Below are 96657 nucleotides of genomic sequence, written 5' to 3' on the forward strand. Positions count from 1 at the left end.
ATCAAAAACGAAAAGACAGTAAAATAATTCAAAAATAATTTAACAATTTAAAATTTAGAAATCATGGCAGCTAACAATTCAAGAGGCGTTTTAAAATTTAATGGAGGCGCAGAACAAAAAGTGTTAAAACTTAATTACAGTGTATCAAGATCGACAGACGTTTCCGGACGGGTTGCATCTGATCCTTCAAATGCATTAATTAAAGTAACCATCGAGGCGACAGAAGATGCTCACGTACTAGAAAGTTTATTGAACGGTAAATACAAACCAACAACTGGTGAAATTACTTTTAATAAATCTCATGAAGAAGGAACATTGATCACTTTGAAATGGAACAACGGTTACGTGATCCAGCATGAAGTAGATTTCGACGCGATCGATTCAGACAACATGTTGATCTCATTCGTAGTAAGTGCAGAAAAAATCGACTATGGCACCTCTGCTTATGAAGGAGTTTGGCCGGGTAAATAAGAAGTTTGAAAACTTTTTTAATCGGTTTAAAATAAAAATTTTCAATTGGTGTTAATTCTCTCAATTGATTTAAAATAAAATCGTAAATTGCTTCCAGGTTATTCATACTGTATTAGATTGGTAGTCAATACAATATACGATTTTTTATCGTATTATGAATAACCTTTTATAATGCACTACGGGTAATTAATGTAATTTTCTGAATAATAGTTCGCTCCAAAAAGTCTGCTGACTTTGAGAATATTTTTTGGAAACTCATTTACTTTAAACAAAAAAGCACAATCTCTTCTCGAAATTGTGCTTTTTAAATTTGATGAAAACTTTATTGTTTTTTAATAACCTTGATCGTCTCACCATTAATCTGCAAATAATAAACACCTGCAGGCAATTTCGACAGATCGATTTGATTTTTAGAACTGGTCACAATACCTTTTAAAACAATTTGTCCGGTGGAAGAACTCAGCTGATAAGAAGCCATCTCCCGAACATTTACCTGTACGAAATCTTTCGTAGGATTAGGATATAAATTGAATCTTGTCTTTGAATCTACAACTCCTAATGCATTATTGCACTGGTAACTTTGGCTGATCTTCGAGGAAACTGTAGTACTGTTGACAATTGCCGTCGCTAAGACCGAACAATAACAGTCATTTTTTTCAAGATAGATTTTCAGCCAGGAAAGTGCTAATTTTCCTACAGCTCCACCTCCACCGGTTGGACTGTTTGCTACAGAATGATTGCCGTTTTTAACTTCGAAAAGAAGTTTATTCGTCGTACCTGGTGTTGTATTGTAATGAACATTTGCATGTTGCGAAGGCGGTGCGGTAGGATCCGATTGGCCACTAAAAATTAAAACAGGAACAGTATGATTAAGTTGCGGACTCGTCAAATAAGGACACAATGCAACAACTGCAGAAATAGTATTATCGAGTACTGCTGCTCTTTGGGCGCCTCCACCTCCCATTGACCAACCACTTACGGCCAGTTTAGTCACATCGAGTTTTCCAATTAATGGTGAAGTTGCTCGTCCATTTTCCTGTTTGATGGTTTCCAACGCATCTAGAAGTGCCAAAGCTCTTGCTTCAGGTTGATCATAAAGGGAATTAGTGCCGATAATGATGGCAACAATTCCGTGTGAAGCGTAAAATGGTCCCCATTCCTGCACACTTGAAGGTGCAGCAGTAAATCCCGGAACGATCGCGATACTTGCATAAGGCGGAGTCGCATTGGTCGGATAATAAATTGTTGATCCGGCATATTTTGGTCCGTTTCGAACTCCGTCTGCTTCGCTGAGCGTGGCAACGGTATAAGGACCAGGATTAGTGAGACTTTCCACCGTAGCTCCCGTACATTGCGCATGGAATATAGAAATAGAAATGGGTGAAATAAGTGTTAGAAATAAAAAAAGATAGAGTTTTCTCATTATTGAATTGTTTATAAATTTTAATAGAATTATTACTTCGATACCTAACAAATATATACATTTAATTACTATCATTTAAATAAAGCAGCTCCCTTCAATTTAATCTTTAAAAATAATTCACAACTAGAATTTTATTCAATATTCTCCTAACATTTCAGGTTAAATTTTAATATTCGATGCAATCATTTTATATCGATGTAGCATCATTAATTTAATTTGCAGTACTATAACTAAAATATTCAGTTTTGAAATAGCTTCCTCCATTTCCTCAAAGAATTTAGAATAGAACATCACTAAAACTAAAAAGCACAATCTCTTCCGAAATTGTGCTTGAATTTTAAAATGAAAGGAAATTAATCCTCCATTGCTTCTCCATTTTTTCTGTAGATGAAACCTCCACCGTAGATGTGTCTTCTTGCAAAACGGCTGGGCGAATCTGCGTTCACCATTTTGATATACGTATTTCTTGGAACACCGATATATTCGTACATTTTTCCATTCAAATGCTGAACTTTTAAAATAGATTTTTCGTAAAAGAAATCCTGAATATTAGATTTTGCAATGGTTTCCGTGTATTCTTCTTTGTATTTTTCCTGCGTTTCGGGGTTGATGCTCACCAAAAAATGGTAGGCTTCAATTACCGACTTGCTTGTTTCTTCTGCTTCCAGTTTTGCTTCTTCGTCATTCACGAATTTATCAGGATGCGAATCTTTCATCGTATTCCGGTAAATTGTCTTTAAGTCTTTTAAGGTAGCGGTTTTATCAACCCCAAGAAGCTTTCTGTGTTCACCTATTCTTTTCATATTCTGAATCTTTTTTTGCGCGTGCAAAATTAAGCTTTTAAATTTTAATGACAATCAAAAAATGATGAATTTTATGGAATGGCAGAAATTGAACAACCTATTTCCCAACACAGTAGTAGAAACGGTTAAGAAAGGAACAACTTCAAAATGGAAGAAACTAAAAGAAAATTAAGGAAGAAAAAAAAATGAATTTAAACTTATTTCCACTAAGATTTCGTGGAAAGTTGGAAAATATTTTGATAAGCCAAACTACATTTTGCGACTTTCTGTTCCCATCAGTTTGTCCCAAAACGTAAAATACAATCCGTAATTCGTATTGAATTCTTTGTGATGGAAATGATGATGCGTCGCGTCGATCCATAACTTCCCGAAAACACTTTTCCGAAAAGATTCCGGATAGACCTCGATATCCAGGTGATTGATCATGCTGCTGAAGGTCATCAATATTAAATAGAAAAGCAACACATAAATATTCACCGGAACGACCATTAAAATAACGGGTACTACTAAAGCTTCTATGATACTTTCCCAGGGATGGAAAGAAAAGGCAGTCCACGGTGTGGTACTCAAACTTTGATGATGAACTTTGTGAACCACTTTGTAAATTTTTGGGAAATGCATGGCGCGGTGAACCCAGTAATAATAGGTTTCGTGCAGTAACAAAACGATCAGTAAACTCAATGGCAAATACCAGATTCCATATTCAGTAGGATTCAGATAAATAGCGGTGAATTGATGCAAATAAAGCCAGTACGTGATCGCGCCAAAAAATGCAAATATACCGGATGAAATGATGCTCCAGTAAATCTCCTTTTCTACCTGTTCTTTTTTTAGAGGCCGTTGACTAAGAATTTTTTTATCGGTTTTATTGTCCTTCACCTTCGAATAGTAGGCATAGAAAAATCCTGCAGTCGTAAAATAACGAATGAGCAGAATCGCAAAAAAAACGAATATATATCCTATGAAATCTCCCATTTTTATATATAAAGAATGATGAATCGTACGCAATATCATGAATAAATTCAGATATTTTACACCTTTTAAAGCTACCTATTATTTCGCAATCTGCAACAAAAATCGAACCCTTCATTCTGATTATCGCGCAACACCTCCTGGAAATTTAACTTTTTCGGGTGCTGCGTTCAATATTGGCAACGCTAATTTTAAAATTCGGTTTCTGCGATCTGTTGTATCTGTGGGCTCCACGGGATAACTAATGACTGCTTCCATCCAGGCATAAATATTATTTCTGAAATAAACGGAAGGTTCCCATTGCGTATGTTTTTGCATCTCATATTGTGGGTATTGCTCCTTAAAATCTTTCTGCGCTGCTTCCAATAAACATTCTTCCACAAATTGCAGATCACTTGAAAACGCAATTTGAATCGCAGTTTCATTCCAGATAAAAGGAATTAGAGGTCCGGAATAATTAATGATCTCTTCGCGTAATATCAAACTGTTCGGAAACCGAATAATTCTGCCGCTTCGTCTGTCATTTCCCAAATAATCTCCGCTGCATTCTAAAATTGAGGTGTCGAGATAATTAATTTCTATCACATCTCCACGAAAACCTTTGATCTGAATTCGGTCTCCAACCAAATAAGAACGCCGGAAAACCAAATAGATCCAGGCGATAAATGAGGCGATCGGCGCTTGTAAGGCAAAACCTAAAACAAGGGAAATTAAACCGAAACTTACGGCGGCAGCATATAAATTTTGAAATAAAAAGGAAGCCGCAACGATCAAACTGAAAACAATGGCGAGAAACCTTACGATCCGCAAAAGGTTATAACGGTCACCTTCAATATGGTTTTGACTGTTGATGAGCCTTTCAATTAATTTACTGAGGAGAAAAATAACTGCAATCAAAAATAAACTCAAGCTCAGTTTCCTCACAAATGGAATATATTGTTCCCAGGAAATAAAGATCGGCAAATTGACGAGATAATAGATCACGATAAGCGCAACAGCAACCGAGCCATAAATGATGATCCATTTTTTATTATGTTGATTTTCCATAAAATTTTATTCGGGGTTAAAGACAAAACAAAATTATACTCAAATACTTTGCCTAAGTGTTTTATCAATTCTCATCTTTACAATAATAGACATCAAAGAGACGATTCAAAAGTACATTGAATAGTAATTTTAGATATGTCAAACCTTCAGCACTAAAAAACAGAAGTAAATTGCAGTTTTTTATTTACCTTTGAGTTCCATAAATCACTAACCATGAATACTTTAAAAACACTTATCATCTCTTTCGCCCTTCTCACTGCACTCTCGCTGACCAGCTTTAATCTAGTTCATGAAAGCACTGAGCAGCAGAAATTAGATGATTCAATTTCTAATTTAAGAATCAGTTTAGAAAAAGAACTGGGACATGATGTTCCTTCGATCAGCATTCTTTTGCAAAGTCCAAAAGGCACCTACTTTACAAGTTCGCCCGGAAAAAACGGGAAAGCCATTACTAAAGATACTTATTTTCGCTTTGCGAGCAACACCAAAAATTTTACAGCAGCTGCAATTCTAAATATGATGCAGGATGGCTGGCTTAATATCGACGACAAAATAATTTCCAAAATTCCTACCTCAACGCAGACCTATGTTCCCAACACTGCAGCTTGGGCAATTCCGTACAGGGATGAAATTACCATCAAACAGCTTTTGCAGCACAATGCAGGAGTTTATGACGTGAGCAACGACGATGTCCCTGGTTGTGGCGATAATTCTTATGTAGAATATACGCTCAAAAATTCCCCAGACCATCAGTTTACTTCCACAGAATTGGTGAACCAGGTCACCATCAATAAGTTGAGTTATGGCGCACCGAATGTCGTTTACCATTACTCTAACACCGGTTACACGATCCTGGGAGAAGTTATTGCACGCGTTTACAGTGCCCGTTCCGGAAAAGATAAAACCTACGGCGATTATTTGAAAGATAAAATATATGGCGCAAATGCTAAAGTTCCCTTAAATTTCAATTTTGTGGATCAAGCTACCGATCAGCAGCTACCTTCTCCATATGTTACGGGAATGATACAATACCCGACTAAGACCAGGATTACAGATAAGATCAATGCGTCGCCTCACGTTGCTGAAGGGAATGGGGTGGGAACTATGGATCAGCTCAACAGATACATCAGAACGATGATGAAAGGCGAAAATGTTCTGACCAAAAAAATGGTGACGCTTATGCAAACCAGTGAAGGTCCGGCAAATACTGCTGAAACTCATTACGGATTAGGTTGTACGAACAACAAATTTCTGGGTTACGGTCACAATGGCGCGACAGAAGGTTATCTTTCATCAATGATGTACGATCCAAAAACAGATATTTCTCTCATCGTCATGATTCCTTACTGGGATTTAACAGATGGCAATCAATCCCTCGGAAAATGTCTGCAGGCACTTGTAAAAGCTGGGATTGTGGGCAGAGAAGCGATTGGTTATCCATAAAATAATAAGGGAAAAATTTTCAACATTGTATTGCGTTTTTATTTTATTTTGGCGCCGTGATCCGCCCTCCGTTCCCAATCTTTTTTTTAAGTTTCCTGTCTTTTGCAGAGGGTTAGGAAGAGAAAAAAAAGGATTTCCACTCAGGTCGGGGCGTAGATTTTCGCATGAAAAAAGATTTCTGCTAAAATCAAGCTCATGCGATAAGTAAACACGGAAAGAGATCGCGCGGAGTTATAATTCGTGCTACTACATACACAAACTCACTTAAAAAATTCCCATCAAAATCCCTATCTTTGCACCTGAAAAAATTGCAAGATAATGAACGCTTTTATTGAAGAACTGAAATGGCGCGGCTTGTTTGCCGACATGATGCCAGGAACTGAAGAACAACTGAATAAAGAAATGACCACGGCTTATATAGGCTTTGATCCGACCGCAGATTCGTTGCACATCGGAAGTTTAATTCCCATCAAAGTTCTGGCGCATTATCAGCAACACGGTCACAAACCTATCGCTTTAGTTGGTGGTGCAACCGGAATGATCGGTGATCCTTCTGGCAAATCTAACGAGAGAAATGCTTTAGATGAAGACACCCTGAACCATTACGTTGATTGTTTGAAAGGACAACTTTCTAAATTTTTAAATTTTGACGGTACTGAAGCGAACAGCGCAGAATTGGTGAACAATTACGACTGGATGAAAGAAATTTCGTTTCTGGAATTTATTCGCGATATCGGTAAAAATCTTACCGTAAATTATATGATGGCGAAAGAATCGGTGAAGAAAAGAATCACCGGCGAAGGAGGCGCAGAAGGGATGAGTTTTACAGAATTTTCTTACCAGTTATTACAAGGTTACGATTTTCTGCATTTATACAAAGAGAAAAATGTACGACTTCAAATGGGAGGTTCTGATCAATGGGGAAATATCACCACGGGAACAGAATTGATCCGTCGAAAAGTTCAGGGCGAAGCTTTTGCTTTAACGGTTCCATTAATTACAAAAGCGGATGGTTCTAAATTCGGAAAATCGGAAGCTGGCGAAAATTACTGGTTGGATCCGAAGAGAACTTCACCTTATAAATTCTACCAGTTTTGGGTAAACGCTACTGATGTTGATGCCGAGAGATTTATTAAATTCTATACTTTTTTAAGTAAAGAAGAAATTGACGCATTAATTGCAGATCATCAAACCGCTCCGCACGAAAGAAAATTACAGAAAAAACTAGCCGAAGAAGTGACCGTTTGGGTTCACAATCAGGAGGAATTTGAAAAAGCGGTTAAAGCTTCTGAGATCTTATTCGGGCGTTCAACGGCAGAAGATCTGGTAAACTTAGATGAAGCGACTTTCCTGGAAGTTTTCGAAGGAGTTCCTCAAAAAGAGCTTTCAAAATCTGAAGTTGTCGGAAGTAGTATCGTTGATTTAATCTCGGATAAATCAGGTTTCTTAAAATCAAAAGGAGAAGCCAAAAGAGAACTGACGAGCAATGCGATCTCCATTAATAAAGAAAAAGTAAGCGAAACTTTTGAAGTCGCAGAAAAAGACCTCATCGACGGGAAATTTCTTCTTTTACAAAAAGGGAAAAAAAATTATTTCATCGTGAAAGCGATCTAAAAACTTACAGTAAACATGATATAAATTAGTATGTAGAACAGCGTTAAATTTTCGCTATCAATCTAATTTCAGAGGTATTTCGTATATCTTTACACCAAATAATTACATCAATGACAATCATTATATTCATCATCGTTCTCTGGTATTCCGGACTGTTTTTCCAGACGTTTTTCCTACACCGTTACGCGGCGCATCAATCTTTTAAAATGTCGAAATTCGGCGAAAAACTGTGTTTCATTCTAACTTGGGTAACGCAGGGATCAAACTATCTTTCCGCTTACGGATACGGCGTAATGCACAGAATGCACCACGCTTTTGCAGACACCGAAAAAGATCCGCATTCCCCGAAATACGACGATAATTTATTTTCAATGATGTGGCGTACGAAAAAAATCTACGCTGATATCAATAGTCAGAAAGCAATTATCGAAGAAAAATTCACGAAGAATGTTCCTCAATGGGAAGGTTTTGACAAGTTCGCAAGTTCCTGGGTTTCCCGAATTGGTTGGGCGGTTGCTTATACCGCATTTTTCTACTTTTTCGCAACTGCTTGGTGGCAATGGCTTTTGCTTCCGGTTGCTTACATGATGGCGCCGATCCATGGCGTGATCATCAATTGGTTTGCACACATTTATGGTTATACGAACTTCAAAGTTTCTGACACCTCGAAAAACCTGTTGAAGTTCGATTGGTTAATGATGGGTGAAGCTTATCACAATAATCACCACAAACACGGTGGAAGAGCTAATTTCGGTGGCGTAAGATGGCACGAAATGGATGTTACCTATCAGATCATGATTTTGCTGGACAAAATGAAACTGATCAGATTGAATCCAGTTGAGGTCGTAAGAAGAGAGCATTAAAAATTACAAACCGTTTCGTCATTATTGGCGAGACGGTTTTTTTTGTTTCTCATTTTAATGTTTACATCCAATTCTAAAATCTAAATCTCCTCCGTTAATCTAAATTGGAATAAATTATTAAAATTTATGACTCCATTTTAAATAAAATGAAACTTTTTCTGTTCTAAACCAATAGCTTTTCGTCTCATCGCAGGTATTTTAAACTGCCGTTTAATACCTTTGAATAATGAAATAATATTTGTGTCATGTTAAAAACCCTCAATTCCACCAATTCTCTTTTTGAAAATCTACAATGTCCTGCTTGCGGGGAATTCCACTCGGGGAGCGTCATACAAACAGTCTGTAATCAATGCAGTTCTACTCTATTTGCAAATTATAAAATTGTGCGGGGCGTTGGTAGTGATATTTTCGACCAGAATGATTCCAGCATGTGGAAATACAGCAGTGTTCTACCCGTAAAAAATTCTAAAAATATTATTTCTCTGGGGGAAGGTCAAACTCCACTTTTGAAATTCTCAAATTTAAAGCATAAGGAAAACCGACCGATTTTTTGGAAAGACGAATCCGGAAACCCCACCGGTTCCTTCAAAGCACGCGGAATTAGCGCGGCATTATCAAAAGCAAAAGAACTGGGAGTTAGTGATGTTTCCATTCCGACTGCGGGAAATGCAGGTGGAGCTTTAGCAGCGTACTGCGCCAAAGGAAATTTAAATGCGCATGTTTTTATGCCGAGAGATACGCCAAAAATTTTTAAAGATGAATGCCGACTTTATGGTGCCGAGTTAATAGAAGTTAATGGCAGTATTTCTGATTGTGGAAAAATGAACGATCAATATTCTCTTAGAAATGGATGGTTTCAAATTTCTACTTTAAAAGAACCTTATCGAGTGGAAGGAAAAAAAACCATGGGTTATGAGATCGCTGAACAATTCGATTATCAACTTCCGGATGTTTTGCTTTATCCAACAGGTGGCGGAACGGGAATTGTGGGCATCTGGAAAGCTTTTGATGAAATGCAAAAAATGGGCTGGATCGGGAGTGAACGACCGAGATTGGTCGCAGTTCAATCTACAAGTTGCGACGGTATTACACAGGCTTTTCTGAATAAAAATATGGATTCTGAAGCGATCGATAATGGATTCACTATTGCCAACGGACTTCGGGTTCCAAAACCTTATGCATCAAAAATAATTTTGCAAATTTTACGCGAAAGTAAAGGAACGGCTTTAAGCATCAATGATCATCTTATTGAAAAAGCTTTGAAGGAAATTGCCTTAAGAGAAGGGATTTTAGCCGCGCCGGAAGGTGCAGCGCTTTGGGAAGCTTACAAACAGCTTTGCGATAAGAACTGGATCTTACCAGACGAAATAGTTTTATTTCTAAATACCGGTAGTGGTTACAAATATTTAGAAAACCTTACAATTGAAAGTTAGTATTATAACATTTAAGCACTGTATAGACCAGTATTTTTGATGACGGACCCTTATTTTATTTCTCAAGTTGAATTTCCGGTTGCAATTGTTGCACAAAATCAATCAGAAAAGGAAATACAGCCAGATCTTCATCAATGATAAATCCGTTGTAGGTTGTAACATCCAAATCGATTTCGCGCGGCGCATTTTTGTTTTCCGTTCTCACTCTTCCCAATAATGCTTCAATTTGTTTTAAATGCATTTTTAATTCTGACAAACTTTTTTTCGTATTCAGAAGGATTGCTCCATTTAAAAATTCTGGCTGTTCTTCAAATTTTAAAGGTTTCGTTTTTATAAATGCAGAACGTTGCATGATAAACCCTAATTGTTGCAGATGAACTAAAGCTTTACTAAAATTTTCTTCGGAATTTATATTAGAACCCAACGAAATAATTGCAGTATTGTAGCGGTCTGTACCATCAATTTGAACCATCACATTATCTGCAAAACGCAAAGCATTCGGTTTCTCAACCTTCACATTAATTTCCTGCACCGCAGAATCTGAAGTTTGGATATGGATATAAATTTTCTCGGCCAAAGCTTCGATGAGATGAAAACTTTTATGATCCACAAAATCAATAACTCCTTTCGTAATTTTTTTATAATCAACCGCATTTTCAACGTTATCTGTTTTCGAAGCTAATGAAGTATCATATTTAAAAGAAAAAGAGATAATGACATCCTGTAACTTTTCGGTTTCCCAATCGATGAAGCCGATAAATGCTCGCAGTCGTAGATTTTCTACTCGTACTATGGATAATTTCGGGTTATAGTTTGATCCCATATTTTCTAAATTAAATTTCTTTTGTCATTGTCTTTAATAGCTAATTCGAACGTCTTCAACTTTATTTTTCACACCAAATGGTCGCCACCATCGATATATAAAATCTGTCCGGTAAAGAAATAACTGTCCAAAATAAATTGAAGCGCTTTTAAAATTTCTTCTAAATTACCAACTGTTTTTAGAGGAATATCCTTGGCTAAATTTAATAGATAGCTTTCATCTTTTCCTGGTGGTGGAAGAATTAATCCGGGAGCAATCCCGTTTACTCTAATATTTGGCGCCAATTCTACTGCGGAAATTTTGGTAAAATCGTTCAATAATTTTTTACTCAAAATATAATCGAGATGAACCGTACTATTTTTAGAGACTTTGGTATCAACAAAATTAATGATATTTCCTTTGCCAAAAACTCTCGCGAACGCTTTGGTTAGCAGATAAGCATTCTTAAAATTGATCGTCATTTCTTTATCAAAAAGGTCGCTTCCTTTATCTTCAAAATTTGATGGAATAAAATCTGAAGCGCAATTCACTAAAACTTCAATCGTGATCTTTTTCTTTTTTAATTCTTCAAAAATTTGATCAAAATCATTCTCTGTTAAAAAATTAATTTGAAGCAGTTCTACTTTTAGATCACCGTAAATCGATTCAATTTCATCTTTTAATTTTTGGGCTTTCTCTTTAGAAGAATTATAATGTAAAACCAAATTATAATCTTGCTTGGCCAAATGAATCGCAACCGCTTTTCCGATTCGATCGGAGCTACCGGTTACTAAAGCATAATTTTTCATATTTATTTATTTGGGCTAAATAATGCTCAAGCTAGATGATATAACTTGAGCACAATAAATTTAATAAAAATTGGTCTAAAAACCTTCTTTCACTATAAATTCTTCAGCGATTCCTAAAGTTTTTAAAAGTCCTTCTACTGCATTCATCATTGGTGGTGGTCCGCAGAGATAATAGTATTTCAAATTATCTTCGGAATATTTCTTAATTAATTGCTCAGAAATATATCCGTGTTCATAACCCTCTATTTCTTCTTTTGACAGAACGTTGATGAAATTTTTTCCGAGAAGAGCGTTATAATGAGCTTCTAAAATAATATCTGCTTTATGTTTATTCGCAAAAATAAGTTTGTTTCCCTCAATTTTATTTTGTTTTTCTAAACTTTTCAAAATGGCTATAAATGGAGTAATTCCGGCACCACCTGCAATAAAAATCCCAGCACCTTTAAAATAAATATCTCCGAAAGGACTATAAATTAAAACTTCATCTCCCGGTTTAGAAGAAAGCAACTCATTGGTCATTCCTTTATGTTCGGGATATGTTTTGATGGTAAATTCTATATGATCATCTTCCGGTAAAGAAGTAAAAGTAAAGCAGTTTTTCTTCTCGCTCCATTTGGGTTTATTAAGAGAAATATCGACCGCTTGTCCTGGAATATAATTTAATCCTTGCGGTTTGTCAAGAACGATGCGTAAAACATCATGGGTAACATGTTCAATCGATTTAATTTTGGTTATTTGGGACATGATTAATTATTAATGATTATAAATATACGATAAAATTCCTTTTTCACGACCTCATTTTCGAAGTTCTAAAGTCAAGATCTGTAATCCGTTTTTTTAACTTGTGATGAGTATTATTTCACGATGATTTTCCCTTTCATCACGAGATGTACCGAACAATAATAATCTGAAGTTTTGTCTGGAGCAAAAGTCCAGGATTGCCCATTCTGTAGAAGTGGAGATGCCCACAATTTTTTTGTTTCGGTAGCATTGTGTGCAACAATATCTTTGTTGATAAAGGTTACTTTGTCGCCTTTATTCACGGTAATTATTGCAGGATTAAATTTCATATTTTCTATCGTTACAACATGTGTTTCTGTTTTTAAATTAGCATTTTCTGTTACAACTGTTTTTGAAGTTGTCGCCGAATCAACTTTTGGTAAACTTGCTATAGAATCTATTTTGCTAACCGGATCGTTTGTCGGCGCTGCAGAGTTATTATTTATTGCGGGCATGGTGTCTTTAGATCCCGAATTACAGGCACTTACAATAAGTAAAAAACCCAATGCAAGTGCTGTAAATTTTATTTTATAAACATATTTTAACATGATTACATTTTGTGTGATTTAAATCCTTTTTGAAGCATTTTTGCATGTTCAAGGTGAGTTTTAAAGATTGGCAATGCTTTTTGTAATAATGCTTTTAGTTCTGCATTTTGAGATTGCGGGATTAATATATTTTCTACCGCATTCACTGCAAATTCATGATAGGCAACTTCGTTATCTACATAAGCTTCGTCGAAAGCTTTACCTTTTTTAGCATTCAAAATTGCTTTTTCTTTAACTCCTCCGGCTACTATCGATTTTGAAACATCATTGTTTTTTGGCGTTACTTTCAATTTTGTAACAAGATCTACTGCCATTTTTATCACCGTACTGTGGTCTGTTTTCATCGTCATAGCAAAGTTTTTTACTGCTTTGTTATTTGATTTTTTTAATGCAATTTCTGCATATTCTACATCAACCTGGTTTGCTGTTACTGCAACAGATGCAATTTCAGGATCTGTGAGTTGAGGCATTTTTTGATCTTGTGCAGAAACTGTATTTGAGGATAATAATGCAGTCACAAGTACTGCTCCAGATAAAGCTAAGTTTTTTAGCGTTTTCATTTTTTTTGATTTTTGAAATTAATATTATTTTGACTTTAGATTTTACTCTATTTTTTTTAATTCATTTTATTTAATCATTCTAATAGATATTAACGTTCCAATTATATAGAGTAGAGTTAAGAAAGAAAGGTTACAAAATATTTCACTTTATTTTAAAAATTTTTTACTACCTCTCTAAAATGATTTTGAAATAATGATACCATCACAAATTTTTTCTAATTTTGCAAACATCAAATATCTATTTATTAAAAGTTTAACCTTAATATTGATTGGAAAATTTACATCTTAAAATCTCTCCCTTTCAGCTACAACTCTCCTTCCACAAATACTTGAAAGTATTGGAAGACATTCGTGACCACGATGATGTAGATTTTCGGAGGGATTATGCGGGATCAGTTTTAAAAAAAATAGAAAATATTCCAGAATTTCAGAATGGTATCTATGATTTTGGTTTCATTGAGATTCACCAGGAATTAATTCGGCAAGTTTTAGCAGATTTATTTCCAGTTGCTCTAACACACAATGAAATAAAAGCGGCTAATTTCCCCTTTACAAATGGTACTTTCAATTACACAAAACGTTTTCGTACTATACTGGATGACGCAGGTTTTGATTTTGAAATGAAATACCGCGCCGTGGAGGAAGATGATTTTTACATCTTTAAATGCAGTATCATTATATTAAAATTTTATAAAAAAGAAATACAATATAATCTCCCACTCTATTATGATATCCCAACTGCTGACGGAATTATAAAACATTATAAAACAACGATAAACGGCGATTTTATTGATGTTTATCCTAAGTTAGAAACCACCATACCCACCAATGAAGAGGTAGATTTTCTCTTGGAAAATTTAGAAGACATTAAACTTTGGAAACAGTTTTTTCCGCCAGAATCCTGGGTTATGAAAGGTTTTACAATCATCACTTTAATTGATACTACGGCGGAAGTATCTCTTCAAGATTTAAAATCTAAATTATTAAAATTCGATATCGAAAACTTTACAATTGACGACGATTTTACTACCCTCTTTCGATCTTATTTTAACATTCCAGATTTATTTTTTGGTATAATACCTTTTAATAAAAAAGATAGAAAATTCAAAAGAATTGAAATGTTTCAAAATGTTCTAAGCAACCATGCTGTTGAATTTCTTGTTGAAATAAGTCAGGTAATTAATCTCGACGATGCTCGTTATCAGCATCTTAATTTTCACAAACATCCTGTTATCATATCAGATATTGAAAAATTAGACGAAGAGATAAAAAATAGTGTTGCTTTCCAAATCTTGAAAGCGAATAAGATTCGCAGCTTTATAGTTCTACCTTTAATATTTAACACCAGACTTATGGCTGCTTTAGAGTTTAATTCTAACTTTAAAAATGCTTTCAGTCAGCTTAAATTAAAGAAAATTGAATTTATTATACCCTCAATTCTATATACGATTCAGCGATTTCATTTTGAAAGAATAAATCAGTTAGAAGCCATAATTCAACGGGAATATACAGTGATTCAAAAGAGTGTTTACTGGAAATTTCAACAGCAAGCAGAAGAGTTTTTTAGTGCAAAAATGGCTAACAAAAACTACAATTTTCAAGAAATTACATTTGAAAATTTAGTTCCGCTTTACGGTCAAACCGATATTCAGTCTTCTTCTCAACTAAGAAGTTCTTGTTTAAGTTTAGATCTAAATACTCAAATAATCAGTTTGCGAGAAATCATTTCGAAAATTTCGGATAAGCTCGTTTCTAAATTTTATATCGAACTCAAAGATTTTGAGGAGGAGATATGTTGTAATTTGAAAGCTGATACAGAACAGCGGTTTCAAGGCTTTTTAAAACATAAGATTCATCCTTTTTTACGCGAATGTGATTTTCCGGAAATAAATAATTTTCGAACTAATTATTTTTCAAAAATTTTTCTAGAAAATGAAATTTTTTATGATGAACGTAAGAAATTGGATGATTCTATCGCAACCACCAATTGTGAGTTAGCAACACTTTTAGATGCAGAACAGATCAAAGCACAAGAAATTTTCCCACATTATTTTGAGCGTTTCAAGACCGATGGTGTAGAGCATAATCTTTACATAGGCTCTTCAATTAATCCTTCTTTACATTTTGACTCTAAATACGTTTCAGCGCTCCGAGAATGGCAGCTGAAAACGGTATGTAGTATGGAACAAAAATTTCATAAAATTCAGAAAGATTTGCCAATACCGTTAGAAGTTACTTCATTAATTATGGCCTATAACAACGAGATAAGCATCCGTTTTAGAATGGATGAGAAACGTTTTGATGTTGATGGAGCTTATAACTCTCGCTATGAAATTATTAAAAAGCGCATTGAAAAAGCCAACATTAAAGGAACTAAAAATCGGCTCGTAACGCCAAGAAAAATTACGATTGTATATTTTTCTGAAGCCAGCAAAAATGAATTTTTGCAGTTCCTAAAACCATTGCAAAAAACCGGTATTCTGGAGCAAAAAATTGAAGATTTACAGGTAGAAGATTTACAAGGTATCATTGGTCTAAGAGCACTTCGGATATCACTGATACTTTCAATTTAAAGCTTAATAAAAGACCAGACAAAAGCAAAAACAGACACGATTATTCCGATCATAAAAATAACATAAGTAATATTAAGTAACCGATATTTTCGGTCTAAAACTTTTCCTAAAAAATAGAGATCTTTAACCAGAGTTTCATAAAGATATTTCTTGTCTTCATACAGTTCCCACATTGCAGGTATGAATTCATCTAATTTTAAGCGGTTAAAATTTCCAAAAAATAAGATATTCACTTTTCGATTTTGAACATCTAAAATCGAAAATTTCACTTTTGTTATTTTAGGACGTGTTGAAAGAATTGCGAAAATAATGGAAACAACGTTAAAACCTAATAAAATGAAAGTAGGCCAAATTAAATGGGCGTTACTCGGTGCATCTAATTTAGGAATTAAAGTAGAGAGACAAATGGAAATAATGATAGCATTTACAGATAATAAAATATTGGCTTTGCTATCTGCAATGTCGCTTAAACGCGTGTGATTATTCATGGTTACCCGAAACATAGTATCAAAACTACGATCGGTTTTTATGATACTATTATCACTGTTATTTTTAGATTTTTTTTCTTTTTTACTTTTTTTATCTTCGTTTTTTTTCAGATTCGATAGCTTTTCTTCCATCTCTCTAATATTTTCATTTTTTTGCGGCTGCCAGTTTTTCTGCGCATATTCTGAAAAAAAATGATGCTTATTTTTCAAAAAATTTAGATTTTCTTTATACCATTCTTTATCTGTATAAGATTTCCCTATTTTTCCTGACCATTCTTTTCGTAATTCATTTGAAATTTGCACATAATTTTGCTGTCCAACATGGCTAAAATCTGCATCTCTAATTATTTTTTCGGCCAAATTACTAGGAGCAACTTCCATTTTTGTTACTAGAATTAACTTCTGAATTTGCTCAATATACTCCGAAGATTGACCTTTCTGTTCTAAAAAATCGGTCGCTAATTGAGCACTTCTTTCTTCGTGTCCGTTTGCTTCACCATCAATGTAACCGGCGTCGTGAAACCACAATGCAATTAAAATTTGTTCTTGTAGCAAAGAACCAATATCTTCAGATTTCATAATTTCTGCAGCATGTTGAACCGCAGCTTGAGTATGCCCCAAATTATGATAATGGTATGACGGAGATAACTTATCTTTGAAAAGCTGCAAAATATAATTTTCGGCTTCCTTTAATAGTGACATAGCGTATTTTATAATGTAAAAATATGAATTTCAAACCAAATTTTGTAAAATATTACGCGATAATTTATTGCCTTGCCTTCGTATTTTCCCTTAATTCCTGTGCAACTTATGATTTAAAGAAAGGTAAAAGCTTACAAATATCTTCCACAAAAACAGAGCTTACAAACGAAGATTATCGCGTTTTTTTGGTTGGTGATGTCGGAAATGCAGACGATCCACAAGCGCAGAAAACTTTAGATTTACTTCACACTAAACTAGATTCAGCCGATAAAAATTCAATTCTTATTTTTTTAGGAGATAATATTTATCCTTTAGGAATGCCTGCGGAAGACAGCAAAAGTTATCCATTAGCTAAAGAAAAACTGGAGAATCAGCTTAAAATAACTAAAAATTTTAAGGGCAAAACTTTATTTATTCCCGGAAATCATGATTGGTATCACGGACTTGAAGGTCTAAAAGCTCAAGAGAAATTTGTGGAAAATTACATGAAGGATAAAGATGCTTTTTTGCCAAATAATGGTTGCCCAATTGAAGATATAAATCTTTCTGACGACATCAAATTAATAGCAATCGACACAGAATGGTATTTAATAAACTGGAATAATCACCCAGAAATTAATAAAAAATGCAGAATAAAATCACGTGAAGATTTCTGGACAGAAGTTGAAGATTTAATTAAAAAAAATCAAAATAAAACCATTATTATTGCGCAACATCACCCAATTATCAGCACTGGAACTCATGCAGGCTATACTTCTTTAAAAGACAACATTTACCCATTCCGAAGCAAAATTCCTTTGCCAATAATTACTTTTGGTCTTAATATTTTAAGAACAGCTTCTGGTGCGAGTATTGAGGATTTGAATAATTTACACTATTCAGAATATACAAACCGCATGAAAAATCTGATTCAAAATAATGATAATATAATTGTAGTTTCTGGTCATGATCATAATTTGCAATACCACGAACAGGATGACATCAGACAAATAGTGAGTGGCGCAGGTTCAAAATCTGATCCTGCAACAATCGCAAAGCACACCGATCTTTCCTTTGGAAATAGTGGTTTTGTAGTAATGGATATTTTAAAAAGTGAAAAAATTACCGCAGAATATTTTAGCACAACCAATGCTAATTTAAAGTCACTTGCAAATATTGAAGTCCGTTCAGAAAAAAGTGAAAATACAAATACAAATTATTTTAATCAATTTCCAAAAACTATTAAAAGCAGTATTTACCCCAAAAAAATGACGGAGAAAGGATTTGTTTACCGTTTTTTACTAGGGGATCACTATAGAAAAGAATATGGGATTCAAATAGAAGTTCCTGTCGTGGATTTGCAAAATCTTAAAGGTGGTTTAAAGCCAATTCGTGCAGGCGGTGGACATCAATCCAATTCTCTAAGACTTATAAACCCTAATGGACAAGAATTTGCAATGCGTGCGATGAAAAAAAGCGCCGTTCGTTTTTTGAATACAGTTGCTTTTAAAAATTCAACTGTTGGAAATCAGTTTGACCAAACTTATGCAGAAGATTTTTTACTGGATTTTTACACGACAAGTCAACCTTACGCGCCATTTGCTATCGGAAATTTAGCAGAAAAACTCTACATTTATCATAATGATCCAAAGCTTTATTACGTACCGAAACAGCCAATTTTAGGGAAATATAATACCGATTATGGAAACGAGCTTTATATGATTGAAGAGCGGTTTTCCGATGATCCAGTAACTTTAAAAAAGTATAATGCAGATGATATTGCTAGTACAGATGATGTACTTAAAAATCTGCGAACATCTCCAAAATATGAAGTTGATGAAAAAACGTGGATCCGTGTGAGACTTTTTGATATGCTCATTGGAGATTGGGATCGGCACGAAGATCAATGGAAATGGCTTGAAAGGAAAAAAGATGGAAAAGTAATTTATGAACCGATTCCGCGCGATCGAGATCAAGCTTTCAGCAAATATGACGGTCTACTTTTCAGATTAATTATGAGTGATCCGGCGCTTCGACACATGCAAACTTTTAAAGAGAAAATACAAAATGTAAAATGGTTCAACCGTGAAGCCTACCCAATCGACCTTATTTTCACCAAAAATTCTAATCTTCAAGACTGGTTAAAAGAAGCTGATTTTATTATAGAAAATCTTTCGGATCAGGACATTGAATCTGCCTTCAATAATTTACCAAAAGAAGTAAATGATTCAAGCATTGACAAAATTAAAAGTATTTTGAAAATCCGTAAAACACAGTTAAAAGATTACGCTAAAATCTATTTTAATGTCCTTCAGAAAAAAATAGTTCTCACTGGAACAGAGAAAATTGATGATTTTAAAATAATTAAAAAAGAGAGAAAAATTGAAATATCACAATACTTCACCGATAAAAATGGAGATGAAAAATTAGTATTTCAAAATACTTATGATGAACGAAACACAAGAGAAATTTGGATTTATGGCTTAAATGAAGATGATATTTTTGATGTTCAAGGTTCCGGCAAATCAAAAATAACTATTAGACTTATTGGTGGACAAAATAATGATGTGTACAAAGTTGAAGATGGAAAACGGGTAAAAATTTATGATTTTAAATCATCAAATAATACTTATAAAGCAGATCGGAAAACTCAGCGAAATATCAGCGATAATTACGAAATCAATACTTACGATTATAAAAAACCAAAGTATAATTACTTCACTCAATATGGAAACTTTGGTTATCATCCTGATTTTGGTGTAAAAGTCGGTGTAACTTTCGATTACACCGTCAATAATTTTATTCTAAATCCTTATACCGAAAAACACAAGCTTAAAATTAATTATTATACTGAAACCGAAGGTTTTGATGTCATTTATAACGGAATTTTCAAAAAGGCAATTGGTAATTTTGATTTTAATATTGATGCACTTTATACAACGCCATTTTTCACTCAAAACTTTTTTGGTTTAAGTAATAAAAGCAGCTATGACAAAGAAATTCGCGAAGAAAGTTATAATCGCGTGCGAATTGAGCAGCTTCACTTTTCACCGTCTATTTCTGAAACTGGTTGGCTCAATTTTACCAATCTTTTCACGCTCAAATTTGAACATAATAAAGTGGACAGAACACCAAATCGTTTTGTTTCGGAACCTCTAAACATCAATCTTAATGCTTTTTCTACACAGAAATTTGCTTCAATGCGGTACCGATTATCTTATGAAAATTATAATAGTAAAAGCTTTCCAACTTTGGGAATGAATATGATTTTAGAATCTGAATGGAAAACAAATCTTGAAGAAACTCGTAAAAATTACTTTATGCTTTTCGGTCAATTAGACGTAATTCACCGCATTACCAATAACGAAAAATTAGTTTTTGCAAATGGTACGAAAATGCAATGGATTAATAATAATAATTTTGAATTTTACCAAGCATCCACAATTGGGGGAAGCAATGATTTGCGAGCTTATCGCGCAGAACGTTTTTCGGGAAAATCTTCCTTTTCAAACAGCAGTGATGTGCGTTTAAATTTAGGACAATTAAAGAATCCAATTTTACCTATAAACTACGGGATCTTTGGTGGTTACGATGTTGGTCGCGTTTGGAATAATGGAGAATTTTCCAAAAAATGGCATCAATCTGTCGGTGGTGGTTTATGGTTAAGTTTAGCAGAAAGTATAACCGGAAAAATAAATTTTTTCTATGGTTCAGACGGTACACTTTTTTCCTTTAATTTTGGTCTCAACTTCTAAATTATTCCAATTTAAACTGATATAAATTTCCAAAATCTTTATCCTTTCTTTCATCTGCGATTATAAGGGTTTTTTCGTCTTTAAAAGTTAAAGCTTCTTTCTGAGAGTCGTGGTTTAAAGATATTTTTTTAATTAATGTTTTAGTAAAATCTTCTGGTGAAAAACCACTTAAGATATAAAGATTTTTGTGAGCAAGCAAAATAATTTTATCTTCTTTACTATTAATTGTTGCAGAAGTAATTGCAGCTTCCGAGAAATTACCGTCAATTTTTAGTTTTCCAACTAATTTTGCGTCTCCCTCACCATTTTTATTGAGAACTTTATATACTAAAAATGTACCGTCAAAATTTTTGCTTCGGTTCTTAGTAAATAGATAAAAATTATTATCATAAACTACAAAAGCTTCACAATCGTACAGAAGATCAGATTTTTTTGGTGGAAATTTAGTTTGTTCCGGATAAAAAAAAGTGGTCGTCTGCAAAACTTCCGTTTCCGTTTGGGAGCTGTTCAATTTCACTTTATAAATTGCTAAATTTTGGCGCTCATTATCATTATTTCCAAAATCTCCGATGTAAGTAAAACCGTTTCGATCCTGAGTAATATCTTCCCAATCATTATTTACAGTATTTTTTACATCAATTTCCGAAATTATTTTAGCATTAAAATTCAGACCATAAACGGTGTTTGTATTGCCGTGATCTTGTATAATCCAATAATTTTTTTGATCTTCAGACAATGCAATACCAGAACTTTCTTTCAATATTTTAGGAAGTTTATGGAGTACTTCCAAAGTTCCAGTTTCAGAATTTGGAACCGGAATTTTATTTTGGGAGCAGCTTAAAATGGACATTAAACTAAAAAGAATGCAAGCTCTGATCATGATAGAATATTTAATAATAGAATTTTAAATATAAGAAAAATAGGCGGATTATTTTGAATGCTTTTGTTGTTGTTTATTATAGTTAGATCATTTGAATATTTTGCGACACTATAATTTACAGTCATTTGAGACAACAGCTTTCATCTCTATATTTTTCAATATTCTGATTCAAAAATCTGCTTTATTTTACATCATGAAGCACCGATTAATTACCGATTTTTCTAAAAAAAATTGATCACTTTTGAATTTTAAAGTAGATCCTAATTCTAAAAATCTATGTCCTAAATTCTTATCTTTGCAACATGGATTTAAAATACCTCGTTCGGGAACCCGAAAACATCAATTCAAAAACACCACTTCTCGTTCTTCTTCACGGGTACGGAAGCAATGAAGAAGACTTATTCAGTTTTATTCCTACTTTGCCCAAAGATTGGTTGATTGTAAGCTTCAGAGCACCTCTCGATACTACTTACGAAGGATTTTCCTGGTATGACATTGATTTAATGAATGAAGAAAACCGCATGGATATTCCGCAAGCTAAAAAATCAATGGAGGCTATTCTGGAAAGTATTATGAAAATCTCTAACCATTATGGTTTGACTGATAATGAAACGCATCTCGCCGGATTTTCACAGGGTGGAATTTTGAGTTATGCTTTGGCGCTTCATCATCCGGACCTCTTTTCGAAAGTTGCATGCATGAGTTGTTATCCCGAGGAAAAACTAATGGATCATATTGTTAAAGACAAAAAAAAATTGGAGCGTTTGCGTTTCTTTATTTCCCATGGAATCGACGATGCTGTAATTCCGTTGGATTGGGGAAAAAAAGGTGCAGAATTATTGTACGATCTGAGTTGTTATTTCAGCTTTCGAGAATACATGAGCGGACACGGAGTGAACCAAAAGAATTATATGGATTTGATGGATTTTTTCAAAAAATAAATTCGGAATATGAGTATTTTTGAAAACATTAAACTGTACTCTGTAATCTTTGTGATGATGTGTACCAACTTTCAAAGTCAAGTTCACTTAAAAATAACTTCTATTCCAAAAGGAACGCCAGAAAATACCAAAATTTTCATGGCAAATTCTTTAAATAACTGGAATCCCAATGATCCTAATTTTGAATTAAAAAAAGACAGTTCCGGAAATTACACTTTACAAATCCCCGAATATGAGGGAACTTTAGAATACAAATTTACTCAAGGTAATTGGGAAACAGCCGAAGGCGATGTAAACGGAAATAAATCAGAGAACAGAAAATTTCACTTCAATGGAAATCCACAAACTATTGAAAACCAAATTCTTTCCTGGGAACATGTTACTGTTAAACAAAATACCGCATCAAATAATGTGAAAATTTTAAGTGAAAATTTCAGTATTCCTCAACTGAAAACGACCCGCAGAATCTGGATTTATTTTCCGCCAGATTATTCCACTTCCAACAAAAAATATCCTGTCATTTATATGCAGGATGCCCAGAATTTATTTAATGATGCTAGTTCTTTTTCTGGCGAATGGAAGGTCGATGAAACCCTGAACCAATTATTTGCAGAAAGTAAACTTGATGCTATTGTTGTGGGAATTGAAAATGGTGGTGCTGAAAGGTTAAATGAATATTCACCCTGGAAAAACACAAAATACGGTGGTGGAAAAGGTGATTCTTACACCGAATTTCTGGCAAAAACTTTGAAACCCTACATTGATAAAACATACCGGACTTTACCACAGGCAAAAAACACAGCACTGATTGGAAGTTCGATGGGTGGCTTAATTTCGTTTTATGCAGGTTTAAAATATCCGGAGAAATTTGGAAAATTAGGAATCTTCAGTCCAAGTTTTTGGTTTGATTTTAAAGATCTAAATTTCTTTATTAATAAAAATTCTAAAAAACTAAAACATACTAAATTTTATTTTCTCAGCGGAACCAAAGAATCAGAAGATATGGTTTCGGACATTCAAAAGATAATTCCAATTTTAATTAAAAAAGGAGTACCGAAAGAAAATATCAAAACCAAATTTGATGAAGAAGGGACGCATTCTGAATCGTACTGGTCGCGAGAATTTGGAGCGGCTTATTTATGGTTATTTACAAAATAAAACTTATTTAAAGATAAATCAAAACCACAACAATCTATGGTTCAATAACCGTAGAATTCTTCACTTCTTTAATTATAAAAGAACTTTGCGTACTCGAAATATGTTGCAGATTCGTTAGTTTACTCACCATAAATTCACGGTATTCCTGAATGTCGCGAACGCAGATCTTCAAAATATAATCGTAATCACCCGAAACGTGAAAACATTCTAAGACTTCAGGAAACTGCGTAATTTCTTTTTCAAATTGCGAAATATACTCCTTCTTATGCTGCACCAACTTCACATGGCATAAAATGATGAAATTTTTCTGAATTTTTTCATGGTTCAGTAAGGCAACATATTTCTTAATGATCTGCTGTTTCTCTAATTTTTTAATTCGTTCAAAAACTGCAGTTACCGACAAATCCAGTTCTGAAGCTAGTTCTTTCGTGGTTTTCTTAGCATCATTTTGAAGCAGAATAAGGAGTTTTTTATCTTTTGAATCAAGCATCAGTAGAATTATTTTCGGTTTTGCTAAAGATTAATTTTCAAATATAAATTTTAAATTTAATAATATCAAATCCTTTAGATTTATTTTCTAAATACTTTCAGATATATTGTTTTAAAGTTTGAAATAAAAGATATTTATCAAAATATAAAACAAAACTCATGGAACAATTTAATGCCGCAAATAATATTCAGGATCTTCAATATTTTGGAGAATTTGGTGGAGTAAACCCCTCTATTTCAGACAGTTCAACGTACACTTTCCTTTCTGCAAAAACAATGTTTGATACTTTTGAAGGAAACACAGAAGGTTGCTATTTATATTCCCGCCATTCAACGCCGAGCAACCTTTACTTAAGCGAAGCTTTGGCACAAATGGAAGGTACAGAAAGTGCAAACGTAACCGCTTCCGGAATGGGTGCAATCACCTCTACCTTGCTTCAAATCTGCAAAGGTGGTGATCATATTATTTCAAGTCGAACTATTTATGGTGGAACTTATGCGTTCATGAAAAACTTTCTGCCCGGTTATAATATTAAAACTTCATTTGTTGACATTACCGATTTATCAGCAGTTGAAAAAGCCATTACTGAAAGTACGAAAGTTCTATTTTGCGAAACCGTAAGTAATCCACTTTTAGAAATTGCCGACCTTCGTGAACTTTCAAAATTGGCAAAAAAGCATAATTTGAAATTGATCGTTGACAATACTTTTTCTCCACTCTCCATTTCTCCCCAAACTTTAGGAACAGATATTACGATTCACAGTTTAACGAAATTCATCAATGGAAGTAGCGATGCAGTTGCAGGAGTTGTTTGTGCTTCTACTCAATTTATCAATGATTTAAAAGATGTAAATTCTGGAGCTTGTATGTTGCTTGGACCAACTTTGGACAGTTTTCGGGCGGCAAGTATTTTGAAAAATTTAAGAACCCTTCATATCAGAATGAAGAAACATAGCGAAAACGCACAATATTTGGCAGAACAATTTGAAAAAGATGGATTGTCTGTAAAATATCCAGGATTGCCAAGTCACAAACAACATGAACTTTTCAAAAGCATGATGAATGCAGAATACGGTTTTGGTGGTTTATTGACTTTGGACGTAAAAACTATGGAAAAAGCGAATGAACTAATGGAATTGATGCAGAAAGAAAACTTAGGTTATCTAGCGGTAAGTCTTGGTTTCTATAAAACATTATTCTCCTGTTCAGGAAGTTCAACTTCATCAGAAATACCGGAAGCTGAACAAAAAGAGATGGGACTATCGCAAGGTTTGATCCGGATGTCGGTTGGTTTAGATCATGACATTAAAAGGACTTATTCAAAAATGAAATGGTGCATGGAGCAGGTTGGAGTTTTGTAAAAATTTTTAGAAAATTTCTAAATGAAATAAATAATTGAAAAAGACTTCATAACGAAGTCTTTTTGTTTTTTGTCAAATTTGAAAACTTGCTAGTCAAAACTATTCGGATGTTTCTTTTGAATTTCTGAAACCGTTCCCAAGACTTTATCTTTTAAAGAATTCTGATAAATTTCTAATTTTTTTGAAACTTCTTCATCGGAACTTCCAATAATTTTTGCGGCTAAAATACCGGCATTCATTGCACCATTTAAAGCAACCGTCGCCACAGGAATTCCAGACGGCATCTGTAAGATGGAAAGCACAGAATCCCAACCATCGATTGAATTGGAGGATAAAATTGGAACGCCGATCACGGGTAAAGTAGTGCAACTTGCAACCATTCCAGGAAGATGGGCCGCTCCACCTGCGCCGGCAATAATCACTTTCAAACCACGGGATTTTGCAGTTTTTGCATAATCGAACATTCTTTCCGGAGTTCGGTGTGCAGAAACTACTGTTAATTCATAAGGAATTTGCAGAGATTTCAGAAAATCTGCTGCCTGTTCCATGATTGCCAAATCGCTCTGACTTCCCATTACTATTCCGACCATTTTAATATAAATTTTAAGGTTTAAAGTTAAGAAAATTTAGGTGTTTTGAAAGATTAACAACGATTTCCTTCAGAAAGAAAACTGTAATTCACTATTTTGATTTTTAGAAATCTGAAAGAAAATAAAACTTTGTTACTTTTTGGTTGAAAACTAAGAATCTGCAATCGAATTCGCGACCCAAAATCCTGTACTGAAACAAGCCTGCAAAAGATAACCGCCAGTTGGTGCTTCCCAGTCGATCATTTCTCCCGCGCAATACACATTGGGGAAATTTTTCAATTCTAAATTTGAATTTAAAGCCGAAAAAGCAACGCCGCCCGCAGTAGAAATCACCTCATCAATGGGTCTGTAACTTAAAACTTCAATCGGAAATTTCTTGATGGTTTTTGCGAGATTTTCGATATTAAGATAACTTTCCTTATCCAATGTTTTTAGAAGATTAATTGCGGTCGTAGGTAATTTTAAATTTCTTTTTAAAACCGAACTTATTTTTGCGGTTCCATTTAATTGTTCGAAAATTTCAACTTCTGATAAGTTGGGCTTTAAATCAATATTGATGGTTACAGGAAAATCATGTTTTCTTGTAAAACGGTTCATGTAATAAATAGGACTTCCTTCAATGCCGTATTTTGTAAAAACTACTTCGCCAATTTTTGAGTTCTCCTCAAAAGAAACTTTGATATTCTTTAAATATTGACCTTGTAATTGATGAAAGGGAACATCCGTATTGTAACCTGAATTAGCTGATTCTAAAGGTGTTATTTCAATGTTTTTCTGAGATAATGTTTCTACCCATTTTGCATCAGAACCGGTTTTTTTCCAAGAACCGCCGCCCATTGCCAGAATTAATTTTGAATATTTAATGGAAATATCTTCACCATTATTTTTTAGATAAACTTTAGAATCATCAAAATCTAGGAATGTATGCTCGTAATGAATGGTAACGCCGAGCTTCTCCAACTCATCTAGCCAAGCTTTTAAAACCTGAATTGGTTTAAAGTTTTTGGTGGGAAATATTTTACCTGAACTTCCGACATACGTTGTTATTCCCATATCTGAAAGCCATTGAATCACTTTTTGATTATCGAAAGTTTTTACAATTTCCTGAATCTCTTCAGCTTCATATTTTTTTACAAAAGATTCTAATTCTTCACTGTGCGTCAAATTAAATCCACCGTTTCCTGCGACTAAAAATTTTCTCGCGGCCGCTTTATTCTGCTCATAAACGTGAACTTTGAAACCTTTCAAAGCTAACTGTTGAGCTGCCATTAATCCAGCCGGACCTGCACCAATAATGATAATTTGATCTTCTTGCATAAGCTGCAAAAGTACGCATTTAGTTTTTCGGTTCAGATGATATCATGAACCTGCGTTTTAAACCAGGAAAATAGTAATTACCAAGAACGTACGAATTTTCTTTCAAAATATATTTTAACCTATTCCTGAATTCGTGACTGATTATTTCCAATTTTTAAAAGGTGAAAGCGTCAGATTTGAATTGTAATATTTTTCATCGCCAGTAACGTCTTCTCCAATCCAATTTGGAATACTGAACTTTTCATCTTCACTTTTCAGTTCAATTTCAGCAACGATCAATCCTTCATTCTTTCCTGAAAACACATCAACTTCCCAAATATGATTGTCAATAGAAATTTTATATCTGATTTTTGAAAGTTCAGAAATTGCAAATTGATCCAGCAATTCTTTGGCTTCTTCAAACGGAATTTCATATTCATATTCCGCTCTGGTTGCGCCAACCGAAATTCCTTTGATGGTTAGAAACCCTTTGTCCGAAGTTTGCCGAACGCGAATTGTTTTATGAGGATCAGTCAACAAATAACCTTGTCTGTAAAATTCTCCCACAGGTTTTTCTAATTGCTGCCATTGAGCGTGATCGACCACAAATTTTCTTTCTATTTCTACTCCCATCCTATCATTAATATATTTTTGAAACTTCTTTTTCTATGCATACAAATTACACAAAATGCACTAATATGTCCAACGTTATTTCAAATATTTCCAAAAGTCAGTGGTCATTGCATTCATAAAATCTACCTTTGCACCAGTCTAGAAATCAGTATTTTTTACCTGAATTCATCTCAAATCACGTCAACTTTCTATGTTCAAAGATTCCAAATTAGTTCTCGCCATCATCACCGTCGCTTTAGTTTGGGGTACGACTTTCCTGGGAATCCGAGTGGCAGTTGAAACAATTCCACCTTGGTTTGTCGCTGGAATTCGTCAGTTTTTAGCCGGAATTATATTATTACTCGTTCTTCTATTTTCCAAAAAACTAAAATGGATCGGCTGGAAAAATTTCTTGAACCAGATCATTCTCGCTTCTTTAATGTTGATCGTCGCAAATGGAATGACGACCGTTGCCGAAAAACATTTGACAAGCAGTTTAGCGTCTTTGATCAGTTCAACTTCTCCGCTTCTCGTTTTTCTTCTGAGTATCATATTCAGCATGCAAAAATTCAGCATTCGCGGTTTAGTCGGAGTTTTGATCGGCTTCTCGGGAATTTTACTGATTTTCAAAGATGGTTTAGAAGATCTCCTCAATTTGGAATATCGAATGGGAATTATTTTTATGTTTATAGCGATTTTTGGTTGGGCTTTCGGAACAATTTTCAGCAAAAAAAGCCATCAACAACCCCAAAACATTTCCTTAAATCTCTTTTATCAATTCAGTTTCGCTGGGATCGTTCAGATTATTTTCGGATTTCTTTTTTCTGATCAGATCAACTTTGCGATGTGGAGTTTCAAAAGCATGTTCGCAACTGTTTATCTCGCAATTTTCGGGTCTGTTATCGCATTCTTCGCCTTTCACTTTGCTTTGAAAAAAATTACGCCGACACAGATTTCCATCCTTTCTTATGTGAATACCATTATCGCGATTTTCCTGGGTTGGCTGATTCTCGACGAACCGATTTCCTTCACTTTTATCATGGCGACCGTCTTAATTATTTGTGGAGTTTTCATCACGAATTACAAACCGGGAATGTTTAAAAGAGTTTAAATTATTTTTTGGGCGCCTTCATCCATCTTCCACTCCCGCTTTTTTTATTCGCAGCTTCGACTTCGTTCAGCTACCAATAAAAAAGAGCTTCGTTCAAGCTGGGGCGCAATTATTTTCATTTTTCACAATTCTTTCAAATCAGCAAAATAATTTCTCTCCGAAAACTCAAAAAACACAATCCACATTTCACAATAAAACTTTAACGTCGTACCTTTGTTCCATGGAAATTTTAGATATTCTCATCATCGGAGCCGGTCCAATCGGACTAAACTGTGCTCTTGAAGCCCAAAAAAATAACCTCACTTATTTAATTATAGAAAAAGGAACCATCGTTAATTCGCTCTACAATTACCCTTTGTATATGCGGTTTTTTTCCACCGCCGAAAAACTCGAGATCGCTGAAATTCCTTTCATCACAACTGCTCCAAAACCTGGGCGACAAGATGCATTAGAATATTATCAGGGAATCGCACGGCAAAAAGAAATGCACCTTAATCTTTACGAAAAAGTTCTGAACGTTACCAAAACCAACGATATTTTTGAAATTGAAACTTCAAAATCAAAATATCTGGCAAAAAATGTAATTATTTCCACCGGATTTTATGACATTCCAAATATGATGAACGTTCCGGGCGAACACTTAGAAAAAGTAAAACACTATTATACCGAACCTTATCCTTACGCACAACAGAAAATTGTAGTCGTTGGTTCTAGCAATTCTGCAGTTGATGCAGCTTTAGAAACCTACAGAAAAGGTGCGGAAGTTACCATGATCATTCGTCATTCAGACATTTCAAAAAGTGTAAAATATTGGGTAAAACCTGATATTGAAAACCGTATTGCTGAAGGAAGTATTGCCGCACATTTTAATTCAGAATTGATCGAAATTAAAGAAAACTCCGTCCTTTTTAAAGATGAAAAAGGAGAAACTCACGAAATTGAAAACGATTTTGTTTTGGCAATGACGGGTTATCTTCCAGATTTTGATTTCTTGAGAAACACCGGAATCGATTTGCGGGGAGAACATTTAAATCCTTTCTACGATCCTGAAACAATGGAAACGAATATTCCAAATCTCTACTTAGCGGGAGTTGTTTGTGGTGGAAAAGACACGCATCTTTGGTTTATAGAAACCTCCAGAATTCATGCGGATATTATTATTAAGAATATTCTTAAATCAAAAACCACAAAAGGCACAAAAGTTTAAGAAACATTAACTTCTTTTTAAAGACAAAATAAGCATTCCGCACCTTTTTATCACTTTAAAAGGCATTCTTTAAACTCTTTCTTTTGTGACTTTTGTGGTTAATTTTTTTATAATTTAAGTTGATTATTTAAAAACTTGAAACCCGCTATTTAAGAAACGACTTTCACCAAAGATTTTATTGAAATCAATTGCTCCAGAAGTTCTTCCCGGGAATTCGCCAAAACATTGATATGTCCCATTTTTCTTCCGGGTTTTGTGTCGCCTTTTCCGTAGAGATGAACGTAAGTATTCGGCAATTTCAGAACTTCTTCTAAACCTTCATATTTTACTGTTCCGATGAAATTTTCTTCGCCAACCAAGTTCAGCATTCCTGAAAATCCTAAAGAGGAAGTATCGGCAAGCGGAAGATTTTTCAAAACACGGTAAACCTGTTCAAATTGGGAATTTGCATTTCCTTCCTGCGTTTGATGTCCGGAATTATGCAGGCGCGGCGCAGTTTCATTCACCCAAACTTTTCCGTCTTTATCAAGAAATAATTCGATGGCAAATAAACCTTCAGAATTGGCAGCATTCATAAATTTTTGTGCGATCTTGTCAATCTGAATTTGAATATCTTCAGAAATCTGAGTTGGCGAAATATTAAAATCGAGCAAATTTAATTTCGGGTCTGCAACCATTTCTGTGACAGGAAAACTTTTGATTTCACCACGTTTATTTTTAGCAATAATTAAAGACAGTTCTTTATCGATATCTACCAAATTTTCTAAAACTGAAGGTTCATCCCACATATTAATTAAATCATTTTCATCTTTAATAACTTGAACGCCTTTCCCGTCATAACCGCCGGTATTCAATTTCTGAACAAAAGGAAAACCGATGACAATTTCTTCTTCTCTCGACAGAATAATCTGAAAATTTGGGCTAGGAATTTGGAACTCATCATAAAACTGTTTCTGCAAAATTTTCTGCTGAATAATTTTAATGATCTTAGAATTTGGAATTACCTTTACTCCCTGATTTTCAAGCGCTTCCAAACCCTCAACATTGACATGCTCAATTTCAATAGAAACCACGTCTTTGTCTTTTCCAAAATCGATAACATCTTGTTTATCGTTGAAATTTCCTTGAGTGAAATAAGAAATATTTGCGCAGGAACAATCTGCATTGGGATCGAGCGTATAAAATTCGTCATCATATTTCAAAGCTTCCTGAATTAACATTCGCCCCAATTGTCCGCCGCCTAAAATTCCAATTTTCATATTTACTTTAATTTACTGATTGCTAAATATCCAATGAAGGTGAAATTCTCCTGATTTTCACTTTCTGTTTTTTCTAAAATAATGGAATATTTTTCCTTCATTATCAAAGGTAAAATATCATTTACTTTGAAAATATCATCGATATCCACTCCGTGTTTATCATCAATATGACTCACTGCTTCGGGAAATCCCATGGTTTTATAGAATTCCGTTTTTTTAACTCTTCGAATAATTTTAGACATCGACTGGTCGACCATTAAAATTTGTTCATGAAGTTCCTCAAATTGTCCTCTCTTGTAACCGCCGAGATTAATAAAGAAAAGATGATTCTCCGGAATGTCAGAATTTTTCTCTACGATTTTCACTTCGAAACCATCAACAAATTGAACTTCTTTGTAACCGTCGATATGGATTTTTCCTTTCGCTTCGGGCCAGAATTTTTTCATATCCGGAATTAGATCTTTCAGATTTTCAGCGATACCGAAGAAGACATCGTGCTGTTCTATATTTCTACCGATTGGCGTTGCACCGAGATTGACGTAAAATAATTTCATAGTTGAAAAAAACAAAAATACAATTTATAAAAATTCCAGATATCAGTTTACTCCTTATTTTTGATGCTTAAAATTTCTTTAAACTATTCAAAATTCTTAAATTTGTGAAATGTCGGAAATATTTATTCTGTTCTTCGGAGCCGTTTCCGCCGGATTACTTGGATCCTTAACCGGATTAGGCGGCGGTGTAGTTATCATTCCTTTACTTACTCTTGGCTTTGGTGTACCGATGCATTACGCGATCGGCGCATCATTAATTTCTGTCATCGGAACTTCTTCCGGTGCTGCTGCAGCTTTTGTAAAAGAAGGTTTTACCAATGTAAGAATAGGAATGTTCTTAGAAATTGCCACCACAACTGGTGCGATTGGCGGCGCTTTAATCTCGGGTTTGCTGAATGCGAATACGATCGGAATTATTTTTGCGAGTATTTTAATTCTTACCGTAATTCTCAATTTGAGGAAAAAACCGGATCATCAGGAACCCTTAATCGAAGGAAGTCTGGAACATCGGCTTCAACTTTTTGGAACTTTTCCTGATAAAGGTGTGATCAAAGCTTATTCTGCTCGAAATACCATTCCTGGATTTTTTATGATGTCATTTGCCGGCGTAATGTCGGGACTTCTCGGGATTGGTTCAGGAGCGCTAAAAGTTTTAGCCATGGACAATATGATGAAACTTCCGTTTAAAGTTTCTACGACGACGAGTAACTTTATGATCGGTGTCACTGCAGTAGCAAGTTCGCTTATCTACTTTCAGCGTGGCGAAATTATTCCTGTAATTGTAGCGCCAGTTTTGATCGGAGTAGTTTTAGGAAGTTTTATCGGTTCGAAAACATTAATGGTTTCACAGACCAAAAAATTAAAAGTAGTATTCGCAGTAGTCGTTTCTATTCTGTCGATTTATATGATGTACAACGGTCTTAACCATAATTTTAAATAATGAAAAGACATTTCACAGATTTAGATCTTAACCGTTCCGTGGGAAATCTTCTGCGTTTGGGAGTTATTTTTTCGGTAATCACGTCATTTATTGGCTTCATTAAATTATTTTTTGAAGGATTTGAAATGCCGAAAGATTACGCGTTATTAGAAGTTCCGGTAGGTACGATCTGGCAAAGTTTTTTTGCTTCTTTGAGTAGATTGGAAGGAATGGGGATTATTCAACTTGGTATTTTATTGCTTATCCTGACTCCGCTTGTAAGAATTATATTCGCGCTGGTTGGTTATATTAAAGAGAAAGATTATACCTATGTCATCGTTTCTGCAATCGTTCTGGGAATTATGCTGGTGAGTTTCTTGATGGGTTTTGCTCACTAAACAATCAGTTTTTTTCGACAAAAATTTATTAGTTTGATTTCGCCATTTCGTGGCTGGAATTTTTATTTGAAAATTTAGATTTTTTATATTATTCAAATTTTATATTGCTTTTTACTATTCATATTGTTCATAGGGCTTCACCCTATGCTATTGATGTCGCCACTTCGTGGCTTTTTGGTGGGAAATCTTAATTGTCATAATTTATTTCTCACCAATTTAATGGTGAGAAAAATTTAGAAAAAGGATAAGGTTTTAAAAATTTGCAGCTTGAAAATTGCTTAGGTAAATGCAATATTTTTTAGAATAGCTTCGGCTTTGAGTTCGGTTTCATTCCATTCTTTTTCGACAGAACTATCGGCAGTTATTCCGCCACCAACGTAGATTAATGCTGCATTTTTGAAAAATTCTGCACAACGTAAATTGACGAAATATTGAATGTAATCTTCGGTTTCAACACGAATGTAACCTGCATATAAATTTCGTGAATGCTTTTCAAACTGTCGAATTGCATTTTTGCAAAAATCCTTCGGAATTCCACAAACTGCAGGAGTTGGATGCAATTCTGAAATGATCTTTTCTAAATTTTCTGCCTTAATTTTCACCTTGAAATCAGTGCGTAAATGTTTGATATTTCCTGAAATGTGATCGTAAGTTTCAGATTGCTCAATTTCTTCGGAAAATTCTTTTAAAACATCGTGAATAAAATCGGTAACCGGTTGCTGCTCCTCAATTTCTTTGGAAGTCCAATCTTCATTCACAGGAATTGTTCCTGCCAAACTCATGGTTTCAAACTGAGAAGTTTTCTTATTAAATTTCCCCAAAACTTCGGAAAAAGCACCTAACCAACATTTGCCGTCTTTAATAAAAAAATAGACAAAAGCATTTGGATAAGCTTCGCAAAGATTCAGAAATGTTTCGGATAAATTAATTTTTGAACCATTAAAATTGAGTAGTTTTCTTCTGGAAATTACCAGCTTTGAAAGGTCATTTATTTTAATGAAATCAATAACTTCTACCAGTTTTTCCTGATATTTAGGTTGCTTTTCCTCCCAAAATTCCATGAGATTGGAGGACAATAAATCGCTATTATAATGCTGCTTCGCAAAATCTTCGATAGTTATTTCTTCGATATCTCCTTCAAAATCGATTACTTCAGATTGATCGAAAGAAAAAAAAGACACAGGATTTTTATCTGAATTTTCATCAGTTGTGTATATCTTTTCGGAAAAGGGAAATCTGAAATAGAGCATATCGAATTATTTATATTCCAAAAAAAAGATTTAAAGTAATTCTAATATTATCGGGGAATGATATTGTTGGTCATTGTCGTATGATTGATCAACTCTCCTTTTTCGTCGCGAATTTCGATTTCGGAAACATGCATCGTCCTGCCTTTCCTGATGAATCTTGCAGTTCCTGTAACGATTCCATTTTTTTTACTTCGCAAATGATTAGAATTAATATTGGTTCCGACAGGTGCAAATTTTTCGGTATCGACATGCAAAACGGATAAGCTTGAGCCTAAAGTTTCAGCCAGAACACAACTTGCTCCACCGTGCAGAATTCCGTACGGTTGATGAACTTTCGGAGTTACAGGCATTGTTGCAGTCAAGGTATCTTTGGTGACATCGGTAAAAATAATATCTAGTGTTTTACCCAAAGTTTCTTCGCCCCAATTATTGAGTTTCTCTAAAATCTGTTCTTTATTTTCCATTATAATTTGAGGTTGAGGTTGAGGTTGAGATTAGAAAATTTTTGGATTCCAGTTTTCGGGAACTTTTGGTGTTCTTTTTTTGTAATATTCTTCCATTTCGCCCATTATATCTTCATAAGTTCGGGTTTCCAAATCGTGTACCGAAATCATCTTTCCCAGATAAATCGCTTTGTCCTTGAAATCTCCCGACGCAATAACAAGGGGAACTTTCGCGGCTAAAGCCATATGATAAAAACCTTTTCGCCATTTTGGCACCCAACTTCTGGTTCCTTCCGGCGTGATGACTAAACTGAAATCTTCTTTCGCAAATTTATCGGCAACAAATTTTATCAAATTATTTTTTTGGGCCCGGTCAATTCCTACTCCACCCATTGCTTTTACTAAAAATCCGTACCAGGCTTTCGTATGAGCATCTTTGATGATTACTTTCAGCGGTTTTCCCAAAGACCAGTACGCAAGATTTCCCAACATGTATTCTTCATTGGCTGTATGTGGCGCTACAACTAAGATACAGCGATCCAAATTATTAACATCTCCTTCCAGAACGACTTTCCAACCGATTATTTTGAGGATTAATTTTGCGAGAAATTTTTTCATTTTTAAGAGTATAAGGATTGAATAGCAATAAGTTAAAACAAAAAAGTATAACCAAAAGACTTGGTTATACTTTTACAAATATATTGAAATTATTCTGTCTAAATTAAACTGCTGATGAAATCCATGATTTTCATTGCGATTTCGAATACGAACTGTACCATGATTTTGTATTTTAATTGTTAACTGATTTACTTCTCTATTTAACTGTACGAAATTACTCTAATTATAATGTAAAATACCTTCGTAAATGTTAAATTTTCTTTAAATTTTTGCCATCATGAACAAGCGAAAAGCGAATTATTATTAAACTTATTTTATAAGATCACAATTTCGCTTTTGCTCATCCACTCTCATTTACTTAGTCTTAATGGAAATTTCTTTTTTACCATTTTTGATTGAAATATCTACATCTTTTATATTTCGCAAATTATTTTTCATCGAATCCATGATTTGATCTGCGGCTTCTTTCGGCATTTTCTTTCCGTTAATGATCACGCTGTCTTTATCATTTTCATTATACTGAATCGTAGATCCGTTGATCTTGATTTTGTTTTTACTGATCTCGATTCCATTGGAGTTGTCATTTTCATCGCTATTATCATTTGAAACGCTACCATTTCCATTTAAATCACCTTCTAACTGGAGCACATTATCTCTTACTTTGAAGACTTGCATTTTCTGAGGAACTACCAGCTCATAATTTACATTATAATCTCTAAATCTGTGTTGATAAGGATATTTCATGTAATTCGGTAATAAGATCTTATTTCCCTCAATTTCTACGTCAACATTCATTTGCATCGGAAGATTGTACCCTTTTCCTTCTTTTTTAATGATTAAATATGGCTTTGTAATATTAGATTTTCTCGTTACATCTATGGTAGGATAATCTTCTTCATAAACCATTTTTCGATCAGAATAAATATCATCGTCATACGCTATAAAACTCTGTGGAATGGTAACCTGCTTCATGTCAACATATAAACTGTCGGATATGGTGTTGATATCAACGTTTTCAGTGTCTTCTTTATGACCTTTCAAAAAGGCTTCTTTTTTTGCCATACTGACTCCGAAGTACGCTCCAAGTCCCATTAAAATTATAAATAAAGCACCGATCACCCAACCAATATTTCTCAATTTAGTCTTTGGGGAAAATATTTTAATACTTAATAAACTGAAGAGAATGGCAGGAATTAAAGAGCCGATGATGATGATCGCGGACAAAACGTTGTATAACCCATCATCATTAAAATAGAATTTCATTTCGTTCGCACCAGGAAAATTAGAATCTATACCGAACATTCCGAAGAGTACAAATACGCCAATAATACTGCTTACCGCCATTAAGGCTAAAATCGCACCGACGAAATATTTTATAACATTCCAGAGACCGCTTCCTGCATTGTTGATGTAAGGTTTATTTTCGGTGTAAATTTCTCCAACTCTTTGCGTAGATTCGTTCGCAAACTGCACCAATTTGTTCGATTCACTTTTAAGATTATCGAAGTTCATCGGTTTTCCCTTCATTTTTAAAAAATCGGTCGCAGTTTCTGCGTTTGGTAAAACGATCCAAAGAATTACGTAAATTAAAATGATCAAAGTAGTAGAGATCGCAGCGGTAAATATTCCTAAAATTGCGATTCCTAACCAGATTGCACGCATTGCGCTCACATCCATTCCAACATAATGTGCTAAACCTGCACAAACTCCGGCGATTTTTTGTTTTTCCGGATCACGGAAGAGTTGTTTTGAACCGCTGTAATTTGCAGAAGTACGCTGCTCATTTCGGGCTGTTTTTTCAGAAAAGTAAGCCTCTTCCTGCTCTTCGATCTGTTCTGGTCTTCCGATCTGGGAAATAACTCTTTCCACATCGATATCATTGATCACTTCGCGTTTTCCAAGAGAATCTTTGAAAATTTCAACCATTCTGATTTCAATATCATGCATTACTTCTTCTGCTTCATTGGCATCTAAAGAATTTCTGAGCGCTGCAAGATAATCACTGAGTTTAATATATGCGTGTTCCTCGATTGTGAAAGAGAAACCGGCGAGTCCTATTGAGAGTGTCTTGTTCATGGTATTAAGAATTTGGTTGGAACGCGCTTTCAGGTGCGCCCGTCGGATTAGTGTTTTTAGTTATTTGGTTTACTGAGTCTGTCAGTTCGTTCCAGGTATTTCGAAGTTCAGCGAGAAATAACTTGCCTTTTTCCGTCATCTGGTAATATTTTCTGGGCGGTCCTCCTGTAGATTCTTCCCATCGGTAAGAGAGGAACTCGCCGTTTTTTAATCTTGTGAGGAGAGGATACAGCGTTCCTTCCACCACATCTAGTTTTCCTGTTTTAAGTTCATCGATCAGATCGGAAACATACATTTCTCTCTGGTCAATTAAACTCAAAATACAGAATTCCAGAATTCCTTTTCGCATCTGCGCTTTGGTGTTTTCTGTGTTCATTATTTTTGGGTTATTAATTAGTTTAATGATTAAAGTAAGTTTTTTGAGAAATTAATAATCATCGATTCATTACTCTTTCTCAATCTTACTATGCAAAGATATAAAATTAATTTAGTATTATGCAATACAAAGTAGTAATATTTTTATATTTTTTTAAAATAAATTCCTAGTTATTAAGATCATGGTCAGGAAAACCCAGTGAAAATAAGCATTTCAGAAATTTCATAAGTGCCAGTTTTAGATAAAAAAAAATCCGCCTCATTGCTGAGGCGGATCCTTATTTAAAAGAAATATTCAGAAAATATTACTTTTTGATTGCTTTGATCGATTTAATTGTTCCGTCTTCCATATGAAGATTAACAATGTATAAACCAGTTTTCAAATCAGAAACCTGAAGTTCAGTACTTGGTTTCATCGTTTTAACTTGTCTTCCGGAAACATCACTGATTGTAATGGATTTAACTCCTTTCACATCAGAAATATTCAATACATCTTTGAATGGATTCGGATAAACAGAAACTTTGTTTTTATCTACGTTTACAGTTGCTGTAGTAACGTCTTTTACGAAAAGCGTGTAATCTTCTACTTGTCCGTAAGACGAACCTACAGTAGAACAACCATTTGCAAAATTCGTCAAGTTAGGATCTGTAGATGGACCAGTTGACGCGTAAAATGCAGATTTAACTCGCATTCTTGTATTTCCTAATTTCGCAGTTGAAGGTACAGAAATAGTTCCTGTTGCTGGCGTTCCAGTAACACCATTGGAGCCTTGTATTTTAACGAATGTTGGTACAGTTGTGAAGTATTTTTCACCTGCATCATCAAAATCACCATCTTGATTCCAGTCAATAAATACTGCAAAGAAATGGTAAAACGATGCTCCATCTGTATTAGCATTCAATGAAATTGGATAGTCTGTTCCAGTTAGAACCGTTCCTACAATACTTGTAAAATCTTCGTAGCCCGGAGTTCCTCCAACTACTGCAGATGTGGTATTGTTAATATTAGCTATTGTAACATTTGTCGTAGGTTCTACACTACCCGGAGCAAAACCAGGCGCAGGAAGACAGTAAAGAACTGCTGCTGCCGTGAATGAAATTCCTGTACAACCCGTTGCGTCACCAATCACGTTGTATGGTACAACTTTCGCGTAATACGTTACTCCTGAAGTTAAAGCAGCTTGATAAGAAGTTGTAGTAACGACAACTCCATTTGCAACATCTGTTCCTCCTAAAGTAGTTCCAATATATAATTTATATCCAGAAGCTTCTGCTACAGCTCCCCAAGTTATAAGTCCATTCGCTGGGAATGTTGTAGAACCATCTACTGGTGCTGAAATTGTAGCACATAAAGGTGCATCTGTAAGAAGGGTTACTGAAAGTGTATAGTCTTCAGTTTGTCCGTTAGTCATATTTGCACAAGCATCGGATAATGCAGGCTGTAAAGTTGTTGTACTTCCGTTAAAGTTGTACTTAACTCTCATTCTTTTCATTCCAACAGTAGTTCCAACTGGAACTGCAAGTGATCCTGATAAATTGATTGGAGTTCCTGTTCCAGTTACCAATGGTAGATCCTGGAAATATTTTTCATTAGCATCATTAAAATCTCCATCTTCATTCCAGTCAACAAATACGGTCATACCGAAAACGTTTGCACCTAATCCTGTTGCAATTGCAGTTAGAGGATAAGTACTACCTGACTTCACATTAAATACGGTAGTAGTGAAATCTTCATAAGCAGGTGCTCCTGTAGCAGCAGATGAAGTTTTAGTTGCACCATTCAAACTAACTGAAGATAGCGGATACACCGTTGAGGTAGCTGTAATTCCACCACAATAAGCGATATTGGCATCAGATGTAAATGTGATTCCAGTACATCCTGTAGCATCACCATTTAGGTTAGATGGTACTACTTTTGCGTAGTACATTGTTGATTTTGCTAATGTGAAATTAAGACTTGTTCCAGCAACAGTTCCAGTATATAATTCTGATCCACCTGGAGTAGTACCAACAGTAACTTTATAATTAACTGCTGTAGGTACTGCGCTCCATTTCATACTAGCTGTACCAGCGGATATTGTAGATCCATCTGCAGGACTTGTAATAGTAGTACATGCAGGTGCAGCAATTACAGTATTATCTTGATTAACAATAATGTCATCAAGATAAATACCTGCATTAGCAGTTCCTGATCTGGTAAACCACGCTCCAACTCCAACAATATCACCTGGTTGAAATGTTCCAGAAGGAAGCGTTGCTGTAAGCGTGCTACATGTTGTAAGTGCACCTGTAGCTAAAGTAACCACAGTACCAACATAATTAATAGACCATAAAGCAGTTACTGAATCATACACGAAATAAGCTAACTGAATTGTTCCTGTAACTCCAGCTGCTTTTTTGTAACTTACACTAAAATCAACTTTTTGTCCATTATTAGTTTGACCAAGAGTACTTAGATCAATCATATAACCACTTTGTGTAATACTAGCAGTGGGTAGGATTCTTCCTCCAAAAGCACCGTTACATGCAGCTCCTGCGAATTGTGATCCACCACCAAATTGTTTGTAGGTTGTCACATTGTAACCTGGATTTTCAAAATCACCCGTATAACTATACTGGGCGCTCGAAGTAATACCTAGTGCTAAGAAGCACGATAGTAAAAATTTCTTCATAATAATTATTATTTTGTTAAACTTTCCAAAACTAATGAATTATTATTACATAATCGAGAAAATAATTTAAAAAGAGTCAATAACATTCAAAAAAGATTGCAAAGTATTGAAACTTAGCTTAAGATTTATTAATACAAACTCTTTTGAAATTACCTCCTTTAAATCTTTTATTTAAACTTTGTTTCTGCGCTAAAAAAGTGACCTAACCTTCTATTTTCTGCCTGTAATGCTTCCATTTTATTGAGAAGGCGATGAATTACTTCTAAACCAGGCAAATTTATTTCAAGATCATAATGCCAGTTTGCAAACCGCTCAAAAGCCGGCAATTCATCATAAAGCAAATACTTCACTTCATTGTCATTTTCAGTCTTCAACAGTCCCGACTCTTCCAGAGAATCAAAGAAAGTGATTTCTATATCGTAAATTCTTACGAGTTCTTCCCGGGAAATTCTATCACTCATTTTTTAAATCTTTTAATTGTTGAAATAATTCTTTTTCTTTCTCTGTCAAATTGGTAGGAATTTTCACGATGAACGTCACAAACAGATCTCCAAATTCACCTTCCTTTTTATATACTGGGAAACCTTTACCTTTTAACCGAACTTTTGTTCCGTTTTGGGTTTCGGGTTTTACTTTTAAATTAACACTTCCTTCCAAAGTTTTTATAGGAACTTCACCCCCTAAAACAGCCGTATAAAAGTCAATTTCAACCTCGGATGTTAAATTGTCGCCATTTCTTTTAAATTCAGAATCTTCTTTAATATTGAAGGTGATAAACAGATCGCCGTTTGGACCGCCATTATGTCCAGGATTTCCGTGGCCTTTTAATTTAATTTTCTGACCATCTGTAACTCCGGCGGGAATTGTAATTCTCACCTTTTTGCCATTAATATCAAAAGTTTGCTGATGGGTTTTTGCGGCGTCACGCAGGTTCAGATTCAAACTTGCTTCTACATCCTGACCTTTAAATTTTCCAGAGGCACTTCCGCGCGAACTTCTACCGCCGGAACTTCCACCAAACATACTTTGGAAAAAATCTGAAAAATCGCCACCTTCACCAAAATCTGCACCAGAGTAATTTCCATAATTTCCACCTTGCTGAGATTGCTGCGATCGTTGCTGCTGTTGCGCTTTTTCATATTCTTCGCCGTGTTTCCAGTGTTCACCATATTGGTCATACTTTTTTCTGTTCGTAACATTGCTCAGAACTTCGTTGGCTTCATTGAGCTCTTTGAATTTTTTTTCTGATTCTTTATCTCCGGGATTTACGTCTGGATGATATTTACGCGCTAATTTTCGGTACGCCTTTTTTATTTCGTCGGGAGTCGCTTTTTTATCAATGCCCAGAACTTTGTAATAATCGATATATGCCATACAATAATGATTTACTCAAATTTAAAAAAACTAAAATGATTGGAGTTCTAAAGTTCTGTTAAAACTTTCTATTTATTTTTATTAAATTTAAACAAAACTAAACTTTAAGTTAAATATCGTTTAAATAAAAATGACTTCTCTATTATTCGATTTAAAACATTATGAAAAAATCTCTTTACATTCTCTCACTTTTATTAATGGTTTCTTGCTCAAAAGAAAGCAAAATAATTTCTGAAATTTTACCTCAAGATTCAACCAAGTTAATTCCCGTTGATTCATTAAAAAACGCAAATCTTAAAACAGAATCAGGAAAATTAAGTAAGGAAGAAACTTTGAAAAAATTGAATAATGAAATTCTTTCCACTTTAAAATCTAAAGACTACGACAGTTTTTCGAATTACATTCATCCAGAAAAGGGAATTACATTTTCGATGTATTCCTACATTAATCCAAAAAAAGACAAACATTTCAGTGGGGAAGGTTTCAAAAATTACAGCGCTACAAAAACCAGATTTACATGGGGAGAAAAAGATGGAACCGGTGATTTATTGGTCCTTTCTATAAAAGATTATATGACTGAATGGGTTTTCACAAGAAATTTCAAAAATTCAGAGTTTTATTTTAATGAGTTTAAAGGAATTGGAAATACCATTAATAACATCAAGAAAATTTATCCTAACGATCTATTTACCGAAAATTTTATTCCAGGAACAGAAATATTTAGCGGAATGGATTGGAGTTCGCTGATCTTCGTTTTTGAACAATACAACGACAACTATTATCTTGTTGCTGTTGCCAATAATTCCTGGACTACTTAGAATTAAAAAGCATTACCTACTTTTTATAAAAATGCAACTTCGAAATTATTCGAAGTTGCATTTATTTTTAAGATTAAAGAGTGCTTATTTGTAAGCTTCAATCGTTTTATTTAGTAAATCAATTTGCTGATTAATCGTTGGACTCGAAGGATTTGCTTTTAAAACAAGCATTTTCTTCGCTAGACCATCTTTTAAAATTTGCACGATCATCATTTTCGCTTGTGGATTGCTTCCGATTTGACCTTTAACCTGATTCAAAACTTTCGTTACATTTTCCGTCGCTTTTAAATTATCAGAACTCATGATCCAGTTGAAACCATCTTCTGCAGCAGCTCCCAGTTCTGGTTTCTGGAATTTTAGGAAAGGATAAAAAGCCGCAGTTGCTGCAATTGCAGGCATTTGTTTCTCGATTTTATTTTTAACGATGATGGGTAAAAGTTCTGCGATCACTTCATCACCTGCACCTTCCAAATCAATTTTATCAGCTAAAGCCGCTATTTTAGATGGATCAACTGCCGCAATTCCGGAGAGTGAATTGGCCTTCACCGAATTGGAAACCGCATTCATTCCTTTTTCAAAGAGCGGAAGATATTTTTTATCTTTTGTTTTTCCTAAAGCAGAAATTGCCGCCGCCTGAACCAAAGTTTTCGGGTCACTGGAAGCCATTTTTTCAACTTCAGAAAGAGCTGCTTTTGTCTGATCAGGTTTAGATAGATCTAATCCAAGAGCAGCTTTCACGCGAATTCTAAAATTAGAATCTTTCAAGGCTGCAATCACTGTTTTTAAAGCAGCCGGGTTTTTAGAAATGTTCTCGATTGCATTTTCTACGGCTTTGTATCTGCTCAAAAATTCAGTGGAGTTTTGATATTGCATTAAATATTGCTCAGGAGTTTTGGTATCCGTAAATTCTGCCAGCAAAACGCCATCTGCATTGATATTCACTAAATCTGGACTTTTTCCTACTTGAAAAGTGAAATCATTTTTTTCTTTCGCATCTACCCAAACATTTTTTCGGGAAGGTTTTCCATTTTCGAAAACATCGATAGCTAAAGGAAACTGAAAATTCTGTCCGATTTGATTTTGATTAATGGTAACCGTCACCTCTTTTTTGATTGGTTCAAAAGTAGTGGTGTAAGAAAGTTTCGGATTTCCGCTGCCGAAATACCATTGGTTGAAGAACCAGTTTAAATCTTTTCCTGAAACTTTTTCTAAAGATAATCGAAGTTGATGCGCTTCGCCAGTTCCGTATTCATTCGTTTTCAAATAATCATTTAAACCAGCAAAAAAAGCATCATCTCCTAAATAATTTCTAAGCATGTGAAGAATTGAGCCTCCTTTATTATAGGAAACACCATCGAAAACATCTTCCCGCGATTTATAACTAAAACGAACCAAGTCTTTTGTAATGTTCGAAGGATCCATCATATATCCTTTACTTTCTTTCATCAAACCATAATCAGCGATATCTTTTCCGTATTTATGTTCGTTCCAGAGATATTGGGAATAGTTCGCAAAAGACTCATTAACAGTGATATTGCTCCAGCTTTCTGCGGTGACAAGATCGCCAAACCAATGGTGAAACAATTCGTGAGCAATGGTGTCTTCCCAACGATTTTCATCAATTAAATCTCCAGGTTTTTGCTGTGCAGATTCCTGGTGAAGCGTTGCTGTCGTATTTTCCATCGCGCCAGAAACGTAATCTCTACCTGTAATTTGCGAATATTTAGACCATGGGTAATCGTAGTTTAATCTTTTCGAAAAGAACTCGATCATTTCCGGTGTGTTTCCGAAAATCTGTTTTGCATAAGGTTCATATTCTTTTTCTACATAATAATCGACGTCGATATTTCTCCATTTATCTTTTACAATGGCATAATCACCAACTCCCATGAAAAATAAATAAGGCGAATGTTTTTTGTCCATCACCCAATGATCAGTTCGTAAACCGTTGCTTTCTTTGGTAGAAGATTTCATGATCCCGTTCGATAAAGTCACGTATTTATCGGGAACGGTCATGTAAATTTCTTCTGTTGTTTTTTGGTTGGTTTTATCAATGGTTGGAAACCAGGCGGAAGAAGATTCAGTTTCACCTTGCGTCCAGATTTGAGTTGGTTTATCGGCTTCTTTTCCTTGAGCATTGATGAAATAAAGACCTTTTGCATCGGTAATTGCAGCACTCCCTTTTTGAGTTATTTCGTTCGGACGCGCTGTATATTTGATATAAACAGTATAATCCTGATTCCTGTTGTAGGTTTTATCGAGGTTTATTTTGAGCATATCGTTTTTGTACTCATATTTCAAAGGACTTTTGCTGCCACTTTTATCTAAAGCAACTTCATGGATCAACATTCCTTTTGCGTTGAGAACCAAAGAATCGGTCGGATAAAAATAAGGTGAAGCAGTCAACCATTCTTCGCCGCCCATTTGTTCTTTTTGGTAATCTAAATTCACTTTTAATTTGGTGTGTTTCAATTCGGTCATTTTCGTGTGAGATCCACGATAAATTTCAGTTCTACCGGAAGTATCGGTTTGTGCCGCAAGATTTGCGGAGAATAAAATCCCGAGTAAACTGATGGAGATTAATAGTTTTTTCATATTTATTTCAATGATTTTTGTAAGAATTTTCAGACTGGTTTTTATGATTTCTTATTAACGAAGGTTTCGAACAGGTCATTAACAAAAGATTCGTAATCGCCTGTTTTCAGTTGTTCCTTGCTCTTGGTGACGGCTCTTTTCAGATCACTTTCTGTATTTTCGTCATCAACAATTTCAACAGATTTTACGCCTTTAATCTGAATTAAAAGTTCTGCTATTTTGCCCAACTCGGCATTTTCTTCGAGGTTAAGTTTTAATGATTTCATCGGTTGATTGGTAGTTAATTAATAGAAAAAGTTACAAAAAAAGTAAAGCATCAGAACTTCACTTCTAGTAATTATTGAAGTTTTAGGCAATAATTTTTTTTAAACAATAACTTGCAGCCCGACTTGAACGGAGCTCTTTTTGTGGAGCAAAGCGGAACAAAAAAGCGGGAGTGGAAGGTGGATTAAGCTGCCCAAAAAAAAATTAAACTTTATACTTTAAATCGCAACAGGCGCTTTAATTCCCGGATCTGGATTGTAATTTTCTAAAGTAAAATCTTCAAAATCGAAATCGAAAATATCCTTAATTTCAGGATTGAGTTTCATCGTTGGTAAATCTTTCGGCGTGCGGGAAAGTTGTTTATGAACTTGCTCGAAATGATTATTGTAAATATGAACATCGCCAAAAGTGTGCACATAATCGCCAACTTCTAAATCACAAACCTGCGCAACCATCATTAATAACAACGCATAACTCGCAATATTAAAAGGAACTCCCAGAAATACATCTGCACTTCTTTGATACAATTGCAGGGACAATTTTCCATCGGCTACATAAAACTGAAACAAAGCGTGACAAGGCGCTAAAGACATGTTGGGGATTTCAGCAGCATTCCAGGCGGAAACAATCAATCTTCGCGAATCCGGATTTTTTTTAATTTGATCAATGACTTCTGTGATCTGATCTACAACCTTTCCGTTTGCTCCAGTCCAACTTCTCCATTGTGCACCGTAAACAGGACCGAGATCGCCATTTTCATCTGCCCATTCGTTCCAGATTGAAACGCCGTTGTCATTTAAATATTTAATATTGGTATCGCCTTTTAAAAACCAAAGCAATTCATAAATGATCGATTTCAAATGAACTTTTTTCGTCGTTACCATCGGGAAACCTTTTGAAAGATCATAACGCAATTGATATCCAAAAACACTTCGGGTTCCTGTTCCTGTTCGATCGGTTTTATCGGTTCCGTTGTCTAAAATATGTTGAAGAAGGTGGAGGTAATTTTGCATGATCTAATAATGAGTAATTGGTAATTAGCAAGGAGTACTGTTGAAAATTTATTTAATGATTTACAAAAATAGGTATTTTTACCAAAGGTTCTTAATGATTTGTTTGGTGTTATTCAATGAAATCTCGTCGCCTTTATTCTTGTTAAATAATACTTTACCTAAAGGACTTTCAGTTGAAATTACAAATATTTTTTTTTCATTAAAAATAATTTCACCCAAGGAAACAGCGATATAAAAAAATCCTTTATCGGTTTGTACTAAACTTCCTAAACCAATTGTTTGATGAAGATTGGTATTTACAAAGGTTAAAGAATTCTTTGCCCGCACATTTTCATTCAATTGAATTTGCAGATTATTGATTTCCTGCTGCACCATTTCCCGCGTTGTTTCATATTTATCGCCCATCGAACTTTTGGTTTCGTTGTTCGAAGCTCGGGTTTCGGCAATCATTCTTTCTAAAGTTGCGATCTTCTCTGACAATTTTTCCTGAACGATTTTTAGGATTTCGGATTTGTTCATTTACAGTTTAAAATAAGATTTGGCTAAAGCCATTTGATTATTTTATTAATTTAAAACGGGCTAAAGCCCGTTCCTATTGATAATTCTATTTTATCTGGAAATTCTATTTTTCCATCACGGCATATCCGCCAATCGGCAAATAAAAACTTTTATCTTGTGCAAAATCTTTTATTGGACCGCTGAAAACATTTTTGAACTTTCCGGAAACATTTGCATCATCGATGGTAAAAGAAACAACTTCTTTCGACATATTTAAAACAACCAACACCTGATCTTTCCCATTCTTTCGAATGTACGCCAAAATTTTATCATCAGCGGAAGTTTTTAATAAATAAGTTGATGCCGCCGGATCGCCACCTCGTAACGCAGGATTTGAAGATTTTAAATCTAATAAAGTTTTATAAAAAGGTGCCATTTGATTGTTGCCGTTCCATTCAATAACATCTTTTTCAAAGAATTCGAGGCTTTTCATATTCGGTAATTCCTGCCCGGAATACAATAATGGAATTCCGTCCCAGGTTGCAGAAAAAACAGCTAAAGGTTTCGCGATATCACCATATTTTTCATATTCTGTTCCGTTCCAGGTATTTTCGTCGTGATTGCTTGTAAACCAAGCTCTCATTGATTTATCGCCAATCGCAGAATATTTTTGAAGCAGATCTCTTAAGTCAGAAAGTGGCAGATTTTTTTTGTAATAATCTTCAGTTTTATGCATCCAGGTCCAGGAATAACTCGCGTCGAAAACTTTCCCGTATTCGGGATTATCGAGTTCATCAAACTCTCCAATGAAAAAAAGGGATTTTATTTTTTCAATTTCAGGTCTTGCCTGTTCCCAGAAATCAACTTCAACCCAACTTGCCAAATCGCAACGGAATCCATCGATATTGGTTTCTTTAACCCAAAACTTCATGGCATCGATCATCGCCTGTCTCATCGCCGGATTTTTATAATCCAACTCTATGATATCATCCATCCCGGAAGCGATATGGAATTTTCCATCTGCGTTATGAAGATAATAATCTGGATGAGAAACCGTCCAGACGTGATCCCAACCGGTGTGATTGGCGACCCAATCGATAATTACTTTGAAACCCATTTTGTGCGCTTCATCGACCATGTGTTTAAAATCCTCCAAATTTCCAAATTCTGGATTTATGGAAACATAATCGTGCGCTGCATATTGACTTCCCATACTTCCTTTTTTTACCTTTTGGGAAATCGGCGTAATTGGCATGAACCACAAAGTTTTTACACCCATTTCTTTCAAACGCGGCAGGTCTTTTTCGAAAGCGCGAAAAGTTCCTTCTTGGGTATATTGTCTTACGTTAACCTCATAGATATTGGTATCGTGTTTCCACTCGCTGGGTGAATTGGTCATTTTTGTGGATTTTTTGGTGGCACAGGAAATAATTCCCAAACCGATAATGGCTAATAAAAATAGCTTTTTCATTCGGACTGATTTAGAACAAATATATTGATTTTTTATTTCAATTCTGAAGATTCATCGTTCGAAAAATTTGAATTATAAGCACAAAAAAACCTCTAAAAAAGAGGTTTTATATTTTAAATTGGATCTTCTTCGCTTTCGTCGAAGTTGTCATTATAGCCATCGTCTTCATCATCGTCAAAGCTTTCATCATCTTCATCTGCAAAACTGCCGGCGTTAAATTCGTCTTCGAAACTTCCAAATTCATCATCCATTATAGGCATTACCGAACTCTTACCATTTTTCTTAACCGTTTTACTTGGCGCTTTCAAAGGCATATTTCCAAACCGAAACATGGTGATCGGATAATTTACTGCATGTTTTTCTTCTAGTTCTTCTACTTTTTCACAGAAAAATTCCCAAAGATCCATAAACCCATACTGAAACTGAATTTTAGCACCAGGTTCTTCAAAAGCTTCGCTTAGATAAACATCGCTCATAATTTCTCCGTCGCCATCATCGCTCATATCTTCTAACGGAACGGTTTTTACGATAACGCCGTCTTTATCAAGAATGTTAAAGAGTGATAAATCTTCGCCCATAAGACTAAATGCACTTTTGATTCCCAAGTGCAGATTCCAAAGAGTTTGCTTTTCTTTGATCTCGATATCTCTGAAAATATCATCTTTGGCGTCTAAAATTACACGGATCTTATAAATCATTTTTGCTTAAAAATTTTGTGACTATTCTATTTTGATTTCCTTTCGGGTACAAATATAAAACAATTGAAATTTGACAAAAAAGAATTTAACCTATTATTTTCTAAAAGTTTTTCTTACATTTTGCCGTTTTCTAAATGCTCTTATTGAGTAAAAAAGTGAATTCGGTTCCTTCTAAATATACGCTTTGTACAGAAATATTCTCACCATGTGCTTCGAGAATGTGTTTTACAATCGCCAAACCTAATCCTGAACCGCCATCTGTACGATTTCTGCTGGTTTCTACGCGGTAAAATCTTTCGAAAATCCGCGGTAGATTCTCCGGCTTAATACCCATGCCATTATCTTTTACTTCGACCAGAACTTTATTTTTCAGGATATTTGTCTGGATGATGATCTGCGCTTTATCACGGTTGGCGTAATGAATAGCATTTGAAATTAGATTAATAAGAACCTGCGAGATCTTGTGCTTATCGGCTTTTACGAAAATCTGTGCAGAAGAAGTTTGCAGCTGAACTTTCGAATCTTTTCTTTGCGCTTCCAGGTCGAGAAGATCTATGATTTCCTTTACTAAAGCATTAATATCGAAAGACGTAATGTTTAAGGTAATTTCGCCCGATTCATATTGATTAATCATATCCAGATCTTTCACGATTGTGAGTAACCTTTCTACTGATTTATCAATTCTTTCCAAATATTTGTCGCGGATCGTTAGGTCTTCAACACCGCCATCAATTAGAGTTTCTACATATCCCTGAATGGAAAAAAGCGGCGTTTTCAGTTCATGAGAAACGTTGCCGATATACTCTTTCCGATAAATCTCCATTTCTTTCATGGTATCTAATTCAGTTGCATTTTTCTGGCTGAATTGAGAAACTCTTTCTCCAAGTTCCTGAAAATTTAATTCATTATCATCTTCCGTGCTGAATTCATCAGGTAAAATTGTAGAAATTCTGCGAATTTGTTTTTTACCGTAAACATTGAAAAGAGAATCGAGAATGATATAATTGAGAACAAAAATTAACACTACGCAAGAAATGAATGCGAGATAAAAAGTACGTTGATCATGAACAATAATATCTTTGGTATAATCGAAAATCAGTGCAATAAGGGACATTGCAACGGTGAGAAAAACCGAAGCCAGTAAAGTTAATTTATGAAACCTCATCTCACAAATTTACACAACTAATTTATAACCAATTCCTTTGAGCGTTTGAATGGTATTGATTCCTAATTTTTCGCGCAGTCTTCTAATGTGAACATCAATCGTTCTTTCTCCAACGATTACATCATTCCCCCAAACTTTTTCTAAAATTTCGTCGCGTTTGAAGACTTTATCGGTATTTGAAGCCAGCAAATAAAGCAGATCAAATTCTTTCTTCGGGAGCATAAATAATTGTCCGGCTTTTGAAACTCTGAAAATATCTTTGTCGATAATTAAATCACCGATTTCTATATTTTTTGAAGAATCGGAAACCTGCGAAGTCAATTGCAGAAGCGCATTCACTTTCGAAATCAAAACTTTTGGCTTAATGATTTTCACGATATAATCATTCGCACCGGCTTGAAAACCGGCAAGTTGAGAAAATTCTTCGCTGCGCGCGGAAAGAAAAACGATCAGCGTCTTCTGTAACTCTTTGATCTTTCTTAGATCCTGACAAGTTTCAATGCCGTCTTTTTCGGGCATCATCACATCTAAAAGAATCAAATCAGGAATGATCTGTTTTGCTTTTTCTATGCCTTCATTCCCATTGGAAGCGGTGAAAACCTCATATCCTTCTTTCTCCAGATTATAGGAAAGAATCTCCAAAATATCTTGTTCATCATCAATTAAGAGAATTTTTTTCTGTTTCATTTTTACTTTTTAACCTCTCAAAATTAATCAAATTTAATATTGGAAATCGAGCCTTTTAAAATGTTCATAAATAATTAACACACACCCTGATTTGTTAAAAATTTCTTAAAGTAAAGTTAAAGCTATGGCAACACCGAATCACAGTCCTATTCATTCCTTTGCAGAGAAAATAAACGAAAATAATGAATTACAAAATTCGGAAAGCCACCCTATTCTTTACTTTATTCGCAAGCGGATTTATCTACGCTCAATCTCATATCTTAGAAGGTAGAGTTCTCGATGAAAATGATAACTCGCCGTTGCAAGGTGTAAAAATCAAAGTAAACAACAAAGAATACGTGACTGACTTGTCTGGATATTACTCCATCACTTTAGATGCAAATAAAAGCTATACGCTGGTTGTAAGTTCAAATGATTATCAGAGTAAAGAAATTGGTGATGTTTCCATTAAACCTGAAGAAAATACCCATTTGGATATTATTTTGGGTAGAGTAAGCAGAGAAAAAGAAATTGAAGGTGTTATTATAAAATCAAGTGCAAAAAAAGAAACGATTGCTTCTACGATTGGTTTACAAAAAAATGCAGGCGTCGTTTCCCAAGTTATCGGTGTTGAAGCCATTAAAAGAAGTCCGGATAAAAATACGGGTGAAGTTTTAAAGAGAGTTTCCGGCGTAAGTTTGGTTGATGGAAAATATATCGTCGTAAGAGGTTTATCTGATCGTTACAATCAAGCAATGTTGAACGGAATTCAACTTTCGAGCACAGAACCGGATCGAAAAACTTTTTCTTTTGATTTATTTCCGGCAAGTGTCATCGAAACTTTAGTCATCAATAAAACATTTATCCCGGAATATACCGGTGAATGGGGAGGTGGATTAATTCAGGTGAATACGAAAGATATTCCGAGTAAGAAATTTTTTAATGCTCAAATTGGTGTTGGTGGAAATACGATCACAACGAATCATGAATTTTTAACGAATAAAGGTGGAAAACTAGATTTTCTAGGAATTGATGATGGTTACAGAAATTTACCGGCAGGTTTCCCCGCAAAAAATCAGTTCAATATTTTAACTCAAGATCAAAAAACAGATTTCGGTAAAAAATATGTGAAGAATTTTGGATACGGAACAATCGGTTATCCAGAGAATTTAAGTTTACAGTTGGATGGCGGATTTAACACCAAAGTTTTCGGTAAAGAGTTAGGAGTTATTGCGGTTTTAAATTACAGCAACAATAAAAGAAGAACCGAAACGAAGAACAGATTTTTCACCATCAATGATCTCAATGCAGATGTCAATTTCGATTATAAAACAGAAAAATACAGCAATGATGTCATCTTAGGAGGATTATTGAATTTGTCTTTTAAATTTAATGACAAGAATAAGATTTCCCTCAAAAACATTATCACGAATACAGGAATCAACAGCGTTTCAATGAGAACGGGAAAAGATTTTGAATTTGATCCGGTGAATGGAACCAATATTAAAGCGAGAGAATTAAGTTTTAAGGAAACCATTTTTTATAATTCTACACTTACTGGAAATCACAAACTAGATCTTTTGGGTGGTTTGAATTTCAACTGGTACGGAAGTTTTGGAATTTTAGATCAATATGTTCCGCAGTTGCAAAGACTTCAATATAATGAGTATCCGAATTTAACAGGAAGTCCGTATATCGCATTAGTTTCAAGTGGATTATCGCAGAAATCAGGTAGTTTCTTCTACTCTACTTTAAACGATTATTTGTACAACGCAGGTGGAGATCTATCGAAAACATTCGATCTATTCTCCCAAAAACAAACCATTAAAGGCGGTTATCTATTTCAGGTAAAAGACAGAATTTATAATTCAAGACCTTTCTCAGCGCAGATGAATGGTTTTAACCAAAGCATTTTAACGCAATCTTTCGAAACGATTTTCAATGCTGAAAATTTCGGAATAAATCCTGGTCAGTTTACTTTCAATGAAATCTCCGGAAACCAATACCGATACATTGCGAACACTATTTTAAATGCGGGTTACATTCAATTCGACAATAATTTCACTTCCTGGTTAAGAGCAATTTGGGGCTTGAGAGTTGAGAATTTCAATCAATTGGTTGGAAGTACGAAGATGAGCGATAACCGATACGTCAATTCAGAAGTTACCGATTTCATGCCGGCTGCAAACTTTACGATTAAATTAAATAATAAGATGAATCTTCGTCTTGCCGCATCTCAAACAGTGGTTCGTCCAGAATTTAGAGAACTTTCGCCAGTTGCTTATTACGATTTCGATTTAGGAGCAACAGTTGTTGGAAATAAAGAATTACAGCGCACCAAAATTACGAGCGCCGATATTCGGTGGGAATTTTACCCCAGAAACGGCGAATTAATTTCACTCGCAGGTTTTTACAAAAACTTCAAAAATCCGATTGAATTATATTTTAACCAATCCGGTGCAGGAACGAGTAACACCTTCAATTTCCTGAATGCTGAAAAAGCAAATGCTTATGGTCTCGAAGTAGAATTACGTAAAAAACTCGATTTTATTTCAGCTTTGAAAAACTTCACATTCGGTGGAAATCTAGCCTTGATCGACAACAAAGTGACCGATGAAGCGACTCAAACCAATCGCCCAATGCAGGGACAATCTCCTTACACAGTAAACTTTACACTTCAATATGATGGAGAGAAATCAGGACTTTCTTCAACGTTACTTTTCAATATGATCGGCAGAAGAATTCAGTACGTTGGGAATGATCAAATTCCACCGATCTGGGAAGCGCCAAGACCTTTGTTAGATTTTCAAATTGCTCAGAAAATCTGGAATAAAAAAGGAGAAATCAAATTAAATGTTTCTGATATTTTAAACCAAACCGCGAAATATTACCACGATTTAAACAACAATAAAAAATATGATCGTGCAGATGCTTTAGCAATAGAAAGAACGACAGGAACCAATATCAGCTTAACAATCGGTTACAACTTTTAATACAAAACAATAAATAAATACCTAGTAAAATGAAATTAAAACATGCTTTTTTGTACCTCTTAACAGGGAGTTTAGCAATTGCATCTTCGTGCAGACAGATTGAAAAAGATGGGGACATCATTAATTCCGGACCTGGAAATAACACAGGCGGAAACACGGAAAATTTAATATTATCTGGGAAAATATCTTCCAGCTTGACTTTAAAAGCCAACAATATCTACAAATTGAGAGGTTTGGTTTATGTAACGAACGGCGCAACTTTAACCATCGAACCGGGAACGAAAATCGTTGGTGAAGCTGACAAAAACGGTGGTTTGATCATTACAAGAGGATCAAAAATTATGGCGCAAGGAACGGCTACAAATCCTATTATTTTCACCTCAGAAAAACCAAGTCCGAAACGGGGCGACTGGGCTGGAATCATTCTTTTAGGAGCTGCACCAACAAACGCTTCATTTAACGGAAAAGCTGGAGTTGGCGAAATTGAAGGCGGTGTAAATGATGCCGAAGGAAGCGGACTTTATGGTGGAACAAATGTGAGCGACAACAGCGGCGTTTTGAAATACGTAAGAATTGAGTACGCAGGTTACGCTTTTTTACCGGACAAAGAAATCAACGGACTTACTTTCGGTGGCGTTGGGAACGGAACAACGATCGATTATGTTCAGGTTGCTTATGCAAACGATGACAGTTTCGAGTGGTTTGGTGGAACGGTTAATTGTACGCACCTCATCGCTTACAAAGGTTTAGATGATGATTTCGATACTGATAACGGATATTCAGGTAAAGTACAGTTTGCCATCGGAGTTAGAGATCCATTGGTAGCCGACGTTTCCGGTTCGAATGCTTTTGAATCTGATAATGATGCAAATGGTTCATCGTTACTTCCACAGACTTCCGCGATCTTTTCTAATGTTACGATCATTGGTCCAATTCAATCTTCTGCAAGTGGTACGAATGCAACAGGAATTAATTCTTTGTTTCAAAATGCTTTGCAAATCAGAAGAAATTCTTCGATCTCCGTTTTCAATTCAGCGTTTGTTGGTTATCCAGTTGGATTATTTATCGATGCCTCAAAAGGAACAGCTACCGATAATAATATTGGAACAGGCAAATTGGTTTTCCAAAATAACGTGATCACTGGCTGTACAACGAATTTCAAATATGCAGCCTCCGGAAGTGCACCTACAGGTTGGTCTACAACAAATGTTCAGGATTGGTTTAACCTTCCTGCCAATGGGAATTCTGCCTTAAATTATTCTTCTGACATGAAACTTGCAGGAGCTTATGCACCCGCAGGAACGACGCCGAATTTTTCCCCAGCTGCAGGTTCTCCGCTATTAACAGGCGGTTTATTTACGAATCCACTTTTAGCCGGTTTTACACCAGTTACTTACAGAGGAGCAGTTAAAGATTCCAATGACTTCTGGTATGCAGGCTGGACGAACTTTAACTTATAATCTTCAGATATCTTATTAAATTTTTCATTAAAAAGAGACTGTCAATTTTGGCAGTCTCTTTTTGTTTATTGCGTTTTTAAATGCACTTTCAGAAAGTCACATGAAAAAGTTCACTTTTTAGAAATTGAAGTAAATAAAATTTATTCCTCCGAAGAACCTTCGTCCTCATCCTCATATTGCACCAGAAAATAAGCAAAAGTGAAATCTTCCAGTTCCTCTTCTACATCTTCTAACGTAACAAGCAAATCCTCGAAAGTTTCTAATTGTTCCACGTTCATATTGACAAATTCAATGTGAAGCGGCATTTCTACAAATCCGGTCAAGGAATCGTAAAGTGCATCTAAATTATCACCGAAAGTTTCGGGAAGTTTTAGTTTTTCTTTGAGTTGTGCGTAGAAATCTTCGTAATCTCCAAGGTCTGTAAAGTCGATATATACTGTTTTCATATTTTGATATTGGGTGTTGGATGTTTGGTGTTGGATGCCCTTAATTTATTTTTTAAAAAAGTTCAGCAAAAATTCACCTGTTTCTTTTTACTTTTTAATTGGTTCTTTTTTAACCTTGGCTCTTTTATCACTGTTTCTGAAATGATTTGTAATGATCTTTGGTTAGAAAAATATCACCATTTACTGTAAAGACTATTCGGTCTGCATTTCGGTTTCCACAGTTGTAATTAACGTCGGCTTCATAATACTGCTCATTTCCCGGAAGATTTTTTTCCCGATTGCTAAAGCGATCGCCGCCAATTGCTTTTCCGGGTAAAACGTCGCACAAATTTCCTTTCGATGGAACCCAGCCACTTTTTTTCGCTTCAGATTTGGTCACATAGTAATCTGGAAGACGGCGCGTCGCTTTCACATAATTGATCACTTTTTTTTCATTCGTCAATTCATCAATGCTCTCAGTATTTTTTGAAGGAGAAGCATTAACATCTGCGGAATTCCCGTTACCGTCTTTATTGTTGGAAGTGACTTCAGTATTTGAGGTAGCATCATTTTTCTTTTCAAGTTGATAATTCTGAAAAAAATACATCACCAGAAAAGCCGTCAGTAATCCTATGATGAAAAAAAGTCCGAGTTTGATATTCTGTTTGTTCATTTATTTTATTTAAAGTTTATCGCCATTCTTCCGGAATATCACAAACCGGAATGGGCTGAATTTTATGTTGAGCCGCTCTGTTCATTCTTTGGAAAATTTTGAAAACCTCTAAATCTCTTCCTGAATAATCACTTTCGGATTTTGTTCCCCACTCTTTCTGAATTTTCTCTAGCTCCGGATAAGTCGCGCCAATTTGCTGTTCATCGGTTCTGGCTTCGTCCCACAATCCATCTGCTGGAATTGCGTTTTGAATAGATTCTACGAGATCTAATGATTTTGCCAAAGCATAAACTTCGGTTTTATACAAGTCTGCGATCGGGGAAACATCTACTCCGCCGTCGCCATATTTGGTGAAAAATCCTACGCCGAAATCTTCCACTTTGTTTCCGGTTCCGCCAACCAGAAGTCTGTTGATCTGGCCGTAATAATATAAAGTTAGCATTCTTAATCTCGCACGTGTATTTGCAAACGCTAGTTTTTCCGCCGGAAAATCTTCATCTTTAACATCGAATGTCTTGTATAATTCTTCAAAAGCCGGACTTAAATTAACCGAAATCGCTTCTACATTTGAAAAACGTTCTTTTAAATGTTCCATGTGTTCCCAAGCTCGGTTTACTTCATCTGCGTTTTGGCGAATTGGCATTTCAATTAAAAGTGTTTTTAATCCTGTCATCGCACATAAAGTGGAAACTACGGCAGAATCTACTCCACCCGAAACTCCGATGACATAACCTTTTACATTTGCTTTTGCAGCATAATCTTTCAGCCATGAAACTATTCTTTCTGTTATTTTTTCTGTTTGCATTTAATTTTTAGTAAAGTTATTTTTTTCCAGTTCGTACCAGTAACAAGTCGCGTTATCTAATTCATCAACGAACGTTCCTTTAGATTCGAAACCTAGTTTTTCTTTTAAAATTTTATTGGATTCGACATTTTTAATGTCTGCACAAGCATAAATTTTATCTAAATTCAACTCCTTTAAACCATACTCCAAAACTGCGTTTGCCGCTTCTGTGGCAAATCCTTTTCCCCAAAATTCTGGTAAAAAACGATAACCCAATTCATAAACATTTTTAAAACCATTCAAAGGTTCTGTTAAAAATTTTAAACCGCTCCATCCTATCAAAAGATTGGTTTCTTTTTCAATCACCGCCCATCTCGCTATACCATTTTCAGTATATTGTTTTTGAATTTTTCTTATGGTTTCTGCGGACTGTTCCAATTTTGTAACTGGTGGTACGCCGATATATTTCATTACCTCGGGATTGCTGTCGAGGAGGAATATTCGGTCGACGTCTTCAGAAATAATTTCTCTTAAAATAAGTCTTGGTGTTTCAATAAAGATTTTTGCCATTAATTTTCTTATTTTTGCAGTTCTTAAATCTGATGTAAAAATAATGAAGTTTTTTAAATATTTACTCGTTTCAAGCGTTTTCGTTTTCAGCGTTATTTCCTGCAAAAAAACTCGAGAAAATCAATGGAAAGTTGAAATCACAAATCCCGCACAAAAAGTAGAGGCTGTTGATATTTCTAAGGAATTTTATTCCGCTAATGTTCATTTGGAAGATTTCAAAAAAAAATATCCCTGGTTTCAAGGCACTGTTACCGATGAAGATTTCGCTGGAAGAAGAGCAGATCCAGAGGAAGCCAAAATTTACAAAGAAGCCATCTCTAAAATCGATATTGCAAAACTGAATACCGAACTCACCGATTTGTTTTCGCACGTGAAATATTATTTCCCTCAATTTAAAGATCCGAAAGTTTTTCTTTATTCATCGGCACTTCAAGGCGTGATGGAACCGGTTTTTTATCAAACGAAAGAAAATATGGTTTTTATCGATGTTACTGGTTTTATGGGAGAAAATAATCCCAATTATAAAGGTTTGGAGCAATATTTTCAAACTTCGATGAATCCGCAGAATATTGTTCCTAAAGTTTCTGAAATACTGGCTGAAAATTTCGTAGCACCGAACACCGATCATCAGAAATTTATCGATGAATTGATCTATAACGGTAAAATTATGACCTTGCAAGATGCTTTTCTTCCGAGTTTCCCGGATTATTTAAAAATGGATTATACGCAGAAACAATATGAATGGTCAAAAGAAAACGAGGTGAACATCTGGAATTTCTTTGTGGAAAATAATTTGGTTTTCAGTGATGACATTCGATTGAATGATCGATTCATTAAACCTGGGCCGTTTTCAAAATTTTACACAGAAATTGATAATGAATCTTCGCCACAAGTTGGAATTTATATCGGATGGCAGATCTGCAAAAAGTTCTTTAAAGAAAAACCTGAGGCAAAACTCACCGATTTTTTAAAGTTAAGTGCTCAGGAAATATTTAATCAAAGCCATTACAAACCAAAAAATTAATTTTAAAAATTAAATCCTGGAAAGCAAAACACTTTCCAGCCCGACTTGAACGGAGCTCTTTTTATGGAGCAAAGCGGAATAAAAAAGCGGGAGTGGAAGGCGGAAAAAGCTGGCCAAAAAAAAATAAAAATAGTATGAAAAAGACTCAAATTACGATAGACATTGAACTGGATGAAAACAATGTTCCCGAAAAAATGACCTGGAATGCCGAAGATGGCGGCGTGGAAAAGGAGGAAACCAAAGCGACCATGATTTCCGTTTGGGACGATAAAAAAAAGGAAGCGTTGCGAATTGATCTTTGGACGAAAGATATGCCGGTTGATCAAATGAAAATGTTCCTTCACCAGATCCTGATTTCTATGGGAAACACCTATGAAAGAGCGACTGGAGAAGAGGATGTTGCATTCTGGCTGGAACAGATGGCAGAGGAATTTGCACAGAAAGCTGCGATTAAAATGTAATTCGGATTTAAAATTTTATTAAAAGAAAAACGTCGTTCCCAAATCGGAAACGACGTTTTATTTAACAAAAACTAAACTTATTTTTTGATGAATTTGATGCTTTTACTTCCTTTTTCAGTTTTCACATTGATGATATAAATTCCCTTTACTAAAGAGGAAACATTTACTTCTTTCTGTGTTCCTGAAACATTTCCACTGCGAGAAAGTTTACCGGAGAAATCTACGATTTCGTAAGAAACTTTAACTTCCGTCGTAATGATTCTTAAAGTAGAATCAGCTTGAGTTGGAGTAATCTGAACATCAACAGCATTTGATTTCACGTTGTTCACCGCCAAAAGTGGTTGTGTATTTAAGTACGGATAACCATCGTTAATTGCAGGATCAATAGACCAAATTCCTGTTGCGTTTCCTGCGTTCATTGTTGTTTTGAAAGCATCTGTTTTCATATCAGCAGTTGCATGCGATGTAATATCTAAAGTTGCAGGAGCTCCCATAAATTCACCAACTGCATCGTATGGAGCATTGGTATAATCGTAGTGAGCATTTTGAATAGTAAGATTGCCAACAGTTCCAACAAAGCCACCAGTTGTTGCCAATAAATTAACAGTTCCTGTGGAATATACATTTTTGAAATTCCCGGTACTTTGTGCAGATCCGTAAAAACCGCCAACTTGCTCAGATAAAGCAGTAACATTGGAACGGCTATAAGAATCTTCAATTCTATTTACTGTTGGTGGACCAAAAGCAAAAGTCACGAAGCCAGAAAATCCACCGATGATATATTGTCCCTGAACAGTTCCTTCGCAGAATGATTTCGAAATTAATGAATTGCTCCATGAAGTTCCGGCGAAACCACCAATTTGATTCACTCCTACAACACTTCCTTTAGCAGAACAGTTGGTCACTTCTGAACCGGTAAGAACGCCGCCTGTGAACCCACCAACATTATAAGAAGTGAAAACCAGATCCAAATTTTTCACGTGACAGTTATCTGCTTTACTGTTGACTGCCATATTTCCAATAAATCCACCAGAAGTATCACTTCCGTAAATCTGAGAACCATCCAGCGTTAAATTTTTAACCGTTGCTGTAATAAACTGACCGAATAATCCCAACCAGTCTCCACCAGTTCTGTTGATCTGAAGATTGCTTATTGTTTTGAAGTTTCCATCAACATTACCTGAAAAAGGGTTGTTGTTATTATATCCGATTGGATCCCAAAGATGTGCAGACAAATCCATGTTTTGCATCACCTTGAAATTTTTCCCAATCATTTTATTTCCTGCTTTCACCAATTTCGCAAGTCCTGCTAATTGTTCAGCCGATGAAATTTCGAAATTTACATCCGTTGCATTATACCAACTTGTGTCAGCAAAATCGCTCCAGTTTGTTGTAGGAAAAGTTGCAAGAAATGCTGGTTTTGCAATTTGTTTTACCAATGCATTTGTAGGAAGTTGATTAGGTAATTTTTCTACCTGAGCATTAAAAAAACCTGTAGTGGTAGCAAAAATTGCCAATAAAATAATTTTTCTTTTCATAAAACTTTTAATTTAATTAGGTGGTGAAAGTACGATATACTAGTATGTTACCCATAAAGAAAAGACTTAAGTATTTGTGAAATTCACGAATTTTGCAAGCATTAAAAAGAAGAATTACGCTCCATAAAGGGTTTTCAGATTTTCAGAAAGAATTACCTTTGTATCTTTGTATTTAATAAATAATCTAACTTCTGTAAAATGAATTTTAATACCAAAGTAATCCACGGTGGGCAACACCACGAATCAGCAACAGGATCTGTAAATGTTCCAGTATTTTTAACCTCAACTTTTGCACAGAAATCTCCTGGAATTCATTCCGGTTATGAATATTCAAGAGCAGCAAATCCGACAAGACAAGCTTTAGAAGATAGTTTGGCTTCGATCGAAAACGGAGCAAGAGGATTGGCTTTCGGTTCTGGTTTGGCAGCAATCGATTGTGTTTTAAAATTACTAAATCCAGGCGATGAAGTTGTTGCTGTTGATGATTTATACGGCGGAACTTATAGAATGTTCACCAGATTATTTGAAAAATATCAGTTGAAATTTACGTTTGTGAGTTTTGATGATGTTTCAAAAATTTCAGACGTGATCACCGATAAAACAAAATTAATCTGGTTAGAAACTCCAACAAATCCTTTGATGAAATTGGTTGATATTAAAGCCGTGACCGATTTGGTAAAAGGAAAAGACATTTTAGTTGCGGTAGATAATACTTTCGCTTCTCCTTATATTCAGCGTCCAATTGATTTGGGAGCAGATATTGTGATGCATTCAGCGACGAAATATTTAGGCGGACATTCCGATGTTATTGCTGGAGCTTTAATTGCAAAAACTGCAGAATTAGGAGAAAAATTACACTTCATCCAATTCGCAAGCGGCGGAATTTTAGGACCTCACGATTCTTATTTGGTTTTAAGAGGAATTAAAACTTTGGCTTTAAGAATGCAGCGACATTCTCAAAATGGTTTAGAAGTAGCGAAATATTTAGAAAGCCATCCTGCAATTGATAAAGTTTTTTATCCGGGATTAAAATCTCATCCACAATACGAACTGGCTCAAAAACAAATGAGAGAACCGGGCGGAATGGTTTCCTTCACCTTCAAATCCGGTAAAAAAGAAGACGCCATCAAATTTTTAGAAAAATTGAAAGTGTTTACTTTAGCTGAATCTTTGGGCGGTGTAGAATCTTTGGCAAATCATCCAGCTTTAATGACCCACGCTTCTATTCCTGCAGAAAAACGTGCAGAATTAGGAATTACCGATGATTTAGTAAGACTAAGTGTTGGGATTGAAGACCAGGAAGATTTGATCGCAGATCTGGAAAAAGCTTTCGGTTAATCGAAAAATAATTTAAAATAATAACCTTCAAGTTTCGAAAAGCTTGAAGGTTTTTTATACTTTTGAATATGACAGAATTTCAAAAATATATTCAAAGATATCTCGATCTCATTCCGAGTGAGAATTGGTTGGAAGAATTGAAAAATTCCGCAGATCAAACTTTGGAAATTTACATGAAACTTTCAGAGGAAGAATCTAATTTCGCTTATGCAGAAGGAAAATGGACGTTGAAAGAATTGCTTCAACATTTAATCGATGCAGAACGAATTTTCATTTATCGTGCCTTAAGATTTTCGAGAAATGATCAAACCGAACTTTCTGGTTGGGATGAAGAATTATACGCGAAAGAATATTTTCTGGATCAAGTTTCTTTGAAAAATTTAATGGAAGAATTTGACTTTTTGAGAAAATCTAATATTTTATTTTTCAGAAATTTAAATCAAGAAATCCTTTCCAGAAAAGGAATTGCGAATAAGAATGAGATTTCTGTAGAAACAATCGGGAAATTAATTGTTGGTCATAATATTCATCATTTGAATATTATCCGCGAAAGATATTTAGCTAAATGATTTTAAAGAAATTTTTAATAGCATTAAGTTTAATTATTGTAATAACGATTCTTTTACCTTTTCATATTTTTCTATTTGGTTACGCCAATCAACCTGAAAAACATTTAGGGATGATTAATGTACAAATTTTGATATCATACTTTTTGCATTTTACATTTTACTTCTTAATTAATCGTTATTTCAAATTCAAACTTGGAATTTATGATTTTATAATTTGCATTCTTTTGTATTTAACTTCATATTCCTATTTGTATTACAAGTTGTAATTAAAAAAGAATTTTACTTATTAAACTGAAATATTTAAAAAAATGAACTGTCCGTGCTGCTCAGGAAAACTTTACGAAGAATGTTGCAAACCTTTCCACATCGGGGAAAAACACGCTCCAACTGCTGAAGCATTAATGCGATCCAGATTTTCTGCATTTGCAATTCCAAATGGCGAATATTTGATAGAAACCACTTTGCCAGTAAAAAGAAAACTTCACAATAAAGAAGATTTGCGGGAATGGGCTGAAATTAATGAATGGACAAAACTGGGAATTATAAAAAAACCCACTTTAAACCAAGTTGAATTTAAGGCACATTATAAAGATGAAAAGGGAAAAATGCAACTTCACCACGAACTTTCAGATTTTGAAAAAATTGATAACCGTTGGTATTATGTTTCGGGAGAATTTCTTGACTAAATTTAGAATTTAGAATTAATATTACTCCTTCAGTTTCGCCGCTTTCTTTTTCTGTCTCAAAACATAAATATACAAGCTTTCAACCTTCGTTCTTGCCCAATCTGTTTTGCGTAGAAATTTCAAAGATGATTTGATGCTCGGATTATCGGTAAAACATTTGATGTTGATTTGCTTTCCCAACTCTTCGAAACCATTGTAGTAATCGACCAATTCTTCCAAAATTGTATCAAGACGTTTTCCATGTAAGGGATCTATTGCTTTTTCGTGCATAATTGGTAAAATTAAGTAATTTGGATTTAAAGCAGAAAAAAATTCCACCAAAAATTTCCGGTGGAATAATTAGTTATTTCACTTCTGGAGCAACTTTTTCTCCAAATAATTCGATCGATTTCATCATTACGTCATTTTCAGGAGCACCAACATCCATATGACCGATAAATCTGGTAATACCGAAAATCTCTTTCATGAAATTTATTTTGTCAGTAACTTCATTCGAATTCCCAATAAATAAATCGCCATCTTTTGCTCTTCCGCCTTCATACTGCATTTTGGTGTACGGCGACCAACCTCTTGTCGCACCGATTCGATCCATTTGAGATTTATAATTTTGGAAATAGCCTTCAATCACATTTTGATTGTCGCTTACGAAAGTATGAGAATGAATTGCGATCTGCATTTCAGACTCGGCGTGACCAGCTGCAAGATATTCCTGTTTGTAAAAATCGATTAAACTCTTGAATTGAATCGGCATTCCGCCAATAATTGCAACGACTAGAGGCATTCCTAATTTTGCAGCATTTAAAACAGATTGTGGCGTTCCACCAACGGCTCTCCAAATTGGAATTTTTCCATTATTTTTTGCTCTCGGATAAACCGTTTGATTGTCCATTGGCGAACGAAGTTTTCCTTTCCAGGAAACGTTTTCCTCTGAATTTATTTTTAGCAACAAATCTAATTTCTCTTCAAAAAGCTGTTCGTAATCATTTAGAGAATATCCATACAAAGGAAAAGATTCGATAAAACTTCCGCGACCGACAAAGATCTCGGCTCTTCCGTCGGAAATTAAATCTAAAGTAGCAAAATCTTCATACACTTTTACAGGTTCTGAGGAACTTAAAACAGTGACGCCACTTGCCAATTTAATATTCTTCGTAATGCTCGCAGCAGCTGCCAAAACCATTTCAGGAGATGAAACCGCATAATCAGGACGGTGATGTTCTCGCATTGCAAAAACATCGATTCCCACTTCATCCATTAATTTAATTTGTTGAATAATTTCACGAAGTTTAATTCCAGCATCATTAAATTTTCCTGTAGTTTGGTTAAAACCAAGATTGCCAAACATTCCTATTCCTAATTCCATTTTTCTAAATTTTTAATAGAACAAAATTAAAGTAATTGATATTTAAAAACATTGATGAATGATAAGAACATCTGTAGAAATACTTTCTATTTTTAATTACTTTTGCAGTAGGCAAATTGTCTTTAAAAAATATTTAAACAATTCATGGAAAAAATCATAGAAACATTGCAATCCGGGGGAACCATTCTTTACCCAACCGATACGATTTGGGGAATTGGTTGTGATGCTACAAATATTGAAGCCATCAACAAAATTTTTGAAATTAAAAAAAGAGAGAAAAACAAGTCGATGATTATTTTGGTAGAATCAGCAAAACGTTTGCAGGATCTGGTTGAAGTTCCTGAAATGGCGTGGGAAATTATGGATCTGTCAGAAAAACCAGTGACTTTAATTTATGACAATCCGAAAGGTTTGCCGAAAGAACTACTGGCGGAAGATGGCAGCATCGGAATTCGCCTGGTCGATGAGTTATTTCTGAAAAAAATTATTACCAAACTGAACAAACCTTTGATTTCGACCTCAGCGAATTTTAGCGGACAAAAATCACCGATGAAATTTTCTGATATTTTGCCGGACATTGTTAATTCCGTAGATTTCGTGGCAGAGGAAAATCACGATAAAATCTCAGAATATTCGGGATCTTCTGTTATTAGAATTTGGAATGATGGCCGAATTAAAGTGTTGCGGGAGTAAGGTTCTAAGGCACAAAATATTTTCATAAATTTTTCTAACAATTAATTATAAAAATATTATGAATAGAAGCTCACAAAAAATTCGAAGGTGTTAAATCTTAGATTTAAATTTTGAAAATTTTCTATCGCGGGTTTACCAGATTATTCAAAACAAAAATTCCAAGAAATATTTCCTGGAATTTATTTTTATACTGAATTTTAATTCTGTGCGAAACTTGCAGCCCGACCTGAGTGGAGCTCTTTTTGCTGAAACAAAGTGGAAGCAAAAAAGCGGGAACGGAGGGCGGAATTGTCTGCCCAAATAAAATTATTTCTTCAAATATTCGTCAAAATAATCGGTGACTTTTTGCATCAAATGAACGCGGTCTTTTCCTAAAACGTTGTGTTCGTGGCCAGGATAAACGAAATAATCCATCTGAACGCCATTGTCAACGGCTGCTTTCACAAATTTGATCGAATGCTGCCAAACCACGACGTTATCCTGCGTGCCATGAATCATGAGCAAATGACCTTTTAAGTTCTGAACTTTGTCTAAAAGATTGGCCTGTTTGTAGCCTTCAGGATTTTTTTGCGGCGTATCCATGTATCTTTCGGTGTACATAATTTCGTACATATTCCAGTCAATAACAGGTCCACCTGCAACTCCTACTTTGAAAACTTCGGGATGTTTGAGCATAAAACTGGTGGTCATAAAACCGCCGAAACTCCAGCCATGAATTCCGAGTTTATCGGCATTTACATAAGGCAAAGATTTTAAATATTCAACACCTTTGAGCTGATCTTTCATTTCGACATCTCCCAAATGACGGAAAACTGCCTGTTCAAAATTTAAACCACGGTTTGAAGAACCTCTTCCATCCATGGAAAAAACAATGTATCCTCGTTGCGCCATAAATTCATACCACAAATTGCCGGAAGCCGGGAAAGAATTGGTAATCAACTGAGCGTGAGGACCGTTGTATAAATAAACAATGACAGGATATTTTTTATTAGCGTCAAAATCGGTGGGTAGAATAATTTTTCCGTAGAGCGGCGTTCCGTCATCTGCTTTTAGCGTAATATTTTTTATTTCTGGTCTTTGATAATTTTTTAAAGGATTTTCTGCAGTCAGAATGTTTTTGGATTTATCGGTAGAAGTATTAATTACATTAATGACTCTGGGTGTCGAAGCATTGCTGTAAACGTCGTAAAGATGAGTTCCATCTTTGCTCAAAATTCCCGAATGCATTCCTGGTTCGGTATCTAATTTTTTGGTTTGAAAAGTAAGCCAGTTAATTTTATAAAGATGTCTTTCTAATGGAGTTTCCTGCGTAGAAACATAGTAAACTTCTTTCTTTTTTTCATTAAAGCCGAGCAGATCGGTAACCACGAAATTTCCTTTTGTCAACTGAGAAACCAGGCCTGTTTCCAAATTATAATGGAAAAGATGATTGTAACCAGTGCGTTGACTTTGCCAGATAAAGTCGGTATTAGAATTCGGAAAAAAAGTAAGTTGATGTTGCGGCTCGACGTATTTTTCAGATTTTTCTTCGAAAATCGTTTTCAGAAGATTTCCGGTAACTGCATCGTATTGATTGAGTTGCATATCATTCTGATCACGGTTTAAAACGCCCACAAAAATCGATTTCGAATCTGGACTCCAAGTCACTGAAGTCAAATATTGTTCTGGATCGCCTTCGATATTCAGGAATATTTTTTTATTCGTTTTAGTATTAAAAATCCCTAAAGTCACGTGGTGAGAAGGCATTCCTGCCATTGGATATTTAATGTTTTTATTCACTGCAGGAATTACGCTCCAATCAATAATTGGATAGTCTTTGACCATACTTTGATCCATTCTGTAAAACGCGATCTGGGAATTGTCGGGTGCGATAAAAATGCCTTTGGTGATGCCAAATTCTCTTTGGTGAACGGCTTGTCCGTTGACAATATCTTCATTTTTATCATCGGTGATCGCAGTAACTTTACCATTTTTATTTACAAAAAGGTTATTCTTCACAGTATAAACAAAACCTTGATTATCACTGAATATTTCGGTGTTTTCTGCTTCGTCCTGTAGCTTGATCCAATCTTTTACTTTCCACTCTTTTCCGCTTTTTTCTACCCAAAAATATTTAGAATTTTGGGTGAAGTACCCTTTATCTTTATTGATAAAAGTAATTCGAGGAAAAGTTTTCAGAATATTATCCCCGGAAAGATTTTTATTTAATTGAGAGAGAGAAACTAAGGTATCCTGTTTTAAACTAGGAACTTCGGTGATAAGATATCCGTTTTTGGTTCCTTGATAAAACGATTTGCTATCATCGCTCCAGGAAAACTGAGCAATATTTTTCACCGCTAAATTGCTTCGAAGTCCATTTACGGATTCGGCAATGGTAAATTTTTGTTGCTGAGCAAAGAAAAAACTTCCTACAAGAAGGAATACATAAGTAAATTTTGAAAATTTCATTTCTTAGATTTAAGTGCTTAAAAGTAAGAAATAAAACTGAAACTGTTAAAGAAATGTTAATTTAAAAAATCAACCATTAGTATTACCTGAAAAACTTAACTACTTTCTCCTAGTAAATATTTCCCGCGAAAGGATCGTGCGCAGATTTCGTAGTATTCCACTTATATTGATGCGTCCAGTATGCAACTTTCATTGATAAAATTCCTAAACCTGCACCGAATAATACATCAGAAAGATAATGTTTGTTATTGGCTATTCTCATCACGCCGACTGTAGATGCAACTCCATAAGCAGCATAAGGAACCCATTTGTAATCTTGTCCGTATTCTATTGAGAGCATTGTAGCACCGGCAAAAACATTTGCGGTATGACCAGAAGGAAAAGCGAGTGCAGTTCCATCGGGACGAGGTTCTTTCAAAGAATTTTTGAGAATATAAAGCAATCCTAAATTCAGTAATTGACCTTTTATTAAAATCGCGGTACGGTTTTTCCAGTCGGTTTTCGGTTTCATTCCGGCGATTTCAAAGCCATAGATTGCTACGAAAGGCAGAAACTGTAAATAATCATCGGCATGATTTTCAAAATTTGAAAAATCCCTGTTTCTCTCTGCAGCTAGTTTATTATTCCAGGAATTTTTACCGTGACCGCTTGCAATAACTCCGGTAATCATTAATCCAACAGGAACGTACATTTTTTTATATTGAAATTCGAGAGGACTGTTTTGTAATTGTAAAGAATCTCTTTGTTGAGCAACAATCACATTCCCAAACATCATCATTACAAAAAACCAGTATATTTTTTTCATATTAAAGAATTGCGGCAAATATAAAAATTTATCATTTACTATCCTACATCAAGAAAAATCAAATTTGAGCACCCTAAATTTGCAATTCATTAACCAACTAAAAAATAAAAAAATGACAACAAAATGGAATTTAGATCCGACCCACAGTGAAATTACTTTTAAAGTAAGACACATGATGATTTCTAATGTTAAAGGAAACTTTAATAATTTTGCAGCAACCCTGGAAACAGAAGATGATACTTTTAAAAATGCAAACGTAAAAGCAACCATCCAAACTGATTCGGTTAATACAAATAGTGTTGACAGAGATACTCATTTGAAAAGTGCAGATTTTTTTAATGCAGAAGAAAATCCTGAAATCACTTTCGAAAGTGATTCATTAAACGATGAGATCACAGGAAACCTTACCCTCAATGGAGTTACAATTCCCGTAAAATTAGACGTAGATTTTGGAGGAATAAATATTGATCCGTGGGGAAATACAAAAGCAGGTTTCTCTTTTGAAGGAAAAATTAATAGAAAAGATTTTGGTCTGAATTGGAATACGGCTTTGGAAACTGGCGGTGTAATGGTTTCCGATGAAGTCAAAATCGCAGGAGAATTACAATTTATAAAAGCTTAAAACTGAGCTCTAAAAAGCAAAAGCTCACCTTATTCGGGTGAACTTTTTTTATGAATAAAATCGATTTCCTTTAGAAAAAATACCAAAAATTAGAATCATAAGACTTCGAAATTTTTGTCGAGCATTGGTTTAGAAAAACCTCCATATCTACTTTATCGATCACATGCTCATTGGAATAATCAAACTGTGGTTTTTTTTCAGCGGATTTCTTGATATCGCCATTTCTATACGTAACGGTCCAGATATAAGACAGATTGGTCTCCGCAGTTTCCGGTTCAAAAACCACTATTTTATCTGTCGCTCTCACTTCTTTAAAAGCACTGACTCCAATATCACATTTCACATTATCATTGGTAAGAATGTTTGAAGTTGGCGCAATTACTTTGATCAACTTATCACATTTAGACTTTCCATCTTTCGTTTTAATTTCTAAGGATAAAACCGCCGATCCGGGAACAGCACCTTTTACGGTAAGCTCATTTTTTTTCGTGTCTCCTTCTAATATTATTTTCTGATCCAGATAAGCCCATTGGTAACAATCTATACATTCCGCCGCTTCACTATTTGTTGCGGTGTAAACCTGTCTTTCTCCGACCTGAATCTGATCTGCACCCGTAATCGTACATTGGGAAGAAGCTAAACCAAAGTTCAGCAATGCGAGGATGAATAGAATTTTTTTCATGGTTTGTGTTTTTTATTATACTTGAATGACTCCTAAATTAAATTTTTCGGTAATCGGCGAATGATTTGCAGCTTCAATTCCCATAGAAATCCATTTTCTGGTATCGATAGGATTAATGATCGCATCGGTCCACAATCTTGCAGCAGCATACGTCGGTTCTGTTTGTTTCTGATATTTTTTCGAAATAGTATCCAGAATTTCCTGATGTTCTTCTTCTGAAATTACTTTTCCCTGCTTTTTTAATGTTGAAGTTTGAATTTGTGCCAAAACTTTTGCCGCTTGACTTCCGCCCATTACTGCCAATTCTGACCAAGGCCAAGCTACGATCAATCTTGGATCATAAGCTTTTCCGCACATTGCATAATTTCCGGCACCATAAGAATTTCCAGTGATTACCGTAAATTTCGGCACCACAGAATTTGCAACAGCATTTACCATTTTCGCTCCGTCTTTGATGATTCCGCCATGTTCAGATTTTGAACCGACCATAAATCCGGTTACATCCTGTAAGAAAAGTAAAGGGATTTTTCTTTGGTTACAGTTCGCAATAAACCGTGTTGATTTATCTGCAGAATCCGAATAAATTACACCACCAAACTGCATTTCTCCTTTTCCGTTTTTTACTAATTTTCTCTGGTTCGCTACAATTCCGACGCTCCAACCATCGATTCTTGCCGTTGCACAGATGATAGATTTGCCGTAATCTCCTTTATACTCTTCAAATTCAGAATTATCAACCAAACATTTGATGATATTAAAAGTATCATATTGATCACCTCGGGAAACTGGCATATGTCCAAAAATATCTTCTATTTTTTCTTTCGGTGGAAAACTTTCGGTTCGGTCGAAACCTGCTTTTTCATAATCACCGATCGATTTCATTATCGTTTTAATTCGATCAAGGGCATCTTTATCGTCTTTGGCTTTATAGTCTGTTACTCCAGAAATTTCGCAGTGCGTTGTCGCTCCACCTAACGTTTCATTATCAATGGTTTCGCCTATCGCAGCTTTTACCAGATAACTTCCTGCCAAAAATATAGATCCTGTTTTGTCAACGATCATCGCTTCGTCGCTCATGATCGGAAGATACGCGCCACCTGCAACACAACTTCCCATTACGGCAGAGATCTGAATGATTCCCATTGAACTCATTTTCGCATTATTTCGGAAAATTCTGCCAAAATGTTCTTTATCAGGGAAAATTTCGTCCTGCATCGGAAGAAAAACTCCTGCAGAATCTACCAGATAAATGATCGGCAATCTGTTTTCCATAGAAATTTCTTGCGCACGAAGATTTTTCTTCGCAGTAATTGGAAACCATGCACCAGCTTTTACAGATGCATCATTCGCAACCACCAAACATTGCTTCCCGGAAACGTAACCCATTACGACTACAACTCCCGCACTTGGACAGCCGCCTTGTTCTTCGTACATTTCATAACCGGCGAAAGCGCCAATTTCTATAGAATCTGAATTTTTATCCAGCAAATACTCCACTCTTTCTCGAGCCGTTAATTTGCCTTCATCGCGCTGTTTTTGCAAACGTTTTTCGCCACCTCCTTTTTTGATTTCGGTGAGCAAACTGTTGATCGCGCTGAGTTTTAATTTATTTTGATCTTCTCTTTTATTAAATTCTATATCCATTGTTAAAAAAAATTTTCCTAAAGGTAAGATTTTTAATCCTATTTCCTTTAGACCCAAGGCTTTGCGGTAATCATTTGAATTTCAGAAAATTAATTGAAGAGTTTTAACTTCCAAGCAGCTTTTTTACTAAAATAAAATTTCTGTTTTTCCGTTATTGAAATATAAAAATGACCATCGATTGATGAGATTTTAAAATTTAGTTCCTGGTTTTTTTAATAGTTTATTATTTGAAGACCCCAAAAATTGCGAAGATTTTTGGGGTTTTTGTGTAAATTCGCTGGAAATCAGCCTGATCTTTCGCCATTAATTTAAAAGGTAATTGTAGATTTGCAGAAGTTTAAAAAAAGTATAAAATAGTGTTCAAAAATTCCGCACTTTTCCGACTGCATCTCATCGTATTTTTATGGGGTTTTACCGCAATTTTAGGAAAACTCATTCATGCCAATGCGCACATTCTGGTTTTTTACCGAATGGCTTTCGCTTCCGTTTTCCTTTATATTTTTATCCGATTTATCAAAAGAGAAAGCTTACATGTTCCCAGAAAACTCCTGATTCAGCTGGCTGCGATCGGAGGATTCATGGCAGCTCACTGGTTTTGCTTTTTTTACTCAATTAAAGTTTCCAATGTTTCAATTGCATTGAGTTGTCTATCACTTTCCACTCTTTTTGCGGCTATTTTAGAACCTATTATTTTCAAAAGGAAAGTTGATCTCTCCGAAGTCATCATGGGAATCGTGATCGTAATTTGCATGGCTTTAATTTTTAAAACTGAATTCCATTATAAAGAAGGGATTTTTTATGGAATTTTGACCGCACTTTTCGGAACCGTTTTTTCTGTTTTTAATGGTAAGATCTTTGGCAAAACAAGTTCGGGAAATATTATTTTCTATGAAATATTTTCGGGTTTCCTTTTACTAAGTCTATTTTATTTGTTGACGGGAGAAATTTCGCAAGTCAATGAAATAAGTTATCGTGATTTAGCGTTAGTCATATTATTGGCAAGTTTTTTTACAGCTTTCCCAATGTTAGAATCGGTGAAACTGATGAAATATATTTCGCCTTTTACCCTGATTTTAACAGTTAATCTGGAGCCTGTGTACGGGATTATTCTTGCTTACTTTATCTTTGGTGATTCAGAACAAATGAGTCCTATTTTTTATGGTGCATCTTTAATTATGATCTTAGCGATTGTTGCCAACGGAATTATTAAGTCCAGAAAAATGGCGAAAAAAGTAGAAGTTTGATGAAAAAAATATTCTTTACCCTTTTTATCTTTTACGGAATTTTTTCTGAGGCGCAGATCGTCCGGAAATATTCTAATGAATTTCTAAACATTGGAGCCGGGGCAAGAGGTCTCGCAATGGGCGGTGCAGTAATTTCAAGTCAAGGTGATGTGTATTCTCCAATGTGGAATCCTGCAGGATTAATTGGTATTGACCGTGATTGGCAAGGTGCAGCAATGCATGCAGAATATTTCGAGTCGATCGCCAAATATGATTATATCGCTTATGCAAAACCTCTGGATAATAATGGCGGCGTTTTCGCGATTTCTGTGGTTCGTCTTGGCGTAGATAATATTTTAAATACTACGCAACTTATCGATGCAGAAGGAAATATCGACTACGATAAGATCACCAGTTTTTCCCAGTCAGATTATGCAGCTTTGCTTTCTTACGCTTTTCGTCCGGGCGGTGATCAACATCTTGCGGTCGGAATTAATGCTAAATTGGTCTACAGAAATGTGGGAAAATTTGCGAGTGGTTATGGTTTCGGATTCGATGTCGGCGTTTTGTATAAAACAGATACAGGCTGGAATTATGGCGCAATGTTGCGTGATGCAACGACCACTGTCAATTTCTGGACCGTGAATCAAAGCGAACTTTCTGCAATAGTGAATGGGGAAGAATTTAATCCTGCTCCAAAAGATAAACTGGAGATCACCATGCCAAAACTGAATATTGGCATCAGTAGAAATTTTGAAATCAGCCGCGATCTAGAATTACTGCCTGAAGCTGGTGTAAATATTGACTTCGCAAAAACCGCGGCTTTAATTTCAACAAGTTTCGCAAGCATCACGCCTTATGCAGGAGCAGAACTGAAATTTCAGGATATAATTTTTGTGAGAGTTGGTGTGAACAGATTTCAAACTATTACTGATATTGAGGATTTAAAAAGAAAAATATCCTTTCAACCCAGTGCCGGAATCGGTATTAAATACCAAGGTTTAACTTTAGATTATGCGATCACCAACTCGGGGATCGGCGGCTCTAATTTTTACTCCAATTTCTTTTCTTTGAAATTGGATATGGGTGATTTTAGGAATTAATAAGCATTAATTTAAAAGAACTCTTCTTTCTTCAAAATATAGTTGACATTCATGTCGATTAATTTCATTTATTTACTTTAGCAAAATTCATAACTTCACTTCAAATCTAATTAATGAAAAAATTCCTGCAAATTTCAGCGCTATTTCTTATCACTTTCTTTTATGGCCAACAAATTTCGGCATATCAATATATTCGTGTTCCGGAAAAATTCAAAGATGCAAAGTCTAACAAATATGGTCTTAACATCCTTTTGGTCAAGAAACTGAAAGCGAAACAGTTTGTCATTCTTAGTGAAACTGCACAAAGTAGCATGACGGAAAATAATGATCCATGTGAAGTTTTAAGTGCAGAAATTATCGATGTCAGCAATATGTTTACGAATAAAGTGCGGATCGATTTCAAAGACTGCAACGAAAAAAGTGTAGCAAGCTTCGAAGGTAAATCTAAAATAAAAGACTTTGAAGAAGGAATGAAGGATGCGCTGCAAGACGCCATGATGAAAATAGCAGTATCAAATCCTGTAAAAGGTTTAGTTGCAGTTCAAAAAGAATCAGTTCCCGTAACTATTCAAAAAGAAGAAAAAGTAAGAGAAACTGTAAAAGTTGTAAGCAGTAAAGTTCCGACGGCAATTACGAATAAAGCAGAATCACCAACGATCCAAAAGGCAGAAGTTTACACCAATGGAACTTTAACTTTAAATAAAATTGTTCTTTTAAATGGTGAATTTATTCTGGCGAATCCGAACAGTTCTGTTCCTTACGGGATTTTCAAACCTTCCTCCAAAAAAGATACTTATCGTGTGCAATTGAGCGACGGAACAACAACTTTGGGCTATTTGGAAGAAGGAAAAATTGTAATTGAAATGCCTCTTCCTGATGGAACTTTTAACAATCAGATTTTTTCTAAACAATAACTATTTATTAGAAATCAAAACCTATCGAATATGAAGAAAATAATTTACTGCATCTTATTTTTTCTAATTTATCAAGTTGCTTTATCTCAAACTCACCGTTTTTTTTACGAAGTGAAATTTCTGAATGACACTATTAATAAGGAGTATTTAGAAGACATTGTGGTTTTAGATGTAAATCCCGAAAATATAAAATCTTACAGTAATAATTATTTAATCACTGATTCTATGCGACAAAAAGCTCGCAGTGAGCTGTCATTTGTACAACCAATATTCAAAAATAAAATTTCAAAATCTATAAATTCAGATGCTTTCAAAAATTTCGAAAGTATTTATAATAATTATTACAGCATCGAAACTGAAGATAAAATGATTTGGACAATATCATCCGAAAAAAAAGAAATTGGTAGTTTAAAAGTTCAAAAAGCAGAAACCGATTTCGGCGGAAGACATTGGATCGCATGGTTTTCTACAGATCTGCCTTTTCCTTATGGTCCTTATAAATTTAGCGGTTTACCTGGATTAATATTAAAAATTGCTGATTCCCAAAATCAGTATGAATTCAATTTTATTAAAAATAGAAATTTTAAGGAAACACAGGATACAAGTTTCTTCTTGGAGGTTTACTACGGTTTCTTCAAACCAATCGCAGTCAGCGAGAAACAATTTGCAAAATTAAAAATGGACTATTATTTGGATCCATACAGTGATGTAAAATCTGGTCGGGAAAAAGTTACTTTTTATGATGATAATGGAATTGAAAAAGTACCCAACTTTCCGCAAATGACAAGTGATATGCAAAAAATGTTACGGGAAAATAACAATTCGATCGAGCGGAATCAGGGAATTAATTATCCTGTGAAATAAATTAGAGATTAAAATATTCCCAAACCAATCCACCCCGACTTTTTCCTAAGATTTCCTCCAAAGTTTCTCTGGATGATTCTCTTACTCTTTTGACCGATTTCAGTTTTGAAAGTAACAATTCTATTGCTTTTTCGCCGATTCCGGGAATTTCTTCGAGTTCAGATTTGATGGTCGAATTTTTACGGCGCGTTCGGTGATGTTTCACGCCAAATCGGTGAGATTCATCGCGAACTCTTTGCAGAATTTTTAGCGTTTCCGATTTTTTATCCAGATACAAAGGAATCGGATCTTCCGGAAAATAAATTTCTTCCAGGCGTTTTGCAATTCCGATGATGGTTATTTTTCCGTACAAACCAAGCAACTTCAAACTTTTTACGGAAGAAGAAAGCTGCCCTTTTCCACCATCAATTAATATGAGTTGTGGCAACGGTTCGGCTTCGTCCAACAATCTTTTGTACCGGCGATAAATCACTTCTTCCATGGTCTTATAATCATCGGGACCGACGACCGTTTTCGGATGAAAAATTCGGTAATCAGCTTTGCTCGGTTTTCCATCTTTAAAAACAACACACGCCGAAACGGGATTTGTTCCCTGAATATTCGAGTTATCGAAACCTTCGATATGTCGAGGCTCAGTTGGCATTCGCAATAATTTTTGCATCTCTGCCATGATTCGGTTGGTATGCCTTTCCGGATCTACAATTTGCACCGCTTTCAATTTTTCAATGCGGTATTCTTTAGCATTTTTCTCAGAAAGTTCTACTATTCTTTTCTTATCACCGACTTTCGGAACGATCAATTTTACATTCGGTATTTCTAAGGATAAATGAAAAGGAATCAAAATTTCTTTGGAATCAGAATCAAATTTCTGCCGGATTTCGATCATGGCTTCTTCCAAAATATCTTCATCCGTTTCTTCCAGAATTTTCTTGATCTCTGTCGTAAAACTTTGAATAATATTTCCGTTCTGAATTTTAAAATAATTAATGTACGCCGCAGTTTCATCACTCGTCATTCCGAAAACATCAACATCATTGATACTCGGATTTACGACCGTATGTTTGTGCTGATAATTTTCGAGCAGATCGATTCTTTCTTTGATCATCTGCGCGTTTTCAAACTCTAAATTCTGCGCAAAAGTCATCATCTGATTCGTCAAATATTCTTTCGCCGTACGGAAATCTCCTTTAATAATACCACGGATCGCCTCGATCTTTTTGTCGTAATGTTCCTTCATTTCGAGCATTTCACAAGGACCTTCACAATTTTTGATATGGTATTCCAGACAGACTTTATATTTTCCTTCTTCAATTTTTTTCGGAGAAAGATTCAGATTACATGTTCGAATTTTATACAGATGTTTAATGGTGTCGAGCAAAACCTTAGCGGGACGAACTTTCGCATAAGGACCGAAATATTCGGAACCGTCTTTGATTTTAGTTCGGGTCAGAAAAATTCGTGGAAAATCTTCATTTTTAATACAAATCCAGGGATAAGTTTTGTCATCTTTGAGCATCACGTTGTAAAACGGTTGATGTTCCTTAATTAGATTATTCTCCAACAAAAGCGCATCATATTCGCTGTTAACAACAGTAGTTTCGAGCCGGAAAATTTTCGCAACCATGATTCTGGTGCGATAACCTGGCTGATTTTTATTAAAATAAGATAGAACTCTTTTCTTTAAATTCTTCGCTTTACCAACGTACAATAAATTCGCGTTTTTATCATAATATCGATAAACTCCAGGATCGGACGGTAAAGTTTTAAGTTGAAGATCAAGATCAGCATTCATGTTGCAAAAATAAGGATTTTGCTTTGTAAAAAAGAACTTCTTAAAATAAAACCAGTCCGCCAAAATTGACAGACTGGTTTAAAATTATATTTTTAAATGTATTAAGCTTTCACATTTTCAGGGATTTGAATACCAATTATTTTATTTTTATAATCAGCTAATTGAACCACAACTACTTTCACATTATTCTTGAAAAAAGAAGTTTCAGCAAATAATTGTTCGTAATAATTAACGCCTTCGATCAAATTGCTTTTAAAGGTTTTCCATTTTTTAGTCTGAGCATTAGTGAAGCTTTCAGAATATTCTTCAATTTCATTTTTCAAATACTCTACATACATTTTCAATTCGTTCACAAAAATATTCGGACGGTTTGTTTCCGGCATTACATTTTCGTTTCCGTAAATATGTTTGACCATATCAGAAAGTGAAACTTCTTTGTCAAAATACGCCAAATTTGGTCCAGGACAAACGACTACGCCCTGTTTCTCTCCTTTAATTGGAATCTCACTTTCCAGATAAGAAGAGTTGACCAATCCGACACAAAGACAAGATTTTTCAGTAATTTTTGTTTTTCTTTTATCGTACTCTTTCAAAGATATTATCTCTTTTACCTCTTCCAGATCATTCAGTTTAACGGTTTGATATTTTCTGGAAGCCGTACAAATTCCTTCTGGTCCAAATTCTTTACTCAAAGCCAGATATTTTTTCGGACAAGAACTACCAGCTTTCTCTTTATTAATTTTCTCCTGTTTGAAAAACTCATTCGTGCTTCCTTTAATGGTGTTAAAAGGAATTCCGAGCGGAGAAATATTGCTTAAGTAAAAATCTTCTTCTTTGGATTTAGACAATAATTCTCTCGTTTCTTTGTCAACAGAAGTCGCTTCCGGAACCAATAAAAATGGCGAACCCCAACCAATACTATCGACTTGATAATTCTCCAACAAAAACTCGTGTTCTTCCGCAGTACCTACTCCACCCTGAACGGTGATTTTCATTTCTAAAGGTTGTGCCGGAACAGGAATTTCTTTTTGAGTCAAAGCATTTACCATCAATTCATGAGCAGAAGCGATCAGATCATTTTTCTTTTGTTTGAATTCTTCCATGATCGGACCAAGCAATAAACCATCGGTTGCAAAAGCGTGACCGCCACAGTTTAAACCAGATTCTACGCGGTATTCAGAAACCCAAAGTCCTTTTTTTGCCAAGAAATTTCCCTGAATCATCGCCGAACGGAAATCACTTACTTTCAAAATAATTTTCTTTTTTAATTCTCCTTTCTCATTTGGAAAAAAATCTGGAAAAGATTCAAAATAACTGTACAATCTCGGATTCATTCCGGCAGAAAGTACGATTGAAGAAGAAAGTTTGCTGTTGGCAAAACCTCTCAAAGAAACATGAGCATCATTGAAAATGACAGGTAATTGTATACCTTTTACGAAATTATCTTTATCTACTTTGGTCATGACATTCACATCAATACTTCCGGGAGAAAGGTGAGTTTCTAAGAATTTCCAGACATTTTCGGTGAAGTTTTCTTTTTGTTCAGCCAAGTTTTCCAATCCTTTTTTAATATCCGATTTGTTAGGAAGAATATCAATGTATTGCTGAAGAGCTTCTTTGCTTTTGCTCAATTCTTTCTTAAAGTTTTCAAACTTCAAATTAACGACGTCATGAACCATATCAAGATAAGCTGTAATTCTTTTCGCGCGGTAATCTTCAATTTTATTTGAAATTTCCGTGTAACTGAAATTGTTTCTTTTGTGGTACAAACTGTTCATTTTCTCAATGATTTCGTCATCGATGATTGAAATTACTGAAGAGATTCCGTATTGTGCAACTCTGATCGGACTGTCGATCGTATAAGCCAATCCCATAACCGGAATGTGAAAATTGTGTGCGGGCTTTTTCTTATTCATATTTTTTATTGATCTCTTTATTAACTAGATAATTTTAAATAACCATCAAAATTAGAATTAAATTTTTAATTATGTATCGGATACTACATTTATTAACGTTCTGATTTTATGACTTTTATCAGTAAATAAAAAAAACATTCAACTGTTCCTGCAGATTTTTAAAAAAGCGTATTTTTAAGCAAATTCTATTTAATGAAAATTTACGGCGTCGATACTTTTACGATTACTGATATAATGGCGATTTTGAAAAATCCCAAAGAAGCAAAACTTAACAAAGAAGCGAAACAGAAAATTCTGAAATCTCAAAGCAACGTTCAGAAAATAGTAGCTTCTGACAAAACGGTGTACGGGATTAATACGGGTTTTGGACCGCTTTGCGACGTGAAAATATCGGAAGAGGAAACAGCTCAACTTCAATATAATTTAATTATTTCTCACTCAGTTGGCGTTGGAAAACCGATTGCTAAGGATTATTCCAGAGTGATGATGATTGCAAAAATTCATGCATTATCGAAAGGATTTTCCGGCGTTTCGCTGGAAGTGATCGAGCGATTGATCATCATGTTGGAAAAAGATATCATTCCAGTTGTGCCGGAACAAGGTTCTGTTGGAGCTTCAGGTGATTTGGCTCCTTTGGCTCATTTAGTCTTACCGCTTTTAGGTTTAGGAAAAGTATGGCAACAGGATGAAATTGTAGAAACTGGAAAAGTTTTAGAAAAATATGGTTTACAACCTTTGCAACTTGGTCCAAAAGAAGGACTGGGTTTAATTAATGGAACTCAGTTTATTTTAGCACACGCCATTTTAGGCTTGAATAAATTTGAATACTTATTAAATCTAGCCGACTTAACTGCAGCAGTAAGTTTAGAAGCCTATCGAGGTTCATCAAGTCCATTTAAAAAAGAGCTTCATGATATTCGTCCGTTTGATGGCAGTAGAAAAGTAGCTACGAGAATGCGGAAGTTTCTAAAAGATTCCGACAATTTAAAAAGTCATGAATTCTGTGATCGTGTTCAAGATCCTTATTCCATGCGATGCGTTCCGCAAGTTCACGGTGCGAGTAGAAATGCTTACGAACATTTAAAAAATTTAGCAGAAACAGAATTGAATTCTGTGACGGATAATCCGATTATTTTAAGTTCTGAAGAATCAATTTCCGGTGGAAATTTCCATGGGCAATTACTAGCTTTACCTTTAGATTATGCGACTTTGGCAGTTGCGGAACTCGGAAATATTTCAGACCGAAGAAGTTATCTTTTACTGGAAGGAAAATATGGTTTACCAAGATTATTGACGGAGAGTTCAGGATTAAATTCCGGATTTATGATTCCACAATACACTTCTGCAGCGTTGGTTACCGAAAATAAAACTTTGTGTTTCCCGGCTTCTGCAGATTCTATTCCGACGAGTTTGGGACAGGAAGATCACGTTTCCATGGGAAGTATTTCGGGGAGAAAATTTAATCAGGTTTTAGGGAATTTAGAAAACATTCTTTCAGTAGAATTGATGTTTGGTGCGCAAGGATTAGAATTCCGACGTCCTGCAAAATGTTCGAAATATGTTGAAACTGCTTATTCTCTGATCCGAACAAAAGTTGCGAAATTAGAAGAAGACCGATTGATCGGCGAAGATATGTTGGCAATTGCGGACTTGATCAGAGATAGAAAATTTGAGGTTAATTAATTGTATCTAAATGCTATCATTAATCATCTTTCTATCCAATCCATCCATAAAAAAATTCCATCAAAATTAATTGATGGAACTTTTTATTCTATTGATTTACTATTGTTTACAGCTTCACTTCATTTTTTTTCAGATCTTTCTCTTTCTGTTTTTCGAGCTTTTTAAAATAACCACGGAAAAAGAAATTGTGTTTTAAAGCTTCCATATTTTGATTCAATTTGTCCGCAGCTTCTTTAACACTTACCACGGTAGAGTCGATATTTTTAACCAAAACCGGATCTTTGGTGATATAGTTTAAAGTTCCTTTTCCATTTTTAATTTCGTCCACATAATCATTCAAACTTTTGGTTGCCTTGTTAATATCCTGACCAGATTTTTCTAAGTTGCCAAAAACATCTTGAATTTGCTTACGAGATTTTGGATCACTCAAAAGAACTGCAGCAGCACTTTGATCGTAATTTATTTTAGAAATTATGGCGTTCACTTGAGCCATTGCTCTGTTACTACCTTCTGCGGTTCGCTTCAATGCAGCAAATGATCGACGCAAATCATGTTCCAATAAAGAGTCACTTAATATCGCACCCAAAGCTCCTTTTCCACCCACCACTTTATGCGTAATTTTTGCAAGATCCGAAGTGATCAAAGCTGCGCTCGCATTGGTTTTGCTAAAGGTCTCGAGAATTTCATCTACGGTCACCTTAGTTTTTATTTGAATTTGATCCCCTGAAACCACCATTTTTGCAGCTTTATTTTCTCCGGGAACAATGTTGACGACCATGCTTCCAACCAAACCGTCTGAAGCAATTGATGCAATGGCATCTTTTTTAATAAATCTCGCCGCTTCTTCATCCACCGACATTTCCACCCTAATTTTTCCTTCATCTTTCATTTCTATTTTGCTCACGGTTCCTACATTCACGCCCGAATACCGAACATTATTGCCAATCTGCAAACCACTTACATCGGTAAAAATCGCAGATAACTGAATATTTTTGCTAAAGAGGTGTTGCCGTTTTCCCACAAAATACAACGCGGTAACCAGAAGAATTGTCCCGAGTACGACGAAAATGCCGACATTCATTTTTTTTGAGGTAGATTTTTCCATACTATTAATTTTTAAAGAAGGCCTGAACTTGTGGATCTTCGGATTTTAAAAGTTCCTCATAAGTTCCTTCTGCATAATTAATTCCATCAACCAGTAAGATCATGCGGTTCGAAATAACTCGGGCGCAATCTACGTCATGCGTAATGATAATGGAAGAGGTTTTATATTTTAATTGAATATTTCTTAACAGTTCAATAATTTCTTTCGAAGTGATCGGATCTAAACCTGTTGTAGGTTCATCATACATGAGAATTTTCGGTTTTAGGATCAAAGCTCTTGCAAGCGCAACTCTTCTCTGCATTCCACCGGAAAGTTCAGAGGGCATTAAATCGATGGTTTTTCCCAGACCAACATCATCCAAAGCTTCTTTTACTAAAACTTCCGTTCCTGTAAAATTTTTAATTTTGTCTTTATGCCTTCTTAAAGGAAATTCCAGGTTTTCCCGAACCGTCATCGAATCGTACAAAGCACTTCCTTGAAAAAGAAATCCAATTTCAGTTCTTAAAATATCGAGTTCTTTTTGTCCCATCTTCGTAATATCTTCTCCATTGATGGTGATGCTTCCGCCATCGGCTTGAATTAATCCGACCAAACATTTAACCATAACAGATTTTCCGGAGCCGGATTTTCCCATGATCGTCAAATTTTCACCTTCAAAAAGTTTTAAATTAAAACCTTTCAACACCTGATTGTCGCCAAAACTTTTGGTGATATTTTTCAGTTCTAAAACTACTTTTTTTGAATTATTTTCTTCCATTTTTTAAATATCAAAAATAATATCAGTTACAAATACGGCGATAAAGTCGATGATAAAAATCAACATTGAGGTGTAAACAACCGCTGCATTAGAAGCTTCGCCCACGCCGACGGTTCCTTTCGCACAATTATAGCCTTTAAAACATCCAATTAAACCGATTGCAAAACCAAAGAAAAATGTTTTGATCGTTGCGGGAATAATGTCACCAAATGCAATTGCTTTGAAAACTTTACTAAAATATAAAGTATAGGAAACATCTGATTTTAAATTTTCCACAAGTGCAGAACCGAAAAGCGCGATAGCATCTCCGATAATTACTAAAAGTGGGAGCATTAAAGTTGCCGCTGCGATTCGCGTTACGACCAAATATTTAAAAGGATTCGTACCGGAAACCTCCATCGCATCGATTTGCTCTGTAACGCGCATGGAGCCCAATTCTGCACCGATTCCCGAACCAATTCTTCCCGCACAGATCAGCGCAATAATTACAGGGCCAATTTCCCGAATAATAGAAATACTGATCATGGAAGGAATCCAGGATTCTGCACCAAACTGTTCCAAAGTTGGCCGAGATTGCAGTGTAAATACCAATCCCAAAATAAATCCAGTTACAGAAACCAAGAGTAAAGATCGATTGCCAATATTATAACATTGTCGGATCAATTCTTTAAACTCAAAAGGTGGAAAAAACACTTCCCGAAAGAAACGTCCTCCAAACAAGGTAATATCTCCAATTTCGGCGAAAAAAGATTTGGTATTATCCAATAAAGCAGAATTTTTAAACATACAAATCGGTGTTAATCAAATGTAGTTATATTTATAGTGAATACAATATAATAAAATCAGCAGAAATCTGGCGATTTTTGCTTTCGTCACGTACTGAAATTTATATTTTAATCATTAAAAATTTAACGCTAATAAAATAGGGTTTAATCACCCGAAATTTAATTTCGTGAAATTATAAATTTGTAATCATTTAAACAACAAAATATGAAAACAAAGATTAAAATTTTCTTACTTGCTTTGTCAGGAATTTTACTTAACTGCAAAGAAGCAAAACCGGTGAATCCTATCTACAATACTGCATGGGCTGGAGTTGCAAATATTCCAACAGCTCAAAATATCGTCCTTAAATTTAGTGGCGATGACATCGACGTTATGTTAAAAGATAAAATTGTAGAGCAAATGAAATTTAAAGTTTCAAATGATACGTTACATATTGAAAAAACGATGGGCGGTTCACCTTGTCCTGTAAAAAGTAAAGGTGTTTACAGATATATTATTGAAGGTGATCAACTGAGTTTAAAATATGTTTCAGATGAATGTGATTCCCGCCAATATAATATGACGGTTTCCAATTTTAAGAAGGTAGCATTTGAAGATTAGGAATCTTCTTTTAAAGATTAATTGAATTGAAATCTTTCAATTTTAAAACATTTCAATTTCAAAAAATCTCAATCGGAAATGATTGAGGTTTTTCTTGGAAGGGAAAAATTAAAAATCTCTTGGAAAGATTGACCATAATGCAAAGAATTTTAGAATAACTTTTTATCTTTAGCCTATGATTAAATTTTTCGGTGGGATTTGTCTTTTCATATCCCTTTTATTTTCCGCACAATCCATTCCACAAACTTCTTCAGAGCTATACGACGATCTTCTTCGGTTGCAAAATAATACCACAGTAATGTATTTGGCGGCACATCCCGATGACGAAAATACCAGAATTATTTCCTGGCTCACCCATGAAAAACATGTTGATGCAGTTTATTTATCCTTAACTCGAGGTGATGGTGGACAAAATTTGATCGGCACCGAAAAAGGAGAATTATTAGGTTTGCTTCGTACGCAGGAACTTTTGGAAGCCCGAAAAGTCGATAAAGGAAGACAATGGTTTACGAGAGCTTTAGATTTTGGTTATTCCAAAACGGCGACAGAAACTTTGAAATTCTGGGATAAACAGCAAATCTTAGCCGATGTAGTTTGGGCAATTCGTAAAAATAAACCCGAAATTATCATCACTCGGTTTGATCCAAATTCTAATGGTGAAACTCACGGACATCATACTTCTTCTGCGCTTTTAGCCATGGAAGCATTTGATTTGGCAGGCGATCCAAAAGCTTTTCCGGACCAGTTGAAATATGTAAAAGTTTGGCAACCTAAACGAATGTTCTACAATACAAGCTGGTGGTTTTTTGGAAGTAAAGAGAATTTTGACAAAGCAAACAAAAGTGATCTATATTCCATCAATGTTGGAAATTATTATCCAACACTAGGAATTTCTAATAACGAAATTTCTTCTAAAGCACGAAGCAAACATGCTTGTCAAGGTTTCGGAATGGCTTTGGAAAGAGGTTCTGATTTAGAATATTTAAAATTTTTAAAAGGTGACAAACCAAAAACCAATGATATTTTTGAAGGAATACAACTTTCCTCAGAAGGCGGAACTTTTAAAACGCAGATGGATAAAACTATTTCTGAATTTGATTATAGCAATCCGCAACTTTCTTTGAATAATCTCCTTCAGGTTTATGTCCTCTTGAAAAAAAATAATGCAGATGATTTAAAAATACAACAGGTTAAAGATTTAATTTTACAAACGCAGGGAATTTATTTTGAATGGACGACAAAAAATGGTTTCGGAACTTTTAATCAAGAAATTTCCACCAACTTAGAGATTACCAACAGAAGTAATGCAACTATAAATGTCTCCATTTCCGGAAGTGGTAACAAAGAAATTTTAGCCAACGAATCCTATAAAGCCACTGAGAAATTAAAATTGGATGATGTAAAATTGTCCAATCCATACTGGCTTCAGGAAACTCCGAAAAATAATTTTTATGTCGTCAATAATCCAGAAGATATTGGACAACCGGAAATTTTAAATCCCATTAAAAAAGCAGTTACGATTAATTTTGGTCCGACAAAAATTGATTTCAATATTCCTTTGAAACAAAAAACGGTGAATCCCTCTATTGGGGAACGTTACGAACCTTTTTATATTGTTCCCGCTTTTGTGGCAAATTTCGATCAGGAAAATTTTATTTTCAGCAATCAACCCAAACAAATAACGGTTGAAGTAGAAAGTTTCGTGGTGAATTCTTCCGCGAAAGTTTCCTTAAAAACAAGTAAAGACTGGAAAGTTTCGGAACCACAAACAATTAATTTTATAGAAATTGGTGAAAAGAAAAAAGTGCTTTTTACCGTGGAACCAATTTCGAAAAACGCCAATTCTTTTATCGAAGCGATTGTAGAATCTCAGGGAAAAATCTATGATCAATCTTTAAATGTGGTCGATTATCCACATATCGACCGACAGATTTGGCTTAGAAATGCACAGGCAAAGATTCAAAATTTAGATTTGAAAATTCCGAATGTTAAGATTGCTTATCTGAAAGGTTCGGGCGACGAAATCCCTTCCTCTTTGCGAGCAATTGGCTTACACGTTGATGAGTTGGATTTAAAAAACTGGAATCCCTCCCTTCTAAAAAATTATGATGTTTTAATTTTAGGAATTAGAATTTATAATACGCAGCCCGAAATGGCTTTGATCAATAAAGACCTTTGGAAATTTGTGGAAAACGGTGGTTTGGTCATTAATCAATACAATGTGAACCGCGGTTTACTGACGGATGAAATCGCACCTTTCCAATTAAAATTGGGCTCAAATAGAATTTCTGAAGAAGATGCAAAACTGAAATTTCTGTTTCCGAATCATCCTGTATTTAACGTTCCAAACATCATGATAGAAAAAGACATGGACAATTGGGTTCAGGAAAGAGGATTATATTTCGCTGATGATTATGATCAAAATTTAATTCCGCTTTTAGAAGGAAATGATACGGGAGAATCTCCCCAAAAAGGAATATTATTAGCAGGAAAATACGGAAAAGGAACTTATGTTTATACGGGTTTATCGTTCTTCCGAGAATTACCGGCGGGAGTTCCTGGCGCGTATAAATTATTTATGAATATTCTGGCGCTGGGGAAAACGAAAAAATAAGCGCACAGATTTTAACTGAAAACTTGCACACGGATGACACAGATTTGCACAGATTTATTTACAGTGTCATGACAAAACAATATTAAATCCTTGAGAATCCGTGAAATCTGTCGGCGTTTTTTGCACACGAATTTGCACAGATTTAAACAGATCTTTATTGATTTGCAAATGTGAAAATGCAGGAATCATTTTTTAACTAGCAGAAAAAAAACATCCGTGACAATCTGTGAAATCTGTGCGCCAAAAATTTAAAAAAAATGTGCTAAAATATGAATCAGGAAAAAAATACGAATTGGAAAACGCTCTACACTGCGCTATTGATCATTACGGTTTTAATGATTGTTGCCATGCTCATCTTTCAAAACTATTATAAATGAAAAGTTTAGACTGGGCAGTTCTCATTTTCGTTCTGCTATTCATCGTCATTTACGGGATTTATAAATCTAAAAAAGTAACAACATCGGAATCATTTTTGGGCGGAAAAACCAATCCATGGTGGATGGTCGGATTGAGCATTATGGCGACACAAGCGAGTGCCATCACGTTTTTATCAACTCCCGGACAAGCCTATCACGACGGTTTGGGCTTTGTGCAATTTTATTTTGGTTTGCCCATTGCGATGGTTATTCTTTGCGTTTGGGTGCTTCCAAAATTTTTCAAAATGAACGTTTTAACAGCGTATGAATATTTAGAAAAACGATTCGGACTTTCGACCAGGATTTTAACAGCGATCCTATTTTTAATTCAAAGAGGTTTGGCAGCCGGAATTACCATTTTTGCACCGGCCATTATTCTATCCACCATTTTAGGTTGGAATCTGATTTTAACCAATATTGTGATCGGAAGTTTGGTGACGATCTATACTTTAGTTGGTGGTACAGAAGCAGTGAGTCAGACCCAGAAACAACAGATGATTGTGATTTTTATCGGAATGTTTCTGGCCTTTTTTCTCATCGTAGAGAAATTACCTTTAGATTTAAATGATGCGTTGCTTTATTCCGGTAAAATGGGGAAACTCAATGCTGTGAGTTTTGAATTTAATTTGAATAACCGCTACAATATTTGGTCAGCATTTTTGGGCGGAACGTTTTTATTCCTCAGTTATTTTGGCACCGATCAAAGTCAGGTTCAAAGATATCTGACGGGGAAAAGTTTGAAGGAAGCGCGACTTGGATTGCTCTTTAATGGCTTGTTCAAAATCCCCATGCAGTTCTTTATTCTGTTTATCGGAGTGATGGTTTTTGTGTTTTTCCAGTTTGAAAAGACACCTTTAAATTTTAATCCACTTTCTCAAACCCTCAAAAATAATACGGAATATAAAGCTTTGAATTCTGATTATGATCAAATTCACGAAGAGAAAAAACAAAAAATCGCAGTCTGGAAAACCGATCATTCCGAGAAAGTGATGTCGGAACTGAAAGATCTTCAGGCGAAAGAAGTCGTCATCAGAGAAGATGTAAAAAAATTAATCAATAAAGAAGCGCCGGATATTGAATCAAATGATAAGGATTATGTCTTTATCTATTACATCCTCAATTATTTACCAACCGGAATTGTCGGCTTATTGATCGCGGTTATTTTATCTGCGGCAATGAGTTCTACGTCTTCAGAACTGAATGCTTTGGCAACAACGACCGTCGTAGATATTTACAAGCGAAATTTCGCACCCGATATTTCAGAAAAAAAATACCTGAATGCTTCCAGATTGTTCACCTTGATGTGGGGAATGGTCGCCATTTTCTTTGCCGTGAATGCGAGTTTGTTTGAAAACTTAATTCAGGCAGTGAATATTATTGGCTCCTTATTTTACGGTGTTATCCTGGGCGTTTTCGCAATCGCCTTCCTCTTTCCAAAAATCGGCGGAAAAGCAACAATGTGGAGTATTTTGATTGTAGAACCTGTGATAATTTTGCTCTACTTTTTAGATTTTAAAGAGGTGATTGAACTGGAGTTTCTGTGGCTGAATCCGATTGGATGTTTGCTGATGATTGCGGTTGCGAGTGTACTTCAAAGGTTTTTTAAAAATGAAGATCCTGCTATAATTGAAGTTGTATAATTAAATAACCCTTTTAACCAATTTTATTTTTAATTTACATCCATAAAATTTCAGATAAATTTTTAACACTATCTAAATCATGAAAAAACTAATTGTTCTTTTCGCCTTCCTAATGTTTGGTTTGAATTTCAGCTTTGCCCAAACGTATCCAAGCAGTTACACCGACGGCAAATATGTGCAAGTAAATGGCGCAAAACTCTATGTATTAGAAGTCGGAAAAGGCGATCCGATGATCATCATTCCGGGCGGACCGGGCGGAAATCATATCGGTTACCGCGCTTTTGATGCACTGGCAAAAGACAATAAAATTATTTACTACGATGCATTCGGCAGAGGAAAAAGTGATACCGCAAAAGTAGTTAAAGAATATACTTTGGCGCGCGATATTGAAGATATCGAAGGTTTGCGAGTAGCACTAAAATTAAATAAGATCAATGTTCTGGGACATTCTTACGGCGGTTTGGTTGCACAAGGTTACGCTTTAAAATATCCCCAGAATGTGAGTCATTTAATTCTGGCCGATACTTTTCACAGTTATCTCATGTGGCAAAAAAATGATGACAATTCCAATCACGAAATTAAAACCAACTACCCCGAAGTCTGGGCAGAACTCATGGCAATTCGGGAAAAAGGCGCAGTTTCCAGCGATTCTGCCCATCAAAATATTTATGGCAAAGTACCTTACGGTTTTTTATATGCGTACAATCCTGATAATTTTATTTCCAAAAATTCAAAGCCTTATCCGAATCCTTTCAATTCAAAACTTTATTACCAGATGGTCGGTCGCGACGGCGATTTTATTGTAGGAAGTGACATCGGGACTTTCGACTTTCGCAAAGAATTAAAAAATCTAAAAATGCCCGTCTTAATTTATGGCGGCAGATACGATCGCGTCGCCGTACCCGAAATGATGGTAAAATACAAAGACTATTGTCCGCAAGCAAAATTTGTAATGTTCGAAAAATCCGGGCATAATCCACAGGTTGAAGAACCGGAGAAATTATTTCCGTTGATTGAGGGATTTTTGCATTGAGGATTTTACATTAAAAGCCTTCATCATTGTAATCTAGTATCTAGATTATATAGAAAAACTCAGCTGGAGTTTTTGTGGTTGAATCAGATTGGCGCTTGTTGATAATTGGGGTTGCGAGTATGTTGAAGAGGATTTGTACAAATGGAAATACTTAAATAAATTAAAGATTACAATTAATTTTATATTGATCTTAATTAAAAATAAATTCTGAAAAAGTGTCCGTTTTCATAATATCAATTTTAAAATTGGCATTATCGTCTTTCAATATTATTACACTATCAAATCCTAACTTATCTAATTTTTCCATAGTCGCTAATTCTCCTTCTTTCAATTGCAAAACTGTTCGCAAAAGCCAATCAGACATTGCCTTATTTGGATCGGTCATCAAAGCTTTTGAATTGTCTTGACAGACTTTAGCTGTAAAAATTTCTCCTGTTGGTATTTCTAAATTGAAATGCTCATCTCTTTTTGGAAAAAAATCAGGGAATTTTCTGTGGATTTCAATCGGGATTGGAATGTAGATTTCTCCATAATTTCTTTTTCTACCCCCTGCATTCCATTGATTTAATCCACTTTTCTCAAATATGAATTTTTCTTTTTTATAAATTCCATATAATGGCAAAATAACATAATTTTCTCCTTTTTGAAGTTTATTAGTTGCAGGTTTTAAATCTTTATTTTCTTCAAATAATTCAAGCAATAAAGTATATGGGTCTTCAATTATTTCAATAGGTAATCGGAAAGCTTTTGATGGAATTATAAATTTTCTAAAAAGTGTGCTTTTTGAATAATTAAAAGAATAGAAATTATGTCCATCTTCAAATTGTAAACTCGCTTTGTTGTTTTTTACTGAATGTATATTAGAAATATCAATCACATCGTAATCAGTTTCAAAAAGTAAAAGTTCTTTTTCCTTTCTTGCAACAATATGATACAAGGAGTTTTCAATGTCGTAAACTCTATTTGCCAAATTTATTCTATCGTTTCTGAATTCCCCTAATTTGATAGCTAACTCTTTGCCTTTGAATTCTGATAAAACCCTTGAAAGAGAATTAAATTCTGCTACTTTTTCATTGCTATTATTACCATTACAAGTAAAAGTTTTTAAGCCAATACCAATTGAATTATAGTTTGCATCAAAAGCTGTATCAGATCTTGATAAATTTCCTGCATCAAAACTTCGGCAAAATATATTTTCAGCAACTCTATAATTGATAAATGGAATAGCACTCTCACTAAATAAACCAGAGAGTTTAGAAACAGCTGAAAGTAATTTTAAATAATTTCCCTTATTTTCTATGTCGATTTCTGCAAATGATTTCATAAAACATTTATTATTTCATTACTGATCCTCTCAATTAAAGTAGTTGTTACGGAATTACCAGCTTGCATATACAGTCTACTATTTGCCAGATTTGGTAGAATATAATTTTCTGGATAACCTTGAAATAAAAAACATTCCTTCGGTGTCAATTTTCTAATTCCAAAATCATCTTTGATAAGTGGCACATTATGTCCACCAGTTCCCATGTTAGCTGTTAATGTAGGACAAACATTGCTTTTATTCTCTCTGGCATAAACTCTTCGCCATTGATAAACTGTATCTTTGGAGACCATCGTTTTTGCCAATTCTGGATAATATTGATGGTCTTTTTTATAATATAAATTTTCAGCTTGCTTTCCTTTTTCTAAAATATCGTGGATCGTTTTTGTTAATTTAATTGCCTCGGGAAATTTAAAATCAGCATAATTCTCAACTTGTTCTGGATCAAATGCAACAATGAAAATTCTTTCACGATTTTGCGGAATATTTGCATGAGTAGCAGAATTTAAAATCTTTGTGTAAACCTTATACTTTAATTTATTTTCTAAAATATCAACAATTGTTTTAAACGTGTTTCCCTTGTCGTGCGAAACTAGATTTTTTACATTTTCTAAAAAAATAACTTTTGGTCTATGCTTTTTAACAATTTGCTCAATGTCAAAAAACAAAGTTCCTCTTGTGTCTGCAAAACCTTTTCGGTTTCCTGCAATTGAAAAAGCTTGACAAGGAAAACCGGCACAGAGCAAATCAAATTTATCAGGTATATATCCTTTCGTACTTTCTTTTGTAATATCACCAAATGGAACTTCTCCAAAGTTTCCTTTATAAGTAATCTTAGCAAACTTATCCCACTCACTTGTAAATACACATTTTCCTCCTAAATTTTGCAAAGCCAAACGAAATCCTCCAATCCCCGCAAATAAATCGATGAAAGTAAATTTTGGTTTCTCAACTGGTGCAAATGGAATATCATCCATTTCGAAAAGCCCCATTTGCAAAGCCTCTTCCGCAACCTTCGTTGTGATTATATTCTCAGGATATTTATTTTCTAAAATTTCTTTGGTAAATTTTATAGCATCATCTTTAAAGAAATTAGAAATCTTCTTATTTTTTAGACTTTGTAAATAATGCGTAAGAACTGCCTCTTGATTATTATCTGACTCGATTAATTTTATTCTAAACTGCTTATCACCAACAGTCTCTAAAGATATTTTTTCTGTAAACTTCATTAGTAATCTTTTATTAGAAAAGCTCTTTAATATCTATTTCCAAGGCAATCGCAATTTTCTCAATCAATTCGATAGAAACATTAGTCTTACCTTTTTCAATTAAATGCATATAAGCTCTATCGATGTTTGCTTTTAAAGCAAGCTTTTCTTGAGACAAAGATTTCTCTATTCTCAACTCATAAATTCGCTTTCCTAGCTTTTCCTTAACATTCATATTGTCCCTTTCAATTGTTGTAAATTTTAAATTTTGTTGTCAATACTACAACTGGCAATAAGCCACATTTCTACTTTTAATTAAATAATCTCAATGCATGATAGACGAACCTATGAGCGAAGAATTTTTGCAAAAAAAATCCCCGTTAATCAATCGATTAACAAGGACTCCAATTATTATTACCAATTCCCTCTCAGATCTTTTTATTAAAAAAACAAAAAAAAGGGTTTTTTAACGGTCGTTAATAAACCCTTCTTTCTTTAATTTCACATCTAATTAATCCATTAAAAAATAATACCATGGCATCAACATCCGAAGTAGGCCACGCCAAAAATGTCGCAAACCTACAAGACCTTATCGAATTTATTACAGCTTACGGCGCAACCTACAACCCTTCAAAAAGTAATCTTCAGCTTCCCCAGATTCTTGCCCTAAAAGCTGCCGCCGAAACTTCTTTAACAGAAGTTATCGCCAAAAATACCGACTTCAATACCAAAGTAAATCATCGCGTAATCGCCTTTAGCGATGTGAAACCACTCTCTACCCGCCTCGTCGCTGCGTTGCAAACAACCGATGCTTCCGAACAAACCATCGATGATGCAAAAACATTCAACAATAAAATTCAGGGTAAAGGTTCTTCCGCGCCAAAAACACCGCTGAATCCACTTGAACCTGCACCCAAAACCATTTCAAACAGCCAACAATCCTATGACCAACTTATTCAGCATTTTACCGGTTTAAAATCAGTCTTAGAGTCGGAACCGACTTATGCTCCTAATGAAACAGAATTGCAAATAGTCACCCTCGATACAAAAATTACCGACTTTAACCAAAAGAATACTGCCGTCGCACAAACATACACCGCCGTCAGTAACTCTAGAATTGCTAGAGACAAAGTCCTTTATACTGATCAAAATTCCATCTACGAAACCGCGAAAGAAGTAAAACTCTACGTGAAAGCCCTATTCGGCGCAAACAGTCCAGAATTTGCGCAAGTAAAAGGAATAGACTTCAGAAAACCGAAACTTTAATCGCTACTTAAAATATAATTCGGCCCTTGGAAAAAGAATATTCTGACACTGCAAAAGAAATATCTGACACCTCAGAAGAAATATCTGCCACTGCAAAAGGAAACGAATATCCCGCAACCAGAAACTACCGCCCTGCAAATGATAACTCGCATGCCGCAAGTAGAAACTACCATCACGCAACTAGAAACTCGAAACCCGCAACTAGAAACTTACGTCCTGCAACTAAAAACTCGAAACCCGCAAATAGAAACGAGTCTCCCGCAAGAGAATAGTCTGCCACTGCAAAAGGATTATTACACACAAAGAAAAAACGCAACAAAAAATGGACACCAAACTTTGGGGTCCATTATAATTATAAAATAAGTAGTCTTACTTCTTACTCCACTTCGCAATATTATCCGTATTAATTTTCACGTAATCCTCATTACCCTCTTTCTTTGCAAGCGCTAAAGATTGAGTGGCGGTAGCAATTGCCACTTTCTTCATTCCATTAGCAGCTTCAATTTCAGATTTTAATTTCAACATGTAATAGGTATCCGGTTGAAGCGCATTCGCTTTCTCCGTATATTCCAAAGCTTTCTTCAGATCCATCCCTTCCTGAAGATAATAACCCGCAGCTTGATGATAATCCCCGGCTTTTGCCTCCTTCGAACCTAAAGTCGTGTTGATCGATTCCAAAACCTCTTTCTTAGAATCCATAACGATCGGAACTTTCACCATCGTGTTTTCCCAGTTCATCACAAGATTTGCTTTATCAGTTTTAAGATCATCAAAACCGATAATAAAAGTTTCAAACATAGTTGCACTTTTCTCTGCTTTCACTTTAGTTCTGGCCGCAATTTGATCCGCTTTCAATTCTTTCGGCGCACCCCACTGTTCCGTATCCTTATAAAGAATAACTTCCCACTGGTTCGTTGAAGGAATGGTGTAAAGCGCATACTTCCCGGCCGGAATAGCGATGCCATTAAAAGTAGCATCATTTTTAAAAGTGATATCGGTAGAACCATTTGCACCCGTTCGCCAAACTTGATCCATCGGAACCAGATTACCAAAAACCTTTCGGCTGTTCGCAGACGGTCGGGAATATTCCACCGTAACCTCAGAAAGTCCAATAGTTTGCTTCACCATCGCAGCCGGACTCGGTTGCGGAGTTTTCACCTGTGCATTGCCCATTGCAACTGCACCAAGGAATAATAAAGATAAGATACTTTTTTTCATGACAGATTTAATTAGATTATCAATAAGTTTTAAAGATACTTCAAATTAGAATGAGTCACAAGTCTCTACAAAGACTTTAATACTTTTCCTAACTGTAAAACTATGAACACATACTTATCTTTAAATAAATACATTCTCAATGAGGAGCACCCAGACTTTTCCTTCTACCAGGCAACAACCAGCTGTCCGCTATATCTTTTTTGCTTCAATATTTCGGCTCAGAAATCAAATCATTGCCGGCAAAAAAGGATACCGCTTCCATCTGGGCTAAAACTTCAGGCATTTCATCTTTCCACGGAATACACAAATAAAAATACCGAACCGATTTGTTAGTCTATCTGTCTATTATCTATCCGTCTTTCATCTGAGTTTACAGCACAAAAAAACCTCATACAAATAAATGTATGAGGTTTAAAAAAACTGGCGGCGACCTACTCTCCCGCTTACGCAGTACCATCGGCGCTAGAGGGCTTAACTTCTGTGTTCGGAATGGGAACAGGTGAGCCCCTCTGCTAAAACCACCCTAAAGTTGGTTTTGTACAAAAGGATGTACAGTATATGTATATTAAATAAGACTAAT

88 protein-coding genes, 1 rRNA gene and 1 pseudogene are annotated in these 96657 nt (G+C 35.0%); 35 read left to right on the forward strand and 55 right to left on the reverse strand.

Going from position 1 to position 96657, the window contains the following annotated elements; genetic code table 11:
* Positions 1-63: 63 nt before the first annotated feature.
* Complete coding sequence (tssD, locus tag OA86_RS11710) at positions 64-471, forward strand: type VI secretion system tube protein TssD (protein WP_039353424.1); 408 nt, start codon at positions 64-66, stop codon at positions 469-471.
* A 16-nt stretch (positions 472-487) separates the two neighbouring features.
* Here the strand turns inward: tssD and OA86_RS16220 are convergent.
* The 5 genes and pseudogenes from OA86_RS16220 to OA86_RS11730 all read right to left on the reverse strand — a co-directional run.
* Positions 488-577: pseudogene (locus OA86_RS16220) on the reverse strand (IS982 family transposase); the annotation flags it as partial.
* A 216-nt stretch (positions 578-793) separates the two neighbouring features.
* Positions 794-1894 (reverse strand): T9SS type A sorting domain-containing protein, encoded by a 1101-nt coding sequence (locus OA86_RS11715; protein ID WP_039353427.1) that lies wholly within the window; start codon positions 1892-1894, stop codon positions 794-796.
* A 353-nt stretch (positions 1895-2247) separates the two neighbouring features.
* Positions 2248-2697 carry a KTSC domain-containing protein gene (locus OA86_RS11720; RefSeq protein ID WP_039353429.1) on the reverse strand — a complete coding sequence of 150 codons (450 nt, stop codon included), beginning with the start codon at positions 2695-2697 and terminating at the stop codon, positions 2248-2250.
* 249 nt (positions 2698-2946) lie between these two features.
* The gene (locus OA86_RS11725; RefSeq protein ID WP_039353432.1) at positions 2947-3672 is read right to left on the reverse strand and encodes a sterol desaturase family protein; all 726 of its coding nucleotides are present in this window, start codon (positions 3670-3672) and stop codon (positions 2947-2949) included.
* Positions 3673-3792: 120 nt separating this feature from the next.
* On the reverse strand, positions 3793-4716 hold the full coding sequence (locus tag OA86_RS11730; RefSeq protein ID WP_039353435.1) for a mechanosensitive ion channel family protein: 924 nt from the start codon (positions 4714-4716) through the stop codon (positions 3793-3795).
* Between the two features lie 213 nt (positions 4717-4929).
* Here OA86_RS11730 and OA86_RS11735 point away from each other — a divergent pair, with 213 nt between their 5' ends.
* From OA86_RS11735 to OA86_RS11750, 4 genes are all read left to right on the forward strand, one after another.
* The gene (locus tag OA86_RS11735; protein WP_082017332.1) at positions 4930-6159 is read left to right on the forward strand and encodes a serine hydrolase domain-containing protein; all 1230 of its coding nucleotides are present in this window, start codon (positions 4930-4932) and stop codon (positions 6157-6159) included.
* Between the two features lie 318 nt (positions 6160-6477).
* Positions 6478-7773: a tyrosine--tRNA ligase gene (tyrS, locus tag OA86_RS11740; protein WP_039353438.1), complete on the forward strand. Its 1296-nt coding sequence runs from the start codon at positions 6478-6480 to the stop codon at positions 7771-7773.
* Positions 7774-7883: 110 nt separating this feature from the next.
* The gene (locus OA86_RS11745) at positions 7884-8636 is read left to right on the forward strand and encodes an acyl-CoA desaturase (RefSeq protein ID WP_039353441.1); all 753 of its coding nucleotides are present in this window, start codon (positions 7884-7886) and stop codon (positions 8634-8636) included.
* 245 nt (positions 8637-8881) lie between these two features.
* Positions 8882-10069 carry a threonine synthase gene (locus tag OA86_RS11750; RefSeq protein ID WP_039353443.1) on the forward strand — a complete coding sequence of 396 codons (1188 nt, stop codon included), beginning with the start codon at positions 8882-8884 and terminating at the stop codon, positions 10067-10069.
* 55 nt (positions 10070-10124) lie between these two features.
* On the opposite strand, the gene folK is transcribed toward OA86_RS11750, so the two are convergent.
* The 5 genes from folK to OA86_RS11780 all read right to left on the reverse strand — a co-directional run bounded on the left by folK (position 10125) and on the right by OA86_RS11780 (position 13568).
* Positions 10125-10892 carry a 2-amino-4-hydroxy-6-hydroxymethyldihydropteridine diphosphokinase gene (gene folK, locus OA86_RS15400; protein WP_052257503.1) on the reverse strand — a complete coding sequence of 256 codons (768 nt, stop codon included), beginning with the start codon at positions 10890-10892 and terminating at the stop codon, positions 10125-10127.
* 68 nt (positions 10893-10960) lie between these two features.
* Entirely contained in the window at positions 10961-11680 is a 720-nt protein-coding gene (locus OA86_RS11765; protein WP_074781421.1) for an SDR family oxidoreductase, read from the reverse strand.
* A gap of 75 nt (positions 11681-11755) precedes the next feature.
* Positions 11756-12424 carry an FAD-binding oxidoreductase gene (locus tag OA86_RS11770; protein WP_039353451.1) on the reverse strand — a complete coding sequence of 223 codons (669 nt, stop codon included), beginning with the start codon at positions 12422-12424 and terminating at the stop codon, positions 11756-11758.
* A 110-nt stretch (positions 12425-12534) separates the two neighbouring features.
* A complete protein-coding gene (locus OA86_RS15585) occupies positions 12535-13008 on the reverse strand; it encodes a plastocyanin/azurin family copper-binding protein (protein WP_082017333.1) in 474 nt (157 codons plus the stop codon).
* 2 nt (positions 13009-13010) lie between these two features.
* Complete coding sequence (locus OA86_RS11780; RefSeq protein ID WP_039353454.1) at positions 13011-13568, reverse strand: DUF4142 domain-containing protein; 558 nt, start codon at positions 13566-13568, stop codon at positions 13011-13013.
* Positions 13569-13906: 338 nt separating this feature from the next.
* Between OA86_RS11780 and OA86_RS11785 the strand changes: the two genes are divergently transcribed.
* The gene (locus tag OA86_RS11785; protein WP_260241909.1) at positions 13907-16141 is read left to right on the forward strand and encodes a GAF domain-containing protein; all 2235 of its coding nucleotides are present in this window, start codon (positions 13907-13909) and stop codon (positions 16139-16141) included.
* Here the strand turns inward: OA86_RS11785 and OA86_RS11790 are convergent.
* The gene (locus OA86_RS11790) at positions 16138-17331 is read right to left on the reverse strand and encodes a Pycsar system effector family protein (RefSeq protein WP_039353457.1); all 1194 of its coding nucleotides are present in this window, start codon (positions 17329-17331) and stop codon (positions 16138-16140) included. The genes OA86_RS11785 and OA86_RS11790 overlap by 4 nt on opposite strands.
* A gap of 23 nt (positions 17332-17354) precedes the next feature.
* On the opposite strand from OA86_RS11790, the gene OA86_RS11795 reads away from it, so the two are divergent.
* Positions 17355-21065 (forward strand): metallophosphoesterase, encoded by a 3711-nt coding sequence (locus tag OA86_RS11795; protein WP_039353459.1) that lies wholly within the window; start codon positions 17355-17357, stop codon positions 21063-21065.
* A gap of 1 nt (position 21066) precedes the next feature.
* Here the strand turns inward: OA86_RS11795 and OA86_RS11800 are convergent, their stop codons facing one another.
* Positions 21067-21945, reverse strand: coding sequence for a YjiK family protein (locus tag OA86_RS11800; RefSeq protein ID WP_039353462.1), 879 nt, complete (start codon positions 21943-21945; stop codon positions 21067-21069).
* Positions 21946-22247: 302 nt separating this feature from the next.
* Between OA86_RS11800 and OA86_RS11805 the strand changes: the two genes are divergently transcribed.
* Both OA86_RS11805 and OA86_RS11810 read left to right on the forward strand, forming a co-directional pair.
* On the forward strand, positions 22248-22886 hold the full coding sequence (locus OA86_RS11805; RefSeq protein ID WP_039353465.1) for an alpha/beta hydrolase: 639 nt from the start codon (positions 22248-22250) through the stop codon (positions 22884-22886).
* A 9-nt stretch (positions 22887-22895) separates the two neighbouring features.
* On the forward strand, positions 22896-24044 hold the full coding sequence (locus OA86_RS11810; RefSeq protein WP_039353468.1) for an alpha/beta hydrolase: 1149 nt from the start codon (positions 22896-22898) through the stop codon (positions 24042-24044).
* Between the two features lie 34 nt (positions 24045-24078).
* On the opposite strand, the gene OA86_RS11815 is transcribed toward OA86_RS11810, so the two are convergent.
* On the reverse strand, positions 24079-24537 hold the full coding sequence (locus tag OA86_RS11815; protein ID WP_039353471.1) for an Lrp/AsnC family transcriptional regulator: 459 nt from the start codon (positions 24535-24537) through the stop codon (positions 24079-24081).
* A 155-nt stretch (positions 24538-24692) separates the two neighbouring features.
* Here OA86_RS11815 and OA86_RS11820 point away from each other — a divergent pair, with 155 nt between their 5' ends.
* Positions 24693-25895: an aminotransferase class I/II-fold pyridoxal phosphate-dependent enzyme gene (locus tag OA86_RS11820; RefSeq protein ID WP_039353474.1), complete on the forward strand. Its 1203-nt coding sequence runs from the start codon at positions 24693-24695 to the stop codon at positions 25893-25895.
* 89 nt (positions 25896-25984) lie between these two features.
* Here the strand turns inward: OA86_RS11820 and purE are convergent, their stop codons facing one another.
* The 3 genes from purE to OA86_RS11835 form a co-directional block, all read right to left on the reverse strand.
* Positions 25985-26485, reverse strand: coding sequence for a 5-(carboxyamino)imidazole ribonucleotide mutase (purE, locus tag OA86_RS11825; RefSeq protein ID WP_039353476.1), 501 nt, complete (start codon positions 26483-26485; stop codon positions 25985-25987).
* 150 nt (positions 26486-26635) lie between these two features.
* Complete coding sequence (locus tag OA86_RS11830; protein ID WP_039353480.1) at positions 26636-27802, reverse strand: BaiN/RdsA family NAD(P)/FAD-dependent oxidoreductase; 1167 nt, start codon at positions 27800-27802, stop codon at positions 26636-26638.
* 141 nt (positions 27803-27943) lie between these two features.
* Positions 27944-28414 carry a CYTH domain-containing protein gene (locus OA86_RS11835; RefSeq protein ID WP_039353482.1) on the reverse strand — a complete coding sequence of 157 codons (471 nt, stop codon included), beginning with the start codon at positions 28412-28414 and terminating at the stop codon, positions 27944-27946.
* Between the two features lie 190 nt (positions 28415-28604).
* Between OA86_RS11835 and OA86_RS11840 the strand changes: the two genes are divergently transcribed.
* Both OA86_RS11840 and OA86_RS11845 read left to right on the forward strand, forming a co-directional pair.
* A complete protein-coding gene (locus tag OA86_RS11840) occupies positions 28605-29504 on the forward strand; it encodes a DMT family transporter (protein ID WP_039353485.1) in 900 nt (299 codons plus the stop codon).
* Between the two features lie 220 nt (positions 29505-29724).
* Positions 29725-30711, forward strand: a complete 987-nt coding sequence (locus tag OA86_RS11845; RefSeq protein ID WP_039353489.1) for a YpdA family putative bacillithiol disulfide reductase — start codon at positions 29725-29727, stop codon at positions 30709-30711.
* Between the two features lie 149 nt (positions 30712-30860).
* Here OA86_RS11845 and OA86_RS11850 read toward each other — a convergent pair whose 3' ends face one another.
* On the reverse strand, positions 30861-31970 hold the full coding sequence (locus OA86_RS11850) for a 5-(carboxyamino)imidazole ribonucleotide synthase (RefSeq protein ID WP_039353491.1): 1110 nt from the start codon (positions 31968-31970) through the stop codon (positions 30861-30863).
* Between the two features lie 2 nt (positions 31971-31972).
* Positions 31973-32524: a DUF1543 domain-containing protein gene (locus OA86_RS11855; protein ID WP_039353494.1), complete on the reverse strand. Its 552-nt coding sequence runs from the start codon at positions 32522-32524 to the stop codon at positions 31973-31975.
* Positions 32525-32633: 109 nt separating this feature from the next.
* Here OA86_RS11855 and OA86_RS11860 point away from each other — a divergent pair, with 109 nt between their 5' ends.
* Entirely contained in the window at positions 32634-33464 is an 831-nt protein-coding gene (locus OA86_RS11860) for a sulfite exporter TauE/SafE family protein (protein ID WP_039353497.1), read from the forward strand.
* The gene (locus tag OA86_RS11865; RefSeq protein WP_039353499.1) at positions 33464-33841 is read left to right on the forward strand and encodes a DUF1634 domain-containing protein; all 378 of its coding nucleotides are present in this window, start codon (positions 33464-33466) and stop codon (positions 33839-33841) included. Before OA86_RS11860 ends, OA86_RS11865 begins: the two co-directional genes overlap by 1 nt.
* A gap of 278 nt (positions 33842-34119) precedes the next feature.
* Here OA86_RS11865 and OA86_RS11870 read toward each other — a convergent pair whose 3' ends face one another.
* The 8 genes from OA86_RS11870 to OA86_RS11905 all read right to left on the reverse strand — a co-directional run bounded on the left by OA86_RS11870 (position 34120) and on the right by OA86_RS11905 (position 42649).
* Positions 34120-35091, reverse strand: a complete 972-nt coding sequence (locus OA86_RS11870) for a chorismate-binding protein (protein WP_039353503.1) — start codon at positions 35089-35091, stop codon at positions 34120-34122.
* Positions 35092-35138: 47 nt separating this feature from the next.
* Entirely contained in the window at positions 35139-35555 is a 417-nt protein-coding gene (locus tag OA86_RS11875; RefSeq protein ID WP_039353505.1) for a PaaI family thioesterase, read from the reverse strand.
* A gap of 30 nt (positions 35556-35585) precedes the next feature.
* Positions 35586-36152: a 1-acyl-sn-glycerol-3-phosphate acyltransferase gene (locus OA86_RS11880; RefSeq protein ID WP_039353508.1), complete on the reverse strand. Its 567-nt coding sequence runs from the start codon at positions 36150-36152 to the stop codon at positions 35586-35588.
* A 354-nt stretch (positions 36153-36506) separates the two neighbouring features.
* On the reverse strand, positions 36507-38228 hold the full coding sequence (locus OA86_RS11885; RefSeq protein ID WP_039353511.1) for a PspC domain-containing protein: 1722 nt from the start codon (positions 38226-38228) through the stop codon (positions 36507-36509).
* Between the two features lie 4 nt (positions 38229-38232).
* Complete coding sequence (locus OA86_RS11890) at positions 38233-38604, reverse strand: PadR family transcriptional regulator (RefSeq protein WP_052257504.1); 372 nt, start codon at positions 38602-38604, stop codon at positions 38233-38235.
* Positions 38605-38908: 304 nt separating this feature from the next.
* On the reverse strand, positions 38909-41275 hold the full coding sequence (locus tag OA86_RS11895) for a T9SS type A sorting domain-containing protein (protein ID WP_039353514.1): 2367 nt from the start codon (positions 41273-41275) through the stop codon (positions 38909-38911).
* A 167-nt stretch (positions 41276-41442) separates the two neighbouring features.
* Positions 41443-41736, reverse strand: a complete 294-nt coding sequence (locus OA86_RS11900; protein WP_039353515.1) for a chaperone modulator CbpM — start codon at positions 41734-41736, stop codon at positions 41443-41445.
* The gene (locus OA86_RS11905; protein ID WP_039353516.1) at positions 41729-42649 is read right to left on the reverse strand and encodes a DnaJ C-terminal domain-containing protein; all 921 of its coding nucleotides are present in this window, start codon (positions 42647-42649) and stop codon (positions 41729-41731) included. Before OA86_RS11905 ends, OA86_RS11900 begins: the two co-directional genes overlap by 8 nt.
* 161 nt (positions 42650-42810) lie before the next feature.
* Between OA86_RS11905 and OA86_RS11910 the strand changes: the two genes are divergently transcribed.
* A complete protein-coding gene (locus OA86_RS11910) occupies positions 42811-43467 on the forward strand; it encodes a hypothetical protein (RefSeq protein WP_039353518.1) in 657 nt (218 codons plus the stop codon).
* 84 nt (positions 43468-43551) lie between these two features.
* Here OA86_RS11910 and OA86_RS11915 read toward each other — a convergent pair whose 3' ends face one another.
* From OA86_RS11915 to OA86_RS11950, 8 genes are all read right to left on the reverse strand, one after another.
* A complete protein-coding gene (locus OA86_RS11915) occupies positions 43552-46062 on the reverse strand; it encodes a M1 family metallopeptidase (RefSeq protein ID WP_039353519.1) in 2511 nt (836 codons plus the stop codon).
* Between the two features lie 41 nt (positions 46063-46103).
* Positions 46104-46328 carry a hypothetical protein gene (locus tag OA86_RS11920; protein WP_039353521.1) on the reverse strand — a complete coding sequence of 75 codons (225 nt, stop codon included), beginning with the start codon at positions 46326-46328 and terminating at the stop codon, positions 46104-46106.
* Positions 46329-46544: 216 nt separating this feature from the next.
* Positions 46545-47339 carry a thymidylate synthase gene (locus OA86_RS11925; protein WP_039353523.1) on the reverse strand — a complete coding sequence of 265 codons (795 nt, stop codon included), beginning with the start codon at positions 47337-47339 and terminating at the stop codon, positions 46545-46547.
* A gap of 78 nt (positions 47340-47417) precedes the next feature.
* Positions 47418-47858 carry a hypothetical protein gene (locus OA86_RS11930; protein WP_039353526.1) on the reverse strand — a complete coding sequence of 147 codons (441 nt, stop codon included), beginning with the start codon at positions 47856-47858 and terminating at the stop codon, positions 47418-47420.
* A gap of 103 nt (positions 47859-47961) precedes the next feature.
* Positions 47962-49308, reverse strand: a complete 1347-nt coding sequence (locus OA86_RS11935) for an alpha-amylase family glycosyl hydrolase (protein WP_039353528.1) — start codon at positions 49306-49308, stop codon at positions 47962-47964.
* Between the two features lie 113 nt (positions 49309-49421).
* Complete coding sequence (locus tag OA86_RS11940) at positions 49422-50006, reverse strand: IS1096 element passenger TnpR family protein (RefSeq protein ID WP_039353530.1); 585 nt, start codon at positions 50004-50006, stop codon at positions 49422-49424.
* Positions 50007-50136: 130 nt separating this feature from the next.
* Positions 50137-51171 carry a sensor histidine kinase gene (locus tag OA86_RS11945; RefSeq protein ID WP_039353543.1) on the reverse strand — a complete coding sequence of 345 codons (1035 nt, stop codon included), beginning with the start codon at positions 51169-51171 and terminating at the stop codon, positions 50137-50139.
* A gap of 9 nt (positions 51172-51180) precedes the next feature.
* Positions 51181-51858, reverse strand: coding sequence for a response regulator transcription factor (locus OA86_RS11950; RefSeq protein ID WP_039353546.1), 678 nt, complete (start codon positions 51856-51858; stop codon positions 51181-51183).
* Positions 51859-52040: 182 nt separating this feature from the next.
* Between OA86_RS11950 and OA86_RS11955 the strand changes: the two genes are divergently transcribed.
* Together OA86_RS11955 and OA86_RS11960 are read left to right on the forward strand one after the other, a co-directional pair.
* Entirely contained in the window at positions 52041-54830 is a 2790-nt protein-coding gene (locus OA86_RS11955) for an outer membrane beta-barrel protein (RefSeq protein WP_039353549.1), read from the forward strand.
* A gap of 29 nt (positions 54831-54859) precedes the next feature.
* The gene (locus tag OA86_RS11960) at positions 54860-56290 is read left to right on the forward strand and encodes a beta-helix domain-containing protein (RefSeq protein WP_052257506.1); all 1431 of its coding nucleotides are present in this window, start codon (positions 54860-54862) and stop codon (positions 56288-56290) included.
* 140 nt (positions 56291-56430) lie between these two features.
* On the opposite strand, the gene OA86_RS11965 is transcribed toward OA86_RS11960, so the two are convergent.
* The 4 genes from OA86_RS11965 to OA86_RS11980 all read right to left on the reverse strand — a co-directional run bounded on the left by OA86_RS11965 (position 56431) and on the right by OA86_RS11980 (position 58742).
* On the reverse strand, positions 56431-56736 hold the full coding sequence (locus tag OA86_RS11965) for a barstar family protein (RefSeq protein WP_039353552.1): 306 nt from the start codon (positions 56734-56736) through the stop codon (positions 56431-56433).
* Between the two features lie 127 nt (positions 56737-56863).
* Positions 56864-57388, reverse strand: a complete 525-nt coding sequence (locus OA86_RS11970; protein ID WP_039353555.1) for a ribonuclease domain-containing protein — start codon at positions 57386-57388, stop codon at positions 56864-56866.
* A gap of 16 nt (positions 57389-57404) precedes the next feature.
* On the reverse strand, positions 57405-58193 hold the full coding sequence (nadE, locus tag OA86_RS11975) for an NAD(+) synthase (RefSeq protein WP_039353556.1): 789 nt from the start codon (positions 58191-58193) through the stop codon (positions 57405-57407).
* The gene (locus tag OA86_RS11980) at positions 58194-58742 is read right to left on the reverse strand and encodes a GNAT family N-acetyltransferase (RefSeq protein ID WP_052257509.1); all 549 of its coding nucleotides are present in this window, start codon (positions 58740-58742) and stop codon (positions 58194-58196) included.
* Positions 58743-58785: 43 nt separating this feature from the next.
* Here OA86_RS11980 and gldB point away from each other — a divergent pair, with 43 nt between their 5' ends.
* Positions 58786-59766 carry a gliding motility lipoprotein GldB gene (gldB, locus tag OA86_RS11985; RefSeq protein WP_082017334.1) on the forward strand — a complete coding sequence of 327 codons (981 nt, stop codon included), beginning with the start codon at positions 58786-58788 and terminating at the stop codon, positions 59764-59766.
* A 134-nt stretch (positions 59767-59900) separates the two neighbouring features.
* Positions 59901-60227 carry a gliding motility protein GldC gene (gene gldC / locus OA86_RS11990; protein ID WP_039353668.1) on the forward strand — a complete coding sequence of 109 codons (327 nt, stop codon included), beginning with the start codon at positions 59901-59903 and terminating at the stop codon, positions 60225-60227.
* 77 nt (positions 60228-60304) lie between these two features.
* Here the strand turns inward: gldC and OA86_RS11995 are convergent, their stop codons facing one another.
* On the reverse strand, positions 60305-61765 hold the full coding sequence (locus tag OA86_RS11995) for a T9SS type A sorting domain-containing protein (protein ID WP_039353559.1): 1461 nt from the start codon (positions 61763-61765) through the stop codon (positions 60305-60307).
* Between the two features lie 198 nt (positions 61766-61963).
* On the opposite strand from OA86_RS11995, the gene OA86_RS12000 reads away from it, so the two are divergent.
* The 3 genes from OA86_RS12000 to OA86_RS12015 all read left to right on the forward strand — a co-directional run bounded on the left by OA86_RS12000 (position 61964) and on the right by OA86_RS12015 (position 64358).
* Entirely contained in the window at positions 61964-63103 is a 1140-nt protein-coding gene (locus tag OA86_RS12000) for a cystathionine gamma-synthase (RefSeq protein WP_039353561.1), read from the forward strand.
* A gap of 68 nt (positions 63104-63171) precedes the next feature.
* Positions 63172-63672 (forward strand): DinB family protein, encoded by a 501-nt coding sequence (locus OA86_RS12005; protein WP_039353564.1) that lies wholly within the window; start codon positions 63172-63174, stop codon positions 63670-63672.
* Between the two features lie 308 nt (positions 63673-63980).
* Complete coding sequence (locus OA86_RS12015) at positions 63981-64358, forward strand: YchJ family protein (RefSeq protein ID WP_039353569.1); 378 nt, start codon at positions 63981-63983, stop codon at positions 64356-64358.
* 21 nt (positions 64359-64379) lie between these two features.
* Here the strand turns inward: OA86_RS12015 and OA86_RS12020 are convergent, their stop codons facing one another.
* Positions 64380-64628 (reverse strand): VF530 family protein, encoded by a 249-nt coding sequence (locus OA86_RS12020; RefSeq protein ID WP_039353670.1) that lies wholly within the window; start codon positions 64626-64628, stop codon positions 64380-64382.
* Positions 64629-64701: 73 nt separating this feature from the next.
* Complete coding sequence (locus OA86_RS12025; RefSeq protein WP_039353572.1) at positions 64702-65721, reverse strand: LLM class flavin-dependent oxidoreductase; 1020 nt, start codon at positions 65719-65721, stop codon at positions 64702-64704.
* A gap of 144 nt (positions 65722-65865) precedes the next feature.
* Between OA86_RS12025 and OA86_RS12030 the strand changes: the two genes are divergently transcribed.
* A complete protein-coding gene (locus OA86_RS12030) occupies positions 65866-66414 on the forward strand; it encodes an L-threonylcarbamoyladenylate synthase (protein WP_039353575.1) in 549 nt (182 codons plus the stop codon).
* 306 nt (positions 66415-66720) lie between these two features.
* Here the strand turns inward: OA86_RS12030 and OA86_RS12035 are convergent, their stop codons facing one another.
* Positions 66721-68862, reverse strand: a complete 2142-nt coding sequence (locus OA86_RS12035) for a S9 family peptidase (protein ID WP_039353578.1) — start codon at positions 68860-68862, stop codon at positions 66721-66723.
* A gap of 109 nt (positions 68863-68971) precedes the next feature.
* Positions 68972-69667 (reverse strand): phosphatase PAP2 family protein, encoded by a 696-nt coding sequence (locus OA86_RS12040; RefSeq protein WP_039353581.1) that lies wholly within the window; start codon positions 69665-69667, stop codon positions 68972-68974.
* Positions 69668-69779: 112 nt separating this feature from the next.
* Here OA86_RS12040 and OA86_RS12045 point away from each other — a divergent pair, with 112 nt between their 5' ends.
* Positions 69780-70289, forward strand: a complete 510-nt coding sequence (locus OA86_RS12045; RefSeq protein ID WP_039353586.1) for a YceI family protein — start codon at positions 69780-69782, stop codon at positions 70287-70289.
* Positions 70290-70359: 70 nt separating this feature from the next.
* Here OA86_RS12045 and OA86_RS12050 read toward each other — a convergent pair whose 3' ends face one another.
* The gene (locus tag OA86_RS12050) at positions 70360-70971 is read right to left on the reverse strand and encodes a hypothetical protein (RefSeq protein WP_039353589.1); all 612 of its coding nucleotides are present in this window, start codon (positions 70969-70971) and stop codon (positions 70360-70362) included.
* A 15-nt stretch (positions 70972-70986) separates the two neighbouring features.
* On the reverse strand, positions 70987-72615 hold the full coding sequence (locus tag OA86_RS12055) for an acyl-CoA carboxylase subunit beta (protein WP_039353673.1): 1629 nt from the start codon (positions 72613-72615) through the stop codon (positions 70987-70989).
* A 356-nt stretch (positions 72616-72971) separates the two neighbouring features.
* Between OA86_RS12055 and OA86_RS12060 the strand changes: the two genes are divergently transcribed.
* From OA86_RS12060 to OA86_RS12075, 4 genes are all read left to right on the forward strand, one after another.
* On the forward strand, positions 72972-73859 hold the full coding sequence (locus OA86_RS12060; protein WP_039353593.1) for a DMT family transporter: 888 nt from the start codon (positions 72972-72974) through the stop codon (positions 73857-73859).
* Positions 73859-74941 (forward strand): putative type IX sorting system protein PorV2, encoded by a 1083-nt coding sequence (locus OA86_RS12065; RefSeq protein WP_126340447.1) that lies wholly within the window; start codon positions 73859-73861, stop codon positions 74939-74941. Before OA86_RS12060 ends, OA86_RS12065 begins: the two co-directional genes overlap by 1 nt.
* A 113-nt stretch (positions 74942-75054) precedes the next feature.
* Positions 75055-75855: a hypothetical protein gene (locus tag OA86_RS12070; RefSeq protein ID WP_039353599.1), complete on the forward strand. Its 801-nt coding sequence runs from the start codon at positions 75055-75057 to the stop codon at positions 75853-75855.
* 30 nt (positions 75856-75885) lie between these two features.
* Positions 75886-76719, forward strand: coding sequence for a GLPGLI family protein (locus OA86_RS12075; RefSeq protein WP_039353602.1), 834 nt, complete (start codon positions 75886-75888; stop codon positions 76717-76719).
* A gap of 1 nt (position 76720) precedes the next feature.
* Here the strand turns inward: OA86_RS12075 and uvrC are convergent, their stop codons facing one another.
* Together uvrC and OA86_RS12085 are read right to left on the reverse strand one after the other, a co-directional pair.
* Positions 76721-78511, reverse strand: coding sequence for an excinuclease ABC subunit UvrC (uvrC, locus tag OA86_RS12080; protein WP_039353605.1), 1791 nt, complete (start codon positions 78509-78511; stop codon positions 76721-76723).
* A gap of 101 nt (positions 78512-78612) precedes the next feature.
* A complete protein-coding gene (locus tag OA86_RS12085) occupies positions 78613-80427 on the reverse strand; it encodes a hypothetical protein (protein WP_039353606.1) in 1815 nt (604 codons plus the stop codon).
* A 192-nt stretch (positions 80428-80619) separates the two neighbouring features.
* On the opposite strand from OA86_RS12085, the gene hutH reads away from it, so the two are divergent.
* Positions 80620-82110 carry a histidine ammonia-lyase gene (hutH, locus tag OA86_RS12090; protein ID WP_039353608.1) on the forward strand — a complete coding sequence of 497 codons (1491 nt, stop codon included), beginning with the start codon at positions 80620-80622 and terminating at the stop codon, positions 82108-82110.
* A 106-nt stretch (positions 82111-82216) separates the two neighbouring features.
* Here hutH and OA86_RS12095 read toward each other — a convergent pair whose 3' ends face one another.
* Genes OA86_RS12095 through OA86_RS12105 form a run of 3 tightly spaced genes read right to left on the reverse strand, consistent with a single transcriptional unit; the run spans position 82217 to position 84758 of the window.
* Complete coding sequence (locus tag OA86_RS12095; RefSeq protein ID WP_039353610.1) at positions 82217-83215, reverse strand: MlaD family protein; 999 nt, start codon at positions 83213-83215, stop codon at positions 82217-82219.
* 4 nt (positions 83216-83219) lie between these two features.
* Positions 83220-83972 (reverse strand): ABC transporter ATP-binding protein, encoded by a 753-nt coding sequence (locus OA86_RS12100; RefSeq protein WP_039353613.1) that lies wholly within the window; start codon positions 83970-83972, stop codon positions 83220-83222.
* Positions 83973-83975: 3 nt separating this feature from the next.
* A complete protein-coding gene (locus OA86_RS12105) occupies positions 83976-84758 on the reverse strand; it encodes an MlaE family ABC transporter permease (protein ID WP_039353616.1) in 783 nt (260 codons plus the stop codon).
* A 204-nt stretch (positions 84759-84962) separates the two neighbouring features.
* Between OA86_RS12105 and OA86_RS12110 the strand changes: the two genes are divergently transcribed.
* The 4 genes from OA86_RS12110 (at position 84963) to OA86_RS12125 (ending at position 91061) form a co-directional block, all read left to right on the forward strand.
* Complete coding sequence (locus OA86_RS12110; protein ID WP_039353619.1) at positions 84963-85358, forward strand: hypothetical protein; 396 nt, start codon at positions 84963-84965, stop codon at positions 85356-85358.
* Between the two features lie 175 nt (positions 85359-85533).
* The gene (locus OA86_RS12115; protein ID WP_039353622.1) at positions 85534-87972 is read left to right on the forward strand and encodes a PIG-L family deacetylase; all 2439 of its coding nucleotides are present in this window, start codon (positions 85534-85536) and stop codon (positions 87970-87972) included.
* 373 nt (positions 87973-88345) lie between these two features.
* Positions 88346-90028: a sodium:solute symporter family protein gene (locus OA86_RS12120; RefSeq protein ID WP_039353625.1), complete on the forward strand. Its 1683-nt coding sequence runs from the start codon at positions 88346-88348 to the stop codon at positions 90026-90028.
* A 79-nt stretch (positions 90029-90107) separates the two neighbouring features.
* Positions 90108-91061, forward strand: coding sequence for an alpha/beta fold hydrolase (locus tag OA86_RS12125; RefSeq protein ID WP_039353629.1), 954 nt, complete (start codon positions 90108-90110; stop codon positions 91059-91061).
* 190 nt (positions 91062-91251) lie between these two features.
* Here OA86_RS12125 and OA86_RS12130 read toward each other — a convergent pair whose 3' ends face one another.
* Genes OA86_RS12130 through OA86_RS12140 form a run of 3 tightly spaced genes read right to left on the reverse strand, consistent with a single transcriptional unit; the run spans position 91252 to position 93828 of the window.
* Positions 91252-92385, reverse strand: coding sequence for a restriction endonuclease (locus OA86_RS12130; RefSeq protein ID WP_052257507.1), 1134 nt, complete (start codon positions 92383-92385; stop codon positions 91252-91254).
* On the reverse strand, positions 92382-93614 hold the full coding sequence (locus OA86_RS12135) for a DNA cytosine methyltransferase (RefSeq protein WP_082017335.1): 1233 nt from the start codon (positions 93612-93614) through the stop codon (positions 92382-92384). The genes OA86_RS12130 and OA86_RS12135 overlap by 4 nt, the downstream gene beginning before the upstream one ends.
* Before the next feature lie 13 nt (positions 93615-93627).
* Positions 93628-93828, reverse strand: coding sequence for a helix-turn-helix domain-containing protein (locus OA86_RS12140; RefSeq protein ID WP_039353632.1), 201 nt, complete (start codon positions 93826-93828; stop codon positions 93628-93630).
* Positions 93829-94127: 299 nt separating this feature from the next.
* On the opposite strand from OA86_RS12140, the gene OA86_RS12145 reads away from it, so the two are divergent.
* Together OA86_RS12145 and OA86_RS12150 are read left to right on the forward strand one after the other, a co-directional pair.
* Positions 94128-94859 carry a hypothetical protein gene (locus OA86_RS12145; RefSeq protein WP_039353635.1) on the forward strand — a complete coding sequence of 244 codons (732 nt, stop codon included), beginning with the start codon at positions 94128-94130 and terminating at the stop codon, positions 94857-94859.
* A gap of 26 nt (positions 94860-94885) precedes the next feature.
* Entirely contained in the window at positions 94886-95131 is a 246-nt protein-coding gene (locus OA86_RS12150) for a hypothetical protein (RefSeq protein ID WP_039353637.1), read from the forward strand.
* Positions 95132-95228: 97 nt separating this feature from the next.
* On the opposite strand, the gene OA86_RS12155 is transcribed toward OA86_RS12150, so the two are convergent.
* On the reverse strand, positions 95229-96077 hold the full coding sequence (locus OA86_RS12155; RefSeq protein ID WP_039353639.1) for a DUF2911 domain-containing protein: 849 nt from the start codon (positions 96075-96077) through the stop codon (positions 95229-95231).
* 418 nt (positions 96078-96495) lie between these two features.
* Positions 96496-96603 (reverse strand): 5S ribosomal RNA (rrf, locus tag OA86_RS12160).
* Positions 96604-96657: the final 54 nt, after the last annotated feature.

The organism is Kaistella jeonii (assembly GCF_000812865.1).
Taxonomy (GTDB): Bacteria; Bacteroidota; Bacteroidia; order Flavobacteriales; family Weeksellaceae; genus Kaistella; species Kaistella jeonii.

What these genes read in the sequence shown, in the direction of transcription:
- tssD (WP_039353424.1), top strand. Translation starts at nt 64, where the DNA reads ATGGCAGCTAACAATTCAAGAGGCGTTTTAAAATTTAATGGAGGCGCA.
- OA86_RS11715 (WP_039353427.1), bottom strand. Translation starts at nt 1,894, where the DNA reads ATGAGAAAACTCTATCTTTTTTTATTTCTAACACTTATTTCACCCATT.
- OA86_RS11720 (WP_039353429.1), bottom strand. Translation starts at nt 2,697, where the DNA reads ATGAAAAGAATAGGTGAACACAGAAAGCTTCTTGGGGTTGATAAAACC.
- OA86_RS11725 (WP_039353432.1), bottom strand. Translation starts at nt 3,672, where the DNA reads ATGGGAGATTTCATAGGATATATATTCGTTTTTTTTGCGATTCTGCTC.
- OA86_RS11730 (WP_039353435.1), bottom strand. Translation starts at nt 4,716, where the DNA reads ATGGAAAATCAACATAATAAAAAATGGATCATCATTTATGGCTCGGTT.
- OA86_RS11735 (WP_082017332.1), top strand. Translation starts at nt 4,930, where the DNA reads ATGAATACTTTAAAAACACTTATCATCTCTTTCGCCCTTCTCACTGCA.
- tyrS (WP_039353438.1), top strand. Translation starts at nt 6,478, where the DNA reads ATGAACGCTTTTATTGAAGAACTGAAATGGCGCGGCTTGTTTGCCGAC.
- OA86_RS11745 (WP_039353441.1), top strand. Translation starts at nt 7,884, where the DNA reads ATGACAATCATTATATTCATCATCGTTCTCTGGTATTCCGGACTGTTT.
- OA86_RS11750 (WP_039353443.1), top strand. Translation starts at nt 8,882, where the DNA reads ATGTTAAAAACCCTCAATTCCACCAATTCTCTTTTTGAAAATCTACAA.
- folK (WP_052257503.1), bottom strand. Translation starts at nt 10,892, where the DNA reads ATGGGATCAAACTATAACCCGAAATTATCCATAGTACGAGTAGAAAAT.
- OA86_RS11765 (WP_074781421.1), bottom strand. Translation starts at nt 11,680, where the DNA reads ATGAAAAATTATGCTTTAGTAACCGGTAGCTCCGATCGAATCGGAAAA.
- OA86_RS11770 (WP_039353451.1), bottom strand. Translation starts at nt 12,424, where the DNA reads ATGTCCCAAATAACCAAAATTAAATCGATTGAACATGTTACCCATGAT.
- OA86_RS15585 (WP_082017333.1), bottom strand. Translation starts at nt 13,008, where the DNA reads ATGTTAAAATATGTTTATAAAATAAAATTTACAGCACTTGCATTGGGT.
- OA86_RS11780 (WP_039353454.1), bottom strand. Translation starts at nt 13,568, where the DNA reads ATGAAAACGCTAAAAAACTTAGCTTTATCTGGAGCAGTACTTGTGACT.
- OA86_RS11790 (WP_039353457.1), bottom strand. Translation starts at nt 17,331, where the DNA reads ATGTCACTATTAAAGGAAGCCGAAAATTATATTTTGCAGCTTTTCAAA.
- OA86_RS11795 (WP_039353459.1), top strand. Translation starts at nt 17,355, where the DNA reads ATGAATTTCAAACCAAATTTTGTAAAATATTACGCGATAATTTATTGC.
- OA86_RS11800 (WP_039353462.1), bottom strand. Translation starts at nt 21,945, where the DNA reads ATGATCAGAGCTTGCATTCTTTTTAGTTTAATGTCCATTTTAAGCTGC.
- OA86_RS11805 (WP_039353465.1), top strand. Translation starts at nt 22,248, where the DNA reads ATGGATTTAAAATACCTCGTTCGGGAACCCGAAAACATCAATTCAAAA.
- OA86_RS11810 (WP_039353468.1), top strand. Translation starts at nt 22,896, where the DNA reads ATGAGTATTTTTGAAAACATTAAACTGTACTCTGTAATCTTTGTGATG.
- OA86_RS11820 (WP_039353474.1), top strand. Translation starts at nt 24,693, where the DNA reads ATGGAACAATTTAATGCCGCAAATAATATTCAGGATCTTCAATATTTT.
- purE (WP_039353476.1), bottom strand. Translation starts at nt 26,485, where the DNA reads ATGGTCGGAATAGTAATGGGAAGTCAGAGCGATTTGGCAATCATGGAA.
- OA86_RS11830 (WP_039353480.1), bottom strand. Translation starts at nt 27,802, where the DNA reads ATGCAAGAAGATCAAATTATCATTATTGGTGCAGGTCCGGCTGGATTA.
- OA86_RS11835 (WP_039353482.1), bottom strand. Translation starts at nt 28,414, where the DNA reads ATGGGAGTAGAAATAGAAAGAAAATTTGTGGTCGATCACGCTCAATGG.
- OA86_RS11840 (WP_039353485.1), top strand. Translation starts at nt 28,605, where the DNA reads ATGTTCAAAGATTCCAAATTAGTTCTCGCCATCATCACCGTCGCTTTA.
- OA86_RS11845 (WP_039353489.1), top strand. Translation starts at nt 29,725, where the DNA reads ATGGAAATTTTAGATATTCTCATCATCGGAGCCGGTCCAATCGGACTA.
- OA86_RS11850 (WP_039353491.1), bottom strand. Translation starts at nt 31,970, where the DNA reads ATGAAAATTGGAATTTTAGGCGGCGGACAATTGGGGCGAATGTTAATT.
- OA86_RS11855 (WP_039353494.1), bottom strand. Translation starts at nt 32,524, where the DNA reads ATGAAATTATTTTACGTCAATCTCGGTGCAACGCCAATCGGTAGAAAT.
- OA86_RS11860 (WP_039353497.1), top strand. Translation starts at nt 32,634, where the DNA reads ATGTCGGAAATATTTATTCTGTTCTTCGGAGCCGTTTCCGCCGGATTA.
- OA86_RS11865 (WP_039353499.1), top strand. Translation starts at nt 33,464, where the DNA reads ATGAAAAGACATTTCACAGATTTAGATCTTAACCGTTCCGTGGGAAAT.
- OA86_RS11870 (WP_039353503.1), bottom strand. Translation starts at nt 35,091, where the DNA reads ATGCTCTATTTCAGATTTCCCTTTTCCGAAAAGATATACACAACTGAT.
- OA86_RS11875 (WP_039353505.1), bottom strand. Translation starts at nt 35,555, where the DNA reads ATGGAAAATAAAGAACAGATTTTAGAGAAACTCAATAATTGGGGCGAA.
- OA86_RS11880 (WP_039353508.1), bottom strand. Translation starts at nt 36,152, where the DNA reads ATGAAAAAATTTCTCGCAAAATTAATCCTCAAAATAATCGGTTGGAAA.
- OA86_RS11885 (WP_039353511.1), bottom strand. Translation starts at nt 38,228, where the DNA reads ATGAACAAGACACTCTCAATAGGACTCGCCGGTTTCTCTTTCACAATC.
- OA86_RS11890 (WP_052257504.1), bottom strand. Translation starts at nt 38,604, where the DNA reads ATGAACACAGAAAACACCAAAGCGCAGATGCGAAAAGGAATTCTGGAA.
- OA86_RS11895 (WP_039353514.1), bottom strand. Translation starts at nt 41,275, where the DNA reads ATGAAGAAATTTTTACTATCGTGCTTCTTAGCACTAGGTATTACTTCG.
- OA86_RS11900 (WP_039353515.1), bottom strand. Translation starts at nt 41,736, where the DNA reads ATGAGTGATAGAATTTCCCGGGAAGAACTCGTAAGAATTTACGATATA.
- OA86_RS11905 (WP_039353516.1), bottom strand. Translation starts at nt 42,649, where the DNA reads ATGGCATATATCGATTATTACAAAGTTCTGGGCATTGATAAAAAAGCG.
- OA86_RS11910 (WP_039353518.1), top strand. Translation starts at nt 42,811, where the DNA reads ATGAAAAAATCTCTTTACATTCTCTCACTTTTATTAATGGTTTCTTGC.
- OA86_RS11915 (WP_039353519.1), bottom strand. Translation starts at nt 46,062, where the DNA reads ATGAAAAAACTATTAATCTCCATCAGTTTACTCGGGATTTTATTCTCC.
- OA86_RS11920 (WP_039353521.1), bottom strand. Translation starts at nt 46,328, where the DNA reads ATGAAATCATTAAAACTTAACCTCGAAGAAAATGCCGAGTTGGGCAAA.
- OA86_RS11925 (WP_039353523.1), bottom strand. Translation starts at nt 47,339, where the DNA reads ATGCAAAATTACCTCCACCTTCTTCAACATATTTTAGACAACGGAACC.
- OA86_RS11930 (WP_039353526.1), bottom strand. Translation starts at nt 47,858, where the DNA reads ATGAACAAATCCGAAATCCTAAAAATCGTTCAGGAAAAATTGTCAGAG.
- OA86_RS11935 (WP_039353528.1), bottom strand. Translation starts at nt 49,308, where the DNA reads ATGAAAAAGCTATTTTTATTAGCCATTATCGGTTTGGGAATTATTTCC.
- OA86_RS11940 (WP_039353530.1), bottom strand. Translation starts at nt 50,006, where the DNA reads ATGATTTATAAGATCCGTGTAATTTTAGACGCCAAAGATGATATTTTC.
- OA86_RS11945 (WP_039353543.1), bottom strand. Translation starts at nt 51,171, where the DNA reads ATGAGGTTTCATAAATTAACTTTACTGGCTTCGGTTTTTCTCACCGTT.
- OA86_RS11950 (WP_039353546.1), bottom strand. Translation starts at nt 51,858, where the DNA reads ATGAAACAGAAAAAAATTCTCTTAATTGATGATGAACAAGATATTTTG.
- OA86_RS11955 (WP_039353549.1), top strand. Translation starts at nt 52,041, where the DNA reads ATGAATTACAAAATTCGGAAAGCCACCCTATTCTTTACTTTATTCGCA.
- OA86_RS11960 (WP_052257506.1), top strand. Translation starts at nt 54,860, where the DNA reads ATGAAATTAAAACATGCTTTTTTGTACCTCTTAACAGGGAGTTTAGCA.
- OA86_RS11965 (WP_039353552.1), bottom strand. Translation starts at nt 56,736, where the DNA reads ATGAAAACAGTATATATCGACTTTACAGACCTTGGAGATTACGAAGAT.
- OA86_RS11970 (WP_039353555.1), bottom strand. Translation starts at nt 57,388, where the DNA reads ATGAACAAACAGAATATCAAACTCGGACTTTTTTTCATCATAGGATTA.
- nadE (WP_039353556.1), bottom strand. Translation starts at nt 58,193, where the DNA reads ATGCAAACAGAAAAAATAACAGAAAGAATAGTTTCATGGCTGAAAGAT.
- OA86_RS11980 (WP_052257509.1), bottom strand. Translation starts at nt 58,742, where the DNA reads ATGGCAAAAATCTTTATTGAAACACCAAGACTTATTTTAAGAGAAATT.
- gldB (WP_082017334.1), top strand. Translation starts at nt 58,786, where the DNA reads ATGAAGTTTTTTAAATATTTACTCGTTTCAAGCGTTTTCGTTTTCAGC.
- gldC (WP_039353668.1), top strand. Translation starts at nt 59,901, where the DNA reads ATGAAAAAGACTCAAATTACGATAGACATTGAACTGGATGAAAACAAT.
- OA86_RS11995 (WP_039353559.1), bottom strand. Translation starts at nt 61,765, where the DNA reads ATGAAAAGAAAAATTATTTTATTGGCAATTTTTGCTACCACTACAGGT.
- OA86_RS12000 (WP_039353561.1), top strand. Translation starts at nt 61,964, where the DNA reads ATGAATTTTAATACCAAAGTAATCCACGGTGGGCAACACCACGAATCA.
- OA86_RS12005 (WP_039353564.1), top strand. Translation starts at nt 63,172, where the DNA reads ATGACAGAATTTCAAAAATATATTCAAAGATATCTCGATCTCATTCCG.
- OA86_RS12015 (WP_039353569.1), top strand. Translation starts at nt 63,981, where the DNA reads ATGAACTGTCCGTGCTGCTCAGGAAAACTTTACGAAGAATGTTGCAAA.
- OA86_RS12020 (WP_039353670.1), bottom strand. Translation starts at nt 64,628, where the DNA reads ATGCACGAAAAAGCAATAGATCCCTTACATGGAAAACGTCTTGATACA.
- OA86_RS12025 (WP_039353572.1), bottom strand. Translation starts at nt 65,721, where the DNA reads ATGGAATTAGGAATAGGAATGTTTGGCAATCTTGGTTTTAACCAAACT.
- OA86_RS12030 (WP_039353575.1), top strand. Translation starts at nt 65,866, where the DNA reads ATGGAAAAAATCATAGAAACATTGCAATCCGGGGGAACCATTCTTTAC.
- OA86_RS12035 (WP_039353578.1), bottom strand. Translation starts at nt 68,862, where the DNA reads ATGAAATTTTCAAAATTTACTTATGTATTCCTTCTTGTAGGAAGTTTT.
- OA86_RS12040 (WP_039353581.1), bottom strand. Translation starts at nt 69,667, where the DNA reads ATGAAAAAAATATACTGGTTTTTTGTAATGATGATGTTTGGGAATGTG.
- OA86_RS12045 (WP_039353586.1), top strand. Translation starts at nt 69,780, where the DNA reads ATGACAACAAAATGGAATTTAGATCCGACCCACAGTGAAATTACTTTT.
- OA86_RS12050 (WP_039353589.1), bottom strand. Translation starts at nt 70,971, where the DNA reads ATGAAAAAAATTCTATTCATCCTCGCATTGCTGAACTTTGGTTTAGCT.
- OA86_RS12055 (WP_039353673.1), bottom strand. Translation starts at nt 72,615, where the DNA reads ATGGATATAGAATTTAATAAAAGAGAAGATCAAAATAAATTAAAACTC.
- OA86_RS12065 (WP_126340447.1), top strand. Translation starts at nt 73,859, where the DNA reads ATGAAAAAAATATTCTTTACCCTTTTTATCTTTTACGGAATTTTTTCT.
- OA86_RS12070 (WP_039353599.1), top strand. Translation starts at nt 75,055, where the DNA reads ATGAAAAAATTCCTGCAAATTTCAGCGCTATTTCTTATCACTTTCTTT.
- OA86_RS12075 (WP_039353602.1), top strand. Translation starts at nt 75,886, where the DNA reads ATGAAGAAAATAATTTACTGCATCTTATTTTTTCTAATTTATCAAGTT.
- uvrC (WP_039353605.1), bottom strand. Translation starts at nt 78,511, where the DNA reads ATGAATGCTGATCTTGATCTTCAACTTAAAACTTTACCGTCCGATCCT.
- OA86_RS12085 (WP_039353606.1), bottom strand. Translation starts at nt 80,427, where the DNA reads ATGAATAAGAAAAAGCCCGCACACAATTTTCACATTCCGGTTATGGGA.
- hutH (WP_039353608.1), top strand. Translation starts at nt 80,620, where the DNA reads ATGAAAATTTACGGCGTCGATACTTTTACGATTACTGATATAATGGCG.
- OA86_RS12095 (WP_039353610.1), bottom strand. Translation starts at nt 83,215, where the DNA reads ATGGAAAAATCTACCTCAAAAAAAATGAATGTCGGCATTTTCGTCGTA.
- OA86_RS12100 (WP_039353613.1), bottom strand. Translation starts at nt 83,972, where the DNA reads ATGGAAGAAAATAATTCAAAAAAAGTAGTTTTAGAACTGAAAAATATC.
- OA86_RS12105 (WP_039353616.1), bottom strand. Translation starts at nt 84,758, where the DNA reads ATGTTTAAAAATTCTGCTTTATTGGATAATACCAAATCTTTTTTCGCC.
- OA86_RS12110 (WP_039353619.1), top strand. Translation starts at nt 84,963, where the DNA reads ATGAAAACAAAGATTAAAATTTTCTTACTTGCTTTGTCAGGAATTTTA.
- OA86_RS12115 (WP_039353622.1), top strand. Translation starts at nt 85,534, where the DNA reads ATGATTAAATTTTTCGGTGGGATTTGTCTTTTCATATCCCTTTTATTT.
- OA86_RS12120 (WP_039353625.1), top strand. Translation starts at nt 88,346, where the DNA reads ATGAAAAGTTTAGACTGGGCAGTTCTCATTTTCGTTCTGCTATTCATC.
- OA86_RS12125 (WP_039353629.1), top strand. Translation starts at nt 90,108, where the DNA reads ATGAAAAAACTAATTGTTCTTTTCGCCTTCCTAATGTTTGGTTTGAAT.
- OA86_RS12130 (WP_052257507.1), bottom strand. Translation starts at nt 92,385, where the DNA reads ATGAAATCATTTGCAGAAATCGACATAGAAAATAAGGGAAATTATTTA.
- OA86_RS12135 (WP_082017335.1), bottom strand. Translation starts at nt 93,614, where the DNA reads ATGAAGTTTACAGAAAAAATATCTTTAGAGACTGTTGGTGATAAGCAG.
- OA86_RS12140 (WP_039353632.1), bottom strand. Translation starts at nt 93,828, where the DNA reads ATGAATGTTAAGGAAAAGCTAGGAAAGCGAATTTATGAGTTGAGAATA.
- OA86_RS12145 (WP_039353635.1), top strand. Translation starts at nt 94,128, where the DNA reads ATGGCATCAACATCCGAAGTAGGCCACGCCAAAAATGTCGCAAACCTA.
- OA86_RS12155 (WP_039353639.1), bottom strand. Translation starts at nt 96,077, where the DNA reads ATGAAAAAAAGTATCTTATCTTTATTATTCCTTGGTGCAGTTGCAATG.